Origin of the sequence: Pseudoduganella flava, from assembly GCF_007830495.1 — a bacterium.
In the GTDB taxonomy this organism is placed as follows: Bacteria; Pseudomonadota; Gammaproteobacteria; order Burkholderiales; family Burkholderiaceae_D; genus Rugamonas; species Rugamonas flava.
The window spans coordinates 57,184-172,526 of the sequence record NZ_VLKW01000007.1 but is presented as its reverse complement, the minus strand read 5'-3'; the positions used below and the strand labels follow the sequence as shown (position 1 = coordinate 172,526).

The window sequence follows — 115,343 nt, the reverse complement described above, 5'->3', positions numbered from 1 at the left end:
AACGCGGACACGACGGCGTTCATGCAATGCCTGACGAGCGACCTGTTCAAGGATTTCCCCACGCTGAAGTTCCTGATCCCGCACGGTGGCGGCGCCGTGCCGTATCACTGGGGCCGGTTCCGCGGCCTGGCGCAGGAGATGAAGAAGCCGCCGCTGGCGGAGCATCTGCTGAACAACGTGTTCTTCGATACGTGCGTCTACCACCAGCCGGGCATCGACCTGCTGACGCGCGTGATCCCCGTGAAGAACGTGCTGTTCGCTTCCGAGATGATCGGCGCCGTGCGCGGCATCGACCCGGAAACGGGCAACTACTACGACGACACGAAGCGCTACATCGAAGCCGCCAACCTGACGGATGCCGACCGGGCCGCGATCTTCGAAGGCAACGCCCGCCGCGTCTTCCCGCGCCTGGACGCGCAACTGCAACGCAAAGGACTGTGAGATGACCACCCCACTGATCAACCAATTGGGGATCGTCAAGCGCAACATTGAACGCGCCGATGCCGCCGCCGTGACCCAACTTGGGACGTTCGGCAGCGCCACCGTGCACGAAGCGATGGGCCGCGTGGGCCTGATGAAACCGTACATGCGCCCGATCTTCCATGGCGCCGCGGCCACCGGCACGGCCGTCACCGTGCTGCTGCACCCGGGCGACAACTGGATGATGCACGTGGTGGCCGAGCAGATCCAACCCGGCGACATCGTCGTCGCGGCGATCACCGCCGAGTGCACGGACGGCTATTTCGGCGACCTGCTGGCGACGAGCTTCCAGGCCAGGGGCGCGCGCGCTCTCGTCATCGATGCAGGCGTGCGCGACGTGAAGTTCCTGCGCGAGATGGGCTTCCCCGTGTGGAGCAAGTGCGTCAGCGCGAAGGGCACGATCAAGTCCACGCTCGGTTCCGTCAACATCCCCGTGATCTGCGCCGGCGCGCTCGTCAACCCGGGCGATGTGATCGTGGCCGACGAGGATGGCGTCGCCGTCGTGCCGGCGCTTGACGCGGCCCGCGTCGCGGCAGCCGCGCAGAAGCGTGAGGACCTGGAAGGCGAGAAGCGTGCGAAGCTGGCTGCCGGCGTGCTGGGGCTGGACATGTACCACATGCGCGAGCCGCTGGCCGCGGCGGGGCTGAAGTACATCGATTGAAGCTGGCGGTGCCAGCCCTTCCGGTCAGGCGGCATTGCGCCAGCCTGGCCGGAAGGAGGGAATTGGTGCCGGTATATTTCCCGACCGCCGGCGCCGGTAGTGGCGGCTTGCGCCGCCAGGTTGTGCCCCTCTCCACAGAAGCAGGCGTATTGTGCCCGCCGAATATGACAAGCGTTTGACGACAGCGGCTGTGTTTAAATACGGCCCATGACGATCGACACCCTCCTGCGGCAAGCCGTGGTGCACCACCAGCAAGGCGAATTCGCGCAAGCCGAAGCGCTGTACGCGCAGGTGCTGCGACACGACCCGGACAACTTCGATGCGCTGCACCTTTCCGGCGTATCGGCGCGCCAGCGCGGCGATGCGGCACAGGCGCTCGACCTGATCGGCCGCGCCATCGCGCTGGACCCGTCTCGCGCCATCGCCCACTGCAACTTCGGCGCCGCCCTGCAGGACGCCGGCCGCGATGCCGATGCGCTGGCCAGCTACGAGCATGCGCTGCGGCTGCAACCGGATTACCCGATGGCGCTGTGCAACCGCGGCAACGCGCTGCGGCGCCTCGGCCGGCTGGACGCCGCGATCGACAGTTACACGCGGGCGCTGGCACTGTCGCCGCGCTACCCGGAAGCGCTTTGCCATCGCGCGCTGGCGCTGCAGCAGCAGGGGCGCCACGACGCGGCGCTGGACGACTTCGGCGCCGCGCTGGCGATCCGCTCCGGCTATGTGGACGCCATCCATGGCGCGGCCGTGTCGCTGCTCGCACTGGGCGAAGCGAGTGAAGCGCTGCAAGGGTATGTGCGCGTGCTGCAGCTGCAGCCTGACCACGTGGACGCCTGGTGCGGCCGTGCCGGCATCCTGCTGCGCGACGGCCAGTTCGACGCAGCCATCGACGACTACCGCAATGCGTTGGCCGTGCGGCCCACGTCCGCGCGCGCCCGCCTTGGCTTGGCCAATGCGCTGCGCACGGCGGGCCGGCATGACGAGGCGATCGCCGCGTATCGCCAGGCGAAGGACGATGGCGCCGATTCCGCTACCGTTGATTATCTGCTAGCGGCGCTGGGTGCCGGCAAGGCGCCGGATGCGTCGCCACCCGACTATGTGGCAGCGCTGTTCGACCAGTACGCGCCGCGCTTCGACCGCCACCTCGTCGGCGAGCTGGCCTACCGCACGCCGCAATTGCTGGCGCAGGCGCTGGCGCGGCACATGCCGGCGGCGGACAAGGACGTGCTGGACCTGGGCTGCGGCACCGGCTTGTGCGGGCCGCTGCTGCGCCCCTTTGCGCGCCGGCTGGAAGGCGTGGACCTGTCGCCGGCGATGCTGGAACGGGCCGGTGCGGTGGGCGTCTACGATGCACTGGCCTGCGCCGACATCCTGCGCTTCCTTGGCGATGATCGGCGCCAGTGGGACGTGCTGGCCGCGGCCGACGTGCTGGTGTACCTGGGCGACCTGGCGCCGCTGTTCGCCGCGGCGCGGGGAGCGCTGCGGGGTGGTGGACTGTTCGCGTTTTCCGTCGAGGCGCTGGAGGCGGGAACGTACGCGCTCCGGCCGTCCGGCCGCTACGCGCATGCGGCGCCGTACCTGGAAGCGCTGGCCCGCGAGCACGGCTTCGCGCTGCGCGAGCTGGCTCCCTGCACGCTGCGCCGCGACAGCGGTGGCGATGTCGCGGGGCTGCTGGTGCTGTTGGCGCGGGCGTGACTGGCGCATTGCAATCGTGCCCTTGTTGCACGACAATCAGCAGCTCTTGCGTGTGCCTGGAAGCCCTTCGTGACCCCACTTGAAATAACCGCCAATGCGGTGATGACCGTCTCCATCGTCCTCGCCGGGCGTAACAACGTCCACTCGTGGTGGACCGGCATCGTCGGCTGCACGTTGTTCGCATCGCTGTTCTACGGCGTGCAGCTGTACGCGGACGTGGCGCTGCAGGTGTTCTTCGTGCTGACCTGCGTGGTCGGTTGGGTGCAATGGCTGCGCGGCGCCGGCGGCAAGCCGCGCCCGATCACGTCGGCCAGCGTGAAGACCATCGCCGTGCTGGCGGCCGTGGGCGTCGTCGCGACGGTGGCCTATGGCCTGATGCTGCGCGAGTTCACCGATGCCTACGCGCCGTTCATCGATTCGGCGGTGCTGGCGTTTTCCGTGATCGCGCAATTCCTGCTGATGGGGCGGCGCGTGGAGACGTGGCCCGTGTGGGTGCTGGTGAACACGATCTCCGTGCCGCTGTATGCGAGCCGCGGGTTGTACCTGACGGCGGCGCTGTATGCGGCGTACTGGGTCAATGCGGTGGTGTCGTGGTGGTGGTGGCAGCGGCAGATGAAGCAGGGCGGCTAGCGGCCTTCCCGCGAGCCGCCCGTCCATGTCGCGCCAGGGTCAGCGCGTTCGCGCCCTGGCGGGCTCTTTCAACCTGAACACCGCCGTCACCGCCTGCGCGAACGGCAGAGCGGGCGGCACCGTGTAGGCCTTGATCGGCTGTGCCGGCGGCAGTGCCGGGGTGCCCGGGCCGGCCGGTACCAGCAGCGCGGGGGCGAGCTTGTCCAGCGGCGCGCGCGAGATCGCGACGGCGGGCCCCAGCTGGGCGCCGAACGACTGCGCCAGCAAGGTGCCGTTGGCGCGCGCGTCGGCGGCTGCCTGTTCCATCAGCTCGCGGTCGATGCGGTCCTTGTCGGTGCGGTCGAACGAGGCCGTCAGGCTGTCCACGTGGTCGCGCGCCAGCAGCGCCGCCACCAGGTCCGGCAGGTGCGCCAGGTCGCGCACCTGCACCCGGTAACTGCGGGTCATCAGGTAGGCGGCCGTGCTGCCGTCCGGTGCCGGTACCGAGAGGTTGACCTTTTTCTTGGCCAGCTCGGAACCGTCGATGTCGGCATCCGCCACGCCATGCGCGGCCAGCAGTTCGGCGATGGCGCCGGACAGCTCGCCGAGCTCCGCGCCGGCCTGTTCGGCGCTGGCGTGCTGGGCACCCGTTTCGAAATACAGCACCGCGATGTCCGGCGCGATCCACGTCTGCGCCTTGCCGGTGGTGGAGACGAACGGCAGGGACGGCAGGTCGGCGGCCGCCGCCGCGCCGCCGGCCAGCGCCAACGCCAGCGCCAGCATCGCCGGCAGGGCCGCGCGCATCAATCCAGCGTCCACACGTATTGCATGTTGACCCAGGACTTCACGGGCCGCCCGGCGGCCACGCCCGGCTTGAAGATGCACTTGCTGATGCCTTCGACGGCCGCTTCGTCCAGCGCCGGGTGGCCGCTCGACTTCTTCACCTTCGTGTCGGCCACGCGGCCGTCCGTATCGACGAGGAATGCCAGCGTGACCTTGCCCGTTTCCTTCGCGGCCAGCGAAGCGGCCGGCCACACGGGCTTGGCGCACGTGTTGAAATCGATGTACGGGCGCTGGTCGGCTTGCCGCGCCGGTTCGTTGGCATGCGCGAGGCCGGCGGCGAAAGCGCAGGCGGCGGCCAGGGCCGGCAGCAGGCCGGCGAGAAGTGCGGATACGCTGGCCGGCAAGCGTGGTTGCTGCGGCGTTTTCAACAAGCAGGCGATACGGTTCATCAAGTCTCCTCCATCGGCCGCCAGGGCCGGTTCGTGGTGGGCGAACTGGCGTTTTTCCAGTTCGGACAGGGCAAGCGCCAACTGGCGCCCGCCGCCGGCATGCGCGGCGGCGATGTCGTCCGCGATCAGCTCGCGTTCGATCCGGATGCGGCGCGACATCCACCACACGGCAGGGTGGTAGAACAGCAGGATCTCGGCCAGGTTCTGCAACAGGTTCACCAGGTAATCGTGGCGCCGCACGTGCGCCAGCTCATGGGCCAGCAGCGCCCGCAGCAGCTCGGGCGGCATGCCGGACACCAGGCTGGCCGGCACCAGCAAGATGGGGCGCCAGCAGCCCGCCGTGACGGGGCTGTCCAACCCGTCGACCACGCGCAGCCGCACATGGCGTGCCACGCCCATCGCCTGCGCCAGCCGGTCCGTGCATGCCTGCCAGCGCGGGTCGTGCGTACCCGCGCGGCCGGCGCGGGCGATCCACGCCAGGCCCAGCGCACCGCGCGCGGCAAGCAGCACGCTGCCGGCCGCCCATGCCGCGACCACCCATGGCATCGACTGCCGCAGCGTGCCGGACATGACGGCGCCGTTCAGCGTCACAGCCAGTTGCCCGGCCGTGCCGCTTACCTCGGCGCTGCCATGCAGCCGCAGGGCGAGCGACAGCGCCGGCCACAGCACGCTGGCCAGCAGGCCGCCGCAAGCGACGAGGTAGCGGGTGTGCGGCCGGGCGTTGCGCAGCATGGCCAGCGCGAGCGCCGTGGCCGCCGCCACCAGCGCTCCTTGCCACAGGAAGTGCACCAGCGTCCATCCCAGCGCATCGACGATGCGGCCCAATGCCTGTACCAGTGCGGGCGTGCTCATTCCTTGTCCCCGGGTTTGGCTGACTTCAGCAGCCGTTCGATCTCCTCGCGCTCCTTGCGCGAAATGCCCGTCTTCAGCGCGGCCAGCACGAGCGCCTTAGCGGAGCCGGCAAACGCGCGGTTCAGCAGGTCCTTCAGCAGGCTCGTTTGCAGCGCTTCGCGCGGCTGGGCGGGCGCGTAGATGTGGGAGCGCTGGCTGTCGTCGCGGATCAGCAGGCCCTTGCCATGCATGACCTGCATCAGCCGCAGCACGGCGCCATAGCCCAGGTCCGGGCGGCTGGTGCGCAACGCCTCGTGCACGTCGCGGGCGGTGGCCGAGCCGAGCGGCCACAGGGCCTGCAGCAGCTCCAGTTCGGCGGGCGTGGGTTTGGGAAGGTCGTCGGTCTTCGGCATCGCATTCTCCTGTTCGTTCTCAGCAAGATAGCCAAAGTAGACCGATTTGTATACTTAATTTTGCAAGCGATCAGTGTGGTGAGCACAGAGTGCTCAGCTATTCACAGACAAGCGAGTCTAGTTATCCGGCAGGCCGGATGGGCCGCCGCGGTAGGCGCTGGGCGTCATCCCCGTCCGCGATCGGAACGCGGTGGCGAAGTTCGCCGCGCTGCGGAACCCCACGAGCCGGGCGATGTGCTGCACGTCGAAGTCCGTTTCGCGCAGCAGCCGCATGCCGCGGGCGATCCGTTCTTCGCGGATGAAGGCAAACACCGTCTTGCCGGTCTGCTCGCGGAACAGCGCGCTGAGCTTCTCGCGGTAGGTGCCGACGCCGCGCGCGATCTCGGACAGCCGCGGCAGGTCGGCCAGGTTGTCGCCGATCAGGCGCATCGCGGCGCGCACCGTGACCGCGTCCGGATCGGCCGGCGCATCCTCCGTGGCCGGCGGTGCGGGGCGCCGCATCAGGTTCAGGTGCACGTGGATGCGCGCGGCCAGCTCGGCCGGCGTGAACGGCTTGCTGACGAAGTCGACGCCGCCGATCGACAGGCCGAGGACGCGGTCCTCGACGGATTCGGTGCCACTGACGAAGATCACGGGAATGTCGCGGGTGGCGGGATTGGCCTTCAGCAGGCGGCAGCAGGCGTAGCCGTCCATGTCCGGCATGCGCACGTCGAGCAGGATCAGGTCCGGGCGGCGGGCCTGGGCCAGGCGGTAACCTTCGTCGCCGTCCCCCGCCACGCTGACGCGGTACGGCATATCGCTGAGCAGGTCGACGAGCATGCGCTGCTCGAACGCCGAGTCTTCGACGATCAGGATATCGCGCACGGTGGCATCGGTGGTCAGGTACATGGTGGAACGGCAGCAGTCGGACACGCGCCTTATTATCCCGCATTAAAGAAAGTTTATGTTCGACCGCCTCCCGCAATCGTTTTTTCTCGTTCTGCAAAATCCCTTCGTCACTGTCGCGTCACATATTGCCGCGTCAGGCGGGAAAAATCGCATCTTTTATAGCGTCGGTGATTATTCGATAGTTTGTTGGACCCTTTTTCGGAGTAAAACAACGCCTGTTGCGCTTGTTCGTTTTTTATTTGTGCATAGTGGGAGGAATAATGAAGCATACCGATTTTGGCCAGATGCCTTGTCCGATCGCGCGCAGCCTCGGCAAGGTTGGCGAATGGTGGAGCATCCTCATCCTGCGCGACGCGTTTTATGGACTGACTCGTTTCGACGAGTTCGAGAAGAGCCTGAAGATCGCCCCGAACATGCTGACTCGCCGCCTGGCGGGGCTCGTGGCCGGTGGGCTGATGGAAAAGCGGCAGTACAGCGCACGACCGCCGCGTTATGAATATTTGCTCACGGAAAAGGGTAAGGCGTTCAAGCCCGTCCTGCTGGCATTTATTGCGTGGGGGAATGAGCACCTGGCACCGGAAGGCGCCAGCCTGCTCGTCGTCAATCGCGAGACGGGGCAGCCCGCCGAGCAGATCCTGGTCGACAAGCGCAGCGGCCGCGCGATCAGCGATGAGGATTACATGTTCGCCCCCGGCCCTGCCGCGCCGGAGGTGATGCGCATGCGGCTGCGGGAAGCCAGCCAGCGTGTGCCGTTCATCAAGCATCCGGGTTCCAATTAGCCCGGCGCGCCGGCCGCTGCCATGCGGCCGGCGCTTCCCCTGGCGCTCCCAGCGTCATCCGCTTCACCACACCCCCGTCCGTAGCGCGCCTAGTGTGCGGCCCTCCGCCCGGCATCCGCCGTAAAATGCATTTCCAACTCGAGAATAGTTATAAGGATCCTGGAAGCGGCCTCGTTTCTTGACACAACCCACTGGGAGAATCAGATGAACAAGGCAAGGATGTGGAAGAGGTACCTGGGCGTGCCGCTGCTGGCCGCCCTGATGGGCATGGGCTCGGCCTATGCGCAGTCGCTGGCGAAAGCCGACGAGAAAGCGTTGAAGGACCTGGCGATCGCCAACATGGCCGAGGTCGAAACGGCCAAGATCGCGCTGGAGAAATCGCAGAACGCGGAAGTGAAGGCGTTCGCCCAGCAGATGGTGGACGATCACACGAAGGGCCTGGACGAAGTGAAGTCCGTGGCGCAGGCGAAGAACGTGACGTTGCCGAGCGAGCCGGACGCCAAGCACAAGGCGATGGCGAAGAAGCTGCAAGCCATGTCGGGCGAGAAGTTCGACAAGGCCTACCTGGAAATGGCCGGCGTGAAGAGCCACAAGGAAGCGCATTCGCTGGTCGTCAAGACGCAGTCGAACGCGAAGGACAGCGACGTGAAGGCGCTGGCCGCCAAGCTGCAGCCGACGATCGACCAGCACATGGGTCACGTCGACCAGCTGGCCGCGAACCTGAAGGGTGAGAAGAGCGGCACCGCGATGGGGACGTCCGGCACCACCGGCAAGAGCGGCTCGTCGATGCCTGCCGGGAAGGACAAGATCAGCACCGAGCAGCAGTCGAGCGGCAACACGGACAATCCGAACAATCCGGCGAACCAGACGAAGAACCCGTCCCGCTGATGCGAACGGGCAGGGCTTGCCCTGTCCGCGGCTCCATGGCAGGCCTGGCGCATGTGCGCCTCGCCTGCTTTTTTTTGCGCCGTCACCGCGGCGGCGCCCTGGCTGCCCTGATCAATCCTTCCGCTCAACCCTCCGGCTCGATCGCCGGCTCGATCGTGATCTCCGTCTTCAACGAGTTCGCGATATAGCACTTGTCGTGCGCCTCGTGGTGGATCGCCGCGATCTCTTCCTCGCTGGGCCACGCCACGCCGGCAAACACGATTTCCGGCCGCAAGGTGATGTTCGTCATCGCCATGCGCCCTTTGTCATCCTTCTCCAGCAGGCCCACCGCGTTGTCGACGTAGCTCTCCACCGTGTGCCCGCGCTGCGCCGCGATCGACAGGAAGAACAGCATGTGGCAGCTGGCCGCAGCGGCAACCAGCGCTTCCTCCGGGTCGACGTTGTCGGCCACCGACATCGGCAGCGGCACCGACAGCGGCGACGACGATGCCGGCACGCGCAGGCCGCCGTCGAAGATCCATTCGTGGCCGCGGCTGTATTTCTGGTCGAGGAAGCTCTGGCCGTTGCGCTGCCATTCCAGTCGTGCTTCGAATTGCATGAGGTTCTCCAACAGGGGCGATCGGGATGGACAATGTAGCAGAAAAGGCAATGGCCATCAGCGGCCGGCGCTTCGCCGCCGCCCTTGCCGGGCCGGCGCTATACTGCGAACCTGCCGAACCTTACCAACCTCGCGAACCTTCGACCGCTCCGCCATGTCCGATCCTGTCCGCTGCTCCTGGGCCAATCCGGCCAATCCGCGCTACATCGCCTACCACGACGAGGAATGGGGCGTGCCCTGCCACGACGAGCGCCGCCTGTTCGAGATGCTGAACCTGGAAGGGGCACAGGCGGGCCTGTCGTGGGAGACGATCCTGAACAAGCGCGCCAGCTATGCCGCGGCGTTCGACGGCTGGGACCCGGCGAAGATCGCCGCCTACGGCCCGGACAAGGTGGCCGAGCTGCTGGCGAATCCCGGCATCGTGCGCAACCGCCTGAAGGTGGCCGCGGCGATCTCGAACGCCCAGGCGTACCTGCGCATGCGCGAGCAGGGCGAGACGCTGGACGGCTACCTGTGGGGCTGGGTCGGCGGCAAGCCGCTGTGCAACCACATTGGGGCGCCGGGCGACCGGCCCGCGAAGACGGAACTGTCCGACCGCATCTCGAAGGACCTGGCCAAGCGGGGCTTCAAGTTCGTCGGCTCGACGATCGTCTATGCCTACCTGCAGGGCGTGGGCATCGTCAACGACCACGATGCCGCCTGCTTCCGCCAGCGGGAGTGCGCGCGCCTTGGCTGACCGAACGATCCTCGACCTGGCCTTCGACGGCGGCGCGCGCCTGGCCGCCCTGCGCGCCAAGGGCGGCACGCTGCACTACATCGTGGTGATGCCGGTGCTGCCACCGGCTGCCGGCATCATGCCGGACCTGCGCGCATGCTGGCCGGTGGCGGTGCCAGGCCTGCATCGCATCGAACTGGATGGCGGCCGCACGACACTGGACGTGGTACTGGGCGAGACGGACGCGCTGCTGCCCGAGCTGTCCGCCCGCGTGGACGAGTTCCACGTGCCGGCACCGCTCGCCGCGCTGCGCGCCCTGGCGCGGCTTGCCGTGCCGGGCGCGCGGCTCGTTACCTGCGCGGGCGACGATGCATGGCGCCGCAACCTGCGCGCCGCCGGCTTTTCTTGGGACGCGGTCACGGATCCTTTGGACGCGCGCTACACGAGCCGCAAGCCGCAGCCGCCACGGCCCGCGCCGCCGGTGCGCAGTGCCGTCGTCATCGGTGCCGGCGTGGCCGGTGCGGCCGCCTGCGAGCGGCTGTGCGCGCGCGGCTGGCAGGTGACGCTGATCGAGCGCCACCCGGAGCCTGCGCAGGAGGCATCCGGCAACCGCGCCGGCATCTTCATGCCGCTGCTGTCGCGCGACGACAATATCCCCACGCGCCTGACCCGCGCCGCCTACCTGTACGCACAGCGGCGCTGGGCCGCGCTGGGCGGCCTGGCGCCGGACGGCAGCGCGCCCATCCTCGGCAATCGTTGCGGCGTGCTGCAATTGGCACGCGACGGCGAGCACGGGGCGCTGCAGCGCGACGTCGTCGATGCGTGGGGCTACCCGGACGAGTACGTGCGCTGGCTCGATGCCGGGCAGGCGTCCGGCATGCTGGGTTCCAGCACACCGCACGGCGCGTGGCTGTTCCCGCAGGGCGGCTGGGCCAACCCGGCGTCCGTGTGCCGCGCGATGCTGGCTGCGTGTGGCGAGCGGCTGACGCGGGTGTTCCATGCCGAGGCGCTGACCCTGAAGCGCGACGGCGAACGGTGGCGCGTGCTAGGAGAAGGTGCGGTGCTGGCCGAAGGTGCCCACGTGATCGTCGCCAACGGTGCCGGCGCGCTGCAACTGGCGCAGACGGCGCCGCTGCCGCTGTACACGATGCGCGGCCAGGTCACGCACCTGGCGGCACAGGATTTCACCAACCTGCCGCTGGTCGTCTGCCGCGAAGCCTATATGACGCCGGTGGTCGACGGTATCGCGTGCGTCGGCGCCACGTACGACCGCGACACCGACCGCGCGCTGCGCGCCGCCAGCCAGGACGAAAACCTGGAACGGGCCCGCGAGATCCTCGGCGCCGACCGGGTGCCGGCCGCGCCGCCGCTGGCCGGCCGCGTGGGCTTGCGTACGATGGCGCCGGACCGCCTGCCATTGGTGGGCGCGCTGCCCGACTACGGCGCGCCGGGACAGTCGGAGCGGCTGCGCGATGTGGGTCGCCACCCTGGCCTGCATGGGCTGCTCGGCTATGCGTCGCGCGGCCTGATCTGGGCGCCGCTGGCGGCCGAGTTGCTGGTTAGTCAGCTCGAAGGCGAACCGCCGCCCGTCGAGGCCACCTTGGCCGCCGCGCTGGACCCGGCCCGCTTCCTGTTGAAAGAACGTCGCAAAACTGTGGCTGCGGCGCCATAAACGGCTTGATACGTCAGCCTGCGCGGGCCGGAAAGCCTGATTTCATGCGGCTTCCACGATATAATTGCCCTCCTGAAACTTAGCGGGGTAATGATGGAAGATCAAGGCGGCTCGCCCGAGCTGTTCGTGTTTCTGGCTTCCACGGTGCACGACATGAAGAACTCGATCAGCGTCCTGGGCGGCACGCTGGAGAACCTGCTGGACCAAGCGAACGCGCAGGCCGCTGTGCAGGCGAACCTGCAGGCCAATGCGCAGGGCCAGCAGCCACCGGCCCAGCCGGTGGTGAACGACATGTCGTACCCGCAACTGGCGCACATGCTGTACCAGACCCGCCGGCTGTCCGACAACCTGATGCAGCTGCTCGCGCTGTACAAGGAAGTGGGCAAGCCCACGTATCCGTTCGATCCGAACACGGTGCCGCTGTCCGAGCTGGTGCACCAGGTGGCCAGCCAGGCGCGCGTGCTGCTCGTGTCGAAGCAGATCACGCTGGAGGCGGACTTCCCGCCGGACCTGCTGTGGACACTGGACGAGGACCTCGTCATCGGCGTGCTGGCCCATGCGATCAACAACGCGGTGCGCTACACGCGCGACCGCATCCGCCTCGTCATCGCGGAGCGCGACGGCATGCTGGAGTTCCGCGTCGAGGACAACGGCATGGGCTTTCCGCCGTCGATGCTCGAGGCGGGCGCCGTCGTCGGCCAGGGCGTGAACTTCCTCACCAACAGCAGCGGCCTGGGGCTGTTCTTCGCCAGCGAAGTGGCGAAGATGCACAAGCGGCGCCAGCGCGCCGGCAGCATCCGGCTCGAGAACGGTGGTCCGCTGGGCGGCGGCTGCTTCGTGCTGGTTCTTCCGTGACGCGGCCGCGATGACGACGACCTACATCACCGCCAGTGGCGCGCCCGGTGCCGAGATCACCGGCGTCGACTGGAGCGAGAAAAAATACCTGATCGTCGACGACTTCGTCGGCATCCGCCAGCTGCTGCGCGAATCGCTGCGCAATATCGGCGCGCGCCACATCGACCAGGCGTCGTCCGGCGGCGAGGCGATGACCCTGCTGGCGCGCACGCACTACGACGTGGTGCTGTGCGACTTCAACCTGGGCGAGGGCAAGAACGGCCAGCAGGTGCTGGAGGAAGCGCGCGTGCGCCATTTGATGATTCCGTCGTCCGTGTGGCTGATGGTGTCGGCCGAGAAGAGCGTCGAATCGGTGATGGGCGCGGCCGAGCACCAGCCGGATGCCTACGTGATCAAGCCGATCACGGAAGGCGTGCTGCTGACGCGCCTGAACCGCGTGTGGCACAAGAAGCAGATCTTCCGCGAGATCGACGCGGCCTACATCGAGAAGGACTACCTGCGCGCGGCCAAGCTGTGCGACGCGCAGATCGCCCAGTACAAGGTGCACGAGATCGACCTGATGCGGATGAAGGCCACGCTGCTGCTGAAGGCGGGCGAAACGGAAAAGGCGCGCATCGTCTACGAGCGGCTGCTGGAGGAGCGCGAATACAACTGGGCGCGCACGGGCCTGGGCAAGATCCGCATGGCCAACGGCGACCATGAGGCGGCGCGCCAGATGTTCCAGGGCGTGATCGCCGAGAACCGTTTTTATATCGACGCCTATGACCAGCTGGCCCGCTCGCTTGAGTTGATGGGTCGGCACGAGGACGCATGCGACGTGCTGGAGAAGGCGGCCAAGCTGTCGCCGAACTCCGTGCCGCGCCAGCGCAACCTGGGCAATGCCGCGCTCCGCATCGGCAATGTGCAGCTGGCCGAACACGCGTTCCGCAAGTGCATCGCGATCGGCGAATATTCGATCAGGAAGACCGTCGATGCCTACCTGGGCATGGCGCGCGTGTGCGGTCAGAAGGGCGATACGAAGGAGGCGCTGCGGCTGCTGGCGGCCGCCCAGCGCGACTTCCCCGGCGAATCCGTCGTGCTGCGCGCGAAGATCACCGAGGGCCTCGTCTACCACGAGAGCGGCGACTACCGGCGCGCCCGCAAGTCAGGCGACGAACTTGAGGCGATGCTGGGCAAGGACCGCAAGCGGCCCCAGACCGCCACGTGCATCGAGATGGCGACGTTGCTGTTTGCCGTCGGTGTCAAGGATGCGCCGGTGGAGCTGCTGTGCCACGTGGTGCGCAACAACCACGACAACCCGGTGCTGGTGGACGAGGTGCAGAAGATCTTCGACAAGGCGCGCATGAGCGAGGAGGGCGTGGACTTCATCGCGGCCGCGCGCAAGGAAGCGTCGGAGATGATGAACCAGGGCGTGCTGCTGTGGAAGACGGGGCGGCTGGGCGAAGCCGTGGCGTGGATGCGCGAGGCACGCGAGCGCTTGCCGGACAATATGCGCATCCTGTTCAACTCCGCGCAAATGCTGATCAGCCACATGCAGCAGGACGGCTACGACGAGGCGCTGATGATGGAGGCGAACGAGGTGCTGATGCACGTCGATGCGCTGGCGCCGGGGCAGCAGCGCTTCGCCCAGCTGGTCGAGCAGCTGCAGGCGCTGGTCCCGGGGCGCACGGCGACGCCCGAGGAACTGGATGCGGAGATCGGGGGCGACGCGGCCGCGCCGGCGCAGCAGGAAGCGCAGCCGGCCGGCGAATAACGGCCGCTATTCCTTCTTCGGCGCCGCTTTCTTTGCCGGCGGCTTGCGGGCCGCGCCGGCGGCGGGCTTCGCTTCCTCGTCCGCCTGGCTGTCGCCAGCCGGGTTTGGTGCAGCCGCCGGGGCGGGCTTCGCTTCCGGCGTCATCGCCGTGCTGACGGCTTGCTTGAACTGCTCCTGCAGCAGGTTCCACCAGATGGCCGGATTGGCCATCTGCGCCGCGGCGGCGGCGGCGAGGTCAGGCTTTGGCTGGCCTTCGTCGGCCTTCGGGGCTGCAGGTGCGGGCTGGCTCGCGGCCGCCGGTGGGGCCGGCATCGGTGCCGGCTTGGCTGCCGCCGGTTCCGGCGCCCTGGCGTGGCCCTTGGCCGGGTCCAGGTGCTGGAAGAACGCCGCCGCGTAAGGGTTGTTCGCCTCGAAGAACGACTTGTCGGGCCGGCCCGGCGGCTTCTGCTGCATCGTCTCGGCCAGCGACTGGCCCATCGACTTCAATGTCGCAATCGTGCCGCGCTGGACTTCCAGCGCCTGGATGCTACTGCGCAGCATCGCCGTGTTCAGGTTCAGCCACGATTCGACGGCCTTCAGGTCGTTGATCTTCTTGTCCAGTTCATCGAGCGACAGCGTGGGCGATGCCAGTCCGGGCACGCCCATGCTGCCCCACAGGGATTTGACGAAGTCCAGCGTATCGGTCATCACGGCAGCGCCGGGAATATTGGGCATTTGCGGTGTGCTCATCGCGTTCTCCAAAGGGTTGCGTGGGGCTGGCTGCAGCAGCGCTTCCTAGCGTAGCAGATTCGCGGCCATTCCCGGCGAAAAAGCTTGTCATTCCGGCAGTGGGCGGCCGGCGGCCGCGGCGGCGTCCCGGCGGAACCGTTACACTAGCGGCCATGACGATCGTTTCTCATCCTTCGCGCTGGCGCCGCGTGCTGGTGCTGTGCGCGGCCACGGCGCTGCTGCATTACACGACGATAGTCTGGCTGGGCGAGCGCATCGGCTTCGACACGCCGCCGCGCGACACCGAACCCGTGAAGGTCAGCGCGCAATTGCGCCCGGCGCTGCCGGCCAGGGCACCGCCGCCAGCCACGCCGGCGGTGCCGCGGCCAGCTCCGCAACCGCGTGCCGAACGGCCGGCCGCGGCGCGCCAGGTCGTCATCGACGCCGGGGCGGACGAGGCCCTGCCCGAGCCGGTGCCGGAGCCCGCGCCGCCGCCGGCCCCAAGCGTCGTGACGGCCCCCGTCGACGTGGCGCCGCCGCCCGTCGCGCAAGCCGGCGCTGCGCCGCAAGCCCCCGCTGTACAATCGCCAGCCGAGGCGCCGGCCGGCCGGCGCTTCCGCGTCAACCCGCCGCCGTCGGCCAGCTTTGAAATGGACGTGAAGCGCACCGACGCGGACGGCCGGCAGTGGTCGGGCAGCGGCGACATGCGCTGGCAGACGGATGGCGGCACGTACCGCGTGAACGTGAACGTGGGCATCAGCCTGCTCGTGGCGCGCGTCGACCTGTTGAGCGTGACAAGCGAAGGCACGATCGACGACGCGGGCATCGCGCCGGTGAAGACGACGGAGAAGCGCCGCAACCGCGCGATGACGGCCACGCACTTCGACCGCGACGGCAAGCGCATCACGTTCTCGGCCAGCACGGCCGCGGTGCCGCTGATGGCCGGCGCGCAGGACAAGGCCACGGTGCCGTTCCAGCTGGCGGCGATCGGCCGGGCGGACGTCAACCAGTTCGGCAGCGACATCGACATTCAGGTGGGCGAGGACCGCGGCGCGACCGTGTATCGCTTCGTCCTCGTCGGCGAGGAAGAGCTGGAAACCAGGATGGGCCGGCTCGTCACGTGGCGGCTCGCGCGGCCACCGCGGCCGGGCAGCTACAACGCGCGGCTGGACATCTGGCTGGCGCCGAGCCTGGACTGGTATCCGGTACAGATCAGGAACACCGAGGGCAACGGGGCAGTGACGACGCAAACCGTCACGAAGATCCTGCGCCCCGCATCATGAGAGAAGGAAGAGCACGATGAGAAGCATCCCCCATCTACTGGCAGTGGCGCTGGCCGCCGTCACCACGGCCGCCGTGGCGCAGGAAGAGCATCCCAGCGTCAAGCGCAAATTCGACCTGCCGCCGTCGGCCGAGCTGACGTACACGGTGAAGGTCAACAGCCATGGCATTCCGCTGTCCGGCACCGGCGTCATCACGTGGCAGCAGAGCGGCGGCAAGTACCTGCTCGTCACGGAAGCCCGCTCCGCCATGTTCGGCAAGGTACTGGAAAACCGCAGCGAAGGCACGGTGGACGCGTACGGCCTGGCGCCGGATACGTATTTCGAGAAGCGCATCCGCAAGGGCTCCGGCACGACGACGTTCAAGCGCGACGCGAAGACGATCGACTTCGCCGACAACGACAAGTCGGTGCCGCTGAAGGGCGGGGAACAGGACCGCAGCAGCGCGCCGTGGCAGCTGGCCGCCGTCGCCCGCGCCACGCCCGACAAGTTCACGCCCGGCTCCGAATGGAAGTTCTACGTGGCGGGCCGGCGCAGCGCCGACACGTGGAGCTTCAAGGTCGTCGGCACGGAAACCGTGCGCACGGCCCAGGGCGACGTCCAGGCCGTCCACTTCAGCAAGGCCCCGCCGCAGCGCGACAAGGGCCAGCAAGTGGACCTGTGGCTGGCGCCCTCACTGGAATGGTATCCAGTACGCCTCGTGTTCACGGAGGATGATGGCGATTCCTTCGAGCAACTGCTGGAAAAAGTGGCAAAGAAATAGCCATCTTGCTCGGAAAATGGGGGCTGTCCCCATTTTCCAGGCAACACCGGCAACGTCGATCCTGCCGGGTTGCGCGGCTGAACTGGTATACTCACGTCCCCGCCTGAGTTCGCAAGTCTTTACAACATTGCATCAGGCCGCCCAGAACCACGGAGCGCGATGAGTCATACCGCACAAGCGACAGCGGCCGCTGTCGACCACAATCCCACTGAACAGGAACAGCAGGACTCGCTGCAGGCCCATTTCCAGCCGCACGTTTCCGTCGACGAGATCGAGCAGGTGTTCCACCTGAAGCGCGCCCAGCCGCTGCTGCAGGTGTTCACAGCGCTGTTCCATGGCGGTTTCGAAAGCGTGCTGGTGCGCCTGCTGGTGTTGCGCGAGCTGGCCAACGACGCGGCCACCTCCGCGTTCACCCGCGCCGACATCAATACGCGCCTCGCCTACCTGCTGCCGGAGAGCCTGGAGACGGTGCTGAACCGCCTGCGCTCGAACCAGCTGCTGGCGTGGGATGCGCAGCAGGGCGTCTACCGCGTGACGCCGATGGCGCGCAACGTGCTCTCCGCGATCGACGGCCTGCTGACGCTGGGCCGTGAAGAGGACGGCGCCGAAGTCGGCTTCCTGCTGTCGCAGGTCGCCGGCGCGCAAGCCGTCGGCGGCGTGACCACCGAGCAGCTGCAGCACTTGCTGGGGCGCCTCGTCGACCTGACCGAGGAGTTCCGCGACGCGATCGCGTCCGGCTCCGAATTCCGGCTGCGCGAATCGCAGGCGAAATGGCACACGGCCTGCGACTGGGTCGAGAAGGGTTCCGAGATCCTGCGCGCGATCACCAGCGACGAGAACGCGGATGCGGCCACGCACCGCGCCGCGCAGGCGATCGGCCGGGCGCAAAGCGCGCTGCTGAACATGCAGGGCATGTTCTCGCGCGCGCTGAACCAGATCGAGCGCCAGCGGGTGCACCTGGGCCAGTCCGGCCTGTCGACGACGGACATCAAGCGCTGGCTGCTGGCGCACGAGGACCTGGCGTCGCTCGCCGCGGACGCGATCGAGCAACCCGTCAAGCCGCTGTTCATCACGCCGGCCGAGATGATCGATGTGGCCGAGACGGAGCTGACGACCTTGCGCCCGACGAGCGCCATGGCCGGCCTGCCGTCCGGCGAGGATGCGCCGCTGACGATGAACGAAACGACGGCGATGCAGAAGGAGCTGGACGACTGGCTCACGCGCCTGTCCGACTTCGCCACCTTGAACAACTTCCCCAGCGTGGCCGAGGAATCGCCGCGCGAAACGCCCGTGCACGAGGCGCTGCTGCCGGCCAGCTTCGCGGTCGCGTCGTACCGCGCGTCGCTCTTGCCGCTGCTCGGCGACGAGGGCGAGGCCAGCCTGCAAGGCGCGACCGCCGAGCTGGCGCGCCTGCCGCTGACGTTCGCCCCCACCGACACGATGGTGCAGCTGGACGACATGGAAATCGCCGCGATGTCGCTGGCAAATCTCTCACTGAATCTGAAGGACGACGGCAAGGCCGCGAGTTGACCCATGAATGACGATACCCAGATCCTGATCGCGCGCCTGTTGACGCATCAGACCCTGCGCCGCGACGACAAGCTGGTCAAGCGCGCCCTCTCCGACGAACAGTTCCGCCAGGAGGTGGACGCGCGCCTGCTCGCCTGCGGCCTGAAGCTGCTGGACAATGTGTATGCCGACCACGTCACGCTGGCGCTGGCCCGCACGATCGAGCCGAAGGTGTTCGGCGCGCGCGACACGTGGCAGAACAATAACTTCGGCCTGGCCCGCGACGGCGTCGCGCTGCTCGTCGTGCTGTGGGCACTGATCATCCTGCCCAAGCGCGAGCGCCAGGAAACGCACCAGCACGCGGAGGACGACCAGGACGACATGTTCGGCACCGAGAAGCCCGTGCCGCGTGCCGAGGATACGTCGATCGGCATCCCGTACAAGGCCCTCTTGGCCGACTTCGGCGACAAGCTGGGCAAGAAGACCCGGATGGACATGAACCTCGGCATCCTGTCGAAGCTGGGCTTCATCGAGCGCCGCGGCGACATCCTCGTCGAAGGCCCGCTGCTGGACCTGCTGATGGATACGGACCTGCTGAAGGAACGCATCATCAACGGCGCGCTGGCCGACGTGTTCAAGCGCGCGCCCGCGCAGGTGGTGCACATTCCGCGCGCCGTGCTCGCCGCTGCCAACGACACTGCCAACGACATGGCCAACGAGGCGGTGAGCGAAGTCGCCGCCGACGTGGCGGTGGAGGAGGCCGACGAAGTGGCGGCCGCGATCCGCGACGCCGCCGCATCGGCTTCCCCCTCGGCGGACATTTCCGCCAACGATACCGAGAACCGGAGCTGACGCATGTTTCACATCAAATCGCTGGAGCTGGTCCACTGGGATTACTGGCAACGCATCAAGAACATTCCGCTGGACGCGAAGATCATCACGATCGCCGGCCAGAACGGCTCGGGCAAGACCACGCTGCTGGACGCGCTGCGCACCCTGTTCGGCCTCGATTGCTCGATGGGCCGCACGTACAAGCACTATGCCCGCCACTCGGGCCAGCAAAGCGCATGGCTGCGCGCCGTCGTCGACAACAAGCCGGCGGGCCGGCAGTTGTCCAATCGTCCGTTCCGTTCCAGCGGCTTCTTCTCGGAAGACGAGGTGACGCTGTTCTGCCAGATCCAGAAGAACGGCGGCGACTGGAAGCGCCAGTACCTGATGCGCCCGGGGAACGTCGAGATCGAGGAAGTGACGGAAGCGAACGACTGGCTGGGCGTCGAGAACTACCGCAAGCGCCTGGCGAATGCGGGCCTGTCGCCGGCGATGGCGAAGGTGCTGGCGCTGGAGCAGGGCGAGACCGACAAGTTGTGCGAATACGCGCCGCGGCAGTTGCTGGACCTGGTGTTCCAGGTGTTCGGCGACAAGGAAGTGCTGGACGCATATGACGAAGCGAAGCGCCACCAGCGCGATACCGAGGAAGAGCTGAAGCGCTTCGAGGCGGAGCTGGAGGGTTCGCGCGCGAACCTGGAAGCGCTGCGCCTGCGCGTGGCCAACTACCACCAGTGGGAAACGCTGCACAAGGAACGCCGCAACCTGCAGGAAGAAGTGCTGCCGTCGCTGGAATACCACGAGGCGCGCGAGAAGGCCGCGAACATCAGCCGCCAGCTGCGCGAAGCGAAGAAGCCGCTGGCGCAGGTCGACCAGGTCATCGCCGATAAACGCCGCGAGGTCGAGCGCCAGGCGATGCTGCTGCAGGAAGCGCAGCAGCAGGAAACGGTGCTGGAGCAGGAATCGCAGGCGCTGCAAAGCCGCCTGTCGCTGCTGAACGCGAAACTGAAGCCGCTCGACAGCCTGATCGAACAGAAGACCCGCCTGCAGAAGCTGGCGGCGGAAGCGGGTGCCGACGTCGCCGACGTCGCCAAGCAGCTGGAAGAAAAGGAAGCGGAACTGGCGCGGCTGCGCGGCGCGCGCGATGCCGTGTCGTCCCGCATCGCGGCCGACAAGGCCACGATCTCCGCGCTGCAAGGCAAGACGGCAATGCCGGAGCCGGACAACGTGCGGCAGATGCGCCGCGTGCTGCGCGATGCGAACATCCCGCATGCGATGCTGTCCGATATCGTCGAAGTGACGGATCCGAAGTGGCAGGGCGCCGTCGAAGGTGTGCTGGGCGGGTATGCGTCCGTGGTGCTGCTGGAGAACGCGTCCGATGCGGCGGCGGCCTACCGCCTCGCCGAGAAGGAGCGCTATCGCCACTTCATCGTGCCGGAGTGCGTGAAGGCGCACGAGCCGAAGAACCAGAGCCTGTTGTCGGTGGTGCGCTTCACGGCGCGCGCGCCGGAATGGCTGATCGACCAGCTGTCGCGCATCACGCGCGTCGATTCGGTGGAAGAGGGCGCGAAGCTCGGCAACATCGAAGAATGGATCACGCCGGACGCGTACCACAAGGAACGCCGCGGCGGCCGCTCGCTGTTCGTCGAAGCGTCGCGCTACCGCTTCGGTTCCGCCGGCCGCACGCAGCGCCAGGAAGCGATCGCACGCAACCTGCCGGCGCTGGAAGCGGAAGAAGACAAGTACACGCTGCAGATCAGCAAACTCGCTTCCGAGACGAGCGCGCTGAAGGCACGCGTGGCCGGCGTGGACGCGGTGAAGGAACTGTCCGCCCGCGCCGACGAATTCGACGAAGCGGCCCGCACCGCGGTGCCGCTGCGCTCGGAGCGCCTGGAAGTGGGCTCGCGCCTGGGCGAGCTGCAAGGCCTGATGAAGAACGCGACGGTGGCGCGCACGCGTGCCGACGGCGCGTGGAACGCGGCGCGCATGGCGCTGTCGGAAGCGGAAGCGGGCATGCGCCTGAACTACAAGCGCCAGCTCGACCAGCGCTCCGACCATGCGCGCGCGCTGCTGGCGCTGCGCCGTCAGTGGCGGCATCTGCCCGCGTCGTGGCGCCGGCCGGCGCGGCGGCAGGCGCTCGTCGACCAGCACGTCAACGCGCACCAGGTCGACCTGCGCATCGCCAGCCTGCAAGCGAGCCTGGCGCGCGACGACTGGGAACTCGATGCGACCGTCATCGACCAGTACCAGCGCCTGAACGACCAGCTGTCCAGCCGCAAGTCGGAAACGGAAGAACGCCGCTACCAGAACAACCGCGCGATCGAGGCGACCGGCAACGCGCGCGGCGCCTACATCGAGCGGCTGCGCTACACGATCAAGCAGTACACGAAGAACATCAAGGAGCTGGGCGCGCTGGCCAACATCGAAGTCCATGCGGACCCGGTGAAGCTGGAAAACGACGACCTGCTGCTGGCGCAGGCCGGCCTGCACGTGCGCTTCAAGTTCGACGGCAAGGGCGTGATCGGCATGAACGACGGCGAAGCGTCCGGCGGCCAGCAGGTGATGAAGTCGCTGGTGCTGCTGATCGGCCTGTTGAAGTCGGACGAAGGCTCCGGCGGCTTCGTGTTCATCGACGAACCGTTCGCCCACCTGGACATCCGCAACATCCAGCTGGTCGGCGAGTTCCTGAAGAACACGGACGCCCAATACCTGATGACGACGCCGCTGACGCACAACACGGACGTCTACGACCCTTCCGAACTGACGCTCATCACGAGCAAGAAAAAGAAGGACACCCAGTGGGCGCAGCCGATCTTCGTGCTGCAGCGGAAGAAGGACGCCGACAAGGCGGCCGCGTAACCCCCACCAAAGCCGCGCCCCGCGCGGCTTTTTTTCGTCCGCGGCTGTCGGAACTTTTTACCCGCGCCTCCGGTGCCGCCTTGCCGCGACGCCGAACCCCCGGCCAATCATGCACTTGCACGACCTGGCACGAGCCCTGCGTACCTCCGCGATGAACATTCGCACAGGGAGGCTCGCATGGTTCGCTTCGACATTGGCAAGAGGTTTGCCGCCTGCTGGCGCAACGCCGCGGCGGGCGTGCTTGGCCTGGCATTGCTGCTCGGCGCGGCGCATGCCGCCGCCGACACGCCGGGCGTGTTCCGCATCATGCCCCTGGGGGATTCGCTGACCGCCGGCTATCCAGCGCTGCATGGCGTCAGCTATCGCCTTGCGCTGCGCAATCTGCTGACGGCTGCCGGCATTCCGATCGATTATGTCGGCAGCCAGGAGCAGGACCCGGCCGATCCGCGCAACGACCTGGCGCATGAAGGCCTGGTCGGCATCACGGTGGACGGCATCCGTGGCAACGCAAGCTGGCGCACCTACCAGCCTGACATCATCCTGCTGCTGGCCGGCACCAACGACATCCGCAATGCGAACGTCGCAAGGTCCCTGTTCGAACTGTACCGGGTCGTCGAAGAGTTCAAGCTTGCGCAGCTGGTCGACACAATCAACGCCGACTACAGCCGCATGGGCCGCAGCGTGCAGATCTTCGTCTCCTCGCTGCCGCCGCAGGGCTATCCGGCCGACGGCACGTGGAACTCCACGCTGACGAGAACGATGTTCGACTTCCTGTCGGGCCGGCTCAGCGATGTGCCACGGCCCGTGGAGCACGACCGCTTCGTCAACGCGTACGCCCGCTTCCTGGCCGGGCAACGGCTGGCTCCCGACCTGGACCGGATTTTCGCCGACGCGGACCAGGACGGCGTGCCCGGCCTGTCGGACGAGGAAGCCGATGCCGCGGTCCGCGCGCTCGCCACCTACATCATCAACAAGTTCATCGGCGACTACAACGTGAAGATCCGCGCGCTCGCCAGCGCATACCGCAACGTGCATTTCGTCGATGCGGGAGCAACGGTGACACTTGCCGACATGACCGATGGCACCCACCCCGCCAGCCAGGAAGCGTACGAGAAAATGGCGCCGGCCTGGTTCGAAGTGCTGTCCGCATGGTTCGCGGGGCAGGATCGCTACTGGGTCGGCGGCAGCGGCTTATGGTCCGATGCCCAGCATTGGTCGTTCACGCCCGGCGGCGCGGGCGGCGCAGCCCAGCCGGGCGGCGGCAACGCGGTCATCGTGCAGGACGACGCGCTCGACCGGGTCGTCACGCGCGACGCCGGCGCGAGCACGGCGTTGCTGGCGGGTGTCGAGCTTGACGCGCGTGGCACCGGCGACCTGACGCTGCGGCTGGAGCAGGGCTTGCGGGCCGTGGAGGTACTTGCCGGGCGCACAGGCAGGGCGCACATCCAGCAGGAAGGTGCCATCGCCACCGCCCAGTTCCTTACGCTGGCGCAGGAAGAAGGCAGCACTGCGGACTACCGCCTGGACGACGGCACGCTGCGCACCTTGAACGAGGACGTCGGCTACCGTGGCGCCGGTGCGATCGTGCAGAACGGCGGCAACAACGATGTGTTCAGCCAGCTGATCCTCGCGTTCGGCCCCGGCAGCGGCACCTACCTGCTGGAGGCCGGTGAAATCCTCGCCAACCAGGAGTTCATTGGGCTGAACGGAACCGGCGTCTTCACCCAGCGCGGTGGATTGAATCAGGTGCAGTTTCGGCACTACACGGCCGGCGACGTGTCCGGCACGCTGTTCGTCGGCACGAGCGGCGAACCGGGCGGAAGGCCGGCGGCCGGCACGTACAACATGCTGGGCGGCGCGCTGGACGCGCTACGGATCGTCAATGGCGGAACCTTCGTCTACGCCGGCGGCGAGGTGGCCGGCAAGATGAGCAACGACGCCGTGCTGCGGGTGTCGGGTTATCGGCGGCTGGCCGGCGATTTCGTCCAGTCGGCCACCGGTGCGCTGCATCTGGACGATGCGCTGGTCTCGGCGCAATCCGCCGTCCTGCACATCGATGGCAACGCCGACATCGACGGGGCGGTGTACATCCACCCGGGCGCGCAGGCGACGCTGCCGGTCGGCGCGGCGTTCGACGTGCTGAGCGCTGCCACCGGGATCGACAATGCTCTCCTCGCCCACGTCGTTCTGCCGCTGCTGCCCGACACGCGCCTCCTGCGCGCCTCGGTGATCGATGGCACGCTGCGCATCGCCGTCGATACCGTGCGTTGCGAGGACGTGTACACGATCCGGAATGCGATCGGCCAGCGGGGCACCAATCTCCCGGCTGACGTCAACCACGACGGCGTCGTCGACGTGCGCGATGTCGCCGCGATGGCGAAGAAGCTGCCGCGCGGCACGCTCTGCCGCAATTGAAAAATGGAGGACATCATGCGCAACCGTATCGCCGCCGCCGTGCTGGCGGCTGTGCTGGTGGGATGGAACCTGCCGGCGACCGCAGTCCCTTACCTGAGTATCGAGGTGCCGGATCATTACGTCGGCAAAGGCGAGCAGTTCGTCGTCACCATCCGGATGAACGACGCGGAGGACCTGTTCGCGTACCAGTTCGACTTCACGTTCGACCCGGGGCTGCTGGCCGTTACCGGCGTGGAGGAAGGCGACTTCCTTGGCCGTGGCGGTGCGACGATCTTCTATCCCGGCATCGTCGATAACGACCGTGGCATGGTCTCGTTCACGCTGGGCACGTTGACGGACGATCTGGCAGGCGTCGACGGGACGGGCGACCTGGTGCGCATAGCGCTGCGCGCCGGGGATACGGCGGGGCTGGCGCGCTTCGCTCTGCCGGACATCATCATGCTCGACTCGGCGCTGGTGGACATCGATTTCGCCCCGCCGCTCGAAAACTACGTGGCCGTCGTTCCGGCACCCGGCACGTTGGCGTTGGTGTTGCCGTTGCTGCCTTTGCTCGCCGCCCGGGCGGCGCGCACGCGCCGGGCGGCAAGCCCCGTCAATGCAGCTTGATCGGAACAACCATCTTGTCGTCCTTCACCTCGATCGCCGCATTGTCGAATTTCGGCGGCCCGAAGTTCGCCTTCGCGTCGCGCGACATGCCCCAGTTCTCGGTCGGGATGCCGAGCGTGCGATCGAGCTTGCCGTTGTCGTTGGCGTCCTCGTAGGCGAGGATCGCCCACGTGCCGGCGGGGACGTCGGCCACCGTCACCGTCGTGCTGCCGGCCTGCGCGGGCACCGATGCGTTGTGCGCGCACTGCTTCAGGAAGTGCTCGCGGTCGCAGACGGCCACGCTGACCTTGCCCTTGCCCGCGACGTTCGCGACGTTCACTTCGATGGTGGCGGCACTGGCCGGTTGCAGTGCGGCGCAGCACAGCGCCGCGGCCGACAGGAGCGCACGGGGCGCGAAGAACTTCGTCATCTGATCTCCTTGGTGAGGGCTGCGCGGCGCTGCCGCGCACGCCGTTATGGTAGCCTTGGCGCGATAACGCCATGCCGCAATGATACCCATGCTGCTCAATGTCCTGCTCAATGCCCTGATAGTCGTCCTCACCGTGGTGGCGATGGAAATCGTGTCCATCGTCGCGCACAAGCACGTGATGCACGGCTTCGGCTGGGCATGGCACAAGTCGCACCACGAACCCCATCACGGGCGAACTGCGGGCTGGTTCGAAAAGAACGACCTGTATGCGGTGGTCTTCGCCGGCATCGCCATCGCGCTGATCTACGCCGGCACGCGCGGCCACCATCCGCTCGAATGGATCGGCGCGGGCATGACGGCCTACGGCTTGCTGTACTTCGTCGCCCACGACGGGCTGGTGCACCAGCGCTGGCCGTTCCGCTACGTGCCGCGGCGCGGCTACCTGAAGCGGCTGTACCAGGCGCACCGGATGCACCATGCAGTGCGCGGCAAGGAGGGCGCGGTGTCGTTCGGCTTCCTGTATGCGCCGCCCGTCACGCAGCTCAAGCGGCAGTTGCATGCGCAGCGGCCGCGCGCTGCCACAACGCCCGCGGACGAGTCTTCGGCCGCCTGAAGCGCGACGCCACGGCGAGCCCCGCTCCTTTCGTCAGCAGCCACAGTTTCATCGCCTTCGACGTACCGGCCCGCTCGTCCCATGCGTGCGCGCCGCGGCGCTTCACTTCGATGCCGATCTGCCGGTACACATAGCGCGCCGTCGCGATCGCCCAGGCGCAGCGCAACGGCAAGGCGGCGATGCCGTCCGCGGCCGAGCCGTAGTAGGGCTCCGCATGGTCGACCAGCCGTGCGGCGACGCGGGCCAGCGCGGCGCGGTGCCGCGGCAGCGCGACCTCGTCCGGCGGGATGCCGGCTTCGCGCAGCCATTGCGCCGGCACGTACACGCGCCCGATTGCCGCATCCTCGACGATGTCGCGCGCGATGTTCGTCAGCTGGAACGCCAGGCCCAGGTCGCAGGCGCGGTCCAGCACCGTGTCCTCCCGGACGCCCATGATCGCCGCCATCATCAGTCCGACGACGCCCGCCACGTGGTAGCAGTAGCGCAGCGTGTCGTCGATCGTCTCGTAGCGCGTGCCATGTACGTCCATCGCGAAGCCGGCCAGGTGGTCGTACGCGAAGCGGGGCGGGATCGCGTGGCGCAGCGCCACTTCCTGGAACGCGGCGAAGGCCGGCTCGTGCATCGTCTCGCCCGCGTACGCGCGGCGCGTGCGGTCCTCCAGCATGGCCAGCTGGGCGCCGGCGTCACGCGGTGCAGTGGCGCTCGCGAAGCCCAGCTCCTGGCCGTCGATCACGTCGTCGCAGTGCCGGCACCATGCGTACAGCATCAGCACGCTGCGCCGCGTGGCGGGATCGAACAGCCGCGCCGCCGCCGCGAAGCTCTTCGAGCCGACGTTGATCGTGTCGGTCGCATGCGCCAGCAACGCCTCGCTCATGCCGACACCTCTTCCAGCATCAATCCGGCCGTCGCCTTGGCCGAGCCGATCACGCCCGGCACGCCGGCGCCGGGATGGGTGCCGGCGCCGACCAGGTACAGGTTGGCCAGTTCGGCATCGCGGTTGTGCGGCCGGAACCACGCGCTTTGCGTCAGGATCGGCTCCAGCGAGAACGCCGAGCCCAGGTGGGCATTGAGCTCGTCGCGGAAATCGTTTGGCGTGAAGATGCGGCTCGTCACGAGCTGGCTGCGCAGGCCCGGCATGTAGTGCCGCTCCAGGTAGTCGAAGATGCGGTCGCGGTAGCGCGGCCCTTCCACGGCCCAGTCGATCGGCGCATTGCCCAGGTGGGGAACGGGCGCCAGCACGTAGTGGCTGCCGCACCCGGGCGGCGCCAGCGACCGGTCGGTGACGCACGGCGCGTGCAGGTACAGCGAGAAGTCGTCCGCCAGCGTGCTGCCGCCGAAGATGTCGTCGATCAGGCCCCGGTAGCGGGGGCCGAAGCACACCGTGTGGTGGCGCAGCTGCGCATGGTGGCGGTCCAGGCCGAAGTACAGCACGAACAGCGAATTGGAAAAGCGCTTGCGGCGCAGCGCGTCCGCCTGTGCCTTGCCGCGCGCGTGCTGGTCCAGCAGCGCGGCGTAGGTATGCACGACGTCCGCGTTCGATGCCACCGCGTCGGCCGCGAGGAAGCGGCCGTCTTCCAGCCGCACGCCGCTGGCCCGCGCGCCCTGCGTCTCGATGCGGGCCACGGGTGCGTTCAGCAGCACGCGGCCGCCGATGTCCTCGAACAGGCGCACCAGCCCATTGACGAGCGCTCCCGTGCCGCCGCGCGGGAACCACACGCCCCAGCGCCGCTCCAGCGCATGGATCAGCGTGTAGATCGACGACGTGGCGAACGGATTGCCGCCGACCAGCAGCGAGTGGAACGAGAACGCCTGGCGCAGGTGCTCGTCGGCGATGAAGCGCGACACGACGTTGTAGACGCTGCGCCATGCCTGCAGCCGTGCCAGCTGCGGCCCGGCCTGGATCATGCTGCGAAACGACAGGAACGGTACCGCGCCAAGCTTCAGGTAGCCTTCCTCGAACACGTCCTTCGAATAGGCGAGGAAGCGCCGGTAGCCCTCCACGTCGGCCGGATTGCGGGCGTGGATCTGGCGGTCCAGCGCTTCCTGGTCGTTGGCGTAGTCGAAGAAGCTGCCGTCTTCCCAGCACAGGCGGTAGAACGGCGTCACCGGCAGCATCTCGACGTAATCGGCCATCTTGCGGCCGGCGCACGCGAACAGTTCCTCGAGCGCGGAAGGATCGGTGATCACGGTGGGGCCGGCATCGAACACGAAGCCCTGGTCTTCGTACACGTAGGCGCGGCCGCCCGGCTTGTCGCGCTTTTCGACAAGCGTGGTCTGCACGCCGCTCGCCTGCAGGCGGATCGCCAGCGCCAGGCCGCCAAAGCCGGCGCCGACGACGACGGCTGTTTTCGTTTCGTTCATGCGGGAGTGGTCCTGATCTGATGGGGATGGATACGGAGGGCGGCGTCCAGCGCCTGGCCCAGCGGCACCGGCGGCTTGCCGGTCAGGATGCGCGCCATGTCGCTGCGCGTCAGCCGGCCGGCATAGAAGCGCTCGATCAGGCCGGGCGGCAACCGGTAGAAGCGCTGCATCACGCGCCAGCGCTGGCCCGGCTCACCGGCCAGGAACAGCATGCGGTTCAGCAGCCGGAAGAAGCGCTGGCTGTGCCATGCGCGCAGCGCCTCGGCACGCAGCGCCGCGAACAGCGCCGGCGCGGTGACGTCGTGCAGGCTTGCCACGCGCTGCGCCACGCGCACCGCGTGCGGCAGCGAGTAACCGGTGGTAGGGTGGAACAGGCCGGCGCGCAGGCCGGTGCAGGGCTGGCCGGCGAGATCGTGCCAGTAGCGCTCCACGTCGCCGGCCAGTACGATCGGCAGCGCGCCGCTTTCCTCGCGCAGCACGGTCTCGATGCGCCAGCCGCGCGCCAGCGCATAGCCGGCGATGTTGGCGCGCAGCCGCGCCGGGTCCAGCTCGTGCGTGTCGACGTAATGGGTATCCTCGATCAGCAGCCGGTCGGGCCCGAACGGCAACAGGTAGACGAAGCGGTAGCCGCCTTGCTGTTCGACGGAAGCATCCATCAGCACGGGGGCCGCCAGACCGTGCGGCTCGCGCAGCCGCACCTCCTGGCCGAGGAACGTCTGCCAGCCCAGCGCCAGGTGGGCGCTGGCACGGGCGCCGCGGCCATCGACGACGGCGCGTGCCCGCAACAGCTCGCCGTCCGCCAGCCGCACCGTCGTCGGCGTTACCTCCGTGATGTGCGAGCGCAGGCATAGCGCGGCGCCCAGTGCCGGAGCGATCACCCGATGGAAATCGAGGGAGGCTATGCTGGCGTAGCCGCTGTCCAGTATCCGTGCATGGTCGGGAAAGCGCACGCCGTAGCGCGGCCAATGCGCCGTGACGAGCGGTGCGATCCACTGGCGCTGCGCGGCATCGAGGTCGCCGTCGTGGAACGACCACGTGTGGTTGCCGCCGAGCGTTTCGCCCTGATCGAGCAGCAGGATGCGCAACTCGGGCCGGTGCGTGCACAGGCGCCATGCCAGCAGGCTGTTGGCCAGGCCGCCGCCGGCCAGGATCACGTCGTAATCGTTCATGCCTGTGCCGACTGCGGATAGGCGAGATCGGGCGCGCGCAGGTGCAGTGCCGCCTCGACGATGTCGGCGGCGCGCCGCGCACCGCCCGCACGTGCCACGTTGTCGGCCAGCGCATCGAGGCGCGGTGCGAACGCGCGCTCGTCCAGCAGGCGGCGCAGTTGCCGCGCCAGGTGCCGTGCGCTGGCGAACCGGGGCGAGGCGACGACGCCGATGCCGGCGGCGTGTACGCGCGCCGCCGAGCCGGGGTGGTCGAACGCGATCGGCAGCGCGAGGATCGGCGTGCGCGCCTCGATCGCATCGAGCACCGTGTTCACGCCGGCATGCGAGATGACGGCGTCGGCACGCGCCAGCGCCTCGCGCTGCGGCGCGAACGCGCACACCCACGTGGCGCCGGCCCGCCGCAGCGCCTGCGCCTGGTGTTCGTCCAGTCCGCCGCAATGGGCCGCCAGCAATTGCACGCCCTGCGCGCGGCATGCCTTGGCGATGCGCAGGAACAGGCCGAGGCGGTGGCCCTGCATCGTGCCGAGCGACGCGAACACGAAAGGCTTGCCCGGTGCGATCGGCGGCAGCGGCGTATGCGAAGCCGGCGTGGTGACGGAGCCTGGCATTCGCAGTGGCCCCACGTGGTGGAAGTGCGCGGGCAATGCGCGGCGCGCGAACTCGTAGCCGGGCACCGTCTGGCTGATTTGCGCCAGCGGCGACAGGCATTCGTGCAGGCCGTCGCGCACCGTCAGCGCGAACGTGCGGGCGTGGTGCGCGATCACGCGGCGGTGCGGCGTCATCATCCAGTCGTAGACGCGGGTACTGCCTTCGACGAGGCGCAGCGTGCGCTCGTCGGTGCCGGCCGCGAACGGCATCACGGGCAGCGGGATGCCGGGCTCGCGGTTGACGGGCAGCGCGCACGCGACGGAGACGAACGGGATGTCGAACGCTTCCGCAACGAGGCCGCCGGCCGCTTCCATCTGGTCGCAGAGCAGCGCGTCGACACCCGCTTCGGCCAGCGCCGCCGGCAGCTCGCGGCACAGCATGTCGGTGCTGCGCGCCATGTCGCCGATCACGCGGCGCAGGCCCAGCGGGCTGCCCGGACTGGCGGCACGCCGCATTACGCCGGCCAGCGTGCCCGGCGGGTGGGTGACGGCGCCCACCGCATGAAAGCCCAGGCGCCGGTCCGGCAGCAGCGCGGCGGCATCCGGCTGCTGGAAGTAGGTGACGCGATGGCCGCGCGCGACCAACTCCAGCGCAAGCGCAGCGAGTGCATGGAAGTGGCTGTAGAACGCCGGTGCCACCACACCGAAATGGGCCATCGCTGCGCTCCGTTCAGCCGGCGCGGCCGTCGAATCCGGCCGGCGTGGCGCCGGCCGCATGCAGCAGGGGACCGGGCAGCGGCGCCGGCACGTGCCACGGCTCGCCGCCCTGCGCCGCGAACAGCCGCTGCACGAAGCGGCGCGTGCGCTGGGCACCGGCCAGTGCGTTGTCCAGGTGGCGGTCGACCTCGGAGAGGTGGCCGGCAAGGCGGCGCCGCGCTTCGTCCAGGCCCAGCGTATTGACCAGCGTCGCCTTGCCCAGGTCCAGCCCCGTGTCCTTGCCGGTGACGGCGCTGTCGTTGCCGGGCAGGTCCAGGAAATCGTCGCGGATCTGGAACGCGTGGCCGGCCGCCAGCGCGAAGGCGCGCAGCGAGCGGGCCACCTGCTCGTCCACCTCGGCCAGCGCGGCCGCCATCTCGACCGTCGCGCTCAGCAGCAGGCCCGTCTTGCGTTCGTTGGTGGTGGCGATGGCACCGGCCGAACGGGCTGCGCCGCCGTGCAGGTCTTCGTACTGGCCGCGCACGAGGCCCTGCGCGCCGACCGTTTCGGCCAGCGTGGCCACCAGGCGCGCGCGCGTGGCGGGCGGGATGCCGGGCGCGGCGGCAAGGATGCCGAACGCCCGTGTCAATAGTGCGACGGAAGCGAGGATCGCCACGTCCTCGCCGTATTGCCGGTGGATTGTCGGCTTGCCGCGGCGCAAGGTCGCGTTGTCCATGCACGGCATGTCGTCCAGGACGAGCGATGCGGCATGCACGATCTCGACAGCGCATGCGACGTCGAGCACGGCGGGGCACGAACAACCGAGATCGGCCGCGACGAGCATCAGCAGGAGCGGGCGCATCCGCTTGCCCGAGCCCAGCACCGCCGCACGCATCGACGCGGCCAGGCGGTCGTGCCGCCCCGTGCCGGCGTCCAGCAGGTGGGCGATACGCTGCTCGAGGGCGTCGCGCAGCGCCGCGATCTCGGCGGATGCATCGCTGCCGCCCTGCATGCTCGACTGCGTGCGCCAGCGGTTCTTACTGGTCATGGCTTTCCTTCCGTCGGGGTCCTGGCTGGCCATGATAGCGAAATAAGCATGTAAAACCGGCACGTGTTCAATCGTGCGCCCGTCCTGGACAAATTTTTCCGGGTCAAAAGCGCGCCATTGACTTCGCATCGCATTTGGTCTTTAATTTCTGTAACGACAGAAATGAGAGAAAACGAGTATGCCTCTGAGTCCGACCGAACAGAAATACATCCTGCACTGGGGCGAGATGGGTACCCGCTGGGGCGTCAACCGCACGGTCGCGCAGATCCACGCGCTGCTGTTTCTTGCCAATGCGCCGCTGCACGCGGAGCACATCGCCGAGACGTTGAACGTGGCGCGCTCGAACGTCAGCAATAGCCTGAAGGAGCTGCAAAGCTGGGGCCTCGTGAAGGTGACGCACGTGCTGGGTGACCGCCGCGACCACTTTGTCGCGCTGCAGGACGTGTGGGAGATCTTTCGCGTCATCGTCGAGGAGCGCAAGCGCCGCGAGATCGACCCGACATTGTCCCTGCTGCGCGAATGCGCGATCGAGGCGGAGGACGACCGCCACATGGAGGAGGCCACGCGCCGCAAGATGGCCGACGTGCTGGGCTTCCTTGAGATGCTGGCGGCGAGCTACGACGACTACAAGCACCTTCAGCCGGCCACGCTGAAGCGTTTCCTCACCATGGGCGGCAAGGTGGCGCGGCTGCTCGGAACTGACAAGGAGCAAGCATGAACGGTCCCGAACTGACGCTGTACTACGATGGCGCCTGCCCGTTCTGTGCGGCCGAAGCGGCTGCGCTGAAACGGCGCGATGCGCGCGGTGCGCTGGCCTTCATCGACATCGCGGCACCGGACTTCCGCGACTGCCCGCCCGGCACCGACCTGGCCGCATTGAATGCCCGGCTGCATGCGGTCACCCGCGATGGCCGGCTGCTGCAGGGCCTCGACAGCATGCAGGCCGCGTACACGCTCGTCGGCCTGGGCTGGGCCGTGCTGCTGCTGCGCGTGCGCGCCCTGCGGCCCGCGCTGGACTGGGCTTACCTGCGCTTTGCCCGGCACCGGCAGCGGATGTCGCGCTGGCTCGGCCTGGCGCCGGCGCCGCGTTGCGACGGCACCGTGTGCCGCCCGGGCGGCCTGTATTTGAAGGAGCGGCGCGATGAGTAGTGAGCCGCTGCGCTACGGCCCTCCCGGCCAGACGGTGCTCGTGACGGGCGCCACCGGCTTCGTCGGCAGCCATCTCGTCGCCGCGTTGCTGGCCGACGGCCAGCACGTGATCGCGTTGACGCGGGACACGGCGCGTGCCCGCAGCCAGTTGGGCGACGCGGTGCGCTGCGTGATGACGATGGACGAACTCGCGCCATCCGAACGCATCGACGTGATCGTCAACCTCGCCGGCGCGCGCATCCTCGGACCACGTTGGACGAAAAGGCGCCGCGCGGCGCTGCGCGCCAGCCGCATCGGCTTGACGAACCGCGTGGTGGACTGGATCGGGCACGCGCAGCACAAGCCGCGCCTGCTGTTGTCCGCCTCGGCGATCGGCTATTACGGCGTGCAGCCCCGCGATGCGGCGGCGCCGCTGACGGAAGAGAGCCCGCCGCAGCCCATCTTCATGTCGCAACTGTGCCAGGAATGGGAAGCGGCGGCCGGGCGCGCGGCGCAGCATGGCGTGCAGGTGGCCACGACCCGCTTCGGCCTCGTGCTCGGCCACGGTGGCGCGCTGCCGGCGCTGCTGCTGCCGGTGAAGCTGTTTGCCGGCGGGCCGCTGGGCGGCGGCCGGCAGCGGATGTCGTGGATCCACCTGGACGATCTGCTGCGGGCACAGGCCTGGCTGATCCGGCGCAGCGCGCAGGAGCGGGTGGACGGCGCCTGGAATTTCACGGCGCCGGAGTGCGTGACGCAGCGCGAATTCAGCGCCACCGCGGCACGCTTGCTGCACCGGCCGGCGTTCTTCCCGACGCCGGCATGGCCCGTGCGGCTGCTGCTGGGGGAGCAGGCGGACCTGCTGCTGGAAGGCCAGTGCGTGGCACCGGCGCGCTTGCAGCGCGAGGGCTTTGGCTTCGCGTGGCCCGTGTTGGCCGATGCGCTGCGCAGCCTCGTGTGACGACCGGGCGTGCGGCCGTCAGGCGCGCGACACCACCAACGGTTGCAGCAGCGTGTTGACGTGGGCCAGCCGCTCGAGGGCGGCGCGCTGGTAGGCATCGCCGGGCCGGCGGCCCTGGTCCCGGTAGCGGGCGCACAGTTCAAGCGCGCGCAAGCGGCCCGCCGCCGGATCGGTCGGCATGGCGATGCCCGCCTGCTGCAGCAAGCCAGCCGCCAGCCGGAACGCTTCCTCCGGCAACGTGGCGCCTTCCAGCACGCGAGCCGGCGACGCGAAGCCGCCCGCGGCGGCCAGGCCGGCCATATAGGCGGCATCCGATTCGAGGCGCAGCGATGCGCCCGGGATCAGCACGATCAGCGGCGCGTACGGCGCCAGCTCGGGCAGCAGATGGTTCGGATAGACCTGCGCCTCCCAGCAGCGTCCGGCCAGCAGCGCGAAATGACGATGGTCGCGCAGCGGCACCATGCCCGCATCGGCGAACGGCAGCAGCGCGACCGGCGCGGCGTGCGGCGCGGCGGCATCCTGCGCCACGTCGACGTACAGTGTGCCGAGCAGCAGCGCATTGTGGAATTGCGCGCCGTGCCGCACGCCCCAGGTCACGCGGGCATCGCCGCCAGCCATCAGGAACGGGACCAGCGCGGCGATGCCTTCCGCGGCGTTGGGTGGCAGCGTGTCCGGGTCGAGGTTGTTCAATGCTGCCTGGATCGCGCTGGCGATCTCCAGGCTCTGGCCGTGCGGGTAGGGCATGCCCAGCTTGACGCTCTGGCGCGCCGCCAGTTGCGGATCGAGCTGCGTGCGCAGGTGCAGGAACAACGCGCGCAGCGGCCCCAGTGCCGGCAGCAGGTGGCGTTCGGTCAGCGTGCGTTGGCGGTCGTCGGCGATGCGGGGTTCGTTGGGCAGCAACACGTCGATCCCCGTCATTCCAGCTCCGGCAGTGGCGGTTGGGCGCGGCGCCAGCGCAGCATGCCGGCCGAGAACGTGGCGAGGTAGCCCGCCAGCAGGCCCAGCGCCAGGCACGATAGCGGATGGCGCAGCACCATCTCGCGCGTGATCGGCACGGGGAAGTCGGACTGGCGATTCATGTACAGCTCGATGCCGATGTGCAGCACGCGGGCGGCGAACAGCATGCAGACAAGGATGCCGAAGCGGTCGTATGGCTTGAAGAAGTAGCGCCGGCCCACGGTCTCGAAGCGGGTCTTCTTCAGCGTGAAGTAGCCGAGCCAACCGCCGGCCAGCGCGCCCGCGGCCAGCGACGACAGCGCCAGCACATCCTCGCGAAGCGCGATGGCCGACGCGAGCAGCACGATGCCGAAGAAGCCGGCGCCGGTCCAGTGCTTCCACATCAGCGACTCCTGCCGCACGAAGAATTGCCGCAGGCGCGAATAGACGCGCCAGATCAGCAGCGGGATCAGGATCAGCAGAGCCAGTGTGGTCAGTTGCATGGAAGAGCTATCGTGGCAAAACGTAAATTGTAACGCTGCGGCGCGTTTGTTGGGGGCGTGATAACGTGATGGTCCACGCCACAGGAGGAACCATGGAGCGCCCATTCACGGTCGTGCCGGGCCTTGGAGATCGGCCATACCGGGCACACCGTGCACCGGACCTGCCGGTGCCCGTCGACGAACCGATCACCGAACCGCATCCGGCCCATCCGGACCACACGCACATGCCGGAGGAAGACGACGAGCCGATACCGGATCACAAGCCGGAGCTGCACTGACCGTGCATTGGCGCTGGGCGCTTAATCGAAAGCCCACGTGTACAGCACGTCCAACGCGTTGTTCGTCCCAGTCTGGAACTGCAGCGTGATGCGCGGGTTCAGCTTGTAGCGCAGCTTGACCAGCGACGTCGCCGTGCCCGCACCCTGCTCGAAGCTGATGTAGGCGCGCGACGACAGCTTCTTGCCGACCGTGACGACGGTGCTTTCCAGCCCCTTCGCCTGCGACACGCCCAGCTCGTCCAGCCCCACCTTGTTGGCCAGGCTGCCGCCCCCTTTGCCGCCGAACAGCGCGCCGGCCGCGGTGCTGAGCAAGCCCATCTCGTTACCCGCCATGTCCGCCATGCCGTGCCCCAGCACGAGCCAGGACAGCTTCTCGCTGTCCGGCACGGATGGTGTCGACACGAGCCGGGCCGACGGCGCCAGCGCCGTGCCGCGCACCTCGACACCCGCCTCCACATTGGTCTCGGACAGTTCGGAGCCTTCCGGCCGCTTGCGCACGGCGAGGATGTTCAGGCCGGGGTTGTCGTAGGCGCCCGTGAAGTTCAGCACGCCCCGTTCGATCGCCAGGCGCTGGCCGTACGCGGCATAGGTGCCGCTGACGACGCGGATGCTGCCGTTCACGCGCGGCGCGCGGCGGTCCGCCACGCGCACGTGCACCGCGCCCGCGAGATACGCATCGAGGCCCTTGCCCTTCAGGCGGAAGTCGTCGCCCAGGTCCGCCTCCAGGTCCACGTTCAGCGGCATCGATTGCGCCGTCTCCTTGATCGTCGGCTTGCTGCGGCCGAGGATCACGACGTCGTCGCTGATCGTCGGCGCGTTCTCGTCCGGCAGCTCGATGTCGGCGCGGTCGGCGCGGAACTTGCCGGCCAGCTGGAAGCGCTTGGCGTCGCGCACCAGCGTGCTGGAGCCGGACAGCACCAGTGTGCGGTCGGGGCGCGACAGCGCTTCGAGCTTGTCGGCCGTCAGCTTCAGCTGCATCGTCGCCTCGTTGTTCGCGAGGCGCGCCCAGCCCTCGGCGTCCGCGCGGCCGCCGTTCTTCCCGCCGCCTTCCAGGTGCAGCTTCTGCAAGGTCAGTTGGTCGCCGGCGACCTTCGCCTGCAACTGGCCGTTCTTCAGGCGCACGCCTTGCTCGGCCCAGTTGATCACCAGGCCGTTACCCGTCACGTCGCCGTTCAGTGCCGGGTTGGCGACGGTGCCGCTGCCGGCGATCGTCCCTTTCAGAGCGCCATCCAGTTCCAATCCGTCGATGCCGGCCAGCGGCGACATCCACGCGATCGACGGTACGTCCAGGCTGCCGTTGACGGCCAGCGGGCTGTCGCCTGGAATGCGACCGTCGCGCAGCCGTGCGTTGGCGTCCAGCGCGATGCGGCCCGCGCGCGTGCCGGTCAGTCCCGCCGTCACCTTCAGTGTATTGCCGGAGACGTTCACGCCGGCCTGCAACTGCGTCAGGCCCAGCGGGATCGGCTTGTCGCCGCCCGTGACCGTGATGTCGCCTTTTTCGCGGAACACCTGCACCGAACCGTCCAGTGCCGGGGCGCCGCCGCCCGTGCCCGGCAACAGCAGGTCGAGACCCCAGTTCGCGCCCACCGTCATGTCGCTGACGACGTGGCCGCGCCATGCATCGGACAACTGTGCCAGGTAGGTGGCCGGCACGCCCGCGGCAGCCCCGCGGCTCTTCCAGCGCGGCCCGTTCTTCTCCAGGTTCTCGACGCGCACCGAGCCTTCCGGCAGGCGCACGACGGCGTTCGTCAGCGCGATGCGATCCGGTTTTGCGAGGCCCAATACGCCGGCACCTTTCGGCGCGGCGATCACCAGCGGCGCCGGCGCCTGCAACGTCAATGCGAAGCGGCCGCGGTTCTGCAGCGTGTCGATTGCGCCCGTCCACGTGTCGTTGGCCCAGCCGCCCCTGATGCGCAGCGCCGCGTCGAAGTCGGCGTTCGCGGCGGACAGCGCGATCGCGTGCGCCGCGCGCGTGCCGCTCGTCTGCAGGCGCGCGCGATCGAGCGTCAGCGCGGGCGAGCTGTAGCCCGCCACGTCGATGTCGGCCACCAGCGCGTCGACGTTACCCAGCGTGCCCGTGGCCTTCAGCGCGCGCACCTGGTGCTGCGTGAACAGGCGCAGCGTGGTGCCTTCCAGGCCGAACGACAGCAGCGGCTTGTCCGTCGTGCCGCCCAAGGTGCCGGTGCCGCGCAGCGCGCCGCCGAAGCCGGCGCCCAGGCTGGAGAGCTGCGGCGCGTCGAGCTTCCAGTTCAGCCGGTCGGCCGGCGCGCCGAACGCGCCTTGCGCCGTCAGGCTGTTCGAGCCCAGGCGCAGGTCCACGTCGGCATTGTCGACGTGGCGGTGATCGGCCGCCACCCGCGCATGGCCTGACAGTGGCGCGCTCACCAGGGTCGACGGCGCCAGGTCCAGGTTGACGTTGGCGCGCCAGTCGGCGGCCAGCCGCGCATTGCCGGAGAACGTCGCATTCAGGTTGCCGGCCGGTGCCGACGCCGCGAACGCGGCCGGGTTTACGCGGCGCAGGCTGCCGGAGGCGATCACTTCCGGCTGCTTGTCCTTGCCGGCCAGCGCGAACTGGCCGGAGGCACGGATCACGCTGTCCAGCGCGCGCACCTTCGCGCCCGTCATGCCGAGGCCGCGCGCATCGACGTCGAAGCTGGTGCGCGGCGCAGCGTAACCGCCCGTCGCGACGCCGCTGGCCGCCACCGCGCCGGCCAGGTCGGCACGCAAGGCGGAAAGCTGCTTCGCATCGAGCTTCCAGTTCAGCTTTTCGGCCGGCAGGCCGAAGTCGCCGCTGGCCGTCACCGTGTTCTGGCCCATCGCCACATTGGCCGCGATGCCCGTCAGGTGCTGCGCGTTCGCATTGAGCTTGCCGCCGCCGGTGAGGCTCTGGCCGGCGAAGCGGCTTGGGCGGATCGTGAAGTCGACGGCGGCCTGCCAGGCCGGCGCCAGCTTGCCGGCCACGTTGGCGGCCGCGTTCAGGTCCGCCTGTGGGAACGCGCCCAGCGCGGATGGGTCGAAGTGATCGACGGTGGCTGCCGCCTTGAAGGCCTTGTCGTCCTTCAGGCTGGCCTGGCCCGTGATGCCGATGCTGCCGCGGCCCGCCTGCAGCCGCGCGCGGTCGATCGTGACGAGCGTGTCGACCAGCTTCGCGTGCGCATCCAGGCGCACATTGCGTTCGGCCAGTGCCACGTCGAACGTCTGCGTCGTACCGGTGCTTTTGGCCGATACGTCGCCGGCGATCGCCGTGGGCTTGGCCGCGCCGTGGATCGCCGACAGGTCGATGCGGTCCGTGTGCAGGCGCAGGTCGGCCGTTTCGATGCCCCCCTCGGGGCCCGTGCGTGCGATGCGGCCGGCGCCGGTGAAGCGGCCGGCGGCGCCCAGGTCGATCAGCAGGTTGTCCAGCGTGGCCACGGTCAAGGTGCCGCCCAGGCGGGCGGTGACGGCCTTCAACGGCAGGCGGCCCTGGTCGAGCGGGCCCGCTTCCGCGGTGTTGAGCAGTTCGACGATCCCGCCCACCTTCTGTTCTGTGCCGATGTCCGCCTTGACTCTCATGTCCAGGCTCGCCTTCGGCCACGCGGACTGGAAGCGCGACGGGTCGACGCCGTGCGCGCGCAGGTCGGCCGTCTTCAACGGAATCTTCTCGAACGGCGCCAGCGTGACGACGCCGTCGCCGTTCGCATTGCTGGACGTGCCCTTGATCGCCAATGTCAGCAGCGACAGGTTGCCGGTGGCCGCCGCCGTCAGCTGCGCGGCCGGCTGGCCGGGGGCGATGTGCACTTCGGTCAGCGCGGCCTTTGCTTCCAGCTTGTACGGCTTTTGCGCCCCGATCGTGCCATCCGCATTCACGCGGCCGATCGGCGTGATGGCGCTGGCGCTTTGCAGCTGCCAGCGGGTCTTGTCGCCATACAGGCGCACGCGCACGTCGTCGATGTCGTTCCTTGTGCCTTCCAGGCTGACCATCGTCAGCTTGGCCAGGCGCCCGTCGGCAACGGCGATGCGGAACGGCGGCGCCAGCGAGGCGGGCATGGTCAGCGGTTCCTCGTCCTTCGCCGTGGTGCGCACCAGCACGGACGCGACGCGCAGCTTGTCGATCTCGATCCCGGACGAGAAGAACTGCAGCGGCGACCAGTCGATGTCGATATTGTCGGCCGTGATCGTGCTCGTCTTGCCCTTGAAGACGAGGCGGCCGATGTGCATGTGGTCATACAGCGAGCCCGTGACGCCGGTAATCGCGATCGCGCCGCCGCTGGCGCGCGCCACGCGCTCGGCGATCTGCTGCAGCGTGGTTTCGCGCCCGAGCAGCCACACGGCGCCGCCCAGCACGACAACGGTAACGCCGGCACCGATCAGCGTGCGGCGCAGCCAGCGCCGCTCCTTCTTCGGCAGCGGCTGCGGTGCGTTGTCTTCGGTAGTGGTGTCGTCGGCCATCAGAACGTGAATCCCAGAGAGAAGTGCAGGCGGGCCTTGCGCACGGCGTGGCCGTATGCCACGTCGACGTTGATCGGGCCCACCGGGCTTTTGTAGCGCGCGCCGATGCCGTAGCCGGATTTCGGATGGATGTCCGACAGCGAATCGGCTGCGTTGCCGGCGTCGTAGAACACGGCCGCGCCCCAGGTCGGCCGGAACCAGTACTGGTACTCGGCGCTGGCGGTGGCGAGGTAGCGGCCGCCGACGGTGGCGGTACCTTCCTGTACGCCCAGCTCCTGGTAAGCGTAGCCGCGCACCGAGTTGTCGCCGCCGGCGCGGAACAGGTAAGTCGCCGGCACGCCGTTCTTGGTGCTGGACGCCAGCGCGCCCAGCTCGGCGCGGAAGATGAACAGGTTACGGGCGTTCAGCGGCCGGTAGGTGATGCCGCGCGCCGTGAAGCGCAGAAATTTCTCGTCCGTGAGGACCGGCAGCAGCGCGCCGCCGGCCGTGGCATTGAGCACGTAGCCGCGCGACGGGAAGATCAGGTTGTCCAGCTTGCGCCATGTGACGGCATACGTGACCGGCAAGCTCATTGCGTGACTGGACCCGTCGCCGGCGACGGTCTTGCTTTCGTTGAGGTACTCGGCCGAGATGCTGCGCTCCAGCAGTGGCGTGCCCCACGCGCGCTTCGCGTAGATCGAGGCGCTGCGGGTCGTTTCGCCTTCGACGTCGTTGCGTTCCAGCGCGGCGCCGAAGCTGTCGTTGTAGCCGTCCGCCGTGGTCGGGAAGTAGAAGTCGCCGCGTGCCGTCTGCTTCTTCTGTTCCAGTGTCAGGGAGCTTTTCAGGCGCAGGCCCCAGATCGCCAGGTCGTCGTAGCTGACGGAGGCGCGGCCGCCCGTGTTGGTCGAGATACCAAGACCGACGCTGGCGTTCTTGCGCTTGTTCTCGACGACGTGCACGAGCAGCGGCACGGGCCCCAGCGTGGCCGGCGGCGCGGCGCCGGTGCGCTTTTCCTCGGCCGCTTCCTGCTGCGCGGCGATCACCGTGTTCAGGTCGGCCGTCACTTCGACGGCGGAGAAGTAACCCGTGTCCTGCAGCCGCGCCTGGAAGGCTTGCAGCTCGGCCTCGCTGTACACGTCGCCCGGCTTGATCTTGTTCAGGTTACGGATGACCGCTTCCGGATAGCGCTTCAGGCCCTCGATCTTCAGTTCGCCGAAGCGCATCTCGGGACCACTGTCCAGCGCCACGCGCAGCAGCGCGCGGTGGGTGTCCGGGTCGACGGTGGCCACGCTTTCCGTCATCTGCGCGCGCGGGTAGCGCGTCTGCACGACGGCGCGCAGGATCGCGCGCTTGGCGCGTTCCCATTCGTCCTGGCGGAATACGTCGCCGGCCGGCAGCGTCCAGCCGGCCTTCAGGCCTTCCTTGTCGAACGGCGATTCGGGCGACGATTCGAAGCCGTTCAGCACGATCTCGACGGCGCCGACGAGCACCGGCTCGCCGGGCGTCACGTCGACGATCACCTGCGGCGTGGCGCCGCTATCGTCCAGCCGCACGGCGACTTCGGGCGAGTAATAGCCCTCCGTCGCCAGCAGCGTCTTGATCTGGTTCGGCGCCGTGCGCACCATGCGACGCAGCTGTTCGCGGTCGGTGCGCGGATTGCCGCGGTAGCGCACCAGGTCGAGGTTTTCCTCCAGCAGGTTGTCAAGGCGACCCGGCGCATTGATGCGCACGCCGTAGTTCAAGCCGTCGGCAGCCTGCGCCAGCAGCGGCAGCGCAAGCGACAGCAGCAGCGTCGCCGAAGCGCGCCGCAATACATTTGTGACGACTTGTGCCAAAATTCGTGATCCCAGGTCAATACGATGACGAGATGTTACCGGATCGGGCGCCGGCATGGCGTCCCGATAAGCCTTATCGAAAAGACGAATTTGAAAGATTGAAGCGATGATGAAACGCGATTGCGCCCTGGTGCTGTTCTCCGGCGGGCAGGATTCCACCACGTGCCTGGCCTGGGCGCTGGACCGCTACGAGCGGGTAGAAACGATCGGTTTCGATTACGGCCAGCGCCACGCGATCGAGCTGACGATGCGCCCGGAGCTGCTGCGCAAGCTGCGCGCGCTGCGGCCGGACTGGGATGCGAAGCTGGGCGAGGACCATATGATCGACCTGGGCCTGATCTCCCAACTGTCGCAGACGGCAATGACGGAAGACATCGAGATCACGATGCAGGCGAACGGCCTGCCGAATACCTTCGTCCCGGGCCGCAACCTGATGTTCATGACGGTGGCCGCCACCGTCGCGTACCGCCGCGGCCTGACCGTGCTGGTAGGCGGCATGTGCGAGACGGACTTCTCCGGCTACCCGGACTGCCGCGACGACACGATGAAGGCGCTGCAGGTCGCGCTGAACCTCGGCATGGACACCCGCAACAAGCTGGAAACCCCGCTGATGTGGCTCGACAAGGCCGAGACGTGGGAACTGGCCGAGCGCCTCGGCGGCCAGCCGCTGGTGGACCTGATCCGCGCCGACACGCACACGTGCTACAAGGGCGAGCGGGGCGAGTTGCACGATTGGGGCTACGGCTGCGGCGAGTGCCCGGCCTGCGCGCTGCGGGCGCGCGGCTACCAGAACTACGTGGCGAAGAAGGCTGCGTAAAACAAAAGGGCCGCAACGTGCGGCCCTTTTGCTGTCCGGGTGGCGCGGTTCAGACGGCGGCTTCCTTCGCGGCCTTCATCGCGCTGCGGCGCTCGCGGTTGCGGCGGTTGCAGAACCAGACGATGGCAACGACGATCGCCAGCGGCAGCAGCAACGGCGACAGCGCGGCAATGATCGCGACGGCGACGGCACCGATGCCGACCACCGCCAGCATGCCAAGGCCGGCGAACAGCACGCCGACCAGCAGCGCCGTGCAGACCAGCACCACGGCGCCGATCAGCAGGCCGCCGCCGGCAAACAGCACGCCCAGCAGCCAGCCCAGCGGGCCATCGACCTCGTCGCCATCGAAGTAGAAGCCGTGGTTCCACGTGCTGTCCAGGTTGTTGAATGCGGCAATGGCCAGCAGCACGATCAGGGTTACGGCAAGCAGTTTTTTCATGATGGCTCCGAAGTGGTGTTCTGCGATGGTTGAACTGTACGCCGCCACCTGCGCAGATGCTCGCCAAAAGCGACGGACGGTCGCTTTTGCGGGATGAACGGGAACAAACCCGGGCTCAGGAAGAATGTTTCCAAAAATCGGGGTCAGACCCCGAATTGCGGAAACATTTCCCAACATCGGGGTCAGACCCCGTTTTCAGGAAAGATCGGCGGAAGCGTCAGAACGCGTGGCGCAGGCCGAACGACGTGGCCGACAGCGTTGCGCCCTTCAGCGAGCCTGCCTGCGCGGCGACGCCGTTGATCGGGAAGTCGTAGGCCGCATGGGCGTCGTTGTCCAGCCGGGTGTGGTATGCGTAGACGGTGGTGCGGGGCGAGAACGTGTATTCGTAGCCGAGCGTGGCGTGTACCGCGCCCGTGTCGGTGCCTGCCTGGATGAAACCGACGGTGCCGGCGCCGTGGCCATCGCCCGCCTTGCCGATGCTGGCGCGCAGGCCGTGGCGGCCGGCCTGATGGCTCAGCGACAAGTACAGCGCGTTGCGGGCCAGCCGGGCCGGCAGCTCATAGGCAAGCCGCTCGGCGATCAGCGCCACGCGCGTGGTGCCGAACGTGTACGCCAGCGCCGCCTTGGTGCCCGTGTCGACGGTGCCGGGGCCATGGTACTCGTGGTGGCGCTCGTCGGCGAGCACCGCATACCACGGGCCTGCGTCGTGAACCAGCGCGAGCGACAGCAGTGACGGGTGCGCGCCGCCGGCCGGGCGCTCCTCCGCCAGCCCATGCGTGGCGCGCAGCGACCAGCCGTGCCAGCGGGGCGACCACCAGTGCACGCTGTTGGCCTGGCGCCGGTCGAACGACGCGACGTCGCCCGTGTTGTCGGTGGACGACGCCGAGCCGTTGGCAAGGATGCTCATGTAGCCGGCCGTCGTCGGATAGAACGGATCGAGGCCGGACGTGGCGCCGTTGTAGGCCGTCACCCAGTGGCCCGCGAACAGCGTGCCAAATGTCCCTTCGAGGCCGACGCGGGTATCGCGCTGGGCGATCTGGCCGGCGCCCGTGTCGGGCGACAACGTGCCTTCGATCTGGAACAGTGCCTTCAGGCCGTCGCCCAGGTCTTCGCTGCCGCGAAAGCCCAGCACGGAGCGGTTGTTGACCATCCGTTCGACATGGAGGCCCGGTGCGCGCGCCGCTTCCAGCGAAACGTTCAGGCGGCCGTACACCTGGACCTGGGCGACGGCGGGAGCGGCAGCGGCCAGCGCTGCGCAGCAGAGGAGGGGAGTGGTGTTCATGCTGAAATTGTCCGGCGCGGGGCGGGCCGGCGGCATCCCCCATCCGTGGGCAAGGCGCTGTGCCCCGTGGAGAGGGTTTTCTCTCTGGCGTTTCTCCTGCTATACTGGATTTATATACAGTGTTTTCTAGAGAGAGGAGTCATGGAAGATCTGATCGAGCAGGCCATTCGGGAAGAAGAGCGGGACGCGGCGCAGGAGGCGGCATTCCTCCAGGCGCAGGAAGCGGCGCTGGTGCAGGAAGACCGCGTCTGGCAGGGCCAGGGCTGGACAGCCCGTGTGATCAAGAACGAGGACGACGAAGGCTGGGCCGTCGCGATGATCAAGGACGGCGAACCGGAGCCCGCGCTGGTGGGGCCCTGGACGATGGGCCGCGACAAGAAAAACCCGAAGCCGCTCGACATCTCGGCGTTCCACACGCTGGTGAAGACGGCCAACGAAGTACTGCGCCGCCACGAGCAGCAGCTGCACGCGCGGCTGCACAAGTCCGTGCGGGTGGTGATGGACGACGGCACCGCGATCACGGTGAAGCTCGACATCACGCCGGACGAGGACGAGCCGTACGCCACGTTGACAGCCGTCGAGGAATACGGCGAGCAGCTGGCATCGGTGCGCACGCGGCCGGACTTCAAGCTGTCCACGGCCAGCGCGATGGCGTGGATCGAGGGCGGCTACAGGAAGCCGAACTGAAGCCGAACTGAAGCCGAACTGCGCGAACTGAAGCGGGACTGAAGCCGCGTCGGGGCCCGCGGCGCGCCGGCGTCCCGCAGCGGCGCCAACGCATCGGCTGCCCCGCGATGTGTTGCATTTTGGCGGTGCGCGCTGGCCTCACGCCGGCCCGCCTGTTATATTTCCCTATTGCACTTTGTGTTGCATATTTTTCTGGGAAATCTGATGGAAGACCGCCTCCGCCGCCTTGAAGCCGTCCAGGCGATGTTGCTTGAAATCGGGCAGCTGTCGACGAGCTGTACCGATATCGTCCAGTTCCTGCGTGCCGTCCACGGCGCGCTCGGGCGCATCATGTACGCGGCCAACTTCTACGTGGCGCTGAACGACCGCGATGGCGAGGAAAACGCGGTGCGCTTTGTTTACTTCGTCGACGAGGCCGATGAGGCGCCGTCGCCAGACGAAGTGGTGCACCTGGCATCGCCGGAGCAGTCGCCGACGGCGAAGGTGATCCTGTCGCGCCAGCCGCTCGTGATGACGGCGGCCGAACACATCTCGCGCCGCCAGGTGGCCGCGTTCGGCGAAGGCACGGTGGCCGAGCACTGGATGGGCCACCCGCTGCTGGACCAGAACCACCAGCCGCTGGGCGCGATCGTCATCCAGAGCTACGACAAGGAACACACCTACAGCGCGGAAGACGAGGCGCTGTTCGCGCTGATCGCCAACCAGGTGTCGTCCGCGCTGCAAGGGCTGCAAAGCATGGACCGGCTCGAGCGCGCCGTCCGCGAACGCACGCTGCGGCTGGAGCATGAGGTGGCGGAGCGGCGCCGCGCCGAGAACCTGCAGCGCGCGCTGTACGAGATCGCCAGCCTGTCCGCGTCGGCGGTGGATGCCGATGCGCTGCCGCGCCGGCTGCACGAGATCATCAGCGAATTGATCAACGCGCGTAACTTCCTGATCGCGCTGTACCACCCTGATACGCAGGAAGTGAGCATCCCGTACTTTGTCGACGAAAAGGACGTCGAGGCGCCGCTGAAGCGCTTCCGCTACGGCATGGGCATGAGCTCGTATGTGCTGAAGCACAAGAGCGCGCAGCTGCTGGATGCGGCCAGCTACCGGGCGCTCGTCGAGGCGCACCAGATCGACGAGCCGCTGGGCAACGAGAACATCGCCAGCTGGATGGGCGCGCCGATGCTGCTGGGCGAGCAGGCGTATGGCGTGATCGTCGTGCAGAGCTACGACGACACGGTGATCTACACGCAGGCGGACCTGGACATCCTCGCGTTTATGGCCAGCCACGTCGCGGTGGCGCTGGCGCGCATGCGCGGCGAGCGGGCGATCCGCAAGGCCAAGGCGTCGCTGGAAGAACAGAACGCCGCGCTGAACGACGCGCTGACGCAGCTGCGCGACGCGCAATCGGAACTGGTGCGGCAGGAAAAGCTGGCGTCGCTGGGGCGGCTCGTGGCGGGCGTCGCGCACGAGATCAACACGCCGCTGGGCATCTGCGTGACGGCCACGTCGCACCTGGTGCAGGAACTGAAGCTGATCAAGGAAGACCTGGCCGCGGGCCAGCTCGACGAGGATGGGCTTAATACATTCTTCGACACCGTGGACCAGTCGCTGCGCATCATGACGACGAACACGCAGCGCGCCGCCGCGCTGGTGCGCAGCTTCAAGCAGGTGGCGGTGGACCAGTCGTCCGACAACATCCGCCACTTCAACCTGGCCAAGTACGTGGACGAAGTGCTGCTGTCGCTGCAGCCGAAACTGAAGGGCAAGCCGGTGAAGGTGGAAGTGGACTGCCCGGCGGACATCCACCTGGACAGTTTCCCGGGCGCCGTATCGCAGATCGTCACGAACATGGTGATGAACTCGCTGGTGCACGGCTTCGGCGAAGACCAGGCGGGCACAATCCGCATCAAGGGCCGCGTCGACGGCGACCACGTCACGTTCGACTACAGCGACGACGGCATCGGCATGGACAAGGACACGCTGGCCCAGCTGTTCGACCCGTTCTTCACGACGAAGCGCGGCAGCGGCGGCTCCGGCCTGGGCGCGCACATCCTGTACAACCTCGTCACGGGCCCACTGGGCGGCACGGTAAAAGTCAACAGCGCCCCCGGCATGGGCCTGCACTACCAGCTGCGCTTCCCGCGCGACCAGCGCAAACCGAAAGACACCGCGCACGCGTGACGCTACGGCTCAGTTCGTGTCCCTCTGGGGTCAGACCCCAGAGGGACACGGCCTCAGCCGTAGTACAGCGCAGCGTTCAGTCCGGGAACCGCTCGTTGATTGCCAGCGCCTCGTCGATGTTGTCGATCAGGAGTTCGACGTATTGCGGGTCCAGGTGGTGGCCTGCCACTTCGCGCAGGTAGGAGACCACGCGCTCGGCTGGCCAGGCGTCCTTGTAGACGCGCTTGTGCATCAGCGCGTCGAACACGTCGGCGACGGCGACGATGCGGGCGTACAGGTGGATGTCCTCGCCCTTCAACCCTTGCGGATAGCCGCTGCCGTCGTATTTCTCGTGGTGCTGGTGGGCGATGACGGCGGCCGCCTTCAGGATCGGCCGCTGCGAGCCGTCCAGGATCGACAGGCCCACCGTCGGGTGCTGCTTCATGATTTCCCATTCGGCCGGATCGAGCTTGCCCGGTTTCAGCAGCACGGCGTCCGGCGTCGCGATCTTACCGATGTCGTGCATCGGCGCGGCGTGCTTCAGCACCGCCGTTTCGTCTTCCGGCAGGCCGGCCGCCGTCGCCAGCAGGTGGCACACTTCGGCCATGCGGCGCACGTGGTTGCCCGCTTCGTTCGAGCGCGATTCGACGACGTCGCCCAGGCGCAGGATCAGTTCAGCCTGGGTATCGGTGATCTCCTGGTTCAGCAGGATGTTGTCGAACGCGATCGCCACGCCGCTGCAGAAGATCTCCAGCAGCTTCGCATCGAGTTCGGAAATCTCCTCGACGCCTTTCAGCACGAGCAGCGACGCCTTGCCGCTGTTGTTCGGGAAGTAGCCGACGTAGGTATCGCCTTCCAGCTTCGAGATGCGGTTGCTCTCGGCCGCGTGCAGCTGGTCGATCAGCTCGGGCGTCAGCAGCGTCTCTTCGCCGATCTGCGCCAGCACCTCGTAATCGCCTTCGCCGGTGATCGCGGTGGCGCCGCGCAGCCGCAGCAGCATGCTGTGCTCCAGGCGCAGCAGCGCGACGACCTGCTGCAGCAAGCCGTTGGCGAAGTCCTTCAGGTTCCGCTGCTGGAAGATGTGCGCCGACGCCGCGATCACGCGCTCGAGCCCTTCGCGGTAGTGCATCTGCTGCTGGCGCGCTTCCTCGACCTTCATGATGTCGCGGTAGGCGCGCAGCGCGGCGAACGTCGTCGTGAACAGCTTGGTGCGGTCCAGCTCCGTCTTTTCCTTGTAGTCGTTGATGTCGTAGTTGACGATCACACGTTCCTCGGGCGCCTGGCCCGGCTGCCCGGTGCGCAGCACGATGCGGGTGAACTGGTTGTCCAGGTCCTGCCGCATCCAGCGCGCCACTTCCAGGCCGCTGTCCTCGCGCTCCATCACCACGTCGAGGAACACCAGCGCGATGTCCTTCTCGCGCGACAGCACTTCCTTGGCTTCCTGGCCGCTGTACGCATGCAGGAAAGTCAGGCCGCGGCCGTCCAGGCGGAAGCGCGTCAGCGTCAGCTTGGTGATGTCGTGGATATCGGGCTCGTCATCGACCAGCAGGATTTTCCAGGGCGGCAGCTTGGGCGATGCTGAAGACAGAAAGGACATAGGTCTGATTTCGCGTAAGGGTCGGCATTTTCATTGTATGCCCCGGTTTGATTATTAACAACAGGCAATATATGTTTCGCCACTGCTTTACAACACTGGACTGTAGCGTTTTTGGCAACGTTCGCACCAGAATGTGCGCCGATGGGTCTTGCCCAGGTGCTGCTTGTGCAGCGGGATATTGCAGCGCGGGCAAATGCGCTTCGTGTGGGCCAGCCAGTGCTGCTTCAGCACATACGCTTTTTTCCACTCGAGGAATTCAAAGCTGTACTGCCGAGCCTGCTTGACAAGTTCGCGCAACTTCGCCGCCGGCAGGCACCCCACCGTCGACAGCGGATGGATCTTCAGCCGGAACAGCACTTCGTTCTTGATGATGTTGCCGACGCCGGAAAACACCGTCTGGTCGAGCAGCGCGTCGCACACGAGCGTGTCCGGCATCGCCCGCAGCTTCTTCAGCGCGAGCGCGGGCTTCCACTCGTCGGACATCACATCGGCCTGCCATTCGTAGGCCTCGTCGAGGTCGCCCTCGATCATTTTCACGGAACAGGTATAGAAATTGAGCTCGCCGCCTTCCTCGAACGCCAGTGCCAGGCGGGGCGGACTGTCTTCCTTTTGCTCGTCGATCCGGTAACTGCCGAACATCAGGAAGTGGATGCGCAGGCTGTACAGCGGCAACTCGATCAGGAAATGCTTGCCCCACGTGCGCACGGAGAGGATCGGCTGGCCGGGCAGCTCGTCGTACGGCACGGCCTTGCTGTTGCCATGCGCCTCGGCGATCGTGCGGCCTTCATAGGGCTTCGCGAGCTCTTTGAGGATGACGAGAGAAGGACCTTCGGGCATGCTGCGCTCCATCAGTTCATGATGAGCCAGTCTGCCCGCGAAGACGGCACCGCGCGGTTAGCGCACGCACACAAGATTGGCAGAAAACCGTGCCAGGATAGTTTTGTTTGCTTGCTTCCACCCCAACGGCAAGAGCTGGGGTCAGACCCGGCGGGTCTGACCCCGGGTTTCGGTTCTTGGGTTGCCTTAAAAAAAACCGCACACGGCTTGCACCGCGTGCGGCAAAGGATCAGCATCCGTGAGCACGGACGCATCAGGACTCGGTATGCGGGCGCAGGCCCGCGGTGTTCAGCTCAGTTCAGCTCAGCTCAGCTCAGTTCAAATGCGGCAGCCCCGTCAGGTAGCCGACGGCGGCGCCGTAGCGGTCGCGGTAGTTGGCGCGGATCAGCGGGTCCAGGGTCGCCATCACTTTCGAGTGCAGGCCGCCGGTGACGTTGCCGCTGGCATCCTTCGTCACTTCCCAGTCGCCCGGGTGCTGGAAGTTGCTCATGATGTAGGCAAAGCCGTTGATGTCGTCAACAGCATGCAGGCCCGTCGATTCGGCGCCGGACGGCGTCGACAGCAGGCGCGTCAGCGTCTTCGTGTCGACGTTGTAGGCCCACAGGAAGTTGTTCACGTGCGTGCCGGAATCCTCGCCGATGAACAGCGTGCGCAGCTTCTCGGAGAACTTGATGTTGTCCGGGTTGCCGATCTTGTCCGGGTTCGCGGTGTTGCCCAGCGCGTCCGGCGTGGCCAGGTCTTCGCCGATCAGGGCCGGCACCGGCGCCATGTCGACGGGCACCCATTCGCTGTCGATCGCGGCGCCCGTGTCGTCCTTCTGGCCGCCCTTCAGGTTCAGTGCATAGACGATGCCCGCGTTCGGGCCGGCGATCGAGATGCCGCCCGATCCGTTCTTCATCGCGGCCTGGATGTACGACATCGCCGAGTACGCGATCTTGTCCTTTGCATTGACGGTCGTGCCTTCCATCTTCGTGAAGCCCAGGCTGCCGCCCTTCAGCGCGGCGTAACGGTGCGTCTCGAGGAAGGCAGCGGCCTTTTCCATGCCCGGCTTGACCTTGACCCAGTTCGTCTTGCCCGAGAACGGGATCTTCGTGTATGTCGCGTCGCTTGGATCGGCCGTCTTCACGTCGATGATGTCGGCCGCTTTCAGGCTGTCCGCCAGCGCCTTGATCTCGGCGCTCGTCGCCTTGCCCAGCTTGACCCACGTGAGGTCGGCGGAGCCGCCGTTGTCGGCCGTCTTCTGGTTCCACTTGGCCACGTACAGCGTGCCGGACGACAGGTCGCGCGCCTTGTCGGCGACGAACATGAACAGGCCGCCGTTGGTGGCGTCGTCGCCCATCAGCGTGGTGCGCTCGTCCGGCATCACCTGCACCAGTTCGTGCGAGATGCGGCCCATGCAGTAGTGCTTCTTGATCGTGCCCGTGCCGTCCGGATTGACGGTCACTTCCGGCAGGTGGCCGTAGTGGTACGGGTTGGCTTTCGTCGCGTCGCCGAACAGGTTCGTCGAGAAATTCTGGAATTGCGTGTTCGTCGCGATGGCCGTCGCATCCGGCTCGTATTCCTCGCTGGACAGGTGGGTGTTCCACGGCGAACGGCTGGCGCCGCACGTGATCCACAGGCCGTTGGCCGGGCTCGTGTCGACGTTATGGTATTTCACGAGCGTCAATGCGCCGGTGGTCTTGTCCTGGTCCAGGGTCAGCACGGCGATCGGCGACGGCAGCATGCCGTACATCGAATCGCCCTTCACGTTGCGGGTCGTGTATTCGAACTGCACGACAGCGAACACGGTATTGCCCTTGACGCCGGCCACGCTGGCGTTCGGCAGGGTCAGCAGCGAGCTGCCGTCCGGGCAGTCGGAGAAGAACTGGCGCTGCGCCGCATCCGTCTTGTCGAGGATCGGCTTGTTGTTGATGTCGTAGTAGCCGCCGGACAGGATCGTGCCGCCGCTGCCGTTCGGCACCATCGCGCCCGTGATGAAGAACGCTTCGTACTTCAGCGTGTACGTGGTCTTGGTGCCGTCGCTGTAGTTCGCGACGAGCGACGAGCCCACGGTCGTCGTGGCCATCTTGGCCGCTTCGGCCAGCGTCGGCGCGGCCATGCCCGAGAACGTGACGGAGGACAGCGTGGCAGGCGTCGGCGTCACCGGGGACGTCACGGACGGCGTGTCGTTGTCGCCGCCGCAGGCGGTCAGCAGGGCGGCAGCGGCGCTTCCCCCGGCCAGCGGCAGCAGCGGGGCTCCCGAAATGAACTTCAACATGCGGCGGCGGGAAGGATCGAGATGGTCGGACATGGGGCTTCGTTGTTGTGAAAGAATGCCCGCATGGTAGTTGCGACTTGTTACAACATCGTGACAGCGGAAACGATCGGCCCGCCGCGATCGGAGTATAGTTTTTCCACTGCCTGTGAAAGACCGACCCGGAAGGAACGATCATGAGATTGCACGCCCGTAAGTGGGTGGCGGCGGCGTTGCTGGCGGCGGCGGGAGCCGCCAGTGCCGGCGTTACCGTCAATTACGTCAAGCCCGATGAATTCATCGACATGCCCCGCTCGCCGCAGGATCGCGAGCAGGTGCTGCGCGACTTGAGCCGGCATTTCGCCAGCCTCGGCAAGGAACTGCCTGCCGGGCAGGAGTTGAAAGTGACGGTCACCGACGTCGACCTGGCCGGCTGGCTCGAGCCGCGCCGCTGGGCCATGGACGACATCCGCATCATGCGCGGCGGCGCCGACTGGCCCAGCATCGACCTCAGCTACACGCTGGAGCAGAACGGCCAGGTGATCCGGAGCGGCAAGGATACGCTGAAGAACATGATGTACCAGCAGCGCATCAGCAAGTACACGGCCAGCGACCCGCTGCGCTACGAAAAGCAGATGATCGACGACTGGTTCCACAAGGCGATCACCGGCAGCCAGGTCGGCAGCCGCTGAAGTCCGCCGCCATGGTTCAGTCGAGCCAGTTCACGCGGGGGAACTTGGCGCGGAAGTCGTCCGGCATCGGCACCACCTGCTTTTGCCGGTAGTTGAAGAACACGAAGCCATATTTCGCCATCGCCACCAGCGTCTGGTCGCTGGGCCGGGTGATGCGGAAGATGATGTCGCCGCCGTATTTGTTGAAGTCCATCACGCCGACCTCGAACAGCAACTGGTCGCGGGCATGGGCTTCGGCGCGGTAGGTCGTGGCCAGGTCCGTCACGATGATGCCGCTGCCGTCGTTCTCCGTTTCCCGCACGCCATACTCGTACAGGAAGCGTGCCCGCGCTTCGGAAATCATCGAGATCATCGAGTCGTTGCCGAGGTGATTGCCGGCGTTGATGTCGGTGTGGCGCACCGTCAGTTGCGTCGAGTAGAGGAACTGCTCGTCCGGGAATTCGAGCTTGAGTCTGGCCATGGCGAAAACGGGAAAATAAAACGCCTATTGTAGCCCCGCGGCGGCACGCACGGACGCGCACCGCCGCGCGTTCATCCCGGCGTTCAGCCCAGGTTTTCGGCCAGGAACAGCAGCGTGTGGCCGTGCGCCTCGGCGGCCGAGCGCTGGTGGTAGCTGGCGCGGTGCGAACAGTTGAAGCCGTGCTCCGCATCCGGGTACACGTGGATCTCCACGCTGTCCCGGTCGCCGAAGCGTTCCGCGATGTGCTTCACGTCGTCCGGCCGGATGTGATCGTCGCGGCCGCCGAAATGCATCAGCAACGGCACCTGGATTGCATCGGCCTGGTCGAGCTTTTTCTCGATGCCGCCGCCGTAGTAGGCAACGGCCGCGTCCACGCCGCCGTGCGCCGCCGTCAGGTACGACAGCAAGCCGCCGAAGCAATAGCCGATCGACGCCACCTGCGTCACCCCATCCTGCGTGCGCAGCACCTTCAGCGTCGCGGCGATGTCGGCGACGGCCTTGTCCACCTTGGTGGCCTGCTTCAGCTTCACGGCCTTGTCCCAGTCGGCCTTGTCGTAGCCCAGCTCGATGTGGGCGCCCTCGCGCCAGAACAGGTCCGGCGCCAGCACCACGTAGCCGTCCGCCGCGTATTGCTCGGCGACGCCGCGGATGTGCGCGTTGACGCCGAAGATTTCCTGGATCAGCACGATGCCCGGCCCCTTGCCGCCGCGCGGCAGCGCAAGATAGCCCTGGAACGTGCCGTCGTCGCCGTGGATGTCGATCCAGCGGCTTTCCGCTGGGTGATGATGATTGTGTGCCATGCGTTCTCCTTGTCCATGCAGCTGCGCCGCGATGATACTGCCGGGCATGGAGTATAAGCCGCCGAGGGGCAGGGACGGCGCGCACAAGTCGAGCGGAAACGAAGCCTTTTCACAAAGTGATCCATGCTACCCTTGGGATTCGTCCAACCTTTATTTGGCGATCGTGGCTCCGATTACCGACAGGCATGTTCTCAAACAGCCCAAGGATGCCACGCAACGCACGCTGCCAGGGTTGCTACCGCTGGCACTGCTCGCGCTGCTGTCCGGCCTGGGGTTGACGGGCCTGCTGTTCGCCGGGGTTGCCCGGCTGGAGCAGGACCGCATCGTACTCACGTTCACGCAACGTGCGCACGTGAGGGTGTTCGCGCTCGCCGAAGGCATCAACAACGTGCTCGACAGCCTGCGCGGCGTGAACCAGTTGTTCGCCAGCGCGCCGGAAGTGACGCGCGACCAGTTCCGCCGCTTCGTTACGCCCGTCACGGAGCGCTATCCGTTCATCGTCGGTATCAGCTACCTGCGCTTCATCGACCACGCGGAGCGGCCGGCGTTCGAGGCACGGCTGCGCCAGGTGCTGCCCGGCGCCCAGGTGACCGAGCTGCGCGACGGCCACCCTGTCCCCGCCGCGCGGCGGCCGCGCTACCGCGTCATCGACTACGTCGAACCGTTCGACGTGAACCATGCGGCGCTGGGCCTGGACACGATGCTGACCGGCGACGAAGTCACGCGCCAGCGCGCCTACGATACGGGCGTCCCTGCCGCCGGCCGCCTGCTGCCGCTGGCGCAGATGCCGGCGGGGCGGCGTGGGCTCGTCGTGTCGATGCCTGTCTACCGCTTCGGGGCGCGCCTCGCCAGCGTGGCGGACCGCCGCGCCGCGCTGGTCGGCGAAACGTCGGCCGCGCTCGACCCCGGCGCGATGGTCAGCCACGTGTTCCTGTCCAGCGGCCTGCACCACGTGCATGCGCTGGCGCGGCAGGTGCAGGGCGTGGGGCTGCACGTGTATGCGGACCGCGTCAAGCAGCAGGACAACCTGGTCTATTACGCGCCGCCGCCGGACCGCGACCAGCCGGCCGTGCTGCCGCCGCTGTCCTGGCTGTACCCGGACCCGCCCGGGCCGCTGGACATCCCCGTCGATGTGGCGGGCCGCACATGGCACGTCGTGGCCAGCATGGGCGGAAAGGTCAGCTTGGCGGACCACCTGGCGTCGCTGTCGACGCTGGCGCTGGGCATCGTGATGACGCTGCTGGGCACCGCGTGGGTGCACACGCTGGCCACCCGCAACCGCGTGATCCGCCGCCACGTCGAGGAACGCACGGCCCAGCTGGCGGCGGCGAACCGCTCGCTGCTGCTGCGCGAACGGGCGATCGAGTCGAGCGCGAACACGATCATGATCGTCGAGGCGAAGGCCGGCAACCCGATCGTCTACGTCAACCCGGCCTTCGAGAAGGACACCGGCTACACGCGCGACGAAGTGCTCGGCAAGAGCCCACGGCTGCTGTACCGCGACGACCTGGACCAGCCCGGCGCCGCCGCGATCCGCGCCGCCGTGCGCGAGCAACGCGAAGGCCACGCCGTGTTGCGCAACTACCGCAAGGACGGCACCCTGTTCTGGGTCGAGACGTATGTGTCGCCGGTGCGGGACGAGCGCGGCATCGTCACGCATTTCGTCGCGCTTCACTACGACATCACGGCGATGAAGGCCTACGAAACGGAGCTGCACCACCAGTCCACGCACGACGCGTTGACGGGGCTGCCGAACCGGCTGCTGCTGCACGAGCGGCTGCACCATGCGATCGGCAGTGCGATGCACGACGGTCATGCGCTGTGGGTCGTCTCGCTGGACCTGGACCGCTTCAAGTTCACCAACAGCCGCGTGGGGCACCGGGGCGGCGACCGGCTGCTGCAGGTCGTCGCCGAACGGCTGCAATCGACGCTGCGGCCGGGGGACACGCTGGCGCGGCTGGGTGGCGACGAGTTCGCGTTGATGCTGCTGCCCTACGAAGGGGCGCGCCAGCCGCAGGCAGCCCAGGTGCAGCGCGTGCTGGGCGCGCTGGCCGCGCCGCTGATGCTGGACGATAAGGAGCAGTTCATCTCCGGCAGCGCCGGCGTTGCCGTGTGCCCGGACGATGGCACCGACCCCACCGTGCTGATGGAACGCGCCGACATCGCGATGTTCCGCGCCAAGGAAATGGGCGGCAACAACTACCAGTTCTATACCCGGGCGATGCGCGAGCGGCTCGGCGAGCGGGTGCAGCTGGAAACGGAGATGCGCCGCGCGCTGGAACGGCGCGAGTTCGTGCTGTATTACCAACCGCAGGTGGACATCGCCAGCGGCCGCATCGTCGCGATGGAAGCGCTGATCCGCTGGCAGCACCCGGAGATGGGCATGGTGGCGCCCAGCCGCTTCATTCCGCTGGCCGAGGAAACGGGCATGATCCTGCAGCTGGGCGCATGGGTGCTGGAGAGTGCGTGTCGCCAGCTGGTGGCGTGGCAGCGCGAGGGCCGCGAGTACCTGCGCGTGGCGGTGAACGTGTCGGCACGGCAGATGGCCGAGCAGGACTTCGTCGAGAGCGTGGCGCGCGTGCTGGCCGATACGGGCCTGCAGCCGGCCGCGCTGGAACTGGAGCTGACGGAAAGCGCCGTGATGAACGACGTCGAACACGCGATCGCCGTGATGCACGAGCTGAAAAGCCTGGGCGTGAAGCTGGCGATCGACGACTTCGGCACCGGCTACTCGAGCCTCGCCCACCTGAAGCGCTTCGCGGTGGACGTGCTGAAGATCGACCAGGCCTTCGTGCGCGACCTTACGGTGGACCCGGACGACGCGGCGATCGTCACGACGATCATCGCGCTGGCCGCGAACCTGAACCTGCAGGTGATTTCGGAAGGCGTCGAGACGCTGGACCAGCTGTCGTTCCTGCGCGAGCACGGCTGCTCGCAGATGCAGGGCTATTACTTCAGCCGCCCCGTGCCGGCGACGGCGATTGCCACGGTGCTCGATGAGAACGAGGCGCAGCTGGCGGCGGGGAGTGCGGCGCCGCTGGGGGTGGCGACGTAGGGCCGGACTCTCCGCGTCTGACCCTAGCTTTTCGGGTCTTGGGGCGGAGCGTGTCGCTGGCAGTTTTTAACCCAACGGCAAGTGCCGGGGTCAGACCCGCCGGGTCTGACCCCAGGGTTGCATCTGGGGTGAAGGCATGCGCAACCGACCGTCAGCGGTCACGGCCCCAGCGCCTCCAGCAACGCCTTGTGGAACCCCACCGGATCCTCGATCTGCGGCGCATGCCCCATTCCTGGGAACTCGACCAACTTCGCCTGCGGGATGCGCTTGACGGTGTCCTTGCCCAGCACCTTGTAGTTGCCGACCTTCGCCTTCACGTCCGGCGGGGCGATGTCGGCGCCGAGGGCCGTCGTGTCGCCGTCGCCGATCATCAACGTCACCGGCACTTTCAGCTGGGGGAATTCATGCACGACGGGCTGGGTGAAGATCATGTCGTAGATCAGCGCCGAGTTCCAGGCGACGAGCCGCTGGCCCGGGCCGGCGTTCAGGCCCGCCAGCATGTCGACCCATTTGTCGTATTCGGGCTTCCAGCGGCCCATGTAGTAAGTGCTTTTTTCGTAACTGCGCACGCTGTCGGCCGTCAGCTTCAGCTCGCGCTCGAACCACTGGTCCACCGTGCGATACGGCACGCCCAGCTGCTTCCAGTCCTCCAGCCCGATCGGGTTGACCATCACGAGGTGCGTCACGGCCTGCGGATACATCAGCGCGAAGCGGGTGGCCAGCATGCCGCCCGTCGAATGGCCGACTAGCACGGCCTTGCCGACGCCGACCTTCTTCAGCAGCTCCATCGTGTTCGCGGCCAGCTGGTGGAAGCTGTACTGGTATTGCGGCGGCTTCGTCGACGCGCAGAAGCCCACCTGGTCGGGGGCGATCACGCGGTAGCCGGCCCGGGCCAGCGCCGTGATCGTCGTCTCCCACGTGGCGCCGCAGAAGTTCTTGCCGTGCATGAGGACGGCCGTGCGGCCGTTCGGCTTGGCGACGGGGGCCACGTCCATATAGGCCATCTGCATCGTCTGGCCTTGCGAATTGAAACGGAAATGCTGCAGCGGGTAGGGGTAGCGGAAGCCCTGCAGCTCGGGGCCGTAGGCGGCGCCGGCGGCCTGCGCGGCGGTGGCGGCGGCGAGCGTCGCGGTGGCAAGGGTCACGGCGAAAATCAAGGTCGGCAGTCTGGACATCGTGGTTCCCGAGAAGATCTGGCGAGCAATATAAATGAAAAACAGCCAAGCCGGCGCACATGCCGTGCCACAGCGGTGGTCCGGACAAGGTAAACTACGGCCTTTCCTGTCGCATTGGGCGATTCGAACAATAATTTTTAACGCGTGCCGCCATGACTGCCACAGCAACCTCATTCTCCGAACTGAACCTCGCCAACTCCCTCCTCAAGGTATTGAAGGAAGTCGGCTACGAAGCCCCGTCGCCGATCCAGGCGGCGACCATCCCGCACCTGCTCGCCAACCGCGACGTGCTCGGCCAGGCCCAGACGGGCACCGGCAAGACGGCCGCGTTCGCGCTGCCGATCCTGTCGCGCCTCGACGTCAAGGCCAGCGCGCCGCAAGCGCTCGTGCTGGCGCCGACCCGCGAGCTGGCGATCCAGGTCGCCGAGGCTTTCCAGCGCTATGCCGCGCACATCCCGAACTTCCACGTGCTGCCGATCTACGGCGGCCAGAGTTACGGGCCGCAGCTGTCCGCGCTGCGCCGCGGCGTGCATGTCGTCGTCGGCACGCCGGGCCGCGTGATCGACCACCTGGACAAGGGTTCGCTGGACCTGTCGAAGCTGAAGACGCTGGTGCTGGACGAGGCCGACGAGATGCTGCGCATGGGCTTCATCGACGACGTCGAGCGCATCCTGCAGGAGACGCCGGAGTCGCGCCAGACCGCGCTGTTCTCGGCGACGATGCCGTCGGCGATCCGCCGCATCGCCACGACCTACCTGCGCGATCCGGCCGAAGTGACGGTGGCGGCAAAGACGACGACGTCGGAAAACATCCGCCAGCGCTACTGGCTGGTGGCGGGCATGCACAAGCTCGATGCCCTCACGCGCATCCTGGAAGCCGAGCCGTTCGACGGCATGATCATTTTCAGCCGCACGAAGCTGGGCACCGAGGAACTGGCCGAACGCCTGCAGGCGCGCGGCTTCTCGGCAGCGGCCATCAACGGCGACATGCAGCAGGCCGCACGGGAACGCACGATCGGCCAGCTCAAGGAAGGCAAGATCGACATCCTCGTCGCCACCGATGTCGCCGCCCGCGGCCTGGACGTGGAGCGCATCAGCCACGTCGTCAACTACGACGTGCCGTACGACGCCGAAAGCTACACGCACCGCATCGGCCGCACGGGCCGCGCCGGCCGCAGCGGGGAGGCGATCCTGTTCATCACGCCGCGCGAGCGCAACCTGCTGAAGACGATCGAGCGTGCCACGCGCCAGCCGATCAAGCCGATGGACCTGCCGACGATCCAGGCCGTCAACGACGTGCGCGTCGCGAAGTTCAAGGACCAGATCACGGAAATCCTGGCGGCCGGCGGGCTGGAACAGTACCGCACCTTGGTCGAGGAGTACGAGCGCGAGCACGATGTGCCGGCCGCCGACATCGCCGCCGCGCTGGCGTTGCTGGCACGCGGGAACACCCCTCTGCTGCTGGACAAGAAGGCCGAGAAGGGCTGGCACGACGGCGACAAGCCGCAGCGCGAGCGCGAGGAACGCGTGCGCCCGGACCGCGAGCCGCGCGAGCCGCGCCCGGAACGCGCCCGCAAGGAGCGCATCGCGCGCGAGCCGGAACCGGGCATGGCCACGTACCGGATCGAGGTGGGCTACGAGGACGGCGTCAAGCCGGGCAACATCGTCGGCGCGATCGCCAACGAGGGCGGCGTCGACTCGCAATACATCGGCCGCATCGAGATCTTCGACGACTACACGGTGCTCGACATGCCGGCGGACCTGCCGGCCGACGTGCTGGGCAAGCTGGGCGACGTGCGCGTGGCGGGCCGGCCGATGCGCATTCGCCGCGAAGGCGAGCCGCAGCCGCAGGCCAAGCCGGCCGCGAAATCCGCACCCGCACCAGTCAAATCGGCCGACGTGAAGCCCACCCGGAAGGGCCTCGAAGCCGTCGTCGCCGATGCGCTGACGGAAGAAGAGCCGCCAAAGAAAAAGAAGAAGGACAAGGCACCGCAGGACGGCCTGGCGATGCGCGCCTACCGCATCGAGGTGGGCAGCCGCAATGAAATCACGCCGGCCAACATCGTCGGGGCGATCGCCAACGAAAGTGGGCTGGAAGCGCGCTACATCGGCCGCATCGAGATCTTCGACGACCACACGATGCTGGAGATGCCGGACGGGATGCCGGACGAGATCTTCCGCCACCTGAAGAAGGTGTGGGTGGGCGGCCAGCAGCTCAACATCAGCAAGGCGGACGACATGCCGCCGCAATCGGCCAAGCACACGCCGCCGAAGCCGGCCCCCGGCAAGCCGAAGGCCGCCGCCAAGGGCAAGCCGAAGCGCTGACCGCCCTGTAAGCCCGGCGTAAGCGTGGTGCACGCCGGCGGTGCCCGGCTTGCACCACGATAATGCCTGGCCGCTGCCGGCCAGGCCTGTTTCCCGCGCGGTTTCCCTCGCAGTTACCGCATAATCACGTCCTCCGGGCGGCTGGCCCGATATTTGCATAGACATCTGCATTTTCGCTCCAACGAGGAGGGCAGATGTTGCTGCGAAACGATTTACTTCAATACGGGGCGCCGGCGCGCCGCACGGTGCGCATCCTGTGGATCGACCCGCAACGCACCGTTGCGTGGGTGTTCGACATGGGCGGCAAGGGTTGCGACGTCGAACCGGCACGGGTATCCATGCTGGAGGCGGACGTGGTATCGGGCCGCGCGCGCCGGCTGGCAGAGGATCCATGGCTTGTCGTGGCGGACCAGCAGGCGATCAAGCCGGGCCACCTGGCGCTGCGCGACCGCGCCTGGGCGATCATTGCCGAGCTGACGCGCGACGAGCCGGGCATCTACGAGTCGCGCAAGCGCGGCCAGCTGATCGCCGACTACACGGCACGCCACGGCGTCTCGCATCCCACCATTTACCGCTACCTGCGCCGCTACTGGCAGCGCGGCCAGACACCGAACGCACTGCTGCCGGACTACTCGAACAGCGGCGCACGCGGCAAGACGCGCGCGTCGACGGCCGGGGTAAAGCGCGGCCGGCCGCGCCGCGAAGGCGCGCCACCGGGCGTGAATGTCGACGAGGCGATGCGCCGCGTGTTCCGCGTGGCCGCCGCCAGCTACACGGGGGCGAGCTTCTCGCGCCGCGGCGCGTATGAGGCGATGCTGCGCGACTTCTTCAGCGAACGCCGCATCGCACCCGAAACGCTGAACGTGGTGCGCGGCACCGTCAGCGAAGCGATCCCCAGCTTCGGCCAGTTCAGCTATTGGCTCGACCAGTGCCGCATCCTGCGCCCCGCCGAACGCCCGCTGCCGCTGGCCGCCCACGCCACGGTCGACGTGGATGGCCGACCCGGCGCCGCCTTCCAGCTGACGGCGGTGCGCGCCGACGTCCAGCTGCTGACGCGCGAACGCACCCGCATCGCCGGGCGGCCCGTCATCTACCTGGTCCACGACGTATTCTCCGGCATGGTCACGGGCGTGCACGTGAGCCTGGAGGCGCCGTGCTGGCCGCAGGCGCTGATGGCGCTGGCCCACTGCGCCGCGGACAAGGTGCGCCACGCGCTGCGCTACGGCCGCGCGATCGGCGCGCTGGACTGGCCGTGCCGGCACCTGCCGGAACGGCTGCTCGTGCCGGCAACGCTCTTCGGCGGCGACGGCGGCCAGGCGCTGCTGAACAATTTCGGCGTGCGCTGCGATGCCGTGCCGGCCCTGCAGGCGGCAAGCCTGGTGCCGGCCCGTGCCGCGCTGGAGCAGCGCTTCGGGCTGTTGCGGGCCGAAGCGCCGGCACTGGCGGCCGAACTGGGTCCGCTGGACGGTGCGCTGGACCTCATCCAGTTCACCCGCCTCGTGCTCGATGCGGTGCTCGAACACAATCTGCGCGGCGATGGCGACGGCCGGGTGCCGCTGCAGCTGTGGGACTGGGGCATGCGCGAGCGGGGCGCCGCATTGAAACAATACGGCGAGGAGCTGGTGCGCTGCGCGCTGCTGCCGCTGCACGAGGCGCTGGTGACGGAAGACGGCATCTGCCTGGGCGGCATGTACTACACCTGCGCGAAGGCGCTGGAAGAGCGCTGGTTCGACCGCGCCCGCCAGCGCGGCCGCTGGGTCGTGCGTGTAGCTTACGACAGCATGGAACCCGATTGCATCTACCTGCCCGACCCCGCCGCGCCGATGCGTTTCCACACGTGCCACCTGGCCCAGCGGAGCGCATCCGCGCCCGCCCTGCGCACGGAAGGGGCACGCCGGCGCGTGCAGCCAACCGGCCAGCAGGCGAGCTTCGAGCGCATCGTGGCCGGGTTCGTGGGCTGATCCCGCATCGCCCGCCGCCACAGTCGATTTACCCTCGCAGTAATTTTCAGCGCGCCGCCCGGCGCGCTTTTTTTTCGACGCAGCTACCCGCCCATGCATCGCGCTGGTGCGTCACCACCGCACGTTCACACTTTGGCCCAGCCGCCGTCAATAAACAAAGTCTGCACGCCCAGCCCACAGCCGCGCTGGTCTCAAAACAACACCAGGGACAGTCCCCAGCATCGAAAAACAACACGGTCCTCGCATGCCGAAACCACTTCATTCGAACCGCCAAAAACAGTGCATTCCAGGCGCGCAGTGGCATGCCGATTGCTTTGATACTCACGTGCAAGGAATCCACCAACGGGAGAAGAGGCATCGATGAAGAGCGCATTGAACAGATCGGTCACGCGGCGAGATTTCCTGTACCGCGCCGCCGCGGTCGGCGGCACCGGGTTTTTGCTGAACGCGATGAACGCATGGGGGATGGGCATCGCGTCGACGATGTCCGGGCCGCCGGTGCTCTCCGGCAGCGGCAAGGGCAAGTCGGTCGTCATCCTGGGGGCGGGCCTGGCCGGCATGACGGCCGCCTATGAATTGAACAAGCTCGGTTACAAGGTGCAGGTGCTGGAGGCGCGCGGCTTTGCCGGTGGGCGGTGCCAGACGGCGCGCAAGGGCTTCGAGCTGACGGAGCTGGGTGGCGAGACGCAGCGCTGCGCGTTCGATGCGGGCCAGTACATCAACCACGGCCCGTGGCGCATTCCGCTGCACCACCAGTCCACGCTGCACTACACGCGCACGTTCGAAGTGCCGCTGGAAGTGATGGTCAACGATAACGACCACGCCTTCGTCTACCTCGAGAACGGCGGCCCGCTGGCCAAGCAGCGGCTGCGCCCCGCCCAGATCAAGGCCGACATGCGCGGGCACGTGGCCGAGCTGCTGGCCAAGTCCGTGCAGGACCACCTGCTGGACCGCCAGCTGACGGACGACGACCAGCGCGCGCTGCTCGACTACCTGAAGCACGAGGGTCAGCTGGAAGCTGGCGACCTGCGCTACAAGGGCCGCACGGGGCGCGGCTTCGCCGTCAACCCGGGCGCCGGCATGAACCCCGGCCCGGGCACGCCGTCCGATCCGCTCGGCTTCCACGACCTGCTGGCCTCCGGTGTGGGCAAGGTGTACAGCGCGGTGCAGGACTACCCGATGCAGAACACGATGTTCCAGCCGGTGGGCGGCATGGACCAGATCGCGAAGGCGTTCGAGAAGCGCGTGGGCCGCCACATCCGCTACCACGCCGAGGTGCGCACGATCCGCCATGGCGACAACAACGTGACGGTCGCGTGGAAGGACACGCAAACGGGCAAGGAAAGCACGGTAACGGCCGACTACTGCCTGTGCACGTTGCCGCTGTCGACGCTGCGGATGGTGGACACGGATTTCTCGGACGGCTTCAAGAACGCGATCAAGGCCGTGGCGTATGCGCCGGTCGGCAAGATCGGCTTGCAGATGAAGCGCCGCTTCTGGGAAGAGGACGACCATATCTACGGCGGCCACGTGCTCACCGATATCAAGGGCATCAACACGATCTCGCTGCCGTCGACGAGCTGGCAGAAGAAGAAGGGCGTCCTGCTGGGCTACTACAACTACCAGACGGACGCGATCGCGGTCAGCGCGCTGTCGCCGGCCGAGCGGGCCGAGTTCGCGCTGGCGGCCGGCGAGAAGATCTTCCCGGCCTACCGCGACGCGTTCGACAGTGCGTTCTCGGTGGCGTGGCACCGCGTGCAGTACAACCTGGGCGGCTGGGCCGAATGGAACGACGACAGCCGGAAGAACGCCTACCCTCTGCTGCTGGAGGGCGAGAAGCGAGTGCTGCTGGCGGGTGAACACCTGTCCTACCTGACCGGCTGGCAGGCGGGCGCGATCGAATCGGCGTGGCAGCAGCTGGCACGCATCCATGAAAGGGCAATGGCATGAAGACGCACGTGACAGCCTTGATGGCATTGGTCGGCTTTACCGCCGGCGCGCACGGCGCGGAAGGCGACGGCAAGGCCGTCTTCCAGAAGAACTGCGCGGCCTGCCACCAGGCCAACGGCAAGGGCATTCCCGGCGCGTTCCCGGCGCTGGCCGGCAACGCGTTCGTGCAGGGGCCGGCGAAGGACCCTGCTACCGTGCTGCTGAAGGGGCGCGGCGGCATGCCCGACTTTTCGCAAAGCCTGACGGACGGCGACATCGCCGCCGTGCTGACGTACGTCCGCTCCAGCTGGGGCAACAGCGCAAGCGCCCTCGCCACCGAGGAAGTGGCGGCGCTGCGCAGCGAACTCTCGGCCGCGCAAGTGGCGGCCGGCCCGATGTCCAACAAACACTGAAAGAGAGAGAGCCCATGCAACGACTCGCCTTCCTGATGGCCGCCGCAATTCTCACGCACACCGCCGGTGCGCAGGAGATCGTCCGCCACAAGATCCCCAACTCCGACTTCCCGATCGCGCAGGCCGTCACGCTGCCGCCGAACGCGACGATCCACTTCATCAGCGGGCAGGTGCCGCCCGTGGTCGACAAGGCCGCCAACCCCGACACGATCGCCGCCTATGGCGACACGAAGACGCAGACGGTGGGCGTGCTGAAGAAGATCGAAGAGATCCTGAAGTCGATGAACCTGGCGATGGGCGACGTCGTCAAGATGCAGGTCTTCCTCGTCGGCGATCCGGCCAAGGGCGGGCGCGCGGACATCAAGGGCTTCATGGAAGGCTATACGCAATTCTTCGGCGGCGCCCAGCCGAACCTGCCCGCCCGCGCGGTGATGCAGGTGGCGGGCCTGAACTCGCCGGGCTGGCTCGTCGAGATCGAGGTCGTCGCCGCCAAAAAATGACGTAACAACGTAGCACCCGTCGTTCCGCGACGCGAAGGGCCGGCCACGAGCCGGCGGGGCATCCCTTTGCCGTCGGTTTTTGCCGCATCAGGATTTTTTGTCTTCACATAAGAAAAGGAATCAGTCCATGCACAAGGCCATCCTCCATACCGGCACCGCCGCCATGCTGCTCCACTCGGGAATCGTCCTGGCCGACCCGGCCGGCGCCCCCGAACCGCAAACGGAAAACCTGGCCGGCGCCGCCGGCGCCCCCGTTTCCGTCGGTGCCGTCATCGTCACCGGAACACGGGCCAGCGGCCTGAAGGCGGAGAACAGCGCTTCGCCGATCCAGGTGCTCGATGCGGCATCGCTGCAGCGCACGGGCCAGCCGGACCTGATCCAGGCGATCGCCCAGAACATCCCGTCGTTCACGGCGCAGGCGTTCGGTGGCGACACGGCCAACCTGACCTTGTCCGCACGGCTGCGCGGCCTGTCGCCGAACAACACGCTGGTGCTCGTCAACGGCAAGCGGCGCCATGGCACGTCGAATCTTGCCGTGCTGGGTGGCCCCTACCAGGGCGGCGCCGCGGCTGACCTGAACTACATCCCCGTCGCGGCGATCGACCATATCGAGGTGCTGCAGGATGGCGCCGCCGCGCAGTACGGCACCGACGCGATCGCCGGCGTCGTCAACATCATCCTGAAGTCGAACAACCAGGGCCTGTCCGGCAACGTCAACGGCGGCGGTTACTCGGATGGTGGCGGCCACACGGGCGACGGCACGGCGAACATCGGCTTCAAGCCGATGGACAACGCCTTCATCAGCCTGACGGGCGAATCGCGTTACCACGGCTACAGCGAGCGCGGCGCGATCGACCCGCGCGTGCAGGACCCGAACAACCTGAAGAACATGCCGCTGCTGCAGGCGCCCGGCTACCCGCACCTGAACAAGATCGCCGGCGACGCGCAGTACCACCTGAACACGCTGGCGCTGAACGCCGGCTACGACATCAACGACGACACGTCGCTGTATGCTTTCGCCACCTGGGGCAAGAAGCACGCGCGGGCCCACGAGAACTACCGGATGCCGAACCGGCTGCCGGAGGTGTACCCGCTCGGCTTCGATCCGAAGGAAACGATGAAGGAAACCGACTACGCGTTCACGGCCGGTGCCCGCGGCAAGTTCGGCGGCGCGTGGAACTGGGAATTGTCGACGACGTATGGCCGCGACAAATCCGAGATCGGCGTCGAGGACAGCGCCAACGTCTCGCTGTATCGCGACACGGGCTTCACGCCGACCGTGTTCGCGGCCGGCACGTTCATCGCCAGCCAGTGGACCAACAACTTCGACGTGTCGCGCGAGTTCGAGATGGGCTGGGCGAAGCCGTCGACGTTCGCGATGGGCGTCGAGCACCGCATCGACAAGTACGAGATCGAGGCGGGCGACGAGTACTCGCGCTACAAGGAAGGATCGCAATCGTATCCCGGCTTCTCGCTGACGGATGCGGGCAAGCATGACCGCAACAACAAGGCCGTCTACGCGAACTTCATCATGTTCCCGCTGCAGGGCCTCACCGTCGACCTGGCCGGCCGCTACGAGCACTTCTCCGACTTCGGCAACGCGAAGGTGGGCAAGCTGACCAGTCGCTACGACTTCACGCCGACGGTCGCGCTGCGCGGCACGTTCAGCAACGGCTTCCGCGCGCCGACGCTGGCCGAGTCGTACTACTCCGCCACCAACGTGTCGCCGACCAGCGCCTTCGTGCAGCTGGCGCCGAATTCGGCCGGTGCGAAGCTGGTGGGCATCGACGGCCTGAAGCCGGAAGCGTCGACGAACATCTCGGCGGGCATCGTGCTGAACCCGGCCAACAACGTGTCGGTGACGGTGGACGCCTACCAGATCAAGATCCGCGACCGCATCGTCGGCTCCGGTGCGGTGTACGGCTCGGGCGGCGCGATCAACTCGCCGGCCGTCGTCGCCGCGATCCTCGCCAACGGCAATGTGCTGGACCCGACGGTGGGCGAGACGGGCATCAACATCTTCACCAACGCCGTGAACACGCGCTCGCGCGGCCTGGAGCTGGTGGCCACGCTGAACAGCAACTACGGCCAGTACGGCCGGGTGGACTGGTCGCTGGCGGCGAACTGGAACCAGGTGCGCGTGACGAAGATCAACCAGGCGCCCAGCCAGCTACAGCCGCAAACGCTGCTGGACCGCACCGCGATCTCGAACCTGGAGACGGCATCGCCGAAGGTCCGCGTCAACCTGGGGGCGCTGTGGCGCGCCGGGGCATGGACGGTGAACCTGCGCGAAGCGCTGTACGGCAAGTCGTATAACTGGGAATCGCCGAACGGCGGCACCTACTACAAGAACGAGATCGGCAACACGGCGATCACGGACCTGGAGGTGAGCTACAAGCTGAACCCGAACTGGACGCTGTCCGCCGGCGCGAACAACCTGTTCAACAAGTATCCGGACAAGATGAACGCCGAACTGCTGGCGGTCTACCGCGCCAATCTGGACAACTCGGCCGTGACGCAGTATCCGACGTTCTCGCCGTTCGGCATCAACGGCGGCTACTACTACGCCCGCGCCAACTTCAAGTTCTAAAAGTTCAAACGGAGCAAACGAGCAAACGAGCAAACGGGGGTTGCGGGACGGGGCGCTATACTGCGCGCTGTCCCGTTTTTTTCACGACCGCCATGCTGACATTGCAGGACTACCTAGCGCTGGCCGGCCCCGCGCCGGACAAGCACATCGCCTACGGCACCGCGCCGTCGCAGTTCGTCGAGCTGTTCCTGCCTCCCGGCGATGGTCCGTTCCCCGTGGTTGTGCTGATCCACGGCGGCTGCTGGACCGTGCAGTATGGCGGCATCGCGCAGATGCGCAACCTCGCCGCCGCGCTGACCGCGCAGGGCGTCGCCGTGTGGAACGTCGAATACCGGCGGCACGACGAGGAGGGCGGCGGGTATCCCGGCATGTACCAGGACGTGGCGACGGCCGTCGACCTGCTGCGCACCGAGCCGATGCTGGACCTGACGCGCGTCGTCGCTGTCGGTCACTCCGCCGGCGGCCACCTGGCGCAGTGGGCCGCGTCGCGCCACCGCCTGCCGACATGGAGCCCGGCATGGATGCCGGCGCCGGTGCGCATTCCCACGGTGATCAGCCTGGGCGGCCTGGCGGACCTGCGCAACCAGGCGGCACTGATCCAGTGCAGCTGCGAGCGGAGCACGGCGCAACTGGCCGGCGAGCCGAGCGCCATGCGGCCGGACGTGTTCGCGGACACGTCGCCGGCCGAGATGCTCCCGGCCGGCATCCGCACGGTGCTGATCCACGGCGAGCATGACGACGTGTCGCCCGTCGCCGCCGGCGAGGACTACGCGCGCCGGGCCCGCGCAGCCGGCGATGCGGCCGAAGTCATCGTGCTGCCGGGCGGCAGCCATTACGACGAGGTGGCGGCCAGCTCGCCCTGCTGGCCCATCGTCGAGACGGCGATCCGCCAGGCGCTGGCGCTCAAGGGATGATCCCGAACAGCTCCAGCCGCAAGCCTTTCATGCCGGTCGGCGCATAGATCGTGATCGCCTGCGCCTTCAGCATGTCGTCGTACAGATCCCCTTTCGCGATCAGCGCGAAGTAGTACGTGTTGGGCCGCACCGGCACCTCCGCAGGCACCTGCGGCATGTGCACCACTTCCACACCGGGCATCGCGATGCCGATCAGGCGCTCGACGGCATCCGGCGAACCGATCTTCAGCCGCAGCGGCACGGCCGCCACCAGCTCCAGCGCCGCCATGTCCGCGCTGACGGCCAGGCACAGCTCCGTGCGGCGGTCAATGCGCGCCGGATCGAGCACGCCGTGATGGTGGGTGGTCTTGCGCTCGTCCTGCGTCAACGGGATCGTGAAGTAGCGCGACGAGATCACCGTGTCGATCAGGTCGCGGATCATGTGATCGAGCCGCTCGAACGCGGGGCCGGGATTGTCATGCTCGTAGGCCGGCAGTTCGGACAGCGGGTACTTCGGCGAGAACGTCATCAACGCGCCGGCCAGCGCCACCAGCTTGTCGAACACGTGCTCGGGATGATGCTGCCGATAGCGTGCGCAGTGGGTCAGCGGCGCGGCGGCCGTGCAGATCACGTTGAGCATCCAGAACGACGAGAAGTCGCCGCCATGCACCTCGAACGCCTGGCGCTCGTTCTGGCGATGGCGCTCGTACAGCGCGGTGATCTTCGCATTCAGCTTGGCCAGCAGCGCATCGAGCAGCACCGGCAACCCGGCCGCCGTATGCAGCGTCACCGATGGCGGTATGAACGAAGGATCGAGTTCGAAGCCGCCGGCCACGGCACGGCGGATGCGCACGACGGGGAAGGCGTGATACGCGCCGCGCGCGGCCGATTCGGGCAGCAGGCGGAGGTTTTTCTTCAGGTACGTGACGGGCAGTGGAAGCGAGCGTGAAAAGAGATCGCCCGTTTCGACGTCCGCCTGCACGTAGCGTCCCTCGGCACCGAGGTTGCCGCCGTGTGCGTTCAGGATCGGTAGCGCAGCGTAGTAGGTGAATGTGGACTGCTCGGCGGGTAGGTCGGTCAGGTCCACCTGCTCGGGCGGTGGGTCGGACAGCGGCGCGTCGTAGACCTCGCCGTCCTGGAACAGCAGCGACAGCGCCTCCGGCTGCAGGATCTTATTGGCCAGCATGTCAGTGTTCCATTCCGCCCGGCGCACCCCCCATATGCAAGGGTGGATCGACAAGGCCATCTGCTGCAGGCGCGTTTCGTGATACCGGTCCAGTTGTTGCAAATGTTGCGGCCCAACGGTCAGACCGGCCGACCATAGCACTTTCGAGGGGATTCCCATGATTCTCCTTTCGTGTCAACCCATACAGCATGAATGTTTCGCGGAGGAATTCCATTGACCAGCCTCAAATTGCCTATCGGTAAGGTGCAGATAATGGATTTCCCATCCTTCGCGGAGCCGCCATGGAAGACTTGCTGCCTTACTACGAGCGCGAACTCGTGTTATTGCGTCGCTATGCGTCCGAATTCGCCGGTCGCTTTCCCCGCGTGGCCGGGAGGCTCAGGAGTGGCGGCGACGACCCGCAAGTTGAACGCGTCCTGCAGGGCGTGGCGCTACTGTCGGCCCGCGTGGCGAAGCGCCTCGACGACGGCTATCCTCAATTTACCGAGGCGCTGCTTGAAGCGCTGTTCCCGCACTACCTGCGCCCATTCCCGTCGTGCGCGATCGCCAGTTTCGAGTCCCCGCGCGAGCTGAGTACGGTACGTGTCATCCCGCGCGGCACCGAATTGCATTCGGCACAGTCTGAAAACGGCGTGCACTGCCGGTTCCGCACCACTACGGAAGTGACCCTCGCTCCGCTGGACATCGCAGCCGCCACATTCGAACCGTTAATCGCGGCGCCTGCCGGCACCCGCCTGCCATCCGACGCCACGGCGGCACTGTCCATCACGATTCGCTCGGAATCTCAGCGTTGCTCCCTCGCGAGCGTCGCGCTGGACCGCCTGCGCGTGCACATCGACGGAGATCCTTCGTTTTGCGCGGCGCTGCGCGACGCCCTTTTCATGCACGCCGGCGCTGCCTTTGTCGAGGCTGAAGATGGGCGTTGGATCCCGCTTCCGGCAGTACCGCTGGCCGCCGTGGGGTTCGCGGATGAAGAGGCGCTGATCCCGTACGGCGACCGCTCCCATCCGGCGTGGCGGGTACTGACCGAGTTCTTCTGCTTTCCGGACAAGCACCGGTTCTTCGATGTGGACCTGGCGGCCCTGCGACCGTTGATGCTGAAACAGGCACGCAGCGTGACGCTGCATCTTGCGTTGTCGCAGCTGCGCCCCGATGGCGCTACGGCGCGCATGCTGCGCATGCTGGAAGCGTCGAACCTGCGCCTGTTCTGTACCCCGGTCGTCAATCTGTTCAGGCATGCGGCGAAGCCGATCGCTGTGACCCACACGTCAGCCGATTATGCGGTGGTACCCGATGTTGCCCGGCCCCAGGCCTACGAGGTGTACACGGTCGACTCTGTGCGCAAGCTGGGCAAGGGCAGCGAGGGCTCGGTGGAGTTCTCGCCGCCGCATGCGCCGGGCGGCGCGGCACGGCAAGGGTATCACTGGACGTTGCGGCATGACGAGATGGTCGCAGCGGTCAGCCCGGGTTACGAGAAACGCATGTCGCTAATCGACGCCGATGCCGATGTCGATGCACAGGAATCGACTATCGTCAGCGTCGGCATCACCTGCACCAATCGAGACCTGCCGATGCACATGATGACGGGTACCGGCGGCAGGGAACTTGTCATCGGCGACATCGCCGATGGGTTGCCGATCCGCCTGCTGGCGGCGCCCAGCGGGCCCTGTCGGGCGGCCCCGGCACAAGCACACCAGCGCTTGATCTCCTACCTGACGCTGAGCCATCACGCACTGGTGCCGGATGGCCTGCCGGCGCTGCACGAGTTACTGAGGCTGCACGACTTGCCCCAATCGCCAATCACGCAGCGCATGATAGACGGCATCGTCGGTCTCGATCATGCCGTCAAGACTGCGTGGATGCGGCACGATCACGGCTCATCGCTTGCCTACGGCATCGAGGTGCGCATCACGATCGATGAAGAAGCGTTCGCCGGTAGCGGCATCCATCTGTTCGCACAGGTGATGGATCAGTTCCTCGCGCTGTACGTCCAGGTGAACCATTTCGTCGAACTGGTGCTGCTGTCGCAGCGTCAAAAACGGGAGATCTTGCGATGCAAGCGACGCAGTGGGAACGCGAGCCTGGCGTGATTGGCCAGTTGTTCGCCGAGCCGTGGCGTTTCAGCTTCACGGCGGCGGTGACACTGCTGCTGCGCTGGCTGATACGTCAAGGCGTGCCGCATGAGGAAGCGCTGACCAAGGTGCTTTGCTTCCAGAACAGCCTGTCGCTGGCTTTTCCTGCCGCCGAGGTGGAAGCGCTGCGCATCGACGACTTCGATGCCGGCCATCGGGTGGTATTGACGCCAACTTGTTTCGGCCTGCTGGGGACCGGCGGCGTGCTGCCCCTGCACGACACGGACCGGTGCGCGCACGTCGCCACGCGCAGCGACGCAGGTTCGCGCGCGTATCTCGACAGCTGCTCGACGCGGATCGTGACGCTGTTCTGGCAGGCGTGGGCAAAGCCGCGCCTGGAGCTAGCGCCCGAAGCGGAGGGCCGTGACGCCTCCCACGAACTGCTGCGTGGTCTCGCCGGCAGGCAGGACTGCCGGAAGGACGCCAGCGCCTGGCACGCTGGTTTGCTGCGCATGCGTCCCGTCTCGGGCGACGGCATCGAGCGGATCGTGGCGGGCGGCCTTGGCTTGCCGGTGGTGGTCGAAACGCTCGCAGGCTTTTGGGATGGGATTCTGCCTGGGCAGCGCAACACGCTGGGCGGCCCGAACCCGGTGCTCGGCCACAGCTTTGTGCTGGGAACGAGGTTGTGGCGCATCGACCGCCGCCTGCGGCTCGTCATCGGCCCATTGAACCGCAACGATTTCGATCGGATGCTGCCGGGAGAGCCAGGCGCGAAGCAGCTTCGCGAACTGCTGATGCTGGCCACGCCGCAATGCATGCTCGATTTCGAGATATGCCTGCTCCCGGCAGAAGGGTGCATTGCTCCACTGGTGCTCGCTGACGAGTCGTCCGTCATGCGCCGGCTTGGCTACGACACCGTGCTGGCCGGCCCCGCACCGGCGCAGCGGAAGGTGCGCTACCTGCTCGATCTTTCACCGGAAGGGAATCCCCCATGCCACTAATAAGCAATAAGGCGTTCGCGGCCGCAGCCGGGGCATTGCAACAGAGCGGCCGACTTCTGAAGGTAGCGTTTCCGCACAACGACGGGCCGGCTGCCGCCCTTGCGGTCAACTCGCTGTTCGCGCAGGAAGAACTCTCGCGTGGCTTTCGCTTCGACGTGGAGCTCCTGTCGGACGACGTCTCGATACCCTTGAAGGCGATGATCGGCAGGATGATGACGGTCTCGCTGTTGCGCGACGACGGCAGCGTACGGCATTTCAACGGATACATAACTGAGTTCCGCTACATGAAGACCGATGGCGGCTTCGTGTACTACTACGCGGTGCTCGAGCCGTGGTTGGCGTTTGCGAAGCTGCGCAAGAACTGTGTATCGTTCAAAGGACGCAGTGTGACGGAGGTTACCGAGCTGGTCTTCGCTCAGTATCCGCAGCACGACTGGAAGACGTGCATGCAGGCGGAGGACCCGAAGGTCTCGTACATGAATCAATATAACGAGACCGATTACAACCATCTACATCGGCGCTGGGAGACCGCGGGGTTCTATTATTGGTACGAGCATCGTGCCGATGGACATACGTTGTGGTTGGCGGACGACAGCACGATGGCCGCCGCGATCGATGCGTGTGGCTCGCGCGAGGTGGATCCTGGCTCAATCCCCTTTCGCGCCTTCGGCGGCTCCTACGAGCGCGACGGCATCAGCCAGTGGCAGGCCGTGCGCCGCATGGGATCGGGCGCGACAGCGCTGGCAAGCTTCGATTACAAGCGGCCGGCCCCGTACATCGCCGGCCGCGAATCGGAGAACCGCCAGGGCGACGCTGTACCGTCGTATGAGTTGTACGAAAACCTGGGCGAATACGCGTACCGCAGCGGTGCCGACGGTGAAGCGATGGCCCGACGGCGGATGGAAGAGGCGGACCGGATGACGCAGTATTTCGAGGCCGCGGGCAACGATCGTTCCGCAATGCCGGGCCGCTGCTTCAAGCTCACCGAGCACCACAGTTCGACGATGAAGTGGCCGGTACGGAACGTGGCATTGCGGGACCCCATCGGTCAGCGTGATTACCTGATCATCAGCGTGCGTCACTGGGCCGGTAACAACATCCACTCGTCCGAGGCGGAGCCTTCATACTATAAGAATGAGCTGACTTGCCAGCGCAAGGCGATAAGGTGGCGCCCCGGCCGGAACTTCCACAGCGAGCCGCCGCCGGCGCCCGGCGTGCAGACCGCGATCGTGACAGGTCCGCAGGGCGAGGAGATCTACACGGATGGTTATGGCCGCGTGAAAGTACAGTTCCACTGGGATCGGGCGAGCAAGCGCGACGAGAACAGTTCGGCGTGGGTACGCGTGGCAATGCCGATGGCGGGGCGCGAGTTCGGCCAGGTCGGCCTGCCCCGAGTCGGCCAGGAGGTGGTGGTGCAGTTCCTTGGGGAGAATCCGGACCGGCCGATCATTACGGGGCTCGTCTACAACGAGCACCATCACGCACCGTGGGCGTTGCCGGGACAATGCGCATTGTCCGGGCTGCGGTCGAGGGAGCTGGCGGGCCAGCGTTGCAACCAGATGGTTTTGGACGATACCAACGGGCAGATTCAAGCCCAGTTGAGGAGTGATCATTTGCATAGCCAGCTGGCGCTGGGCGATATCCATCGGCTCGATACGACCGCGGGACATCTCGAGAGGCGGGGTGAGGGGTTCGAGCTGAGGACCGATGGGCATGGCGTGATGCGGGCCGCGATGGGTATGGTGGTTACCACTGAGCCGCGGACGGCAGGTGCGGGCGCAGTAAAAGCGATGCCGGATACCTTGCGGCGGCTGGCGCAAGCACAGGCACAGCACGAATCCATGGCAAAGCTCGCGCAGCAGCATGACCAGCAGGAGGCCGGCGCCCAGGCCGATACCGCGAGCGCGCTTGCGAAGCAGAACGACGGTATCAAAGGAAGCGTGTCAAAGCTTCCCGAACTGTCGTCTCCCCATCTGGTCATCAGCAGCTCCGCGGGAATTGCCACAGCCGCGGAGCAATCGGTGCACATTGCGAGTGGCGAGCAGCTTGCACTGACATCGGCACAGAACGTATCGGTCGCTGCATTTGGCGGACTGTTCGCGAGCGTGCGGCAGGGGCTGCGCATGTTCGTACACAAGGTTGGCATGAAGTTGATCGCCGCCTCGGGGGACGTGGATATTCAGGCTCTCTCGAACAGCATCAACCTGCTGGCAAAGCTGAACATCATCCAAAGTGCGAACCGCATCACGATTACTGCGAAGGATGAGATCGTCCTGAATGGCGGGGGAAGCTATATCAAGCTCGGTGCCGCGGGGATCGAGCAAGGCAGCAAAGGGAAGGTGACGGTTCATGGAGCGAAGCACGAATTCCTCGGCCCGAAGAATCTGAACGTGGCAAATACGATGCCGCCGCAAAGCGAGCAGCAGGGGAAAGCGATGTTCAACCTGGGAAGCCACGCGGCCGCAAGTGGAAGACCGCAAGCCGGCGTTCCGTACAAGTTGTACAAGGATGGTGCCCTCGTCGAGGAAGGGAAGCTGGATGAGACGGGCAGCTTTGCGTTCGAACACGAGAACGATACGGATTCCAAATATGCCGTCGAACTGCCGAGTGGCGATACCTATGAGGTTGAAGCCGGCGAGCAGCTGGCGCCACACCAGGTCAGCTCAGGTATGGGGCACCATGGCTACGAGCCATCCGGGCCATCCCTGACGAAAAACGCTGCTTCGTTGGAGGAGGATCGCCTGCTCTCCAACCCGGCTATGCGGAACATCAGCTAAGGAGGCGGCGATGGGCATGAATGACAACGCCGATCGGTACAAGCAGACCCTTTTCTATCGCAAAGGTCTGCCTCCACAGCAGTGTCTTACCCAACCATGGTGGGTGCGAACACCAGAGCCCGTGTATTCAGCTGTGCACGCATGCTTGCTCGAGCCATTGATCTGCGGTGAAAACGTATTTCGCAGCATTGCCGCGGACATCTACAAGGCCAAGAAATCAGTCGACATCATCACTTGGGGATTCGATCCTGGCATGGTACTGGTGCGAAATGGGAGCGCCCAGAAAGGCCAGCGGTTCGGTGATCTGCTGAGGAACGTCGCAAGCCGTAAGAAGAATCCGATCACTGTGCGGATACTCGTATGGCACGATAATCCGCTGTCGCAAAAGATGATGAAGAATGTTCCAGGCTTATATGGGGAGCACTTTCCTGCTGTCGGTTGTGGCGCCAGCGGGTATTACAGTTCCGCGCATCAGCGCTATAACGCAAGGTGGTTTGAGGCGGTCGCCGCGGGTGAAATTCCAAACATTGATTTCCGCGTTCGCTCGCTGTCGATCGTTCACTTGAACGCATGCTTGAAGAACGAGCCTTCCGTACCCTGGAATGCCAACGCCAGGATAGCAGCGATGTATGCGACACATCACCAGAAGATGATGCTGATCGACTACGAGATGCCTGAGGTCGCGAGAGGCTACGTTATGGGACACAACTGCGTCACCGATTTCTGGGATACGGCGGATCACCCGTTCCAGAGTCCCTTGCGTGAGCGCTTCTTCAGGGAGGAGCCCGCAGGGTTGGCGAAACGCTATAAGAGCCCCGAGCCCATGGACTTCCAAGGATCCGGTATCTACTCGCCCGGTTACAGGCTGGCGACAACTGGCGCGGAGGAGCGCAGGGAAGCGTTGGCGCGCCACCTCGACAGGATCAGCTTTGTTGCCAAACCCTATCAGGACGTCTCATGTCGAGTACGTGGCCCAATCCTGGCTGACATGAACCATAACTTTTGCCAAGCGTGGCAGGCCTCCGACCAGATTCGTTCGATGACTCGCGAACTGTTCATGCTTGCGCTGGCGCCCGTTCGAGTGCCCTTGAGGCACGGCATGCGGCAGGTTTTTCCGCCTGATTACGATTCTGCGATGGTGAAAAGGCGTGCCGAGATCCCATGGCAAGCCTATGTTCTCGGCAACGGCAAGCACAGCGCTCAACTCTTGAGGACACAGCCCGAGCACGGCGAGAAGAGCATTAAGGAATGCTATGCGAACCTGACGCGGCAGATGCGGCACTACATCTTTATCCAGAACCAGTACGTGCAGTACGAGCCATGGGCCGAGCATCTGAAGCAGTGTGTGCAGCAGATGCGGAGTGCGGGTTATTCAAAAGACGTGTACGTCTTCATATTGACATCGACACCTGAGCGCGATGGCATGGACCTGCATACGTATGAGGTCGCGTCCGGGATCGGACAGAGCGAGAGGATGAAGGTGGAGCACGCGGACGCCGTGGAGAAGGCACGCATGGGGAAGGCGAAGATGCCGATCTCACCGCAGCAGATGAAGGCGCACGGGATCCATGTGGTGATGGGATCGCTTTGGACTTGTGCCGCAAAGAACGAGCAATGGCCGCTGCTGCCGGAGGAGTACGAGGAGATCTACATTCACGCCAAGGTGGCGATCGTGGACGACGTGGCGTTCACCATAGGGTCGGCAAACCTCAACCTGCGAAGCATGGCGATCGACAGCGAGCTCAACCTTCTGAGCAACGCACAGGATGTCGCGTTTGCGGTGCGAGGCGAACTTTTCAATCAGTGTTCTACGACGACTGGCCCGGCTCAGTACGGAGACATGAAAAAGACACTCGAAGCATGGGCGCAGCAGATGTCCCGAAATTTTGAGAGTAGGTCGATGGGCGCAGCGCTTGGCAGCCAGATTATGACGTTCTACGTGGACCGGAAACCCGGTTCTCCAGTGGTGTAGGGTATGAAGAACCGTTTCCGATACTACCTGATGGTGGGCGCTGCATTAGCTGGCCTTGCCCTCATAACCTATCTCACTTTTGATCATGCGAGGTACAGTGCCATGCATAAGCACCCCCAAGGGTTACGCCGATTTAGCGTGACGGATCCGCCTCCCGCTTGTGCACGCTGGAAGGATCACATGCCAAAACATCGCGATCCGTCCGTGTTTCGTCTGTACATCGAGGCGCGCAAACTTTGGCGCAGTAAGATCGAATGGCAGCTTACCCGCGATGAGACACAGCGGATTCTGATAGACGTGCAGACCGCAGCAGAAAAGGGCGACTGGGGCGCTAAAGCGCTATTGGCGCATTTTTTCAGGGAGGGGTTAGGTCCGCTCCCTGAAAATCAGGCGCAAGTACCTGACGCGGATGAGGCGGTCGCTATTACTCGTACCGCAGTTGCCGCGGGTCAGCCGTGGGGCTACTACGATCTTGGGGTAGCGCATGAACATGGTTATGGTGGGGCAGTCTATGACGAGGATATTGCTTGGTCATACTACTTGAGAGCGGCTGAGCTAGGTAGTCCCGAGGCTCAGATGGCGTTAGCCGGGGCGTACGGGCAAGCAAGGAGGTTTGCGGACGAAGAACACATGCTTAAGTGCGCGTTTGCGCAGGGGCACGGGCCGGCAGCATATACGCTAGCTATGAGACAGGAGATATTAGGTAACCATTTGGAAGCTGCAAGACTATTTCAAGAAGGTGTGAAGTTCGGCCATCGGGAGAGTGCCTCATCCCTTTGGCTACTATTTGCTAACGGTTACTGGAGCTGGAAGCACGAAGTGGAGAGGCTGAAGGCACTTGGTTTTCACGTGGACGCGCAGCGCGCCAGCAGGTACGAAGCAATAAGTGAAGCTCTACTAATCAATCCAGACTTAAAGTTAGCACGCATTGATGAGGTCCTTCCACTCCCTCCACAGGAACTGCCTCCATGGGGAGCTGTTACGGACGCTGTAGAGCCCGAATCTTCTAGTCAACCGACGTACTGATGCAAAGGTAAATTCGATCTTGCCCCTGCATTACCGGACACAGCCTATCGCTTAATTAGCGCCGATCTGAGCCGGCGGGTTAGCTCTTTCCTGTACATGCGCGGCGATCGGTATCCCAGTGCGGAGTGCGGATGGACCTCATTAAAATGCTCGAAAGCGGCAGGCATCTGCCGCAGGACGATGGCGGCGTTGCAGCGGTCCATCTGGCTGACGTAATCGCGTTCAAACGTGTTCACGAAGCTCTCAGCCATGTCATTCGACTGAGGGCTGCATACCGGCGTGTGCACCGGCTTGATGCCCAAATCCTTCGCCAGTGCGTGCGTGTCTTTTGCCCGGAAAGTGCCGCCATTATCGGCGAGAAATTCAAGCTCCACATCACCATCGACTTTCGCGTCACCGAAGCGGGCCTCGACGCCCTCGACCAGCATATCGCGCACGGGTTCTCCAGGCAGCCCTTGGCTGGGCCATGCGCGCCACGAGATGATCTCGCCATCGCAGCAGTCCTTCAAGAAGACGCCGGTCACGACCTCCCCGTTATCACAGCCGATCTCGAAGCCATCGGAGCACCAGCGTCGATTCGGTTCGGTGACGGCCACCATGCCGTCATGGACGCGGATATTGGCCACGCGCTTGGGCGCCTTCGGCAGCAACAGCGCAGGTGCCTTCATCACGCGATAAAACCGCTTGTGGTTAAGCGGCGCCAAGCCCGCCGCCGTGCGGCGGCGATTGACCACGGCGCCAGCACGTCGGTAGCCGTAGGTCGGCAGCTCGCCAATCTCGGAGCGCACCGCGTCAACAAGCGTCGGATCGGCAATCGGATTACTAACGCGCGCCGTCTGGCCATCGGGTCATTCGGCGGGACGCAGGTGCAAAGCAGCGATGTGCGAGCGCGCCACGCCCACCACCCGGCAGACCGTCTTCACCGGTCTTCCGTTGGCAATAACGGCACGCGCGCAATGAACTTTTTTGATCGCGCAATCTCCACCGCTTCTTTCAGGATTTCTGCTTCCAACGTCTTTTTACCCAACATACGCTGGAGCTGTGCGATCTCAGCGCGGGCCCGCTGCCAGTTTACTGGCAGGCACCACCGATTCGCCGGCCTGCACTGCCGTAAGCGCACCTTCGCGCTCGAGTTTGCGCCAGTTGAGCAGCAGGCTTGCGCTGCGCCGATGCTTGCAGGCCACGAGCGAAACGTTCATGCGTGGTTCGTACGTTTCCCTCACCAGCGCAGCCTTTTCGGTCGTGCTCCAACGGCGGCGCCGCTCTTCGCTGAGGGTCACACTTCAATGGATTGTTTGCTTGCAGTCGTTTGTATAGTCGTATTCCTAGTCGTAAGAATAGCGCAGAGACCATGTCCGGTGTTTCAGGCGGCTATCTCAGTCTGCCTACTTCTCCCGTTTCTGCTCGATCGCATGCCTGGATCTCCGGTGGTGTAGTCATGAGAACCATCACATCATCTCGTCTCCGTGTTGCGACTCTTCTTGTTCTGACTTTGATCGGCATCTGGTATGCGGTAGATAAATGGAGGTACTCAAGGATGCACGCACTACCTGAAGGGCTCACAAGTTTTTATGTTGGCGACCCACCTCCCGCATGTGACGAATGGCGCAACCACATGCCAGGTCACCGCGATAAGGATGCCTTCGAACTCTATATCCGCGCGCGCAGGCTTTGGCGCAGCAAGATCGAGTGGCAATTGACCAAGGGTGAAACTCAGCAGATATTGAGGGACGTCCGCAGTGCGGCTGCGAAGGGAGACTGGGGGGCAAAGGCTTTGCTCGCTTACTTCTACCGCAACGGTCTTGGGCCTTTGCCGTCGAATCAGGTGCTGACCCCGGACGCGGATGCAGTGGTGGCAATAACCAGAGAGGCCGTGCGCGCGGGGCAACCGTGGGGGTATTACGACTTAGGCGTCGCTCATGAACACGGATACGGCGGAGCTGTTCATGACCAGAAGATCGCATGGGCATACTACTTGAAGGCCGCATCGCTCGGCAGTCCCGAAGCACAAATGGCGCTCGCGGACGCCTACAGTCGAGCAGGAATTCACAAGTACGCAGAGGTGATGCACCAGTGCGCCTTTGCACAAGGACATGGTCCGGCTGCGAGGGCGCTCGGAATGACCGCGAGGATCGAGGGGCGTGTGCAGGAAGCCATTCATCTGTACCAGGAAGGCGTAAAGATGGGCGGGCTCAGCTCTGTGGAAGTGATGTACCTGTTTTTCCTGGATGGCTCGTGGATGACGTCATCCGCAGCCGAAAAAAAGGAGCTGGAAGCGCTTAATGTAAGGTCGGACCCAGACCGGGCACAGCGATATGAGTCGCTCATGCGTGCCTTGCGCATTAACCCGGATCTGAAGTTCGGAAACCTCGACGCAGTGCTCCCGTTGCCTCCGCTCCCGCTACCGGAGTGGCATGGGGTCGAAGACGCACTGTCCGTTGAGCAGGAAGGCCCGCCTGCTTACTAGTGCACGAGCTAGAGAAGCAGGGGGGGAAATGAAAGCGCGCTTGCAAGGCTACAAAAAGGTGGTCACAGTGTTCGCAATCGTCTTTCTCTCTATGTATCTGCTCATTGAGCACGTCAGATACCGAGCGATGCATGAGCTTCCAAAAGGATTGCGTCGGTTCGACTTGATCGATCCACCTCCCGTGTGCGCACGGTGGAAAGAGCACATGCCTCGGTACCGTGACTCGGATGTCTTCCATCTGTATATCGCAGCACGTAAGCTTTGGCGCAGCAAGATCGAATGGCAGCTCACCAGCAAGGAGACACACCGGATTCTGGCTGATGTGAGCACCGCCGCGGAAAAGGGAGACTGGGGAGCGAAAGCGCTGTTGGCACACTTCTACCGGGAGGGATTGGGACCGCTTCCTGAGAATCAGGCGCAGCTACCCGACGGCGATAAGGCAGTTGCCATTGCGCGCGCGGCGGTAGCGGCGGGCCAGCCCTGGGGCTTCTATGACCTCGGGGTGGCGCATGAACATGGATATGGCGGTGCTGTCTATGATCAAGAAATCGCTTGGGCGTATTACCTGCGAGCCGCGCAACTGGGAAGCCCGGAAGCGCAAATGGCTTTGGCTGCGGCCTACGGCCAAGTGAGGAGGTTCGACGATGAAGAGCGCATGCTCCAATGCGCTGCTGCGCAAGCACATGGCCCCGCCGCGTACAGACTGGCGATCAGGCAGGAGGTTCTCGGAAATCACCGCGAAGCTGCCAAGCTATACCAAGAGGGTGTGAAGTTCGGAAGTGATGATAGTGCTACTTCGCTCGAAATGCTCTTCAAAAATGGCTACTGGATCGTCCAAAGCGAACGTGAAAACCTGAAGACTGTAGGACTGACCTCCGACCCCGAGCGCGCACAGCGCTACGGTGTCATAAGCGAAGCGCTTCGCCTTAATCCAGACCTTCGTCTGCCAAACTTGGATAAGGTGCTTCCGCTACCGCCGACGGACCTTCCACACTGGGATGGCATCGATGACGCGCTGGAACCTGAAGGCCCCGCGCCGCCAGCGTATTAAAGTCGAGCCGATGCCTAAGGCCGCCCCACCCTCAATACTCATCATACTTCCGCGCATCCCCTTTGACCCGCGCCGCCGGATACTTCTCCCCATTCATCCGCATCTTCTCCAATGCCGCCTCACGCAAATCCACATCCATCTTGTCGGCCAACTGCACGAGATACAGCAGCACATCGGCCAGCTCATGCCGCACGCCTTCGCGCTTGCGTTCATCGAGTTCATCGAGGGCGCCAGTTGGCAGCCACTGGAAGTGTTCGACCAGCTCGGCCACTTCGACGGACAGCGCCATCGCCAGGTTCTTCGGTGTATGGAACTGCTGCCAGTCGCGCTCCGCGGCAAATGTCCGGGTGAGGTCGCGCAGCGCCGTCAGCGTATCGGGGTGCGGCGCGGTCACGGCACGTCCTTCTGCATGAAGACCGACAGCGGGTCCTCCGGATAGTCGCCGAACGCGCCGCGGTGCTTGTAGCCCATGCGTTCGTACAGTGCCAGCGCTTCCGGCATCGTCGGCCCCGTCTCCAGCATGAAGGTGCGGCAGCCGTGCGCCAGCGCCTGCTCTTCCAGCGTGGCGATCAGCTTGCGCGCCAGGCCCTGGCCGCGCGCTTCAGGGCGCACGTACATCCGCTTGATCTCGCCGTATGCGGGCGTCACGACCACTGCGGCACAGCCCAGCGCTGCGCCGCCGCCGTCGCGCGCCACCGCGAACAGCACGTTCGGTTGCAGCAGCGAGGCGATGTCGAGCGCGTACACGTTCTCCGGCGGGTATAGCGAGTACAGGTAGGAATCGAGTTCGGCGATCAGCGCATGGACGTCCGGCTGATCCGGTGTTTCAAAGGCGATGTGCATGGGAATTCGACGTGTTTTTCCGGGAATCGTTGATGTTATCATCCCCGCGCCGCCCGTTCGGGGTCGACCGGGGGCAAGACATCTCACAAGGATCGTAATGAAACCGCTTCTCTCCCAAGCCGTTGCCTTGACTCTTGGTTCCGCGCTGTTGATCGCCAACCCGGCCGTGTCGGCGGCCAGTGCGCCACGTGCGGAACAGGCATGGCTGTCCCAGGCCGATGCGCAGGCGCGCTCGGAACGCGTGTCGAATGTCGCCTACCAGCTCGACTTCGCGCTGACCGGCAAGGAGACGTTCGCCGGCACCACCACGTTGCAGTTCGACCTCAACGACGCCGGCTCGCCGCTCACGGTGGACCTGAACAAGGCCACGATCAAATCCCTGACCGTCAACGGCAAGAGCGTTACGCCGCAGTACAACAACTGGTTCATCACGCTTGCCGCGGCCGACCTGAAACAGGGCCGCAACACGGTCGTCGTCAGCTACGAGCGTGCGCACAGCACCAATGGCGAGGGATGGCACCGGATGGTCGACCCGGTGGATGGCCGCGTCTATACGTACTCGCACTTCGAGCCCGCCGGCGCGCAGCAGATGTTTGCCGTGTTCGACCAGCCGGACCTGAAAGCGACGTACCAGGTCAACGTCACCGCGCCGGCGGACTGGGTCGTCGTGTCGACCACGCGCGAGACGAAGGTCGAGGATGGCGCGGGCGGCAAGCGCTGGACGTTCCCCGTGTCGAAGAAGCTGTCGCCATATAACTTCTCGCTGCACGCGGGCCCATACAAGATGTGGGAGGACAGCAGCGGCAAGTATCCGATGCGCCTGTTCGCGCGCCAGTCCGTCGCTGCCCAGATCGAGGCGCCCGAGTGGTTCAAGTACACGAAGCAGGGCCTGGCCTTCTTCGACGAGTACTTCGGCATTCCCTACCAGTTCGAGAAGTATGACCAGCTGCTGGTGCCGGACTTCCTGTACGGTGCGATGGAAAACGCCGGCGCCGTCACGTTCGCGGAAAACCGCTTCCTGCACAAGGACAGGATGACGGCCGACCAGCGGCATACGCTTGCGGCCGTAATCATGCACGAGATGGCGCACCAGTGGTTCGGCGACCTGGTCACGATGAAGTGGTGGAACGGCCTGTGGCTGAACGAGAGCTTCGCGTCGTTCATGGGCACGCTGGGCACGGCCGAGGCGACCGAATTCAAGAACGCGTGGCAGTACTTCTACAGCACCGGCAAGACTGGCGCTTACAAGCAGGACGAGTCGTTCGCCACCCATCCGATCGAGGTGCCGGTGGCGACGACGGCGAACGCGTTCGACAACATCGATGCGATCACGTATTCGAAAGGCGCGTCCACGCTCAAGCAATTGCGCCATCTGCTTGGCGAAGAGACGTTCCGCCGCGGCGTGCATGACTACCTCGTCAAGTACCAGTACCGCAATGCGAAGCTGGAAGACTTCATCGGCAGCCTGGGCGAGGCGGCCGGCCGCGACCTGTCGCAGTGGACGCGGGAGTGGCTGTACCAGCCGGGCGTGAACACCGTGACGGCGCGTTACACGTGCAAGGGCGGCAAGATCGATGCGTTCAGTCTCGCGCAGAGCGCCGGTGCCGACTATCCCGTGCTGCGCGAGCAGCGCGTGCAGGTGGCATTGTTCCGCAAGCAGGGCAAGGCGTTGGCGCTGGATCGCAAGGCGGCCGTCACCTACAAGGGGGCCAGCACTGGCGTGCCGGAGCTCGTGGGTGCCGCGTGCCCGGATCTCGTTTATCCGAACTACGAGGACTGGGGCTATGCGAAGGTGCAGCTGGACCAGCGTTCGTCCGCCACCGCGCGCGCGGACGTCAGCAAGGTCGGCGAGCCGCTGCTGCGCGCGATGCTGTGGCAGAGCATGTGGGAAGGCGTGCGCGACGGAGGATTGCCGCTGAACGAATTCATGCAGACGGCCTTGAACAACGCGGCCCGCGAAGAAGACTATGCGCTGCTTGGCAGTGTGCTGGAGAAGGTGCTGAACGGCATGGCCTACCTGCAGAAGATGGCACCAGCTGGCGCGTACACGAGCAAGACGGCGCAGGCGCTGGAGGCCATGGCGTGGCAGGGCGTCCAGCACGGCAAGGATGAGAACTTCCGCCGACTGTGGCTCGGCACCTATGTCGCCATCGCCAGCACCCAGCCGGCGCTCGACCGTCTTGCCGGTTTGCTGGAGGGACGTGGCGTGCCGCAGGGCGTCGCCGTCAACCAGGACGTGCGCTGGGCAATCGTGCAGCGGGTTTCGGCGCGTGCGCATCGCGACGCCGGCAAGCTGCTCGCCGCCGAGGAGGCGCGCGACAACTCCGATGCCGGCCAAGCTGCCGCGCTGGCGGCAAAGGTCGCACGTCCGGATCCGGCGGTGAAGGCCGAGTGGCTGGGCACGATCACGGATCTGCAGACGAAGCTGCCGTTCTCGCGCATCCGCACGGCGATGGAAAATCTGTATCCGGCGGCACAGACGTTGCTCAACGAGGAAACCGCGGTCAAGCGCCTGGCGCAGCTGCCGCAGCTGGACAAGGTCGCCGGCCACGTCTACATGCGCACCTATGCCACGATGATGATCCCCGCCACGTGCACGCCGCAAAGCGTGCAGCGGCTGACGGATGCTGCGGCCCAGCTGAAAGACCTCAGTGCCCGCACGCGCCGCGCGCTGCTGGAAACCGAGCAGGAGGATGCGCGCTGCGTGGGCATCCGCAAGGCGATGACGGTGCCGCTGGGTTGACCGTTACGTCACGATGAAAACGCCGGCAAGCAAGCCGGCGTTTTTTTCAGCACGAGTATCATTGCGCCCAGTCTTTGAATGCGTCCGGGACCGTGCGCAGATACACTGTCGCGGTGACGATCCACAGCGCGGTCAGGCCGAGTATCAGGTAGCCCACCCAGCGCGGCGTCGCTGCCGGCGGCGGTCCATTGCGATTGGCCGCGGCGGCGCCGGGCATCGCGCACAGCAGGATGGCCAGCAGGACGTTCAGCAAGGGCACGAGCCACGCGATCGCGAGCCAGCCCGGCATCTCCAGGTCGCGCAGGCGCCGCACGCTGAAGAGAAGTAGTGGGACAAACACCAGCGCCAGGTTCGTGACACCGGAAGCGGCGGCGCTCGCGGCGTCGCCATATGCCGCGGCCCACGTGCCTGCGCCGTACGACGCCAGCGAACCGGCCGGCAGCAGCAGAAGCAGTGCGGCGAAATAAGGAATACGGCGCATCCGTGTCAGCAGTAAGTCGGGCTGGGCGGAAGAAGGCAGCGCGTCGGACATCTTTCTCTCCAGAAAATTGATAAGAGCCCGATGCTGTCATGGCGCTGCGGTAGCCGTTCTGATCCTGTACAAGAGCGCGAACGGCACTGTGTCGCGCAGTTCCTGTAGAGCCCCTCCACTACACCTGACTTTTGATTTCAATCAAAGTTTCATTGCTGAAGCACCCGCTAGGATGAATCAACCCAACTGCAACCCAATAGACGACGAGGACAAGCAATGAACAACACCAGCGTCAATCGTACGAACACCCATCTGTGGATCGTCGGCGGCGGCATCGCCGGCATGGCCGCGGCGGCGTTCGCGATTCGCGACGGCGGCGTGCCCGCCGCGCACATCCACATACTCGAAGAACTCGGCATCGAAGGCGGCTCGCTCGACGGCAATCGCGTCGCCGGCCGCGAAGCGTGGGTCACGCGCGGCGGCCGCATGCTCACCGATGAAACCTATCTGTGCCTGTGGGACCTGTTCGAGACGATTCCGTCCCGCGACGATCCGGCCGTCTCGGTGACGCAGGAGTGCCGCCGCTTCAACGAGCGGGTGCAGACGCATGCGCAGGCGCGGCTGATCGACGGCGCGCACCGCATTGTCGACGCCGCGGCGCTGGGCCTGTCGACGACGAACCGGGCCCAGATGCTGCGGCTGCTGGCGTTGACGGAGCACCGTATCGGCAGCCGCCGCATCGACGAATTCTTCGACGAGCACTTCTTTGAATCGAACTTCTGGCGCATGTGGCGCACCACGTTCGCGTTCCAGAAGTGGCACAGCGCGGCCGAGCTGCGGCGCTACTTCCTGCGCTTCGTGCAGGAGTTCCCGCGCATTCACACGCTGGCCGGCGTGCGCCGCACCAAATACAACCAGTACGATTCGCTGGTGGTGCCGTTGCAGCGCTGGCTGCTGGCGCAGGGCGTGGACGTGCGCTTCGGCACGCGCGTCACCGACGCCGATTTCGCCACGCTGCCGGACGGCGGCCGCCGCGCCACCGCGCTGCACGTCGAAACGAAGCAGGGGACGTCGACGATCGCGCTGGGCGAAAATGACCTCGCATTCTTCACGCTCGGCTCGATCACGAGCGACGCGACGTACGGCGGCAACGACGACGTGCCGGAACTGGTCAGGGGCCGGCGCGATCACGGCTGGAGCCTGTGGGAGAACATCGCGCAGAAGGCGCCGGACTTCGGCCGGCCCGCCGCGTTCTTCGGCAACGTGGACGAGCACAAGTGGGAGTCGTTCACGCTGACGATGCGCGACCACGCGCTGCTGCACCGGATCACCGAATACACGGGCAATGCGCCGGGCACTGGTGCGCTGATGACGTGGTTCGAATCGGGCTGGCACCTGTCGATCGTCGTGCCGCACCAGCCGCACTTCCCGGACCTGCCGCAGGGCATGGCGACGCTGTGGGGCTATGGCTTCGAGATCGACCGTCCCGGCGACTACGTGAAGAAGCCGATGGCGCAGGCGACGGGGCGCGAGATCCTGACGGAGCTGGTGCGCCAGCTGGGCTTCGACGACATGCTGGAACACGTGCTGGCCACGACGGAAGTGACGACGGTGATGATGCCGTATGCGTCCGCGCTGTTCGCATGCCGCGCGCCGGGCGACCGCGCGCTCGTGCTGCCCGAAGGCTCGCGCAACTTCGCGTTCCTCGGCCAGTTCGTCGAGATGGAGGACGACGTCGTGTTCACCGTCGAGTACTCGGTGCGCTGCGCGATGCTGGCGACATACCGCCTGCTCGGCATCGACCGCAAGATCCCCGACATCTACAACGGCCTGCTCGACCCGAAGGTCGGCCTTCACGCTGTCGAAGCCGCATTCCGCTAACCTCAGCAATTGTTTCCAAAATCGAGGGACTGTCCCCGATTTTTGGAAACTTTTCGGCGAGGCAGATGGCCGCGTTGCGACGATGCGCGCACTTGGGTTGGAAATGGCCGAGGTACGCGGCGCTAACGACCGGCAGCCGGTGCCCGAAGGAATTTAGTTGCCCAAATTCGGGGACAGTCCCCGAATTTGGGCAACGGTTTTTTTGTGGCGTTTATGCCACGCTTAGCGGAAGTGTCAGCGCTGCGGCAGCGGATACGTCGCCGGGCTGACGTTGCCGTCCTTGTCGACGGCTTGCACACCGAAGAACACGTTGTCCTTCGACAGCTCGCTCGTGTACGAGGTCACATTGCCGACGAATTTCGCGCCCTGCCAGCTGGCGGCTGTCGTTTCGCGCCACACGACGCGGTAGCCGGCCAGGTCGGGTTCCGCGTTCGCCTGCCACGTCAGCTCGGTGCGGTTGTCCAGCTTGGCCGTCAGCACTTTCACCTGCTGCGGCGCGGCCGGGGCTTGCGCCAGCGAGGCGAGGGCCGCGGCGTTCACGCGTGCCACCTTGGCCGTGTAGTCGACGTCGACGAATTCCAGCAGGTCGCCGTACTGCACGCCGCTTTCCTTGCGCAGGTCCTGGTGCTGGTGGCGGAAGTCCTCGGCCGGCTCGGTGAAGCGCAGCGCGGCGTAGCCCTGTTCGAGGAACGGAATGTGGTCGCCGCCGCGCAGGTAGCGGTCGCGCCGCTGGACCACCGTCACCTTGAAGTTCTTCACATAGCGCTCGCCCGTTTCCTTCACGTGGCGGGCCAGCTGGCGCGACGGCGAATCGTTTTCGCCGCCCGTCTGGATCAACGTGCGCAGCCCGTCCGGCACTTCCTTCAATGCGGGGATGCCCTCGGCGAACAGCCGCACCTGCGTGTTGTCACGCTTGCCGTGTTCGTTGTACGAGCTGCCGATGATGTCATTGGTGAACATGCCGGCGACGTTGACGTTGTTCTTGCGGGCCTGCTCGGCCCAGTGGCCAGCACCCAGCAGGCCCTGCTCCTCGGCTGCGACGGCCATGAAAACGAGCGTCGCGTCGAACTTGTGCTTCGCCATCACGCAGGCCATCTCCATCACGGCCGCGGTGCCGGAGGCGTCGTCGTTGGCGCCCGGTGCATCGCTGGTCGCGTCCATCACGTCCGTCACGCGCGAGTCGTAGTGGCCGGAGACGACGTACAGCCGGTCCTTCGATTCGGCCTGCGCGCCGGGCAGCGTGGCGACGACGTTGACGATCTCGGTGGGGCGCGACAGCCGCGCCATCACGGGGTGCACGTGGCTGTCGAAGCTCACCTGCAGCCGGCCGGCGCCGCAGCGTTCCAGCTCGGCCTTGATCCAGCGCCGCGCCGCGCCGATGCCGCGCGTGTCGGATTCGGTCTCGGACATCGTGTGCCGCGTGCCGAAGCCCACCAGCTTCTCGATGTAGCCGTGGATGCGCTGCGGCGAGATCTCGCGCACGATCGCGTCGATGTCGGCCTGCCGCTTGGGCAGGGCGGGTTCGGCCGCCGCGGCCATCGCGCCGGCGGTCGTCAGGAGCGCGGCCAGTGCCGCGGAAGTGAGCGGGAAGTGCATGGTTCTCCTTTGTGAAATGGCGCGCACAGCTTACCGCAACAATCGCATTGCGCAAGCTTTTGCGCGATACAATGCGCGCCTTGACCGGGAGTGAACCACGATGACCTACGAAGAATATCTGGATGAAGTGACGACGCTGATCTTTGAAAAATACGGCGTGTCGGAGAAGGAGGCCGTGCGCCTCGTGATGGCCGCGCAGGACCGCGAATTCTTCGTGCCGCATGACCAGGATGCGAAGCTGCGCAACGTCGACCAGGCGCACAAGGATGCGAAGGCGCTGTACGAAGCGCGCAACTAGCCCAGCGCCGCGCTGCGCCAGCCGTCCAGCCCACGGATGGCTTCCTCCTTCGCCTTGGCCTCGATCTCGATCCACGGCGCGCGCGCATACGCGGCCGGCATCGTCGTGATCAGGTCGGCGTGCTGGCGGTCGTTGAATCCCGTGCGGCCGTTCGAGATGTGCACCAGCTGGTGCTCCGGCACGGCCCAGGTGGCGCGCGCCTTGTCGAGCATCTCGCCCACGCTCGGATCGTCGTAGCTGTCCAGGCCCTCGTGCACGATGTGGTGGTGGGCGTCGAACACCATCGGCACGCCGCTTTGCAGGCAGATCGCGTGGATCTCGTCGGCGCCATACGCGTATTCGTCGTTCTCCAGGCCGAGGCGGCAGCGGATGGCGTCCGGCAGCGTGGAGATGCGCTCGATGAGCGCGTCGGCCCGCTTTGCCTTGCCGCCGTGGATCTCCAGCAGCGCCCACGGCGTGCGCGGCTGCTGCAGCAGGTCCATCAAATCGCCGTGCATGCGCAGGATCTTGACGCTGTTCTCGACCACGCCGGCCGAATCGGAATTGAGCACCACGAACTGGTCCGGATGCATTACGAGGCGGATGCCCGCCGCCGTGGCTCGCGTGCCCGTGCGCGCCAGCGCGGGCGCGAGCGGCGCGAGCACGTCGCGGCCGATATCCTCATCGGCGAACGGGAAGATCGAGGAGGGCAGGCGGTACAGCGCGATGCCTTGCTGTTCGCAGTAGCGCAGCGCATTGTCCAGCATCTGCAGGTTGGCGCGATACAGGTCGTCCAGCAGCTTGCGCTGCATGGCATCCGACTGCTCCAGCAGCCGCTTGCGCGTGATCGTGCGATACCGAACGGCATCGGAGATGGTCACGCAGACGAGTCCGAGGTGTGGGGGCATGGCCGCAAATGCAAGGTCGCAGAAGCGGCCGAGTGTAGCAGCGGGAGATCAACGCGCAATGTGCGGCCGCTGACACAAGGCCACACATTGCGCGTCAAAGGCGGGTCAGGTGCGGATGTTCTCGTGAATCCCGTAACTCATCATCGCCAGGAAGGCGACGAGGGCCAGGTACATCACGCCGTAGTTGATGCGGGTTTCCAGCGGCGTGTCGTAGTACTCGGGCGCCTGGCCCGCATCCGGCTGGAACACCTGCTTCAGTTGCGGCAATGCGAGCAGCCCGACGAGGATCAGCATCGGGCTGGGGCGCACGAAGAACAGCGCCGCCAGCAGCGGCACGCCGACGAGCCACACTTTCGGCGAGATGATCGCCGTGATGCGGCCGCCGTCGAGCGGCGCAAGCGGGATCAGGTTGAACAGGTTCAGCATGCAGCCGGAATAGGCCAGTGCCATCAGCAGGCCGCTGCCCGTGTCCCGCGCGGCCGCGTAGCAGGCCATCGCCGCGACGGTGCCGGCGGCCGGGCCGGCGAAGCCGATGTAGGCGTCCGTCTCGGCGTTGCGCGGCTGTTCTTTCAACGCGACCCAGGCGCCGACGAACGGGATGAACGCCGGTGCCCCGACGTCTAGCCCGCGCTGGCGCGCCGCCACGTAATGGCCCATCTCGTGGACGAACAGCAGCAGCAGGAAGCCGGCCGCGTAGCGCCAGCCGAACACCCACGTGTAGACGAGCATCGACAGCAGCATCGTGCCGCCGGTCGTCATCAGCTTGCCGAGCTTGCCGGCAGCGAACAGCCAGACGAGCAGCTTGCCCATCTTATTTCGGCTTGGACAGGTCGACCTTCTTGCGCCCGCCGACCAGCTTCCACAGCCAGCCGCCGACAGCGGCCACGCCCAGCAGGATCACCTTCTTGAACGCCAGCAGCAGCGCGAACAGCTTGCCGAACAGGCCCAGTTTCGCGGCGGCGCCGCCGGCGATCAGCGCGGCGATGCCGTATTCGGCCACCTTGTCCGTCTTGCTGTCGAAGTCCGTGTAGCGGTGGCCCGGCGTGAAGTCGGTGAAGGCCGTCACGGTCTTCATCTCGCTGCGGATGCGGCTGATCTGGTCCATGCCCGCGACCGCGTTCAACACCAGCACGCCTTCGCGGCCCAGCACGCGGATGTTGTAGTTCAGCGCGTTATGCTTGTCGTCGCCCGTATGCAGTTCCTTGGCCCAGTACAGCTTGTGGCTGGCCTTGTCGTAGCGGGGCGTTTCCGCCCAGCCGACGAGCGTCATCGGCGCGTAGCCCTGCTTCTTGCGCTCGTCGTTGTCGGCGGCCACGGAGTCCTGCATCGATTTCAGCAGCTCGTCGTACTTGATGTCGTTCGCATCGCTGTCGTTGACGTGGCCATCCTTTTCATACGTGATGACAACGCCCCAGCCTTCGGCGGACAGCGGGCTGACGGCGGCCGGCACGATCATGCCCAGCGTTTTCGGGCCGGGCGGATTGCCCCAGCCGTCCGTCAGCAGGCGCGTCGAATCGTCGGGATCCAGGTAGCGAAAGCCCGCCGGCAGGTCCAGCGTGGCGATGCTGCCGGGCAGCGTGATGCGGCCGTCCTGGAATTTCAGCGTGGCGAGGAATTGCTCGGCGGTTTGCTGGGCGGCTGCCGGCAGCGCGAGCAGCAGGCACAGCAAGGTGGAGAACAAGGTGCGGATGAACATGGCGTTTCCCTGGTGATGGTTGGTGGTCACGGCCGCCGCCGGTGCAGTCTGCGCTGCGCTCGGCATGCCTGGCGGCCACCGCCATTGTAGAAGTTATTGCACCTGGGAAAACTATCGAAAACTAACGAACTGCGAAGAAATCTCAACCGGCGGCCGGAATTTCCAGCCCGCGCGCGACGGCCGGCCGCGCCACGAACGCGTCGAGCGCGCGCCGCACGTTCGCGAAGCGCTCGAATTCCACCAGCTCGCCCGCGCCGTAGAAGCCGATCAGGTTGCGCACCCACGGGAACGTGGCGATGTCGGCGATCGTGTACATGTCGCCCATGATCCAGTCGCGGCCCTGCAGGCGCCGGTCCAGCACCCCCAGCAGGCGGGCCGATTCAGCCACGTAGCGGTCGCGCGGGCGCTTGTCCTCGTATTCCCTGCCTGCGAACTTGTGGAAGAAGCCCAACTGGCCGAACATCGGGCCGACGCCGCCCATCTGGAACATCAGCCACTGGATCGTCTCGTAGCGGCCCGCCGCATCGGCCGGCAGCAGCTGGCCCGTCTTCTCGGCCAGGTAGAGGAGGATCGCGCCCGATTCGAACAGCGGCAGCGGCTTGCCGTCCGGCCCATCCGGATCGATGATCGCGGGGATCTTGTTGTTCGGGTTCAGCGACAGGAATTCGGGCGACATCTGGTCGTTCGTATCGAAGCTGACGCGGTGGGCCTCATACGGCAGGCCCGTTTCCTCCAGCATGATGGAGACCTTCACGCCGTTCGGCGTGGCCAGCGAATACAGCTGGATGCGGTCCGGGTGGCGCGCGGGCCACTTCGCGTGGATGGGGAATTCGACGATGCCGGTCATGTTGTCCTCGCACGGATGGGAAAGCGTGATTATCGGTCAAGCCGCCGCGCTTTGCTCGCGGCGGGTATCATCGCGCTTCGACAAAACGGAGGACAGCATGGTGATCGTCACACACAACGGCAAATTTCACGCGGACGACGCCTGGGCGTGTGCCGTGCTGGCGATCCTCCATCCGGACGCGCAACTGGTGCGCACGCGCGACCCGGCGCTGATCGAGGCGGCCGATTTCGCGGTGGACGTGGGCGGCATCTGGGACCCCGCCACGGGCCGCTTCGACCATCACCAGAAGGGCTTCGATGGTGCGCGCCAGAGCGGCGTGCCCTATGCCAGCGCGGGGCTGGTCTGGCGCACCTATGGCCAGCGCTGCGTCGCCGCGGTGGCCGAGGCGCATACGGGCCAGGCGCTGCCGGACGACACGGCCCGCGAGATCGCCTACGCGATCGATGCCGACATCGTGCAGTACCTGGACCTGGCGGACGTCGGCGCGGCGAAAAGCGCGCCGGGCGGCTATGGCCTGTCGGCCGTGATCGCCGGCTTCAATCCGAACTGGCTGGACGAGGAGCGGCTCGGTTACGGTGCCCCGGCCGAGGCCTACCGCCTGGAGCAGTTCCGCCGCGCGATGGCGCTGCTGACGGACGTGCTGGTCAACGCCGTCAAGTACCGCGTGGGCGCCTTGCTGGCGGTTGCGCAGGTGCGCCAGTCGAAGGTGCTGGAAGGCGGCAAGCTGCTGTTCGTGAAGAATGCCGCGCTGCCGTGGACGCAGCTGGTGCGCAAGGAAATGCCGAAGGTGCTGTTCGTGATCAGCCACAGCCTCTCGGAGCAGCGCTACCTGCTGCACACGGTGCCGATGAGCCCCGACAGCTTCGACGCGCGCGCCGACCTGCCGGCGCCGTGGGCCGGCCTGCGCGATGCGGAACTGGCCGCGGTCACCGGCGTGCCGGACGCCACGTTCTGCCATAACGGCCGGTTCATCGCGGCGGCGAAGTCGTACGACGGCGCGCTGGCGTTGGCCAGTCTGGCGCTCGCGGACGTGGCCGGCAGCTGACCGGCGGTTCGCCGTCAGCGCCGCCCGCGCGCATCCGGCGCGGGCCCCAGCTGGTCGATCCGTTCCAGCACAAAATTCAGAAACGCCTTCACCTTGGCCGGCGCGTGCTGGCGCGATGGATACAGCGCGTACAGCGGAAAACGCTCGTCCGGCCAGTCGGGAAACAGGTCGACCAGCTTGCCTGCATCGAGCAGCGCGCCGATGTCGAGCGCCATCACCTGCGCGACGCCGGCACCGGCCACGCAGGCATCGATCATCGTCCACACGTCCGATACCGTCATGCGGCCCTGCACGGGCACGACGAGCTTCTTCTTCCCGCGGTGGAACTCCCAGTCGAACGGCCGCCCGGTGACGGGATTGCGAAACAGGACGCATGCATGATCGCCCAGCGCGGTGGGGTGGGCGGGCCGGCCGTGCCGTCGCAGGTAGGCGGGCGAGGCCACCGTCAGGATCCGCGTCTCGAGCAGCTTGCGCATCACCGGCGATGCCGCCGCCGGTTCGCCGAAGCGGATCGCCACGTCGATGCGGTCTTTGACGAGATCGCCGGCCACCTCGCGCGTCGTCAGCTCGAGGATCAGTTCCGGATAGCGCTCCAGCAGGTCCGCCAAGTGGCGCGACAGGAACAGCCGTGCGAAGAACGGATCGAGGTCCACGTGCAGGCGGCCGCGCACCGTGGCGGCGGCACCGGCGACGTCGCCCGCAACCCGTTCTATGTCCGCGAGCAGCGGGACGGCTGCGTCGTAAAGGCGCTGGCCTTCGGCCGTCAGCGCGAGAGAGCGGGTGGTCCGGTCGAGCAGCCGCACGCCCATCCGTTCTTCGAGGCGCGACACGGCACGGCTCACACCGGAAGGCGTGATGTTGAGCGTGTCGGCCGCCCGCACGAAACTGCCCGCCTCGGCCACAGTGGCCAGCAGGCTGACGCCGGAGATCAGTTTGCCGTCGACCGTCATGTGGAGTGCTGATTTTTGGTCATGGATCTGCTGACAGCATACATCTTTTTTCACGGCCGTCAGCCGGCAATAATGGGCTTCCCGACCCTTGGAGAAAGCGAGACATGAAAAAGCCCATCCCTATTCCCGGCAGCCGGCGCCTGCGCGCGCCGGGCTTCGCCGCGCTGCTTGGCGCCCTGTCGTGCGCCGGCCCATGTGCCGTCGTGTACGCCGGTCCGGCGCAAGACGGCATCCAGATGGCACGCGACCTGGCGGCCCGCTCGCCCGACGTGCACTGGCCTGCCGAATTCACGCCGGACGTGGCGGACCTGTTTGCCCACAACGACATCGACGTCGCCGCGTCGTGCGAAGACGTGTTCGCGCAGCTGGCCGATGCCGCCCGCTGGCCGTCATGGTATGCCAACGCGGAGGACGTGCGCGTGCAGGGCGGCCGCGCCGGCAAGCTGGGCCCCGGCAGCCGCTTCGACTGGCGCACGTTCGGCCTGCCGGTGCGTAGCCGCGTCCACGAATACGTGGAGGACGAGCGGATCGGCTGGTTCGGCGATGCGCCGGACCTGCGCGCCTACCATACGTGGCTGCTGACGCCGCGCGACGGCGGCTGCCTGGTGCAGAGCGAGGAAGTGGTGCGCGGGCCGGGCGCGCTACGCCTGCGCGATGCCGATCCGGCGGGCATGCACAAGGGGCACGACGTGTGGAACGCGGCGCTGAAGGCGGCGGTGGAGCGGCGCCCGTAACGACCACGCCACCCGAAAATGGTGTCGTCACTTTTTCTTGTTGAATCTTCGTGGCCGGGGGCGGAATCGAATCACCGACATAAGGATGTGCAATCCTCTGCGCTTCCAGGCTGGCTACCGCGCCCGACAGCGACATCATGCGTCAGCTGGGCATCGGCAAACTGCCCTGATGCGCATGGTCGCGACTGCCGGGCCTGCCCGAGTGTCCTGCACTCGTTATAATTGCGCTTTTTCAATTTCTCCTGACTCCACGCTTGCGTTTCCCTGGGCGCGAATCGCGACCATTGCCGCGGTTGTTTGCGATGTCAAGCGATACCCGCCTTTGGCGTGAGTAGATGCCTTCGACAATCAGTTGACCGGCAACAGCATGCGCCGGTGAAGCCGCCGCTATTGCGCTCCACGTGGAGGCGCAAGGGAAGGGCAGCTGAAAGCGCACAAGAAACGAATGAAACTCCTCGCCCAACTGGAAGCCTGGTGGCTGCGCCGCACCGCACTCCTCGAACATCCCCGCGCTGCAGCCCGTGCTGCCATTCTGGTGCCGCTGCTGTGCGGCCTGATGTCGCTGGCCATGGGCCAGGACGACTCTTACGACATGCGCAACTACCATCTGTACACCGCGCATGCGTTGCTGAATGACCGGCTCGGGGTGGACTTGGCGCCAGCCGGCTTCCATAGTTATTTCAACCCGCTGCTCGATGTCCCTTATTTCTTGCTGACGAAATCGTTCCCCGCACCGGTTGCCGGCTTTGTATTCGGCGCCCTGCAAGGCTTGGCATTCGTGCTGGTCGCCGCGATCGCTCGCCAACTGCTTGGGCCGGGACGCCTGGCGCTGCTGCTGGGGCTTGCCGGCATCGCCGGCGCGGGGTTCCTGTCCGAGCTGGGTAATTCGATGGGCGACAACTTCACAGCGCTGCTGGTGCTCGCATCCATCTATTGGCTGTTGCGCCATTGGGAGCAGTTGTCTGCGCGCGGCAGCCGCGCGGTGCGCGTGCTGCTGGCGGCCGGAGCGCTGATGGGGCTTGGCCTTGGATTGAAACTGACCAACGTCAGTTATGCCGTCGGCGCCTGTGCGGCCCTGTTGACGGTGGCGGCGCCGCTATGGACGCGCGTGCGTGTGTCGTTCGTGTTCGGCATCGGCGTCCTGGCGGGCATGGCGGCGACGGCTGGCTATTGGATGCTGCGCATGTGGTCCACCTACGGCAATCCTTTGTTCCCCCAATTTAACAACATCTTTCATAGCCCGATGGCCGCGGAATTCGGCGTGATCGATCTCATCCACTTGCCCCGCAATGCGGGCGAAGCGCTGCTGTGGCCGTTCGTGTTTACCCGCGATATGAGCCGCGTCGCGGAAGTGCCGATCCACCAGATCATCTGGCCCCTGCTGTATGTCGCGGTGGCGGCTTGGGGCGTGATGACGCTGTTGCGCAAGGCGCGTGCTTCGCGCGGCGGGCAGGGCGATCCCGGTGGCCTGGCGCCGGGCGGCGTGTTCCTGCTGGTATTTACTGCCGTGTCGTATCTGGTGTGGATGCGTGTTTTCAGCATCTATCGCTACCTGGTGCCGATCGAACTGCTTGCGCCGCTGCTGTTCTGGCTGCTGCTGCACACGCTGGCCACGCCATCTGTCGCACGCCGCGTCGGCGGCGGGCTGTTGCTGGCGGCATCGTTGGCCGTTCTGCCATTTACCACCTGGGGCCATGCGGGCTGGGCCAAGCACGCATTCACCGCTGACAGGCCCCCCATCGCCAGGCCGGACCGTGCGGTCATTTTCGTGTCCTCGGCCACCGATGCGCCCATCAGCTGGCTGGCGCAGTTCATGCCCGCCGAAGCGGCCGTGATCGGCATCGGCTCCAGTTTCCCGGCATCGCCAGCGTTCGAGGCACGTGTTCAGCAAGTGATCGCTCAGCGTGGCGGCCCGCATTACGTCATTTATCCGGTAGTGACCGACAAACGCGCCAACGGCTTGCTGGAAAAAACTGCCATCGCGCGTTCGCTCGGCCTGACCCGCAGCGAAGCGGGGTGCCGCAAACTGGCATGGCTGGCAGGCCATGTGCGAGGTTTGAAGGCGAAGGTGGACTTCCTCCCGGCTTCCCCTTCCGGCGAGCTGTGCACCCTGGTATTGCAGGAGCGGTATCGCAAGGACACGGCCCCGGAAAACCATGGGATCGAAGCGGAAGCCGTGCAACGTCTTGCAGCGGTCGGGCAGGCGATCGATCCCGCCACGTGCGTGACCTACCAGGCGACTGTTGGCACAGAGCCCTATCCATACCGCTTTTGTGCGGTAACAGCGCGGCATTGAACCAGTTGCGCAAGCGCGATCCGGAAAACGGCGCAAGCCGGCCGGATCGCCAACTGAAACTGGACGGCCAAAATGAAAAAACGGATTCATGATCGAACATGAATCCGTTTTTGCTTTCGAATCTTGGTGGCCCGGGGCGGAATCGAACCACCGACACAAGGATTTTCAGTCCTCTGCTCTACCAACTGAGCTACCAGGCCAAGGCGCGCAATTATAGCAGCACTGTTGCGGGTTTGCCTAGTCCCCATGCCGGGCCGCGCCGGATCCGCCCCGTTTGCCGGTCAACGGGCACCCCGGCGCCCGTTGACCGGCTGCGGGGCGCCGGTGTACCTTGAGCTTTTGCCCCTGGGGAGCCCAGATGCCCGTCCACTATGCCCGCCGGCTGACCGGCCGCCAGCGCGAGGCCGGCGGCAATCGCCAGCTCGGCATGATGCTGGCCTGCGTGGCTGGCGCCGCCAATGCCGGCGGCTATGTCGCCGTGCACCGCTACACGTCGCACATGACCGGCATCGTGTCGGGCATGGCGGACGATCTCGCCGCCGGTGCGTTCGAGCTGGTCGCGGGCGGCTTCGGCGCGCTTGCCGCGTTTGTCGCCGGGGCGGCGTGCTGTGCGTTGATCGTCAATTACGCGCGCCGCCGCGCGCTGCACAGCGTGTACGCGCTGCCGTTGCTGCTCGAGGCGTTGCTGCTGCTGTCCTTCGGCGTGCTGGGCACGCGGCTCGCGTCCGTCGAAGTGCTGATCGTGCCGGCCACCGTCACGCTGCTGTGCTTCATGATGGGCCTGCAGAATGCGGTGATCACGAAGGTCTCGAACGCGGAGATCCGCACCACCCACATCACGGGCGTGATGACGGACATCGGCATCGAACTGGGCAAGGCCTTGTATCCGAACACGCACGACCTGGCGGGGGCGCCCGTGCGGGCCAACCGCGACCGCCTGCGACTCCTGGCGGCGCTGGCGCTGTGCTTCTTTGCCGGCGGCGTGGCCGGCGCGCTCGGCTTCGCGCGACTCGGCTATGCGGCCACGGTGCCGCTGGCGATGGTGCTCGTGCTGCTGGCGATCGTGCCGGTGCTGGACGACCTGCGGCGCGTGCCGGCGCAGTGATGCGCCTCAGGGCGCGCGCATGCGGCTCTTGAGCACGCGCCCCGCGGCATCGAACAGCACCAGGTATTCCGGTTTTCCTTGCGGGCGCGGGTCGTTCGCCTGCGGGTACAGCCACGCCTCGCGGCCGTCGCGAAAGCCGATCGCGGTGCCGGAGCCCAGCAGCGCGCGCACCTGTTCGCGGGTCTGGCCCGCGGCCACGCCGGGGGCGGTCGGGGCGTCCGGTGTTGCCGGGTCGTCCATGTATTCGAACGACACTAGCGTATCGTGCGGCCAGGCGGCATCCCAGATCGGTGCGTGGTAGCTGCGTTCGAGCAGTACCTGGCAGTCGCAGTAGGGCAGGTCGGCCGGGCCCACGCGCCCGCCGGCGTACACGAGGCGCAGCGGCGCCGGGATGGCGCGGCCTTGCGCGTGCAGCGTCAGTGCGAACACGGGCCGCTCCGTGAAGAACAGGTAGCGGCCATCCGGGTCGCCGCAGACCTTGTCCGGGTTGGTCAGCAGGTCGCCCAGCCACGCGAACAGGTGCGCGTTGTTCGACACGAGGCCGGCCTCCATGCCGACCAGGCACTCCAGCCGCAGGTCGCCCAGGCGCCGCATCCCTGCCGGAACACCGGGGCTGCGCACGTCCGCGCGCCACGTCATGCTGGTCGTGCGGCGGTTCGCCACCAGCGCGGCATCCTCGCGCAGCGCGCGTTCGTCGCGTGCCAGCGTGAAGCTGTTGTCCTGGTCAACCGCCACGGGCAGGGCGACCGTGTCGCCAACGACTTTCAGCTCGATGCCGTCCATCCGTGTCGTCGGCAAGCGGGGCAGCAGCCGGAAGCGCAGCGCCGCGCCCGGGGCCAGCGCGGCCTGCGCCTGCGCGAAGCGGTCCATTCCGCGCACCATCCGGCGGTACGATTTGTCGACCGGATCGCGGGTGGACGTCACCGACACGCTGGGCACGGGTTGGGCTGCCGCGCCGATGGCAAGCAGGCTTGCCAAAAGCATCAGGACGTATCTCTGTCGCAACACGGTCGTCTCCCTGTCCACAACAGCCGCGATGCTACCCGCTTGCGATCCGTGCCATCGCACGGTTGGCGTTACAATTGCCCGCAGACCCATCTCTGCGAAAGACACGATGAGCGAACCTCCAGCCGCAGCGAATCCGGCCAAGCCGGCCCTGCCGGACTTCCAGCAGCGCTACGAGCTGCTGGTGGCCAGCATCAGCGATTACGCGATCTACATGCTGGACGTGGATGGCTACGTCAGCAGCTGGAATCCGGGTGCCGAGCGCTTCAAGGGCTACAAGGCGGACGAGATCATGGGCCAGCATTTCTCACGCTTCTATACCGAGGAAGACAAGGCCACCGGGCTGCCGGCCCGCGCGCTGGCGGCGGCGCGTGACGAAGGCCGCTTCGAAGGCGAAGGCTGGCGCGTGCGCAAGGATGGCGGCCGCTTCTGGGCCAGCATCGTCATCGATCCGATCCGCAGCCCGTACGGCGCCCTGCTGGGCTTCGCGAAGATCACCCGCGACATCACCGACCGCCGCGCGGCCCAGGAGGCGCTGCGCCGCAGCGAACAGAATTTCCGTCTGCTGGTGCAGGGCGTCAGCGACTACGCGATCTACATGCTGTCGCCGCAGGGCGAAATCACGAACTGGAACGTGGGCGCGCAGCGCATCAAGGGCTATCCGCAGGACGAGGTGGTGGGGTCGCACTACCGCCGCTTCTTCACCGACGAGGATCGCGCTGCCGGCGTGCCCGAGCGGGCGTTGGAGACGGCCGCGCGCGAAGGCCGCTACGAGAGCGAGGGCTTGCGCGTGCGGCGCGACGGCACCCGGTTCTACGCCCATGCCGTGATCGATGCGATCCGCGATGAGTACGGCACGCTGCTCGGCTTTGCCAAGATCACGCGCGACATCACGGAGCAGCGCCGCGCCGCGGAATCGCTGGAGCAGACCCGGAACGCGCTGTTCCAGGCGCAGAAGATGGAGGCGATCGGCCACCTGACGGGCGGCATCGCGCACGACTTCAACAACCTGCTGGCCGTGCTCTCTTCCGGCGTCGACATCCTCAATGCGCAACAGCCCAATGCGCCCGCGCTGCGGGTGCTGGAAAGCATGCGCCGGGCCATCGACCGCGGCGCCCTTCTGACGCAGCAGCTGCTGTCGTTCGCCCGCCAGCAGCCGCTGGCCGCGGCCACCCACCAGCCCAATGCGCTGATCGGCAGCTTCGAGCAGGTGCTGCGGCGCGCCAGCGGTCCGCAGGTGTCGTTCGTGTTCGACCTGGCGCCGCGGCTTGCCAACATCGTCGTCGACGAGGCCCGCTTCGAGGCCACGCTCTTGAACCTCGTCGTCAACGCGCGCGATGCGATGCCGGACGGCGGCACGCTGGTGCTGGAAACGCGCAATGTGCGCCTGGGCGAGAACGAGGTGGGTACCCTGCCGGCCGGAGAATATGTGCGCGTGACGGTGCGCGACACCGGCACCGGCATGCCGCCGGAAGTCGTGGCGCGTGCCTTCGAACCGTTCTTCACGACCAAGCCGGTCGGCAAGGGCACGGGCCTGGGCCTGTCGCAGGTGTATGGCTTCATCACCCAGTCCGGCGGCGACGTGCAGATCCACTCCGAACCGGGCGAGGGCACCGCGATCAACCTGTTCCTGCCGGCCCACGAGGGCGGCGGCGAAGCGCTGGCCGGAACGGCGCCGCAGGCCGAGCGCGTGCTGATCGTCGAGGACGACCAGCTGGTGATGGCCGTCGCGTGCGACCTGTTCGAGACGATGGGTTACGAGGTGCAGACGGCGCCCGACGCGGTGGTGGCGCTGCGCATGTTGGAGCGCAATGGCGAAGTGGACGTGCTGTTTACCGACCTGATGATGCCGAACGGGATGACGGGCCTGGAGCTGGCCCGCACCGTGCGTGCGCGCTGGCCGGAGATCCGCATCATCATCGCGTCCGGCTATCCGCAGCAGGCGCTGCAGGGCGACCAGGCGGACCTGCACGAGTTCCATTTCGTCGGCAAGCCATACCGGATCGCCGACCTGGCGCGGCACTTGCGCGCGGCCGACTGATCAATTCAGCCGACCCGGCCGGCGGGCGGCCTCTCGCTGTACCGGCCATGGTGACGGAACTATAATGGCGGTTTCCGTTCCGCTTATCACTCATGACCGACCTCTCTCACGCGCGCATCGCGGTACTGGTGCCGTGCTACAACGAGGCCACGACGATTGCGGCGATCGTGCGCGACTTCCGTGCCGCGCTGCCTTCGGCCCGCATCTATGTGTTCGACAATAACTCCACCGACGACACGGCCGGCATCGCCCGCGCCGCCGGCGCGATCGTGCGCCGCGTGCCGGAGCAGGGCAAGGGCAGCGTGGTGCGGCGCATGTTCGCCGACGTGGAAGCCGATGCCTACGTGATGGTGGATGGCGACGACACCTACGACGCCGCGGCCGCGCCACGCATGGTCGACAAGCTGCTGGCCGAGGGCATGGACATGCTGGTCGGCAGCCGCGTCACCGAGGAGCAGGCCGCGTACCGCTTCGGCCACCGCTTCGGCAACCGCCTGCTGACGGGCTGCGTGGCCGCGCTGTTCGGCCGCACGTTCAGCGACATCCTGTCCGGCTACCGGGTGTTCTCGCGCCGTTACGTGAAGTCGTTCGCCGCCCATTCCACCGGCTTCGAGATCGAGACGGAACTGACGGTGCACGCGCTGGGCCTGCGCATGCCGGTGGCCGAAGTGGAGACGCGCTACAAGTCGCGCCCGGAAGGGTCGTTCTCGAAGCTGTCCACGTGGCGCGATGGCCTGCGCATCCTCATCACGATCCTGCGCCTGTTCAAGTCGGAGCGGCCGTTGGCGTTCTATTCGATCGGCTTCATCGCCTGCGCGCTGCTGTCCATCGGGCTGGCCATCCCGCTGGCTGTCACGTACCTGGAGACGGGCTTGGTGCCGCGCCTGCCCACCGCGCTGCTGTGCACCGCCGTGATGCTGCTGGGCGTGATCCTGCTTGCCTGCGGCATCATCCTCGATGCGGTGACGAAGGGCCGCATCGAGCAGAAACGCTTTGCGTACCTGGCCGTTCCCGCGGAAGCGCCGGCCGCCAACCGCGACGCGGCGGCGGCATGAGCGCGCGTTCTCCGATCGCCGGCTCGAAGGCACGCAAACGGTCATCGTGACGGTGCAGGGTGATCCGCCGTCCGGCTGGGTGGCGCAGTTCTTCCCGCGCGATATCCGTTTCAAGGAGGAATGCACCCGGTTCGACGCGTGGATCGGCGGCGACCGGATGCCTTACATGCTGTGCCCGATCGGGCAGTCACGGGTCAACGGGGCAGCCCGCTGAGCCGCGTGGGATGACCCGCGACGGCAGCCGTCAGCTGCTGCCGTAATGCGCAGCCTGTGCGGCACCCACGTGGGTGTCGCCCTCGCGCTGCACTTCCTGCACGGCCTGCAGATAGCGCTGCAGCGCGTCGTCCAGCGATGGCATCAGCTTGCCCCGTTCGCTGTCCAGCGCCGAATAGCGGGGCTGCGGTGCCTGGCCTTCGAACGCGGTGGCCGGTTGAGCTTCGATCAGCTTCTCGTCCAGGCCCGCCATCGCCGCCACGCGCCGCGCGAGCTCCGTCCATGCCACCGGCTCGCCGTTCGACAGGTGCCAGATGCCCGATTCCTGGTCGATCAACAAGTCCAGGCACGTCTGCACCAGGTCCGGCACATATGTAGGCGACACGATCAGATCGCTCGCCGCCGTGAACGGTCGGCCTGCCGCCAGCGCCTGCAACACCAGCGTGACGAAGTTGTGCTGGTCCCACGGGCCGAAGAATGCGCTGGTGCGCACCATCAGGGTCTGCGGGTTCACGGCGAGCACGCGGCGCTCCGCTTCCGCCTTGCTCTGGCCGTACACGTTCAGCGGCGCCACCGGATCGCTTTCCACATAGGCGCTGCCCTTCGTGCCATCGAACACGAGGTCGCTGGAGAAGCTCAGCAACCGCAAGCTGTGGCGCACGCACGCGGTGGCCAGCACGACGGGGCCGTGGGCGTTTTCGCGCAGGCAGCGGTCGCTGTCACGCTCGGCATCGTGTACGCGCACGTAGCCCCCCGCGTTGATGATGGCCCAGGGCCGGTAGCGCTGGATCGCGGCTTCCACGGAGGCGGGATCGCAGATGTCCATCTCCTGCCGCGTCAGCACGCGGAACGCCAGGTTGCGCTCCTCGCAGATGCGGGCAAACGCGCTGCCCAGCGTGCCGGTGGCGCCGCTGATCAGGATCGGCTGCACTGGCCGGTGCGCCAGGTTGCGCTCGGCCGGCAGTGCGGCCACGGTGGCGCTGGTGGCCACCGGCGGGCACAGGAAGCGCCCCGGGCGGCGCCACCAGCCGAGACCTTGCAGCACCGGCGACGACGGCGCGCGGCCCGTCGCCAGCTCCTGCATCAGCTGGGCCAGCGCGGTGGGGCGGGGCTCCGGCGAGCGCAGGTCGTAGGCGCCGTTCTCGTAATAGCCGCGGCATTCCGTGACCAGGCAGTTCCAGTCGTACGAACCGAGCAGCGACCACACGGTGACGGCGCGCATGTCGCCGCCCTTGCGGCGCACGTCGTGGGCCGCGTTCCATACCTCGTGCAGCCAGCGCAGCTGGTCTTCGCGGTTCGCGTCGATGTGCGCCTCGGTCACCGCCATCGGCAGGCTGTAACGCTCCCAGGTTTCTTCCAGCAGCGGGCCGATGCCCGGCGTCGGGGTGGCCAGCGCACGCGCCGTTTCGATGTCCGCGAAGCCGTGCTCGCCCACGTAGCGGGCGGGGTAGCGGTCGCCCCGGTGATCGAGCCAGCGCTCGCTGGTGATGTAGTAGTTCAGGCCCACGACGTCCGGCGGGCAGGGATTGGCGCGGAACCACAGCACGTCCTCGGCAGGGATGCCGCTTTTCAGGAAGTACTGCCACAGCTTGTGGTCTTCATCGATCATGCCGCACAACAGGTCCCACGCCAGCCAGCGCCGTTCGTTGTAGAAGTCGGCCCACTCGGCCAGCTCGGGCGTGCTGTAGGTCTTGCCCAGGTCGTCGGTCTGCACCAGCTTGGCGTTCGGGTTGACTTCCCGGATCGCCCGCATCGACAGCACGACGGCCTTGCACTGGTTGATCAGCGCCTGGAGGAACGTCAGGTCGCTTTTGCCATGCGGGTACCACAGGCCGTACAGGCCGCAGAAGCGCGCGGTGGTGCAGGGTTCGTTGACGGGGGTGTAGTACTCGACCCAGGGAAAGCGGCGTGCCACGGCGCCGGCATACTCGGCCAGCTTGGGGGCGAACTCGGGATCGACGAGGCTGGTGTGGCGCGGGCCGCTGCCATGGTGAACCAGGCCCACGATCGGCTTCACGCCCAGGTCGCGCAGCGCTGGCAGGCGCTCGTCGGCCCATGACCAGTCGGCGTTCTCGATGCCATCGGGAGCCGTCAGCTCCCACAATACGGGATAGCGAATCGCGTTGATGCCCAACGCGGCGAAGCGGTCCAGATCCGACAGGCGCTTGCCGTGTCCGTTCTGGTCCATCTGGCTGAAATATTGATCGCGCACGCGGTTGACGGTTCCTTCCAGTCCGCCCCATAGCTCGATCGCCTGGTGTTGAATGTCGTCATCTTTTCGCATGTTGTCGGAGAGCTAGTCGAACGAGCGACAAAGTATGGCGAAAAAATTAAAACGCTGGCGCCGTATTGCCGGGTGTCACCGAACAGGCTGTCATTTCGCCAAGGTGTGCGCGGGTGCACGGCTTGCTTCGGTACACTTGCGCGAGCGAAAAAAGGAGGGCTTGGATGCGTTATGTGTTGTTGGGGAATCCGATCCAGGAATGGGCGACCGCGCTGGCAGTAGCCTTCGCGTGCGCCGTGCTGCTGATCGTCATCCGCACGTTCCTGATCCACCGGCTCGATGCCGCGGCGGAGCGCACCGAGACGCGCGTCGACGACTGGCTGCTGCGCATGATGCGCAACACGTACAGCGTGTTCATCGTGATCCTGGCGCTGTACCTGGGTTCGCTGATGCTGGAGTTCCCGAAAAAGTATGAAGTATGGCTGTGGCGCGTGGCCGTCACGACGATGCTGATCCAGGCCGCGATCTGGGGCGATACGGGCGTGCGCGTGTGGCGCAAGCGTTACCGGCAGGCGGCCATCGGCGGCACGGACAGCGTGGCCACGGCGGCGTCGACGGCGATCATCGACTTCATCCTGCGGATGATCGTGTGGGTCGTGTTCACGCTGATGATCCTCGATAACCTGGGCTTCAACATCACCACGCTCGTAGCCAGCCTGGGTATCGGCGGTATCGCGGTGGCGCTGGCGGTGCAGAACATCCTCGGCGACCTGCTGGCATCGTTGTCGATCGTCCTGGACAAGCCTTTCGTCGTCGGCGACTTCATCATCGTCGGCGAGCAGCTGGGCACCGTCGAATACATCGGCCTGAAGACGACGCGGCTGCGTGGCCTGGGCGGCGACCAGATCATCTTCTCGAACGGCGACATCCTGAAGGCCCGCATCGGCAACCAGACGCGCATGTTCACGCGCCGCGCCGCGTTCATCCTGCGCATCCGCTACGGCACCCCGCCGGACAAGCTGGCCGCCGTGCCCCAGATGGTGAAGGACATCATCCTGGGCCAGGAATCGACCGCCTCGTTCGAACGGGCCCACCTGCGCGAGCTGGGCGAATGGTCGATCAACTACGAGGTCGTGTACTGGATCAAGAGCCCCGACTATTTCGTGTTCATGGATACGCAGCAGGAGGTGCTGCTGAACGTCATCCGCGGCCTGGCCGAGCGGGGCATCGAGATCGCCTATCCCACCCGGATCATCCTGCGCCCGCCGGAGGATTGCAACGAGGGCAATCCTCCCCTACACTGAACCGCTTTCGGGAGGCGGCATGAAAAAACTGGTGGCGGGCGGGGTCGCGACCCTGGCGATGGTATTGGCCGGCAGCGCGCTGGCGGCATCCGTGCAGGACGTGGCGGAGCGGTATCGCAAGCTGGTGCTGGCGGTCGGCCAGCACGACGCGAACTATGTCGATGCGTATTACGGCCCGCCGGCGCTGCAGCGGCAGGTGGAACAGGAAAAGCGCGGCCTGGCCGCGATCCGCACCGATGCGCAGCGCGCGCTGGCGGACCTGGAAGGGCGCAAGGCTGCAGGTGCGGACGAGGCGCTGCGCGTGGAATTCCTGCGCAAGCAGTTGCGCGCGATGGTCGCCCGCGTCGATATGCTGAACGGGAAGAAGTTCACATTCGATGAGGAGACGGCGCTGCTGTACGACGCCGTCACGCCGCACCACGACCGCGCCTACTACGAAGCGCTGCTGGCGCAGATCGACAAGCTGGTGCCCGGCGACGGGCCGCTGCCGCAGCGCGTGCAGGCGTTCCGCGCCCACTTCGCGATTCCGAAGGACAAGCTGAAACCCGTGTTCGACGCGGCGATCGCCGCCTGCCGCGAGCGCACCGCACGCCACGTGGAGCTGCCGCAAAAGGAAAGCTTCGTGCTGGAGTTCGTGACGAACAAACCGTGGTCCGGCTATAACTGGTACAAGGGCGACGCGCACAGCCTCATCCAGATCAATACCGAGTTCCCGATCTACATCGAGCGCGCCGTCGACCTGGGCTGCCACGAAGGTTATCCCGGCCACCACGTCTACAACGCGCTGCTCGAGCGCCACCTCGTGAAGGAAAAGGACTGGGTCGAATTCAGCGTCTATCCGCTGTATTCGCCGATGTCGCTGATCGCCGAGGGCAGCGCCAACTACGGCATCGAGATGGCGTTCCCGGACGACGAGCGGCTCGCCTTCGAGCGCGACGTGCTGTATCCGCTGGCGGGCCTGGACCCCAGCCTGGCGGGCCGCTATGCCGAGCTGCAAAAGCTGCTCGCGCGCCTGTCGTACTCGGACAACGACAACGCGAAAGAGTACCTGGAAGGGCGCTTCACGCGCGAGCAGGCGATCGAGTGGCTCGTCAACGTGGCGCTGTATCCGCCCGAGAAGGCAGGCCAGCGTATGCAGTTCTACGACGCGATGCGCGGCTACGTGATCAACTACAACCTGGGCAAGGACCTGGTGAAGGCTTGGGTGGAGAAGCAGGTGATGGCCACCGATCCGCAGCAGGCGCGGGCCCAGCGGTGGGCCGCGTTCAAGCAGTTGTTGTCGTCGCCGAGGTTGGCGGGCGCGTTGCGCTGATCGAAAAGTTGCCCAAATTCGGGGTCTGACCCCGGTTTTGGGCAATTTTTTACATCAATTGCCGGTAGCCGCCAGCGCGATCCGCTCCGCGCTTTCCGGATCCGTCGTGCGCAGCGCGTCGACCAGTTCCGTCACCGACGTGCCGGTGGCGAACAGCATCACGTCGCCCGGCTGGCAGCGCGACAACGCGAGGCGCAGCGCGGCATCCGTTGCCAGTTCGAGGTGCACGCTGGTCGACGAGCGGATCGCGCCGGCCGCCATCAGCGCCGCGCGTTCGCCCGGCCGGCGGCCGCGGTGCTCGGACGGCGACTCGTACACCACCACTTCATCGAACGCTCCGCCACACGTTTCGCCCACCAGCGCCAGGTCTTCGTCGCGGCGGTCGCCCGGTGCGGTGATCACCGCCACCGTGCGGCGCTGGCTCATGCCGCGCGCCGTCTGGCCCAGTGCCGCATACGCGGCCGGGTTGTGGGCATAGTCGACCACCACCTTCACGCCGCGCACGTCGTACACATTGGTGCGCAGCGGGTTGGCCTGGTTGTCCGACACGAACGACGCCAGGCCGTCGGCGATCTGCGCGATGCGCAGCCCGGCCGCCAGCAGCGCGGCGCCTGCGGCGAGCGCGTTGGCGATGTTGTGGCGCGCGCAGCCGTCCAGCGCGGCCGGCATTTCCTCGGCCCACAGGATGCGGTGGCGGCGCGTGCCGTCCGCCAGGATCAGCGCGCCGTCCTGCAGGTAGGCCGCGCGGCCGCCGTTCTCCACGTGGCGCAGCAGCACCGGATTGTCCGGGTCGCAGCTGAAGTACAGCCGTTCGACGTGCGGCTCCAGTTCGTCGGCCATCGCCACGCAATACGCATCCTGCGCGTTCAGCACCACGGCTTTCGACGCCGCCTTCGCGACGACGGCTTTCACGCGCGCCAGGTCGTCGATGGTGTTCACGCCGTCCAGGCCCAGGTGGTCGTGCGACACGTTCAGCACCACCGCCACGTCGCAGCGGTCGAACGCGAGGCCGCGCTTCAGGATGCCGCCGCGCGCCGTCTCCAGCACGGCGAAGTCCACGTTCGGATCGGTCAGCACGGTGCGGGCGGACCAGTAGCCGGCGCAATCGCCGCGCCGGATGCAGGTACCGTCGATGAACACCCCCTCGGTCGTCGTGCAGCCGGTGCGCACGCCGGTCGCACGCACGCTGTGGTCCAGCATCAGCGTGGTCGTCGTCTTGCCGTTCGTGCCCGTCACGGCGATGACGGGAATGCGGCCGTCGCTGGTGCCGAACATGCCTTCGACGATCGCCTCGCCGGCGTTGCGCGGCGTGCCGGCGCTGGGGTACTGGTGCATGCGGATGCCCGGCGCGGCATTGACCTCGATGATCGCGCCACCTTGCTCTTCGAGCGGCTGGGCGATGTCGGCGCAGATCACGTCCAGGCCCGCCACGTCCAGCCCGATCTTCTGCGCGGCGCGCACGCACAGCATGCGCGTCGATGCCGGCAGCAGGTCCGTCACGTCCTCGGCGGTGCCGCCCGTGGACAGGTTGGCGTTGCCGCGCAACGTCACGACGACGCCGGCGGCCGGCACGCTGTCGAACGTCAGGCCCTGTTCGGCCAGCATCGTTTCGGCATGGCCGTCCAGCGGGATTTTGGTCAGGATGTTCGTGTGGCCTTCGCCGCGGGCCGGGTTCAGGTTCTCGCGCTCGACCAGCGCCCGCACATTGGCGACGCCGTCGCCCGTGACGGCGGGCGGCCGGCGCAGCGCCGCCGCGGCGACCTTGCCGTTGGCGACCAACACGCGGTAGTCGTGGCCCGTCACGTAACGCTCGACGATGATGCGGCGGCCATGCATGCGGGCCCGCTCGAATGCGAGGGCCACGTCTTCCGGCGTATTGCAGCGGGTCGTCACGCCGCGGCCGTGATTGCCGTCCAGCGGCTTGACGGTGACGGTGCCGCCCAGGCGGCGTGCCGCGCGCTGCGCCTGTTCGACAGTGCGCACCGTGACGCCTTCCGGCACCGGCACGCCCGCTTCCTGCAGCAGCGCCTTCGTCAATTGCTTGTCGCTGGCGATGCCGACGGCGATGTGGCCCGTGTCGGCCGTGATCGTCGCCTGCAGCCGCTTCTGGCGCGCGCCCCAGCCCAGCAGGAACAGGTTCGCTTCCTCCGTCAGGCGCAGCACGGGAATGCCGCGTGCCTTCGCTGCGCTGACGATCGCGCCCGTGCTGGTGCCGATCGCATGGTCCTCGGCCGTCTCGCGCAGCGCGGCCACGGCTTCGCTGAGCGCATACGGCTCGCCGCGGGCCAGCGCCGTGACGAGGGCGACGGCCGCGTCGAAGGCGTCCGTCACGACCTGTTCCAGTTCATAGGCGCAGACGACGCGGTACTTGCCGTCGCCCGCTTCGTGCGTGCGGCCCGTGTTGACGGTGGTGCCGGCCAGGCATTGCAGCGCCAGCGTGACGTGTTCGACGACGTGCGCGATATTGGTGCCGGCACGTAGCGTCTGCACGAAGCCGGCGTATTTACCGACCGAGCAGCGATGGTCGTACAGCGACGGCAGCAGCTCGAGCAGGCGTTCGACGAAACCCGGGATCGCGTCGGTGCGCGCGTCCTTCAGGTCCCCCGTATCGAGCACCGTCAGCAGGCAGGGATGGTGGGAGTACAGGTTACGGCCGCGCAGCAGGCGTTGCTCGATGATGTTCATGATAACGGGTTCCTCTTCGTGAGATTGCTGATGAATTCTTGAATGGGGGCGGGCGCTTCGCGTGTCACGTGGGCGAGGCGCACCGCCTGGCCGCCCTGGCCGGGCAGCACGTAGCCGGAGCCGGACGGCAGCACGTGCAGCTGCACGCCGATCAGTTCGGGGCGTTCGCCGTTGTCGATGTCGGCGGCGTTGGTCGTCATGCCGCGGCCGTCCAGGAACGTGACGCCGCCGGCGCCGATCACTTCGATGCCGACGCCCCGTTCGACGACGAGGGCGGTGTCCTCATCGATGCCGAGGCCGTACAGATAGGGGTTTTGCGCGATCACGCTGAGCAGCCGGTTGATGCGGTGGCGCTGCGAGAAGTGCTGGTCGATGACGACGTGCTGCACGAAGCCCAGCCCCGCGCCCAGCACGCCGGCGCCTTTCTCCGGCTCGAACTCCGCGAAGCCGGAAGCGAGCATGTGGCCTGCCATCGCGGATGCGCCGGCGCTGGTGCCGGCCAGGCACGCGCAGCGGCGCTTCAGCGCCTCGTGCAATGCGCGGTCAAGTGCCGTGCCGCCGATATTGGCCATCAGCCGCTTCTGGTCACCGCCGGTGATCAGGATGCCGTCCGCATGCGCGATCCGTTCGGCCAGCGCGGCATCGTTGGCTTCTTCGCGCGTCGTGGTGTGCACGGACGCATGGCGGCGCACGCCCAGCTGCGACAGGATGTCGTGGTAGGGCGCGGCCATCTCCTCCGGTTCCGCGCTGGCGCTGGTCAGCAGCACCAGGTTACGTTCGGGGCCCCCTGCCAGGTCCACGAAGCGCTGCAAAATGTCCTTGCGGTGGCGCGTCTCTTCGTCGCCACCGATGATCAGCAGGCATCCATCCTCGTTCATGTCTCGTCCCTCAAGGTGTGCCGGCTGTCCACGACGCACCGGGTCGGTGCGTCGTCAGCGACCGCGCATCGCGGCGGTGCATCGGTGCCAAGTATCGGTGCAGGCGAGCATGCTCAGCCAGTGGCGTTCGGCGCGTGAATTTGTAAGATTCGGATTACTTGATGCCACACAGCTGCTTATTTGCTAATTTGATCTGGAAAAAAAACCTTGTTGAGGGCGCGCAATTGCCTCGCTACAATGTCTTTTTTTCAGGAGAGCGCATGTCGATCGCCGCAGCACAACGCTTCCGCCGGCAAGTGGAAGCCTCGCCGGCCCTGCAGGCCGAAGTAGCGAAGTACCTGGAACTGGGCGAGATCGATTTCGTCGCGCTCGCAGCCATCGCGGCCCGCCACGGCGTCACGCTGACGCCGAACGAAGCACGCCTGCTGGCTGACGCTGCCGACCTAAAATAATTTCCAAAATTCGGGGACTGTCCCTCGAAACAGGAAATATTTCCAGAATCGAGGGACAGTCCCTCGTCGCTTTACAACCAGCTCAGCAGTTCATCTGCGTCGAAAACGCTAAGCGCCCGGCAATGTGCGGGATAACGGGCCAGCGGCTTTCATAGGGAGGCGGCGTGCCGGGTCTGCGAAAACCGTTTCCGCAAAAGTATTTCCAAAATCGAGGGACTGTCCCTCGTTTTAGGAAATATTTCCAGGATTGAGGGACAGTCCCTGTCGTTTGGTGTGGTTTTGCAACCAGCTCAGCAATTCAGGGACAGTCCCTGGTGTGGTTTTGCGACCAGCTCAGCTGTTGGCGTCGGCGTGGGCGGGGGATGGGTGGCGTTGCGCTTCGAGCAACGCGAGCATTTCCGGCAGCGGCATCGGGCGGGCGAACAGGTAGCCTTGCATGCCGGGGCTGCCGTGGGCGGCCAGGAACGCTGCCTGGTCGTGGGTTTCGACGCCTTCGGCCACGACGCGCAAGCCCAGGTGGGCCGCCATCGCGAGGATCGACTGGACTATCGCCGTGCCGTTCGCGTCGCCCGGCGTGTCGTGGATGAAGCTGCGGTCGATCTTCAGTTCGTACAGCGGCATCCGCTTCAGGTACGCCAGGCTCGAGTAGCCGGTGCCGAAGTCGTCGATCGAGAAGCGGATGCCCAGCTGCGCCAGCTCGTGCATCCGCGCGATCGTGTCGTCCAGGTTGTCGATCAGCAGTCCTTCCGTCACTTCGAAGATCAGTTGCGACGCCGGCGCGCCCGTCTCGGCCAGCGTCGCACGCACTTGCGCGACGAAGTCCGGCTGGCGGAATTGCGACGGGCTCACGTTCACCGACAGCGGCAGCGCATGCCCCGCAGCCGACAGCCGCAGCCACGCCAGGCAAGCCTGCCGCAGCGCGAAATGCCCCAGCTGGACGATCAGCCCGGTCGCCTCCGCCACGGGAATGAACTGGTCCGGCGGCACCGATGTGCCGTCCGCGCGGCGCCAGCGCATCAGCAGCTCGGCGCCGACAGGGCGGGCGTGCTGATCGACCTGCAGCTGCACGTGCATCTGCAGTTCGCCGTTCTGCAGCGCGTGCGACAGGTCGCGCTCCATCGTCAGCCGGCGCTCGACCTCTGCCCGCATCGTGTCTTCGAACAGCGCCACGCCATTGCGGCCGCCTGCCTTGGCGCGGTACATCGCGATGTCCGCCTCGCGCAGCAGGTCGTCCACCGTCTGGCCTTCGCGCGGCAGCAGCGCCACGCCGATGCTGGCGGACGACTGGTAAGCCTGGCCTTCGATGTGGAACCCCTGCATCAGCGCGGCGCGCACCCGCTCGGCCATCGCCAGCGCGCGCCGGGTCGCCGCCGTCTCCACCGTGCCGAGGTCGGCCAGCAGCACGACGAATTCGTCACCGCCCAGCCGCGCCACCGTGTCGTTCGCGTGCACGAGCTGCGACAGCCGCTGGGCCGCGGCGCGCAGCATCATGTCGCCCGTGGCGTGGCCCCGCGCATCGTTGATGTACTTGAAGTGATCGAGGTCGATGAACATCACGGCCGCATAGTGGCCGGCGCCCGCGGCGTCGAGCACCTGCTGCAGCCGGTCCATCAGCAGGCGGCGGTTCGGCAGGCCCGTGAGCACGTCGTAGAACGCCAGCTGGTGGATCGCGTCCGCCGCCTTGCGGCGTTCGGTCACGTCGCGCCCCACCAGCACCCAGTGCGTGTTGTTGCCGCCTTCGTCAGCGAACGGCACCAGTTCCATCTCGACCCAATACCATTGCCCGTCGCGCGTGTAGTTCACCAGTTCGGCCGATATGGAGCGCACGTCGCGCATCGCCTGCACCACGCGCGCCACCTCGTCCTGATCGGTGAGTGGTCCGTGCAGCATGCGCATGCTCTTGCCCAGCATCTCGTCGCGCGTGTAGCCGGTGCGGCGCAGCACGGCGTCGTTGGCGAACACGATCGGCTGCTCGGCGCCGGGGATCGGCACGGCGCGCGCGATCAGCACCATCTCGTTCAGGCACGAGACGGCGGCGGCCGTGAGGCGCAGTTCGCCATTGAGGTGCTGCAGTTCGTCCTGCCGTTCCTCCAGCGAGTCGGCGAACGTGCGCAGGTCCGTCAGCGAACGCGCGAGGCGCTGCAGCAGCACGCTGGACGTAATGGTCAGCAGCAGGCCGATGCAGGTGTAATTGAGCGTGACGACCAGCGTCGGCAGCGGCGCGTAATCGGGCATGCCCGTCACGTACAGCCGCGCGTGGCCCGTCAACGTCAACGCGATGATCGTCCCGGACGTGATGATCAGCGCCCCTATCGCCGGCCACAGGCCCAGCAGGATCGCCGCCAGGATCGGCGCGGCCAGCAGGTAGACCTGGCTGATCGGACCGACCGTCAGCATCATCGCCACGCCGATGAAGTACAGGATCGCCAGCAGAT

Annotated in this window: 94 protein-coding genes, 1 tRNA gene and 1 pseudogene (2 of these 96 only partly in view); 54 read left to right on the top strand and 42 right to left on the bottom strand. The window is 66.5% G+C overall.

The features are described from left to right. The 4 genes from IP92_RS18645 to pnuC form a co-directional block, all read left to right on the top strand. Positions 1-441 carry the 3' portion of an amidohydrolase family protein gene (locus IP92_RS18645; RefSeq protein ID WP_145878148.1) on the top strand. It extends 585 nt beyond the left edge of the window, so the window shows 441 of its 1,026 coding nt (coding positions 586-1,026); the start codon falls outside the window, past its left edge; its stop codon occupies positions 439-441. Between the two features lie 16 nt (positions 442-457). Further along, positions 458-1,141, top strand: a complete 684-nt coding sequence (ligK, locus tag IP92_RS18640; protein ID WP_145878146.1) for a 4-carboxy-4-hydroxy-2-oxoadipate aldolase/oxaloacetate decarboxylase — start codon at positions 458-460, stop codon at positions 1,139-1,141. 207 nt (positions 1,142-1,348) lie between these two features. Further along, complete coding sequence (locus tag IP92_RS18635; protein WP_145877792.1) at positions 1,349-2,836, top strand: tetratricopeptide repeat protein; 1,488 nt, start codon at positions 1,349-1,351, stop codon at positions 2,834-2,836. 69 nt (positions 2,837-2,905) lie between these two features. Continuing rightward, positions 2,906-3,466, top strand: a complete 561-nt coding sequence (gene pnuC, locus IP92_RS18630) for a nicotinamide riboside transporter PnuC (protein ID WP_145877789.1) — start codon at positions 2,906-2,908, stop codon at positions 3,464-3,466. A gap of 39 nt (positions 3,467-3,505) precedes the next feature. On the opposite strand, the gene IP92_RS18625 is transcribed toward pnuC, so the two are convergent. The 4 genes from IP92_RS18625 to IP92_RS18610 all read right to left on the bottom strand — a co-directional run bounded on the left by IP92_RS18625 (position 3,506) and on the right by IP92_RS18610 (position 6,809). Continuing rightward, on the bottom strand, positions 3,506-4,249 hold the full coding sequence (locus IP92_RS18625; protein ID WP_145877787.1) for an SIMPL domain-containing protein: 744 nt from the start codon (positions 4,247-4,249) through the stop codon (positions 3,506-3,508). Further along, the gene (locus tag IP92_RS18620) at positions 4,249-5,529 is read right to left on the bottom strand and encodes a M56 family metallopeptidase (protein WP_229418850.1); all 1,281 of its coding nucleotides are present in this window, start codon (positions 5,527-5,529) and stop codon (positions 4,249-4,251) included. Before IP92_RS18620 ends, IP92_RS18625 begins: the two co-directional genes overlap by 1 nt. Next, positions 5,526-5,921 carry a BlaI/MecI/CopY family transcriptional regulator gene (locus IP92_RS18615; RefSeq protein WP_145877784.1) on the bottom strand — a complete coding sequence of 132 codons (396 nt, stop codon included), beginning with the start codon at positions 5,919-5,921 and terminating at the stop codon, positions 5,526-5,528. The genes IP92_RS18620 and IP92_RS18615 overlap by 4 nt, the downstream gene beginning before the upstream one ends. 117 nt (positions 5,922-6,038) lie before the next feature. After that, positions 6,039-6,809, bottom strand: coding sequence for a response regulator transcription factor (locus IP92_RS18610; protein WP_145877782.1), 771 nt, complete (start codon positions 6,807-6,809; stop codon positions 6,039-6,041). 260 nt (positions 6,810-7,069) lie between these two features. Between IP92_RS18610 and IP92_RS18605 the strand changes: the two genes are divergently transcribed. Both IP92_RS18605 and IP92_RS18600 read left to right on the top strand, forming a co-directional pair. Beyond that, positions 7,070-7,588, top strand: a complete 519-nt coding sequence (locus tag IP92_RS18605; RefSeq protein ID WP_145877779.1) for a winged helix-turn-helix transcriptional regulator — start codon at positions 7,070-7,072, stop codon at positions 7,586-7,588. A 204-nt stretch (positions 7,589-7,792) separates the two neighbouring features. Then, on the top strand, positions 7,793-8,476 hold the full coding sequence (locus IP92_RS18600; protein ID WP_145877777.1) for a DUF4142 domain-containing protein: 684 nt from the start codon (positions 7,793-7,795) through the stop codon (positions 8,474-8,476). Between the two features lie 124 nt (positions 8,477-8,600). Here the strand turns inward: IP92_RS18600 and IP92_RS18595 are convergent, their stop codons facing one another. Then, positions 8,601-9,074, bottom strand: coding sequence for an OsmC family protein (locus IP92_RS18595; RefSeq protein WP_145877775.1), 474 nt, complete (start codon positions 9,072-9,074; stop codon positions 8,601-8,603). Positions 9,075-9,228: 154 nt separating this feature from the next. Between IP92_RS18595 and IP92_RS18590 the strand changes: the two genes are divergently transcribed. The 4 genes from IP92_RS18590 (at position 9,229) to IP92_RS18575 (ending at position 14,069) form a co-directional block, all read left to right on the top strand. Beyond that, complete coding sequence (locus IP92_RS18590; protein WP_145877774.1) at positions 9,229-9,810, top strand: DNA-3-methyladenine glycosylase I; 582 nt, start codon at positions 9,229-9,231, stop codon at positions 9,808-9,810. Beyond that, positions 9,803-11,461 carry an FAD-dependent 5-carboxymethylaminomethyl-2-thiouridine(34) oxidoreductase MnmC1 gene (mnmC1, locus tag IP92_RS18585; protein WP_229418849.1) on the top strand — a complete coding sequence of 553 codons (1,659 nt, stop codon included), beginning with the start codon at positions 9,803-9,805 and terminating at the stop codon, positions 11,459-11,461. Before IP92_RS18590 ends, mnmC1 begins: the two co-directional genes overlap by 8 nt. Positions 11,462-11,554: 93 nt before the next feature. Beyond that, complete coding sequence (locus IP92_RS18580) at positions 11,555-12,316, top strand: sensor histidine kinase (protein WP_145878141.1); 762 nt, start codon at positions 11,555-11,557, stop codon at positions 12,314-12,316. A 10-nt stretch (positions 12,317-12,326) separates the two neighbouring features. Next, a complete protein-coding gene (locus tag IP92_RS18575) occupies positions 12,327-14,069 on the top strand; it encodes a tetratricopeptide repeat-containing response regulator (protein WP_145877769.1) in 1,743 nt (580 codons plus the stop codon). Between the two features lie 6 nt (positions 14,070-14,075). On the opposite strand, the gene IP92_RS18570 is transcribed toward IP92_RS18575, so the two are convergent. Then, positions 14,076-14,798 (bottom strand): PhaM family polyhydroxyalkanoate granule multifunctional regulatory protein, encoded by a 723-nt coding sequence (locus IP92_RS18570; protein WP_145877767.1) that lies wholly within the window; start codon positions 14,796-14,798, stop codon positions 14,076-14,078. Positions 14,799-14,950: 152 nt separating this feature from the next. Between IP92_RS18570 and IP92_RS18565 the strand changes: the two genes are divergently transcribed. The 7 genes from IP92_RS18565 to IP92_RS18535 all read left to right on the top strand — a co-directional run bounded on the left by IP92_RS18565 (position 14,951) and on the right by IP92_RS18535 (position 25,034). Next, the gene (locus IP92_RS18565) at positions 14,951-16,060 is read left to right on the top strand and encodes a DUF3108 domain-containing protein (protein ID WP_145877765.1); all 1,110 of its coding nucleotides are present in this window, start codon (positions 14,951-14,953) and stop codon (positions 16,058-16,060) included. A gap of 16 nt (positions 16,061-16,076) precedes the next feature. Continuing rightward, positions 16,077-16,820 (top strand): DUF3108 domain-containing protein, encoded by a 744-nt coding sequence (locus IP92_RS18560; RefSeq protein WP_145877763.1) that lies wholly within the window; start codon positions 16,077-16,079, stop codon positions 16,818-16,820. Positions 16,821-16,979: 159 nt separating this feature from the next. Continuing rightward, the gene (locus IP92_RS18555) at positions 16,980-18,350 is read left to right on the top strand and encodes a hypothetical protein (RefSeq protein WP_145877760.1); all 1,371 of its coding nucleotides are present in this window, start codon (positions 16,980-16,982) and stop codon (positions 18,348-18,350) included. Between the two features lie 3 nt (positions 18,351-18,353). Beyond that, on the top strand, positions 18,354-19,181 hold the full coding sequence (locus tag IP92_RS18550; RefSeq protein WP_145877758.1) for a hypothetical protein: 828 nt from the start codon (positions 18,354-18,356) through the stop codon (positions 19,179-19,181). Positions 19,182-19,184: 3 nt separating this feature from the next. Beyond that, a complete protein-coding gene (locus tag IP92_RS18545; RefSeq protein WP_145877756.1) occupies positions 19,185-22,013 on the top strand; it encodes an ATP-binding protein in 2,829 nt (942 codons plus the stop codon). A gap of 177 nt (positions 22,014-22,190) precedes the next feature. Further along, positions 22,191-24,428 carry an SGNH/GDSL hydrolase family protein gene (locus tag IP92_RS18540; protein WP_145877753.1) on the top strand — a complete coding sequence of 746 codons (2,238 nt, stop codon included), beginning with the start codon at positions 22,191-22,193 and terminating at the stop codon, positions 24,426-24,428. A gap of 15 nt (positions 24,429-24,443) precedes the next feature. Then, complete coding sequence (locus IP92_RS18535) at positions 24,444-25,034, top strand: cohesin domain-containing protein (protein ID WP_158206787.1); 591 nt, start codon at positions 24,444-24,446, stop codon at positions 25,032-25,034. On the opposite strand, the gene IP92_RS18530 is transcribed toward IP92_RS18535, so the two are convergent. Further along, a complete protein-coding gene (locus tag IP92_RS18530; RefSeq protein ID WP_145877749.1) occupies positions 25,021-25,443 on the bottom strand; it encodes a DUF2141 domain-containing protein in 423 nt (140 codons plus the stop codon). The genes IP92_RS18535 and IP92_RS18530 overlap by 14 nt on opposite strands. Positions 25,444-25,531: 88 nt before the next feature. On the opposite strand from IP92_RS18530, the gene IP92_RS18525 reads away from it, so the two are divergent. Further along, positions 25,532-26,056 (top strand): sterol desaturase family protein, encoded by a 525-nt coding sequence (locus tag IP92_RS18525; RefSeq protein WP_145877747.1) that lies wholly within the window; start codon positions 25,532-25,534, stop codon positions 26,054-26,056. Here the strand turns inward: IP92_RS18525 and crtB are convergent. Genes crtB through IP92_RS18500 form a run of 5 tightly spaced genes read right to left on the bottom strand, consistent with a single transcriptional unit; the run spans position 25,986 to position 31,917 of the window. Then, positions 25,986-26,930 (bottom strand): 15-cis-phytoene synthase CrtB, encoded by a 945-nt coding sequence (crtB, locus tag IP92_RS18520; protein WP_145877745.1) that lies wholly within the window; start codon positions 26,928-26,930, stop codon positions 25,986-25,988. The genes IP92_RS18525 and crtB overlap by 71 nt on opposite strands. Continuing rightward, positions 26,927-28,417: a phytoene desaturase gene (locus IP92_RS18515; protein ID WP_145877743.1), complete on the bottom strand. Its 1,491-nt coding sequence runs from the start codon at positions 28,415-28,417 to the stop codon at positions 26,927-26,929. The genes crtB and IP92_RS18515 overlap by 4 nt, the downstream gene beginning before the upstream one ends. After that, entirely contained in the window at positions 28,414-29,586 is a 1,173-nt protein-coding gene (crtY, locus tag IP92_RS18510; protein ID WP_145877741.1) for a lycopene beta-cyclase CrtY, read from the bottom strand. Before crtY ends, IP92_RS18515 begins: the two co-directional genes overlap by 4 nt. Next, positions 29,583-30,890 carry a glycosyltransferase gene (locus tag IP92_RS18505; RefSeq protein WP_145877738.1) on the bottom strand — a complete coding sequence of 436 codons (1,308 nt, stop codon included), beginning with the start codon at positions 30,888-30,890 and terminating at the stop codon, positions 29,583-29,585. The genes crtY and IP92_RS18505 overlap by 4 nt, the downstream gene beginning before the upstream one ends. Positions 30,891-30,903: 13 nt before the next feature. Beyond that, on the bottom strand, positions 30,904-31,917 hold the full coding sequence (locus IP92_RS18500) for a polyprenyl synthetase family protein (protein ID WP_145877736.1): 1,014 nt from the start codon (positions 31,915-31,917) through the stop codon (positions 30,904-30,906). A gap of 178 nt (positions 31,918-32,095) precedes the next feature. On the opposite strand from IP92_RS18500, the gene IP92_RS18495 reads away from it, so the two are divergent. Genes IP92_RS18495 through IP92_RS18485 form a run of 3 tightly spaced genes read left to right on the top strand, consistent with a single transcriptional unit; the run spans position 32,096 to position 34,003 of the window. Continuing rightward, positions 32,096-32,635 (top strand): GbsR/MarR family transcriptional regulator, encoded by a 540-nt coding sequence (locus IP92_RS18495; RefSeq protein ID WP_145877734.1) that lies wholly within the window; start codon positions 32,096-32,098, stop codon positions 32,633-32,635. Further along, complete coding sequence (locus IP92_RS18490; RefSeq protein WP_145877732.1) at positions 32,632-33,066, top strand: thiol-disulfide oxidoreductase DCC family protein; 435 nt, start codon at positions 32,632-32,634, stop codon at positions 33,064-33,066. Before IP92_RS18495 ends, IP92_RS18490 begins: the two co-directional genes overlap by 4 nt. Continuing rightward, complete coding sequence (locus tag IP92_RS18485) at positions 33,059-34,003, top strand: TIGR01777 family oxidoreductase (protein WP_145877730.1); 945 nt, start codon at positions 33,059-33,061, stop codon at positions 34,001-34,003. Before IP92_RS18490 ends, IP92_RS18485 begins: the two co-directional genes overlap by 8 nt. An 18-nt stretch (positions 34,004-34,021) precedes the next feature. On the opposite strand, the gene IP92_RS18480 is transcribed toward IP92_RS18485, so the two are convergent. Beyond that, complete coding sequence (locus IP92_RS18480) at positions 34,022-34,921, bottom strand: hypothetical protein (protein ID WP_145877728.1); 900 nt, start codon at positions 34,919-34,921, stop codon at positions 34,022-34,024. Further along, the gene (locus tag IP92_RS18475; RefSeq protein WP_145877727.1) at positions 34,918-35,442 is read right to left on the bottom strand and encodes a CcdC protein domain-containing protein; all 525 of its coding nucleotides are present in this window, start codon (positions 35,440-35,442) and stop codon (positions 34,918-34,920) included. Before IP92_RS18475 ends, IP92_RS18480 begins: the two co-directional genes overlap by 4 nt. 92 nt (positions 35,443-35,534) lie before the next feature. Here IP92_RS18475 and IP92_RS18470 point away from each other — a divergent pair, with 92 nt between their 5' ends. Beyond that, positions 35,535-35,720 carry a hypothetical protein gene (locus IP92_RS18470; protein WP_145877725.1) on the top strand — a complete coding sequence of 62 codons (186 nt, stop codon included), beginning with the start codon at positions 35,535-35,537 and terminating at the stop codon, positions 35,718-35,720. A 21-nt stretch (positions 35,721-35,741) separates the two neighbouring features. Here IP92_RS18470 and IP92_RS18465 read toward each other — a convergent pair whose 3' ends face one another. Beyond that, entirely contained in the window at positions 35,742-40,148 is a 4,407-nt protein-coding gene (locus tag IP92_RS18465) for a translocation/assembly module TamB domain-containing protein (RefSeq protein ID WP_145877722.1), read from the bottom strand. Then, positions 40,148-41,938 carry an autotransporter assembly complex protein TamA gene (locus IP92_RS18460; RefSeq protein WP_307724861.1) on the bottom strand — a complete coding sequence of 597 codons (1,791 nt, stop codon included), beginning with the start codon at positions 41,936-41,938 and terminating at the stop codon, positions 40,148-40,150. Before IP92_RS18460 ends, IP92_RS18465 begins: the two co-directional genes overlap by 1 nt. Positions 41,939-42,068: 130 nt before the next feature. On the opposite strand from IP92_RS18460, the gene queC reads away from it, so the two are divergent. Next, complete coding sequence (queC, locus tag IP92_RS18455) at positions 42,069-42,779, top strand: 7-cyano-7-deazaguanine synthase QueC (RefSeq protein ID WP_145877717.1); 711 nt, start codon at positions 42,069-42,071, stop codon at positions 42,777-42,779. 49 nt (positions 42,780-42,828) lie between these two features. Here queC and IP92_RS18450 read toward each other — a convergent pair whose 3' ends face one another. Next, complete coding sequence (locus IP92_RS18450; RefSeq protein WP_145877715.1) at positions 42,829-43,218, bottom strand: homeobox domain-containing protein; 390 nt, start codon at positions 43,216-43,218, stop codon at positions 42,829-42,831. Between the two features lie 217 nt (positions 43,219-43,435). Further along, the gene (locus IP92_RS18445; RefSeq protein WP_145877713.1) at positions 43,436-44,500 is read right to left on the bottom strand and encodes a porin; all 1,065 of its coding nucleotides are present in this window, start codon (positions 44,498-44,500) and stop codon (positions 43,436-43,438) included. A gap of 141 nt (positions 44,501-44,641) precedes the next feature. On the opposite strand from IP92_RS18445, the gene IP92_RS18440 reads away from it, so the two are divergent. Beyond that, positions 44,642-45,187, top strand: coding sequence for a hypothetical protein (locus IP92_RS18440; protein ID WP_229418848.1), 546 nt, complete (start codon positions 44,642-44,644; stop codon positions 45,185-45,187). Between the two features lie 204 nt (positions 45,188-45,391). Then, positions 45,392-47,356: a GAF domain-containing sensor histidine kinase gene (locus IP92_RS18435; protein WP_145877711.1), complete on the top strand. Its 1,965-nt coding sequence runs from the start codon at positions 45,392-45,394 to the stop codon at positions 47,354-47,356. Positions 47,357-47,432: 76 nt separating this feature from the next. On the opposite strand, the gene IP92_RS18430 is transcribed toward IP92_RS18435, so the two are convergent. The 3 genes from IP92_RS18430 to IP92_RS18420 form a co-directional block, all read right to left on the bottom strand. After that, complete coding sequence (locus IP92_RS18430; protein ID WP_145877709.1) at positions 47,433-48,932, bottom strand: response regulator; 1,500 nt, start codon at positions 48,930-48,932, stop codon at positions 47,433-47,435. An 87-nt stretch (positions 48,933-49,019) separates the two neighbouring features. After that, positions 49,020-49,769 (bottom strand): DNA-formamidopyrimidine glycosylase family protein, encoded by a 750-nt coding sequence (locus IP92_RS18425; protein ID WP_145877707.1) that lies wholly within the window; start codon positions 49,767-49,769, stop codon positions 49,020-49,022. Between the two features lie 313 nt (positions 49,770-50,082). Then, positions 50,083-52,059, bottom strand: a complete 1,977-nt coding sequence (locus IP92_RS18420; protein ID WP_145877704.1) for a PhoX family protein — start codon at positions 52,057-52,059, stop codon at positions 50,083-50,085. Between the two features lie 140 nt (positions 52,060-52,199). On the opposite strand from IP92_RS18420, the gene IP92_RS18415 reads away from it, so the two are divergent. After that, on the top strand, positions 52,200-52,694 hold the full coding sequence (locus IP92_RS18415; protein ID WP_145877702.1) for a DUF3016 domain-containing protein: 495 nt from the start codon (positions 52,200-52,202) through the stop codon (positions 52,692-52,694). 16 nt (positions 52,695-52,710) lie between these two features. On the opposite strand, the gene IP92_RS18410 is transcribed toward IP92_RS18415, so the two are convergent. Together IP92_RS18410 and IP92_RS18405 are read right to left on the bottom strand one after the other, a co-directional pair. Further along, positions 52,711-53,154 carry a thioesterase family protein gene (locus IP92_RS18410; RefSeq protein WP_145877699.1) on the bottom strand — a complete coding sequence of 148 codons (444 nt, stop codon included), beginning with the start codon at positions 53,152-53,154 and terminating at the stop codon, positions 52,711-52,713. Positions 53,155-53,237: 83 nt separating this feature from the next. After that, a complete protein-coding gene (locus tag IP92_RS18405; protein ID WP_145877697.1) occupies positions 53,238-53,954 on the bottom strand; it encodes a dienelactone hydrolase family protein in 717 nt (238 codons plus the stop codon). Between the two features lie 163 nt (positions 53,955-54,117). On the opposite strand from IP92_RS18405, the gene IP92_RS18400 reads away from it, so the two are divergent. Next, positions 54,118-57,009 (top strand): bifunctional diguanylate cyclase/phosphodiesterase, encoded by a 2,892-nt coding sequence (locus IP92_RS18400; RefSeq protein WP_158206788.1) that lies wholly within the window; start codon positions 54,118-54,120, stop codon positions 57,007-57,009. Positions 57,010-57,167: 158 nt separating this feature from the next. Here the strand turns inward: IP92_RS18400 and IP92_RS18395 are convergent, their stop codons facing one another. Then, positions 57,168-58,184, bottom strand: a complete 1,017-nt coding sequence (locus IP92_RS18395; RefSeq protein WP_145877692.1) for an alpha/beta fold hydrolase — start codon at positions 58,182-58,184, stop codon at positions 57,168-57,170. A gap of 152 nt (positions 58,185-58,336) precedes the next feature. On the opposite strand from IP92_RS18395, the gene IP92_RS18390 reads away from it, so the two are divergent. Continuing rightward, on the top strand, positions 58,337-60,508 hold the full coding sequence (locus tag IP92_RS18390) for a DEAD/DEAH box helicase (RefSeq protein ID WP_145877691.1): 2,172 nt from the start codon (positions 58,337-58,339) through the stop codon (positions 60,506-60,508). Between the two features lie 194 nt (positions 60,509-60,702). Continuing rightward, positions 60,703-62,469 carry a TnsB C-terminal domain-containing protein gene (locus IP92_RS18385; protein ID WP_145877689.1) on the top strand — a complete coding sequence of 589 codons (1,767 nt, stop codon included), beginning with the start codon at positions 60,703-60,705 and terminating at the stop codon, positions 62,467-62,469. Between the two features lie 191 nt (positions 62,470-62,660). On the opposite strand, the gene IP92_RS30240 is transcribed toward IP92_RS18385, so the two are convergent. After that, entirely contained in the window at positions 62,661-62,858 is a 198-nt protein-coding gene (locus tag IP92_RS30240; protein WP_199272031.1) for a hypothetical protein, read from the bottom strand. Between IP92_RS30240 and IP92_RS18380 the strand changes: the two genes are divergently transcribed. The 5 genes from IP92_RS18380 (at position 62,842) to IP92_RS18360 (ending at position 68,815) form a co-directional block, all read left to right on the top strand. Next, positions 62,842-64,419 (top strand): flavin monoamine oxidase family protein, encoded by a 1,578-nt coding sequence (locus IP92_RS18380; RefSeq protein ID WP_229418847.1) that lies wholly within the window; start codon positions 62,842-62,844, stop codon positions 64,417-64,419. The two genes, IP92_RS30240 and IP92_RS18380, sit on opposite strands and share 17 nt — an antisense overlap. An 8-nt stretch (positions 64,420-64,427) precedes the next feature. Further along, positions 64,428-64,811 carry a c-type cytochrome gene (locus tag IP92_RS18375; protein WP_229418846.1) on the top strand — a complete coding sequence of 128 codons (384 nt, stop codon included), beginning with the start codon at positions 64,428-64,430 and terminating at the stop codon, positions 64,809-64,811. A gap of 14 nt (positions 64,812-64,825) precedes the next feature. After that, positions 64,826-65,311, top strand: coding sequence for a RidA family protein (locus tag IP92_RS18370; protein ID WP_145877684.1), 486 nt, complete (start codon positions 64,826-64,828; stop codon positions 65,309-65,311). Positions 65,312-65,438: 127 nt separating this feature from the next. After that, positions 65,439-67,901 carry a TonB-dependent receptor plug domain-containing protein gene (locus tag IP92_RS18365; protein ID WP_145877681.1) on the top strand — a complete coding sequence of 821 codons (2,463 nt, stop codon included), beginning with the start codon at positions 65,439-65,441 and terminating at the stop codon, positions 67,899-67,901. Between the two features lie 92 nt (positions 67,902-67,993). Beyond that, a complete protein-coding gene (locus IP92_RS18360; RefSeq protein WP_145877679.1) occupies positions 67,994-68,815 on the top strand; it encodes an alpha/beta hydrolase family protein in 822 nt (273 codons plus the stop codon). Here IP92_RS18360 and tssK read toward each other — a convergent pair. Next, entirely contained in the window at positions 68,805-70,139 is a 1,335-nt protein-coding gene (gene tssK / locus IP92_RS18355; RefSeq protein ID WP_145877676.1) for a type VI secretion system baseplate subunit TssK, read from the bottom strand. The two genes, IP92_RS18360 and tssK, sit on opposite strands and share 11 nt — an antisense overlap. Before the next feature lie 122 nt (positions 70,140-70,261). Between tssK and tssF the strand changes: the two genes are divergently transcribed. Genes tssF through IP92_RS18330 form a run of 5 tightly spaced genes read left to right on the top strand, consistent with a single transcriptional unit; the run spans position 70,262 to position 78,828 of the window. Then, positions 70,262-72,070, top strand: a complete 1,809-nt coding sequence (gene tssF, locus IP92_RS18350; protein ID WP_145877674.1) for a type VI secretion system baseplate subunit TssF — start codon at positions 70,262-70,264, stop codon at positions 72,068-72,070. Next, positions 72,034-73,053, top strand: coding sequence for a type VI secretion system baseplate subunit TssG (gene tssG / locus IP92_RS18345; RefSeq protein WP_145877671.1), 1,020 nt, complete (start codon positions 72,034-72,036; stop codon positions 73,051-73,053). The genes tssF and tssG overlap by 37 nt, the downstream gene beginning before the upstream one ends. Then, positions 73,044-75,830, top strand: a complete 2,787-nt coding sequence (locus tag IP92_RS18340; protein WP_229418845.1) for a type VI secretion system Vgr family protein — start codon at positions 73,044-73,046, stop codon at positions 75,828-75,830. The genes tssG and IP92_RS18340 overlap by 10 nt, the downstream gene beginning before the upstream one ends. 10 nt (positions 75,831-75,840) lie before the next feature. Next, the gene (locus tag IP92_RS18335) at positions 75,841-77,802 is read left to right on the top strand and encodes a phospholipase D-like domain-containing protein (protein ID WP_229418844.1); all 1,962 of its coding nucleotides are present in this window, start codon (positions 75,841-75,843) and stop codon (positions 77,800-77,802) included. Between the two features lie 3 nt (positions 77,803-77,805). Next, positions 77,806-78,828: a tetratricopeptide repeat protein gene (locus tag IP92_RS18330; protein ID WP_229418843.1), complete on the top strand. Its 1,023-nt coding sequence runs from the start codon at positions 77,806-77,808 to the stop codon at positions 78,826-78,828. Between the two features lie 44 nt (positions 78,829-78,872). On the opposite strand, the pseudogene IP92_RS18325 reads toward IP92_RS18330, so the two are convergent. Then, a pseudogene (locus IP92_RS18325) lies at positions 78,873-80,108 on the bottom strand (IS3 family transposase). Between the two features lie 158 nt (positions 80,109-80,266). Between IP92_RS18325 and IP92_RS18320 the strand changes: the two are divergent. Continuing rightward, positions 80,267-81,295: a tetratricopeptide repeat protein gene (locus IP92_RS18320; protein ID WP_229418842.1), complete on the top strand. Its 1,029-nt coding sequence runs from the start codon at positions 80,267-80,269 to the stop codon at positions 81,293-81,295. Positions 81,296-81,323: 28 nt separating this feature from the next. Next, the gene (locus IP92_RS18315) at positions 81,324-82,346 is read left to right on the top strand and encodes an SEL1-like repeat protein (RefSeq protein WP_229418841.1); all 1,023 of its coding nucleotides are present in this window, start codon (positions 81,324-81,326) and stop codon (positions 82,344-82,346) included. Positions 82,347-82,377: 31 nt separating this feature from the next. Here the strand turns inward: IP92_RS18315 and IP92_RS18310 are convergent, their stop codons facing one another. Continuing rightward, entirely contained in the window at positions 82,378-82,740 is a 363-nt protein-coding gene (locus tag IP92_RS18310; protein WP_145877669.1) for a nucleotide pyrophosphohydrolase, read from the bottom strand. Further along, the gene (locus IP92_RS18305; RefSeq protein ID WP_145877667.1) at positions 82,737-83,189 is read right to left on the bottom strand and encodes a GNAT family N-acetyltransferase; all 453 of its coding nucleotides are present in this window, start codon (positions 83,187-83,189) and stop codon (positions 82,737-82,739) included. The genes IP92_RS18310 and IP92_RS18305 overlap by 4 nt, the downstream gene beginning before the upstream one ends. A 97-nt stretch (positions 83,190-83,286) precedes the next feature. On the opposite strand from IP92_RS18305, the gene pepN reads away from it, so the two are divergent. After that, positions 83,287-85,932: an aminopeptidase N gene (gene pepN / locus IP92_RS18300; protein ID WP_145877664.1), complete on the top strand. Its 2,646-nt coding sequence runs from the start codon at positions 83,287-83,289 to the stop codon at positions 85,930-85,932. A gap of 58 nt (positions 85,933-85,990) precedes the next feature. Here the strand turns inward: pepN and IP92_RS18295 are convergent, their stop codons facing one another. Beyond that, a complete protein-coding gene (locus IP92_RS18295; protein WP_145877661.1) occupies positions 85,991-86,464 on the bottom strand; it encodes a DUF805 domain-containing protein in 474 nt (157 codons plus the stop codon). Between the two features lie 216 nt (positions 86,465-86,680). On the opposite strand from IP92_RS18295, the gene IP92_RS18290 reads away from it, so the two are divergent. Beyond that, entirely contained in the window at positions 86,681-88,285 is a 1,605-nt protein-coding gene (locus IP92_RS18290; RefSeq protein ID WP_145877659.1) for an oleate hydratase, read from the top strand. A 234-nt stretch (positions 88,286-88,519) separates the two neighbouring features. Here IP92_RS18290 and IP92_RS18285 read toward each other — a convergent pair whose 3' ends face one another. Then, the gene (locus tag IP92_RS18285) at positions 88,520-89,881 is read right to left on the bottom strand and encodes a M28 family peptidase (protein ID WP_145877657.1); all 1,362 of its coding nucleotides are present in this window, start codon (positions 89,879-89,881) and stop codon (positions 88,520-88,522) included. Between the two features lie 100 nt (positions 89,882-89,981). Here IP92_RS18285 and IP92_RS18280 point away from each other — a divergent pair, with 100 nt between their 5' ends. Beyond that, complete coding sequence (locus IP92_RS18280) at positions 89,982-90,179, top strand: hypothetical protein (protein ID WP_145877655.1); 198 nt, start codon at positions 89,982-89,984, stop codon at positions 90,177-90,179. Here IP92_RS18280 and uvsE read toward each other — a convergent pair. The 4 genes from uvsE to IP92_RS18260 form a co-directional block, all read right to left on the bottom strand. Then, positions 90,176-91,066 (bottom strand): UV DNA damage repair endonuclease UvsE, encoded by an 891-nt coding sequence (gene uvsE, locus IP92_RS18275; protein ID WP_145877652.1) that lies wholly within the window; start codon positions 91,064-91,066, stop codon positions 90,176-90,178. The genes IP92_RS18280 and uvsE overlap by 4 nt on opposite strands. Positions 91,067-91,171: 105 nt before the next feature. Beyond that, entirely contained in the window at positions 91,172-91,876 is a 705-nt protein-coding gene (locus IP92_RS18270; protein WP_145877650.1) for a site-2 protease family protein, read from the bottom strand. 1 nt (position 91,877) lies between these two features. Next, entirely contained in the window at positions 91,878-92,762 is an 885-nt protein-coding gene (locus IP92_RS18265; RefSeq protein WP_145877647.1) for a DUF2167 domain-containing protein, read from the bottom strand. A 142-nt stretch (positions 92,763-92,904) separates the two neighbouring features. Continuing rightward, positions 92,905-93,609, bottom strand: coding sequence for a glutathione S-transferase N-terminal domain-containing protein (locus IP92_RS18260; RefSeq protein ID WP_145877645.1), 705 nt, complete (start codon positions 93,607-93,609; stop codon positions 92,905-92,907). A gap of 97 nt (positions 93,610-93,706) precedes the next feature. Here IP92_RS18260 and IP92_RS18255 point away from each other — a divergent pair, with 97 nt between their 5' ends. After that, the gene (locus IP92_RS18255) at positions 93,707-94,654 is read left to right on the top strand and encodes an MYG1 family protein (protein WP_145877643.1); all 948 of its coding nucleotides are present in this window, start codon (positions 93,707-93,709) and stop codon (positions 94,652-94,654) included. A gap of 14 nt (positions 94,655-94,668) precedes the next feature. Here the strand turns inward: IP92_RS18255 and IP92_RS18250 are convergent, their stop codons facing one another. After that, positions 94,669-95,604 carry a LysR family transcriptional regulator gene (locus tag IP92_RS18250; protein ID WP_145877641.1) on the bottom strand — a complete coding sequence of 312 codons (936 nt, stop codon included), beginning with the start codon at positions 95,602-95,604 and terminating at the stop codon, positions 94,669-94,671. A gap of 104 nt (positions 95,605-95,708) precedes the next feature. On the opposite strand from IP92_RS18250, the gene IP92_RS18245 reads away from it, so the two are divergent. Continuing rightward, a complete protein-coding gene (locus IP92_RS18245; protein ID WP_145877638.1) occupies positions 95,709-96,338 on the top strand; it encodes an SRPBCC domain-containing protein in 630 nt (209 codons plus the stop codon). Positions 96,339-96,783: 445 nt separating this feature from the next. Next, entirely contained in the window at positions 96,784-98,634 is a 1,851-nt protein-coding gene (locus tag IP92_RS18240) for a hypothetical protein (protein WP_145877636.1), read from the top strand. Positions 98,635-98,758: 124 nt separating this feature from the next. Here IP92_RS18240 and IP92_RS18235 read toward each other — a convergent pair. Then, positions 98,759-98,834 (bottom strand) — tRNA-Phe (locus tag IP92_RS18235). 158 nt (positions 98,835-98,992) lie between these two features. Here IP92_RS18235 and IP92_RS18230 point away from each other — a divergent pair. Next, positions 98,993-99,739 carry a YoaK family protein gene (locus IP92_RS18230; RefSeq protein WP_145877634.1) on the top strand — a complete coding sequence of 249 codons (747 nt, stop codon included), beginning with the start codon at positions 98,993-98,995 and terminating at the stop codon, positions 99,737-99,739. Between the two features lie 6 nt (positions 99,740-99,745). Here IP92_RS18230 and IP92_RS18225 read toward each other — a convergent pair whose 3' ends face one another. After that, positions 99,746-100,723, bottom strand: coding sequence for a hypothetical protein (locus IP92_RS18225; RefSeq protein WP_199271799.1), 978 nt, complete (start codon positions 100,721-100,723; stop codon positions 99,746-99,748). A gap of 130 nt (positions 100,724-100,853) precedes the next feature. Here IP92_RS18225 and IP92_RS18220 point away from each other — a divergent pair, with 130 nt between their 5' ends. The 3 genes from IP92_RS18220 to IP92_RS18210 all read left to right on the top strand — a co-directional run bounded on the left by IP92_RS18220 (position 100,854) and on the right by IP92_RS18210 (position 104,054). After that, positions 100,854-102,785 carry a hybrid sensor histidine kinase/response regulator gene (locus tag IP92_RS18220; protein WP_145877632.1) on the top strand — a complete coding sequence of 644 codons (1,932 nt, stop codon included), beginning with the start codon at positions 100,854-100,856 and terminating at the stop codon, positions 102,783-102,785. A gap of 92 nt (positions 102,786-102,877) precedes the next feature. Further along, complete coding sequence (locus IP92_RS18215) at positions 102,878-103,840, top strand: glycosyltransferase family 2 protein (RefSeq protein ID WP_145877630.1); 963 nt, start codon at positions 102,878-102,880, stop codon at positions 103,838-103,840. Beyond that, on the top strand, positions 103,779-104,054 hold the full coding sequence (locus IP92_RS18210; protein WP_145877628.1) for a hypothetical protein: 276 nt from the start codon (positions 103,779-103,781) through the stop codon (positions 104,052-104,054). The genes IP92_RS18215 and IP92_RS18210 overlap by 62 nt, the downstream gene beginning before the upstream one ends. A gap of 30 nt (positions 104,055-104,084) precedes the next feature. Here the strand turns inward: IP92_RS18210 and IP92_RS18205 are convergent, their stop codons facing one another. Further along, entirely contained in the window at positions 104,085-106,337 is a 2,253-nt protein-coding gene (locus IP92_RS18205; protein WP_229418840.1) for a family 1 glycosylhydrolase, read from the bottom strand. 164 nt (positions 106,338-106,501) lie between these two features. On the opposite strand from IP92_RS18205, the gene IP92_RS18200 reads away from it, so the two are divergent. Further along, entirely contained in the window at positions 106,502-107,581 is a 1,080-nt protein-coding gene (locus IP92_RS18200) for a mechanosensitive ion channel family protein (protein WP_145877626.1), read from the top strand. A 19-nt stretch (positions 107,582-107,600) separates the two neighbouring features. Next, positions 107,601-108,893: a hypothetical protein gene (locus IP92_RS18195; RefSeq protein ID WP_145877623.1), complete on the top strand. Its 1,293-nt coding sequence runs from the start codon at positions 107,601-107,603 to the stop codon at positions 108,891-108,893. Positions 108,894-108,947: 54 nt separating this feature from the next. On the opposite strand, the gene cphA is transcribed toward IP92_RS18195, so the two are convergent. Beyond that, entirely contained in the window at positions 108,948-111,578 is a 2,631-nt protein-coding gene (gene cphA / locus IP92_RS18190; protein ID WP_145877621.1) for a cyanophycin synthetase, read from the bottom strand. Beyond that, positions 111,575-112,456 carry a cyanophycinase gene (locus IP92_RS18185; RefSeq protein WP_145877619.1) on the bottom strand — a complete coding sequence of 294 codons (882 nt, stop codon included), beginning with the start codon at positions 112,454-112,456 and terminating at the stop codon, positions 111,575-111,577. The genes cphA and IP92_RS18185 overlap by 4 nt, the downstream gene beginning before the upstream one ends. 260 nt (positions 112,457-112,716) lie before the next feature. Here IP92_RS18185 and IP92_RS18180 point away from each other — a divergent pair, with 260 nt between their 5' ends. After that, a complete protein-coding gene (locus IP92_RS18180) occupies positions 112,717-112,908 on the top strand; it encodes a Nif11 family protein (RefSeq protein ID WP_158206789.1) in 192 nt (63 codons plus the stop codon). Between the two features lie 333 nt (positions 112,909-113,241). Here the strand turns inward: IP92_RS18180 and IP92_RS18175 are convergent, their stop codons facing one another. Continuing rightward, positions 113,242-115,343, bottom strand: partial view of a putative bifunctional diguanylate cyclase/phosphodiesterase gene (locus IP92_RS18175; protein WP_229418839.1) — the 3' portion only. Its footprint extends 214 nt past the window's final position; the window shows 2,102 of its 2,316 coding nt (coding positions 215-2,316); its start codon lies off the right edge, out of view; it ends in the stop codon at positions 113,242-113,244.

What these genes read in the sequence shown, in the direction of transcription:
- IP92_RS18635 (WP_145877792.1), top strand. Translation starts at nt 1,349, where the DNA reads ATGACGATCGACACCCTCCTGCGGCAAGCCGTGGTGCACCACCAGCAA.
- IP92_RS18625 (WP_145877787.1), bottom strand. Translation starts at nt 4,249, where the DNA reads ATGCGCGCGGCCCTGCCGGCGATGCTGGCGCTGGCGTTGGCGCTGGCC.
- IP92_RS18620 (WP_229418850.1), bottom strand. Translation starts at nt 5,529, where the DNA reads ATGAGCACGCCCGCACTGGTACAGGCATTGGGCCGCATCGTCGATGCG.
- IP92_RS18615 (WP_145877784.1), bottom strand. Translation starts at nt 5,921, where the DNA reads ATGCCGAAGACCGACGACCTTCCCAAACCCACGCCCGCCGAACTGGAG.
- IP92_RS18610 (WP_145877782.1), bottom strand. Translation starts at nt 6,809, where the DNA reads ATGTACCTGACCACCGATGCCACCGTGCGCGATATCCTGATCGTCGAA.
- IP92_RS18605 (WP_145877779.1), top strand. Translation starts at nt 7,070, where the DNA reads ATGAAGCATACCGATTTTGGCCAGATGCCTTGTCCGATCGCGCGCAGC.
- IP92_RS18600 (WP_145877777.1), top strand. Translation starts at nt 7,793, where the DNA reads ATGAACAAGGCAAGGATGTGGAAGAGGTACCTGGGCGTGCCGCTGCTG.
- IP92_RS18595 (WP_145877775.1), bottom strand. Translation starts at nt 9,074, where the DNA reads ATGCAATTCGAAGCACGACTGGAATGGCAGCGCAACGGCCAGAGCTTC.
- IP92_RS18590 (WP_145877774.1), top strand. Translation starts at nt 9,229, where the DNA reads ATGTCCGATCCTGTCCGCTGCTCCTGGGCCAATCCGGCCAATCCGCGC.
- IP92_RS18580 (WP_145878141.1), top strand. Translation starts at nt 11,555, where the DNA reads ATGGAAGATCAAGGCGGCTCGCCCGAGCTGTTCGTGTTTCTGGCTTCC.
- IP92_RS18575 (WP_145877769.1), top strand. Translation starts at nt 12,327, where the DNA reads ATGACGACGACCTACATCACCGCCAGTGGCGCGCCCGGTGCCGAGATC.
- IP92_RS18570 (WP_145877767.1), bottom strand. Translation starts at nt 14,798, where the DNA reads ATGAGCACACCGCAAATGCCCAATATTCCCGGCGCTGCCGTGATGACC.
- IP92_RS18565 (WP_145877765.1), top strand. Translation starts at nt 14,951, where the DNA reads ATGACGATCGTTTCTCATCCTTCGCGCTGGCGCCGCGTGCTGGTGCTG.
- IP92_RS18560 (WP_145877763.1), top strand. Translation starts at nt 16,077, where the DNA reads ATGAGAAGCATCCCCCATCTACTGGCAGTGGCGCTGGCCGCCGTCACC.
- IP92_RS18555 (WP_145877760.1), top strand. Translation starts at nt 16,980, where the DNA reads ATGAGTCATACCGCACAAGCGACAGCGGCCGCTGTCGACCACAATCCC.
- IP92_RS18550 (WP_145877758.1), top strand. Translation starts at nt 18,354, where the DNA reads ATGAATGACGATACCCAGATCCTGATCGCGCGCCTGTTGACGCATCAG.
- IP92_RS18545 (WP_145877756.1), top strand. Translation starts at nt 19,185, where the DNA reads ATGTTTCACATCAAATCGCTGGAGCTGGTCCACTGGGATTACTGGCAA.
- IP92_RS18540 (WP_145877753.1), top strand. Translation starts at nt 22,191, where the DNA reads ATGGTTCGCTTCGACATTGGCAAGAGGTTTGCCGCCTGCTGGCGCAAC.
- IP92_RS18535 (WP_158206787.1), top strand. Translation starts at nt 24,444, where the DNA reads ATGCGCAACCGTATCGCCGCCGCCGTGCTGGCGGCTGTGCTGGTGGGA.
- IP92_RS18530 (WP_145877749.1), bottom strand. Translation starts at nt 25,443, where the DNA reads ATGACGAAGTTCTTCGCGCCCCGTGCGCTCCTGTCGGCCGCGGCGCTG.
- IP92_RS18525 (WP_145877747.1), top strand. Translation starts at nt 25,532, where the DNA reads ATGCTGCTCAATGTCCTGCTCAATGCCCTGATAGTCGTCCTCACCGTG.
- crtB (WP_145877745.1), bottom strand. Translation starts at nt 26,930, where the DNA reads ATGAGCGAGGCGTTGCTGGCGCATGCGACCGACACGATCAACGTCGGC.
- IP92_RS18515 (WP_145877743.1), bottom strand. Translation starts at nt 28,417, where the DNA reads ATGAACGAAACGAAAACAGCCGTCGTCGTCGGCGCCGGCTTTGGCGGC.
- crtY (WP_145877741.1), bottom strand. Translation starts at nt 29,586, where the DNA reads ATGAACGATTACGACGTGATCCTGGCCGGCGGCGGCCTGGCCAACAGC.
- IP92_RS18505 (WP_145877738.1), bottom strand. Translation starts at nt 30,890, where the DNA reads ATGGCCCATTTCGGTGTGGTGGCACCGGCGTTCTACAGCCACTTCCAT.
- IP92_RS18500 (WP_145877736.1), bottom strand. Translation starts at nt 31,917, where the DNA reads ATGACCAGTAAGAACCGCTGGCGCACGCAGTCGAGCATGCAGGGCGGC.
- IP92_RS18495 (WP_145877734.1), top strand. Translation starts at nt 32,096, where the DNA reads ATGCCTCTGAGTCCGACCGAACAGAAATACATCCTGCACTGGGGCGAG.
- IP92_RS18490 (WP_145877732.1), top strand. Translation starts at nt 32,632, where the DNA reads ATGAACGGTCCCGAACTGACGCTGTACTACGATGGCGCCTGCCCGTTC.
- IP92_RS18485 (WP_145877730.1), top strand. Translation starts at nt 33,059, where the DNA reads ATGAGTAGTGAGCCGCTGCGCTACGGCCCTCCCGGCCAGACGGTGCTC.
- IP92_RS18480 (WP_145877728.1), bottom strand. Translation starts at nt 34,921, where the DNA reads ATGACGGGGATCGACGTGTTGCTGCCCAACGAACCCCGCATCGCCGAC.
- IP92_RS18475 (WP_145877727.1), bottom strand. Translation starts at nt 35,442, where the DNA reads ATGCAACTGACCACACTGGCTCTGCTGATCCTGATCCCGCTGCTGATC.
- IP92_RS18470 (WP_145877725.1), top strand. Translation starts at nt 35,535, where the DNA reads ATGGAGCGCCCATTCACGGTCGTGCCGGGCCTTGGAGATCGGCCATAC.
- IP92_RS18465 (WP_145877722.1), bottom strand. Translation starts at nt 40,148, where the DNA reads ATGGCCGACGACACCACTACCGAAGACAACGCACCGCAGCCGCTGCCG.
- queC (WP_145877717.1), top strand. Translation starts at nt 42,069, where the DNA reads ATGATGAAACGCGATTGCGCCCTGGTGCTGTTCTCCGGCGGGCAGGAT.
- IP92_RS18450 (WP_145877715.1), bottom strand. Translation starts at nt 43,218, where the DNA reads ATGAAAAAACTGCTTGCCGTAACCCTGATCGTGCTGCTGGCCATTGCC.
- IP92_RS18445 (WP_145877713.1), bottom strand. Translation starts at nt 44,500, where the DNA reads ATGAACACCACTCCCCTCCTCTGCTGCGCAGCGCTGGCCGCTGCCGCT.
- IP92_RS18440 (WP_229418848.1), top strand. Translation starts at nt 44,642, where the DNA reads ATGGAAGATCTGATCGAGCAGGCCATTCGGGAAGAAGAGCGGGACGCG.
- IP92_RS18435 (WP_145877711.1), top strand. Translation starts at nt 45,392, where the DNA reads ATGGAAGACCGCCTCCGCCGCCTTGAAGCCGTCCAGGCGATGTTGCTT.
- IP92_RS18430 (WP_145877709.1), bottom strand. Translation starts at nt 48,932, where the DNA reads ATGTCCTTTCTGTCTTCAGCATCGCCCAAGCTGCCGCCCTGGAAAATC.
- IP92_RS18425 (WP_145877707.1), bottom strand. Translation starts at nt 49,769, where the DNA reads ATGCCCGAAGGTCCTTCTCTCGTCATCCTCAAAGAGCTCGCGAAGCCC.
- IP92_RS18420 (WP_145877704.1), bottom strand. Translation starts at nt 52,059, where the DNA reads ATGTCCGACCATCTCGATCCTTCCCGCCGCCGCATGTTGAAGTTCATT.
- IP92_RS18415 (WP_145877702.1), top strand. Translation starts at nt 52,200, where the DNA reads ATGAGATTGCACGCCCGTAAGTGGGTGGCGGCGGCGTTGCTGGCGGCG.
- IP92_RS18410 (WP_145877699.1), bottom strand. Translation starts at nt 53,154, where the DNA reads ATGGCCAGACTCAAGCTCGAATTCCCGGACGAGCAGTTCCTCTACTCG.
- IP92_RS18405 (WP_145877697.1), bottom strand. Translation starts at nt 53,954, where the DNA reads ATGGCACACAATCATCATCACCCAGCGGAAAGCCGCTGGATCGACATC.
- IP92_RS18395 (WP_145877692.1), bottom strand. Translation starts at nt 58,184, where the DNA reads ATGTCCAGACTGCCGACCTTGATTTTCGCCGTGACCCTTGCCACCGCG.
- IP92_RS18390 (WP_145877691.1), top strand. Translation starts at nt 58,337, where the DNA reads ATGACTGCCACAGCAACCTCATTCTCCGAACTGAACCTCGCCAACTCC.
- IP92_RS18385 (WP_145877689.1), top strand. Translation starts at nt 60,703, where the DNA reads ATGTTGCTGCGAAACGATTTACTTCAATACGGGGCGCCGGCGCGCCGC.
- IP92_RS18370 (WP_145877684.1), top strand. Translation starts at nt 64,826, where the DNA reads ATGCAACGACTCGCCTTCCTGATGGCCGCCGCAATTCTCACGCACACC.
- IP92_RS18365 (WP_145877681.1), top strand. Translation starts at nt 65,439, where the DNA reads ATGCACAAGGCCATCCTCCATACCGGCACCGCCGCCATGCTGCTCCAC.
- IP92_RS18360 (WP_145877679.1), top strand. Translation starts at nt 67,994, where the DNA reads ATGCTGACATTGCAGGACTACCTAGCGCTGGCCGGCCCCGCGCCGGAC.
- tssK (WP_145877676.1), bottom strand. Translation starts at nt 70,139, where the DNA reads ATGGGAATCCCCTCGAAAGTGCTATGGTCGGCCGGTCTGACCGTTGGG.
- tssF (WP_145877674.1), top strand. Translation starts at nt 70,262, where the DNA reads ATGGAAGACTTGCTGCCTTACTACGAGCGCGAACTCGTGTTATTGCGT.
- tssG (WP_145877671.1), top strand. Translation starts at nt 72,034, where the DNA reads ATGCAAGCGACGCAGTGGGAACGCGAGCCTGGCGTGATTGGCCAGTTG.
- IP92_RS18340 (WP_229418845.1), top strand. Translation starts at nt 73,044, where the DNA reads ATGCCACTAATAAGCAATAAGGCGTTCGCGGCCGCAGCCGGGGCATTG.
- IP92_RS18335 (WP_229418844.1), top strand. Translation starts at nt 75,841, where the DNA reads ATGGGCATGAATGACAACGCCGATCGGTACAAGCAGACCCTTTTCTAT.
- IP92_RS18330 (WP_229418843.1), top strand. Translation starts at nt 77,806, where the DNA reads ATGAAGAACCGTTTCCGATACTACCTGATGGTGGGCGCTGCATTAGCT.
- IP92_RS18320 (WP_229418842.1), top strand. Translation starts at nt 80,267, where the DNA reads ATGAGAACCATCACATCATCTCGTCTCCGTGTTGCGACTCTTCTTGTT.
- IP92_RS18315 (WP_229418841.1), top strand. Translation starts at nt 81,324, where the DNA reads ATGAAAGCGCGCTTGCAAGGCTACAAAAAGGTGGTCACAGTGTTCGCA.
- IP92_RS18305 (WP_145877667.1), bottom strand. Translation starts at nt 83,189, where the DNA reads ATGCACATCGCCTTTGAAACACCGGATCAGCCGGACGTCCATGCGCTG.
- pepN (WP_145877664.1), top strand. Translation starts at nt 83,287, where the DNA reads ATGAAACCGCTTCTCTCCCAAGCCGTTGCCTTGACTCTTGGTTCCGCG.
- IP92_RS18295 (WP_145877661.1), bottom strand. Translation starts at nt 86,464, where the DNA reads ATGTCCGACGCGCTGCCTTCTTCCGCCCAGCCCGACTTACTGCTGACA.
- IP92_RS18290 (WP_145877659.1), top strand. Translation starts at nt 86,681, where the DNA reads ATGAACAACACCAGCGTCAATCGTACGAACACCCATCTGTGGATCGTC.
- IP92_RS18285 (WP_145877657.1), bottom strand. Translation starts at nt 89,881, where the DNA reads ATGCACTTCCCGCTCACTTCCGCGGCACTGGCCGCGCTCCTGACGACC.
- IP92_RS18280 (WP_145877655.1), top strand. Translation starts at nt 89,982, where the DNA reads ATGACCTACGAAGAATATCTGGATGAAGTGACGACGCTGATCTTTGAA.
- uvsE (WP_145877652.1), bottom strand. Translation starts at nt 91,066, where the DNA reads ATGCCCCCACACCTCGGACTCGTCTGCGTGACCATCTCCGATGCCGTT.
- IP92_RS18270 (WP_145877650.1), bottom strand. Translation starts at nt 91,876, where the DNA reads ATGGGCAAGCTGCTCGTCTGGCTGTTCGCTGCCGGCAAGCTCGGCAAG.
- IP92_RS18265 (WP_145877647.1), bottom strand. Translation starts at nt 92,762, where the DNA reads ATGTTCATCCGCACCTTGTTCTCCACCTTGCTGTGCCTGCTGCTCGCG.
- IP92_RS18260 (WP_145877645.1), bottom strand. Translation starts at nt 93,609, where the DNA reads ATGACCGGCATCGTCGAATTCCCCATCCACGCGAAGTGGCCCGCGCGC.
- IP92_RS18255 (WP_145877643.1), top strand. Translation starts at nt 93,707, where the DNA reads ATGGTGATCGTCACACACAACGGCAAATTTCACGCGGACGACGCCTGG.
- IP92_RS18250 (WP_145877641.1), bottom strand. Translation starts at nt 95,604, where the DNA reads ATGACGGTCGACGGCAAACTGATCTCCGGCGTCAGCCTGCTGGCCACT.
- IP92_RS18245 (WP_145877638.1), top strand. Translation starts at nt 95,709, where the DNA reads ATGAAAAAGCCCATCCCTATTCCCGGCAGCCGGCGCCTGCGCGCGCCG.
- IP92_RS18240 (WP_145877636.1), top strand. Translation starts at nt 96,784, where the DNA reads ATGAAACTCCTCGCCCAACTGGAAGCCTGGTGGCTGCGCCGCACCGCA.
- IP92_RS18230 (WP_145877634.1), top strand. Translation starts at nt 98,993, where the DNA reads ATGCCCGTCCACTATGCCCGCCGGCTGACCGGCCGCCAGCGCGAGGCC.
- IP92_RS18225 (WP_199271799.1), bottom strand. Translation starts at nt 100,723, where the DNA reads ATGCTTTTGGCAAGCCTGCTTGCCATCGGCGCGGCAGCCCAACCCGTG.
- IP92_RS18220 (WP_145877632.1), top strand. Translation starts at nt 100,854, where the DNA reads ATGAGCGAACCTCCAGCCGCAGCGAATCCGGCCAAGCCGGCCCTGCCG.
- IP92_RS18215 (WP_145877630.1), top strand. Translation starts at nt 102,878, where the DNA reads ATGACCGACCTCTCTCACGCGCGCATCGCGGTACTGGTGCCGTGCTAC.
- IP92_RS18205 (WP_229418840.1), bottom strand. Translation starts at nt 106,337, where the DNA reads ATGCGAAAAGATGACGACATTCAACACCAGGCGATCGAGCTATGGGGC.
- IP92_RS18200 (WP_145877626.1), top strand. Translation starts at nt 106,502, where the DNA reads ATGCGTTATGTGTTGTTGGGGAATCCGATCCAGGAATGGGCGACCGCG.
- IP92_RS18195 (WP_145877623.1), top strand. Translation starts at nt 107,601, where the DNA reads ATGAAAAAACTGGTGGCGGGCGGGGTCGCGACCCTGGCGATGGTATTG.
- cphA (WP_145877621.1), bottom strand. Translation starts at nt 111,578, where the DNA reads ATGAACATCATCGAGCAACGCCTGCTGCGCGGCCGTAACCTGTACTCC.
- IP92_RS18185 (WP_145877619.1), bottom strand. Translation starts at nt 112,456, where the DNA reads ATGAACGAGGATGGATGCCTGCTGATCATCGGTGGCGACGAAGAGACG.
- IP92_RS18180 (WP_158206789.1), top strand. Translation starts at nt 112,717, where the DNA reads ATGTCGATCGCCGCAGCACAACGCTTCCGCCGGCAAGTGGAAGCCTCG.